A 115,343-nucleotide genomic window follows, 5' to 3' on the forward strand; every position below is an offset into this window, starting at 1 on the left:
GTAACGTCCAGTGTCACATTAAACCCCAAGGACAAGATAAAGCTGTAGGATTGTTGCAAGTATTACGCGAATATTTGCCTGATTATTCACCAGAACAAATTGTCACCGTAGGCGATAGTCCCAATGATGAAAGTTTATTCGATCGCCATTATTTTCCTATTTCTGTAGGCGTGGCAAATGTGCTGGAATATGCAGATAAATTGCAACATCAGCCTGTTTATGTTACCACTGCTGCCGAAGGTGATGGATTTTGTGAGTTAACTAATTACATTTTGCAAAGCTTCCAAATCCCTAATTAAGGAAAATCAGAACTTGCTCTAAAATAATCTTGTAGCAGCAATCTTACAACCATCACCGAAACACAAAGTCATACAAAGCAAGTGCGCCCTGTAGAGACCTTGCAATTGCTAGTGTCTACAACGATAAATCAAGGGTTTTAGCTAATCCACATCATGCGTAATTTTGAATTTTGAATGTGTGAATTTTAAATTCGGAGCAAAGCGACGTGACGGCTACTCTACCTGTTAATGTCAAATCAGAAATCTTTTACCCTAGTGCTGATGGTCAACCAGTGGCAGAAACCTACGACCACCTTTATGCTTTATTAACTACCTTAGAAGTACTCAAGCAGTATTTAGCAAACCGTCAAGCAACAGTATTAGCAAATCAATTTCTTTACTATGCACAAGGCTTTCCCAAATTACGGGTAGCACCAGATGTGATGGTAATTTTTGATGTTGCACCAGGCGGTCGCGATAACTATAAAATTTGGGAAGAAGGCCAAGTACCAACAGTAATTTTTGAAATGACATCCTTTGGTACTAAAGGACACGACGAAATCTTCAAAAAGACTTTGTATGAGCAGTTAGGTGTTAAAGAATACTGGTTGTTTGACCCAAAAAGCGAGTGGGTAGAACAACAGTTACGTGGCTATCGGCTGCGGGGAGAAGTCTACGAACCAATAGAAGATGGACGCAGCCAACCCCTACAGCTGCGTTTAGCCATCGAAGGAAAGATAATTGCCTTTTATCGAGAAGACACAGGGGAAAAATTACTCATCGCCGATGAATTGGTAGAAGCTTTACGGCAGGAAGTTGTAGCAAGACAACAGGCAGAAGAACGCGCAGAACAAGAACGTCAACGCGCAGAACAAGAAAGCCAACGCGCAGAACAAGAAAGCCAACGCGCAGAACAAGAACGTCAACGTGCAGAACAAGCACAATTAGAAATAGAACAGTTAAAGGCAAAATTGCGATCGCTCAACATAGACCCTGATAGCATAGAGTAACTTTCTATACTTTTAATTGAATTTGTGTTACTTACTTATCCCCGCAGGCAAGTATTACGAATTACAAATTACGAATTACGAATTATTATCAAGTCAAATTTATTACTTTAGGCATATTACAATAAATGGATATCTAACGCTTTTGTTAATTCGTCTGTCACAATTCTTTTTCAAATTGCTATTAGCGTTGGATTTATAACTTTTATCAAAAAGTGCAAACCAAAATCAAATAAGTTTTATCATCTGTTAATTTCCTAACTAGATTGGCTGTTGCTATGTATAGAGCCAACAATTTACCTTTAATTATTGAGGGATAAAATCATGCAAGAAATTGAGAGATTCTTTAGTAACTTATTCAGTAGCATATTCAACCGCTTTAAATATTCTGCAATGGACGCTACTGAGCGAAAAGTCAAAGACACTATTAACCAACAGGTTGAACAGTATCAACAAAGATCCAAACCAAAGGATCGAGAAGACCGACAATAGAAATATCTTTTGCTGGGGGTGAACGAAATTTTGTGTGGGATTTCTAGCTAAGTATCCAAAAAATTACCCTCCACACTTCCCACACTTCCCACACTCCCCACACTCCCCACACTCCCCACACTCCCCACACCTTTTTTCGCTCACCCTTTTGCTGGTGAATTAAGGTATCACAACGGCGTGGCGATCGCACTTAAAAAAGCTCAAAATAGCAATATTTTCATGAATAACAGCATAGCGCTTGCCAACTTATTGAGTGGGAAGCGCTATTTTCTCATTTTTACAAAAAATATCCGATACAAACTAAAGTAGATAAAACAATACCACAAAACACCCTTATAGTTAGTAGTGTTAATTTATGCAAATACTGTTAAACGATCGCTATCGAGTGATTCGCACTTTAGGAAGCGGTGGGTTTGGTGAAACTTTCCTAGCGGAAGATACTCAAATGCCTTCTAACCGCCGTTGTGTAATTAAACAGCTAAGACCAATTCACAACAACCCGCAAATTTATCAATTAGTGCAAGAAAGATTCCAACGGGAAGCAGCAATTTTAGAAGATTTGGGTGGTACAAGTAACCAAATTCCTACTTTATATGCTTACTTTCAATCAGATGGACAATTTTACTTGGTTCAAGAGTGGATAGAAGGCGATACCTTAACAGCGAAAGTACAACAACAAGGCTTATTAAGTGAAAGCGCCGTTAGAGAAATATTAATAAATTTATTACCAGTACTAGAACAAGTACACAATCAGCGAATTGTCCATCGAGATATCAAACCAGATAATATTATTTTGCGTCATCGAGACCATAAAGCAGTGCTGATTGATTTCGGTGCTGTCCGCGAATCAATGGGAACAGTGGTGAATTCCCAAGGCTTACCGACCAGTTCCATTGTGATTGGTACGCCGGGATATATGCCAAGCGAACAAGCCGCAGGTAGACCACTTTATTCGAGTGATTTATACAGTTTGGGAATCACAGCAATTTATCTTCTTACGGGAAAACAACCACAAGAATTAGAAACAGATTCACGCACTGGAGAAATTATTTGGCACAGACATGCCTTGAGTATTAGTCCTACATTAGCAGGAGTGATAGATCGAGCGATCGCCTACCATCCACGCGATCGTTTTGCTACAGCCAGAGAAATGTTAGACGCTTTGCTATTTGGTTCAGCAGCACCAACAGTACCTTACAATCAACCGCCAGTAGCGCCAACTGTACCTTATAATCAACCACCAGTAACGCCAACTGTACCTTATAATCAACCGCCAGTAGCGCCAACAGTACCTTACAACCAACCACCAGTAGCCAACGTACAACCTCCTGCAACACAACAAAATACAGTTGCTGTTAGTCCAGGTTATAGTAGCCAACCTCCCAATCAAAATAGTAGCCAAAACAATGGACACAAAGGAATCCTTCTCGGTAGTTTAATTGCTGGTGGTTTAATTGGTGGTTCTATAGTTATTGGTTTTGCTCTCAATAAATCAAATCAACCAATAGCTGAATCTACACCTTCATCGGCTGAACTTTCAACAAATAGCAATAACAAACCAAGCGTCTCACCATCAGTAAATTCTCAAGATCCTGTCGATTCTCCAGTTGTACAACAAACTACACCATCAGTTCAAGAACCAGTTGATTCTCCAGTCGTGCAACAAACTACATCACCCGTTCAACAATTTAACTCCACACAACAACAAATTAATAGACCCTCAGCAGAAGAAGCAGTGGAAAATTATTACGAAACTATTAACAATGGTGAATATCAACAAGCCTGGAATCAGTTATCTCCCAGCTATCAAAATAATCAACGCCTCCATCCCAAAGGTTATCTTTCTTATATTGATTGGTGGGGAGGACAAGTAGAAAGCGTAGATGTTGAACAAGTGAGCTTAATAGAAAATAATTCAGAAACAGCTACGGTTAATGCTCAATTGAGATACTTTTTGAAAAACGGCAAACAATCACCTAGTTCTGTAAGTTTTTCGCTGTTATGGGATCAAGGAAATAGTAGATGGGTTATAACTGGTGCTAAATAAAATCACATTTGATAAAGAATTCAAAATTAATTACAAACAACTGGAAATCCCCAATATTAGCCAGTAAATTTTTTATTCTGAATTCTGACTCCTGAATTCTAACTCCAAACTCCTAACTCCTAACTCCTGAATTCTCAATTCTGACTCCTAACTCCTAACTCCTGACTCCTGAATTCTGACTCCTGAATTCTGACTCCTGACTCCTGAATTCTCCTTCAAAAAATATCTTTTCGCTTTTGCAAATAAAACGTTATTGCTAAATAAATAAATGCGTGCAAACATAGAATACTCCAATTTAAACTTAAATTAGACCATGTTGCTTCATAAACAGGCGTTGGTTCAAATGGTTGGGGAACTGTACTACCATCAGGTAATTTAATCGGTTCGGGAACCAATTGATTAAGATTAACTAAAGCACCGTAAGCTCCCACTGACCACCGACTGAGCATTAACCAAGATAGTTTACTAGCAATACCTTCCATTTTGAATAAAACACCAGAAAAGATAAATTGAGGAAGTAACAACAAAGGTAAAGCACTATTGGCTTGACTAGTATTTTTGACAAATGCTGACACCAATAAACCCAGACTGAAACTAGTTACAAGTGTCAAAAATGTAGTGATAATTAACCCCAATGACCAAGAAATTAATTCTGGTTCTGGTGATTTAAAAAAGAGAAAAATCACCGTTGCCATTAACAGAGTTTGTAATCCTGCTAAAATTGAGAGAATTGCCACTTTAGAAGTAAGATAAGCAAATAAACCCAAATTTACCAGCCGTTCCCGTAAATAAATTGCTGATTCTTTGACAATTTCTTGTAATGAACTAGAAAGTCCTACCCATAATGCAGCACAAGTAAAGACAAATAACACCCGCAAAGCTAAAGGTGCAAGAGTCGGATCTGGCTCTTCTCCTAATACTAAAGGGTCTTGATTGCGGATGGCAAATGTCATTAAACTAATACTGATTGGTGCTGTTAAAAGTGCTAAAGTCAAGTTGATGCGATCGCGCTTTTGAATTTGAAAGTAACGTTGGGTCAAAATCTTCAATTGTTCCCCAAAAGAAATGCCATGACTGTGATTATTAACAATATCTGATTCTCGTAATTGAGTACCAGAATTAAGACGATTTTCGATATAGCGGCGATAATCATCTGATTGTCGGAATTTGTTAGCTTGGTCGATGATGTTTTCTGGTTTTTCTAGCTGATTATAAATATCGGCAAAGTCATCTTTAACAGCAAAAAACCGTAAACATTCATCAGGAGGGCCAAAATAACATAGCTTTCCTCCTCTACCGAGAAAGACAACGCGATCGCACAATTTAATATTCGTCGTTGCATGAGTTACTAAAATAACCGTGCGTCCCTCATCGGCTAATTTGCGTAACAGCTGCATCATTTTTTTATCCAATCCAGGATCGAGTCCAGAAGTTGGTTCATCCAAGAAAAACAACTTCGGATCGGCTAGTAATTCCACCCCAATGCTTACCCGCTTGCGCTGTCCTCCACTTAGTTGAGACACCTTAGCATCCCGACGATGGGACATTTCTACATCTTGTAAAGTCTTTTCCACCACCTGAGTGACATTAATATCTGGTGGTAGTCGCAGCTTGGCGGCGTAGGTAAGAACTTCAGACACGGTGAGTTCTTGGTGAATAATATCGTCTTGGGGTACATAACCAATGTGGGTGCGGTACATGTTGAAATTGTTCCGCAAATTTTCACCATTTAAATAAACTACACCTTGGGTTGTTTGCTCTACTCCCAATAGCGTCCTCATCAAAGTTGACTTTCCAGCACCACTTCCCCCCACCAAGGCGACAAACTGTCCCGGTTCAATGGGTATAGAAATATCATCCAATCGCCGCTTGTCTCGATCTTGGATTACTAGATTGCAAGCATCCAAGCGAATTTTATTTCCGCGATCGAGTATTTGTAACTCATCGCCACGCAACACCAGTGTAAATGGGCCGATGCGAATTGTTGTTCCTGCTGACAATACAGCAGTACCATTGACTTTTTGCCCATTGACAAAAACACCATTGGTACTATAGTCCCGCAGAATATAACGCCCTTGAGCGTCCGTATCAATTGTGGCGTGACGGCGAGAAACAGTAGGGGCTTCTAGAGGTAAAGTAGCATTGACATCGCGACCGAGTAAAATCGACCGATTTTTCAGAGAAATTCTTTGTAATTGCTGCTTATTGTTCGTTGAAGTCTGGGTTTGATTATAGTATGTGAGTACTATTTGGTCTTGAGAGTTTTGACCGATGCGGATTTCCGTGCCGTTTTTCAGGCTATAGCCGGATTCTGGAGTGATGCGAGTCTCATTGATATAAAGCCCATTGGTACTAGGTTTTTCACCATTTCCGTCATAAATGCGATAGTCTTCGCCATCTTTACGTAAAAGGGCTTGATATCTGCCTACAAGTTGCCAATCTACAAGGACAACCAAATCGGCAAAAGCGCGATCGCGCCCTAATATGTGTTGTTGCTCCCTGAGTTCAAAGTATAAAATTATTCCTTTATTTTCTAGTTTTAAATAAGAATTTACACTTGTAATATTTTTGCCTACACTCATAAACTTAAGTTGATTTCAAAATGTTTAATTAATGATTTTCCAGAGCAGATGTACTAAAGCCACATCACCCGTTACCAACAAACACAAGGCAAGTCCCTATTTCCTTTTACACACTTCTTTGTCTCCTACACCCCCACATCCAATACGGATCGGATAAACAGTATGAACTTCCCTTGTGGTCTGGGAAAAAGTTAAGGGGTAAAAAATGTATTTGAAACCTTTCCCCTTTCCCCTTCCCCCTTTACCCTTTACCCTTTCCCCTTTCCCCTTTCCCCTTTACCCTTTCCCCTTTCCCCTTTCCCCTTTCCCCTTTCCCCTTTCCCCTTTCCCCTTCCCCCTTTACCCTTTCCCCTTCCCCCTTTCCCCTTTACCCTTTCCCCTTTACCCTTTACCCTTTACCCTTTAACCGAACTGTATTGCCCCCACACCCATGTTTCTTAAAAGAATATTGTCATGAGAAATAGCAGGTTAAGCCAAAAATAAGGAAAATATCTAAGGTACATTGATAAGAGGCGCACGCTGGTAAGTTTTCATGACAACAACGCTGCTAAACAATCGCTATCAAGTTATCCAGGTAATTGGTGCTGGTGGGTTTGGCGAAACTTTACTCGCAGAAGATACTCACATGCCTTCTCGGCGTCGCTGCGTAATTAAGCAACTCAAACCGATAACCAATAATGACCCCCAAACCTACCAAATAATCCAAGAACGGTTTAAAAGAGAAGCAGCAACCTTAGAGTATTTGGGTGAAAGTTGTAACCAAATTCCCAAACTTTATGCTTATTTTTCTGAGAATGGGCAATTTTACCTCGTCCAAGAATGGATTCACGGCCAAACTCTGACAAAAATTATTGAAGCCAAAGGATTTGAGAGTGAAACTGTTGTTCGAGAAATCCTGTTGAGTCTGCTGCCAGTTTTAGATTATGTCCACAGCAAAGGCATTATTCACCGGGATATCAAACCAGAAAACATCATTATCCGTTCTGTTGATGGCAAACCAGTATTGATTGATTTTGGTGCAGTCAAAGAAACCATTCGTTCCGTGGTGGCTACTCCAGGATACCCCACGCGATCGCTCGTTATTGGTACGCCTGGTTATATGCCTAGCGAACAAGCAGTTGGGCGTCCAGTTTATGCCACTGATATCTACAGCTTGGGTTTGACGGCTGTTTATCTGCTAACTGGCAAACACCCGCAAGAACTACAAACCGATTTGCAAACAGGCGAAATCCTTTGGCAGCAGCAAGCGCCTCACGTCTCTGCCCAATTGGCTGCGGTACTCAATCAGACAATTAAGCCTCATGCAGGCGATCGCTACAGTACTGCTAGTAAAATGTTATACGCCTTGCGGTCTTCTAGTGACATTTCTCCACAGCCACCAACAACTGCTAACACACTCAGCTTATCTCCCCCTCATACGTCAACTCGACAAACCCAGCCCTTATTTTCTCCCCCAAAAACTCCAATTACTCACGGATCTTCTCAGGCTGGAAACTGGCAAAAACCTGCTGTGATTTTTGGTAGTTTGCTCATAGGCGGCTTAATTGGTGCAGTTGCAATTTTTGGCATGACTCGCCAGCAACAGTTACAGACAAACATAGCCACCAGTCCTACTTCCTCTCCAGAATCTCAGCCAACTCCTACATTTACCAATCCACCCATTTCTTCCCGACCTTCTCCAGTGCCAGTAGTACCCACTCCACCACCACAACCACAAATAACTCCTGAAATACCAGCTTTTAATCCGCCAGTTGTATCCACGCCACAACCAGACAACGAACCTGTATTTACACAGACTCCAACACCACAGCCAGAACCAGAGAATCAAGTTCCGCTGTCCACACCAGAAGTACCTTCCACACCACAGAAAAAGCCCCTCAGCAAATTAGCTGCAACTGCCAGGAAACAACAAGTTCCCGCATTTCCCACAGGCACATCCAGAAATGTTGTCGAATCTGCCCTCGGCAAACCAACAAGAGATTTAAGGGGTGCTTGGGGTAATACCCGTGCTGTTGTTTACAAACTCGTACCAAACAAAATAGACCTTGGCTACTTATTCGATCGCAATTCTCAAGTCCTGCGTCAAACTGAGGTATCTTTTGCTGATACCGTAGAACCACAGCTAATGCAGTCTACTCTCAATCAACTCTTGAATGGGCAAGCCACTGAAGATATCAAACAGGGACTAAGACAGGTACAGCAAGGCCAGTCCGACAATTTTAGTTTCAAAAATGGTTCCGTTAAGGGCCAGATTATTCGCCAAGAATGTAATTTTATTTACATTAGTATTTGGGATGAAGATTTACATGATTTTGTAAATCCGTCTACAGGTAAAAAATGTTGATTTCCAATAAAATTTTTGTATCTCACAACACAGATACAGTATTCAACATCACAGTTAAAAACACCAGTTTTTTGAGCTAAAATCCGCACAATTTCAGTCTCCCCAAGCACAAAAACTAGATTTTTAAGATTAGTAAATTTGGCTTCGATATTTTGGAAATAAACTCATAAAATTCTATTTTTCCCATAGCTCATACCCCATGCCCAATAACCGATACCCGATGCTCCATACCCCTTTTCAATTCTGAATCATCATAAAGTTATAAATACCATTATTAAGTTTTTAATAATACTTGTCTCAGGTTCCACATTCATGTCGTAAATTGCGATCGAAATTGTGTAATCTGAAAACAGCTAAGCTAATGATTCTTTTGAGGTCTGATGACTCCTACAATTATGCGTCAGCTTTGGTCTGTGGTTGAAACCGCCCAAGCGAAGATCCTCTTACAACTTGATGATGCTAGCTTGGTGCAGTGGTTGGTGAAACAAACAGCAACGCAAATTTTGTTAAATTCCCACGAAACTGATTTTCTCAGCCACTACATTCAATCCCGGCTAGCACTCATACGTGATATTGCTCACGAACGTCAGTGTGGATAAAAGCAAAATCATTAAATTTAGAATTCAGAATTCAGAACTTAGAATTCAGAATTCAGACTTTTTTCAAGCTCGACTTGTTTGGGGAAAATAACCTTCCACTAAACAGTCTGAGCCTATTACCCGCCAACGAACGCGTTCCAAAGACAGTGCCTGAGTCATAGTAGTAAAACCTAAATCGCCGACGGGCGTGGGAGCAATGCTACCTCCAATGATTTTTGGGGCAATAAACGCTAAAACTTTTTGCACTGCTCCTTGAGCGATCGCACTCGCAGCTAAAGTACTACCACACTCCCACAACACACTACAAAAACCCCGTTCATATAAGTACGCCATTGCTCGATCTGGTGTAAGCGATGCCAGTTCCACTACCTCCACCCCTTGTTTAAACAACAGTTGTTGAAAATCAGGGTTAGCACCTTCCTCTGTCAACACTAAAGTAGGTGCATCCGCAGTTTGCCACAGATGGGCATTTTCCGGTAAGTTAAGACGGCGACTCATGACCACCCGCAAGGGATTATGTACCCCCACTTGATGGCTAGTTAAATAAGGATTATCCAGTCGTACTGTATTACCGCCAACAATTACAGCATCACAAGCCGCCCGCAACTGATGTACCTCAGTGCGCGAATCTTGACTTGTTACCCAAGCACTGTGACCAGAGGTAGTAGCAATTTTGCCATCTAAAGTCATGGCATATTTTAAAATTCCCAACGGTCGTTTGTAGAGAATGCGATGAACAAAACCTTCATTTAGCTGACGACAAGCCTCTTGTTCTACTCCCACCAGCACCTCAATCCCAGCAGCACGTAAGCGAGCAATACCTCCTCCAGCCACCAGTGGATTAGGATCGACCATACCCACCACCACCTTTGCCACCCCTGCTTTAACCAAGGCTTCCGAACAAGGGGGAGTGCGTCCGTAGTGATTGCAAGGTTCAAGACTGACATAGATTGTTGCGCCTTGGGCCCGAACTCCTGCTGCTTTCAAGGCAAACACTTCTGCATGAGGCTCACCTGCACGAGGATGAAATCCTTCCCCGACAATTTCGCCATCTTTAACAATCACTGCTCCCACTAGCGGATTTGGTGAAGTACGCCCCAAAGCACGGCGAGCAAGTTCCAAACACCGCTGCATCATGCGAGAGTCAAAGTCAGTTCCTACTTTTTCCTTCGGCGGTGAATCCCCATCGGTATTAGGCCGCATGAGAAATGTATTTTCCTGAGAGTAATTGGGTAGGGATGCATCCGCTTGAACGACCACTGGGAAATTATCCATAATTTTAGGCAACACTGTTAGTATTCTGCACACATGGGCGCAGACTCTTGGCAAGAGAATCGCGCTTTGCTCCTGATAATTAAACAGAGTTATATCCAGGCGCTATTTGGCTGTCTTAACTTGCATCAGCCTGTAATATTTACATTTCACTTTAGCTTGAATCTATAACAATTCTCATTTGAATGAGACACGCTCCTACAAAGATTTGTACTATTTTCTCGACACTAGGCAATAATTTGAGAATTTTAGGGTTATCTAAATCACAACTTCGGTGACTCAGGACTCAGTTTGGGATAGAGTATTGTGTGTGCCAACTTAGATCGCCACCTGATGGAGACTGCAATGAGTAAGGCTGTAATCACCGTAACTGATGCTGATTTTGAAACCCAAGTGTTAAAAGCCGAGCAGCCTGTATTAGTTTACTTTTGGGCTTCTTGGTGTGGGCCTTGTCAATTAATGTCGCCCATGATTAACTCAGCTGCCAGTGCTTATAGCGATCGCCTCAAAGTCGTTAAAATGGAAATTGACCCCAACCCACTCACAGTTAAACAGTACCAAGTGGAAGGAGTCCCCGCCCTCAGGCTAATTCAAGGAGAAAAACTACTAGAATCCACAGAGGGAGTTATCGGGAAAGAAAAATTACTCAGCCTTTTAGCCAAGCATTTAGATACTAATTAGTCATTAGTCAATAGTCATTGGTCATTAGTCCTTTGACTAATGACAAAGTATAAAGTCTCTTATCAAGTTTCCTCTGATAGGGTAAAAATTCGCCGTGTTACGCGAGCGTCTATTTTCCTATCTCCTATTATTACGAGGAAGCAAGCCAGTAAGGAAACTCCAAAAAATAAATTATTTCCGTTAAAGTGTTGACCGTTGACTGTTGACTGTTAACTGTGAACCGTCAACAGCGAACAGTCTTCTATGGAATAGTTTTTTAATTGGAAGTCCCTAACAACTCTCCATCAATAGATAGATACAGAACTTTGTAACAACAGACAAATAAATAATGACCAATGACCAATGACTAATGACTAATGACCAATGACCAATGACCAATGACCAATGACTAATGACCAATGACTAATATACAGTTTGCAAAACGTTTACAACCCCTACAATCCAATGTATTTGCGGATATGGATAGAGCCAAAGCACTTGCTTTGGCTGCTGGAGTCCAGCTAATTGATTTGTCTTTGGGGTCTTCTGATTTACCAGCCGAGGCACATGTTATTGAGGCCATCGCCCAATCTCTTCACGATCGCACTACCCACGGCTATCTATTATTTAATGGTACTCAAGGCTTTCGGGAAGCCGCAGCCAACTGGTACGAACAAAAATTTGGCATCAAAGTCGATCCGCAAACTGAGGTGCTACCCTTAATTGGTTCTCAAGAAGGTACCGCCCATTTACCCTTAGCATTGCTCAATCCTGGAGATTTTGCCCTGTTGCTCGATCCTGGTTACCCTTCCCATGCTGGAGGAGTCTATCTCGCAAGTGGGCAAATCTACTCAATGCCACTTAGGGAAGAAAACGGTTTTTTACCAGTGTTTGCTGATATTCCCGCCCCAGTCCTGGCTCAGTCCCGGATGATGGTGTTAAGTTATCCCCACAATCCCACAGCTGCCATCGCTCCTTTATCTTTCTTCCAAGAAGCTGTGGCCTTCTGTCAGCAACACAATCTCGCCTTGGTTCACGATTTCCCCTACGTGGATTTGGTATTTGAACAGACTGGCGACTGGGAGAAAAACCTTCCCAATCCAAAATCCAAAATCCAAAATCCAAAATCCCTAGTCCCTTCTATCTTGCAAGCCGATCCACAAAAAAGCATTTCAATTGAATTTTTTACCCTTTCTAAGTCCTACAATATGGGCGGCTTCCGTATTGGCTACGCCATTGGCAATGCCCAATTAATCAATGCGTTACGCCAAGTAAAAGCTGCTGTTGATTTTAACCAGTATCGGGGAATTTTAAATGGGGCGATCGCTGCCTTGACTGGCCCTCAAGCTGGGGTTAAAACTGCTGTTGCTACGTTCCAGCAGCGCCGTGATGCTTTCATTACTGCTTTACACCGCATTGGCTGGAATGTTCCCACTCCCCAGGCCACAATGTACATCTGGGCAAAGTTGCCTTCACCTTGGAGTCAAAACTCCATAGAATTTTGCACTCAGCTAGTCAAACAAACTGGTGTAGCTGCTTCTCCAGGTGCGGGTTTTGGTAAATCCGGCGAGGGATATGTCCGCTTTGCTTTGGTGCATGAGCCATCTTTGCTAGAAACTGCTGTGGAAAGAATGGCTAAGTTCTTAAATTCAAACTGAATGCTAAGCATTTTTTAGATGGGGTAGTACAGTTGTGCTGTGCTACCCAGTTTTTACGTATATATACTAAAATTAAAAGACAATTTTTTACGTATTTTATAACACGACAACTTTCTAGTCAATTAAGTAACTATACATAAGTTTTTAGAAAAATATTCGTCATCATTTTACCGATAATCAACACGAACTTCACCCAATCAAGTCTCTCTGTTTCTTAAACTGGGTTTGTATGTTCAGCTACCAGAAACGGCTAACAATACAATTGTGTTCCTAAGCAGCAGTATTGCCACAAAGCCTGTAGCCAAGACAGTCCAAGCCTAGAAATAGCAGTAGTTTAAACCTTAACTTCTAAACTGACGGAGACTTAAAAAAATGAAGATGACTTTTCAGAAACTTGTGATTGGTGCATCGATGGCTATTGGTGTGAGCGCTGTTGCCACTGTACCAGCACAAGCTGGGACGTTGACTGGCGCTACCATAGGCGGAACGGCAGCAAGTGACTATTTAATCTATGATGTATCGGGTAACAGTACTGTACTTGTACCAAATACTCAAACAAACGTCCAGAAAGTTCTGGATGGCTCTGCTGCAAACCCCACTGGAAATGTAGAACTACGAGCCACCACTGAGCAGTCTGGTTTTGATTTCAGCAAAAATACCACCTTGAGCGGACAAATTGGTGGTCAAAGTATTATCCTAAGCAGTCTGACAGCAACAGATTGGTTTAGTACTGGTTCAGGATTGAGTACAAGCTATGGCGCACAGAACTTTGCAAATACTTGGTTTAACCAATTTTATAATGCAGCTGGTCTAGCTGCTAATGAATCTGCAATTAAATCGGCACTGGGTCTACCAAGTTTTACCCCTAGCTCACTTCTACGCCAGCAAGCCTTTAACACATTTTTCAATATCAATGGTTTCCAACGCTCTAGCGACCCCAATATCTCTTACGTTAGCCAAAACGATACCACGGGCGAAATCAAAATTGGCTTAGCAGGTCACTACAATTTAAAAGAATACTATGCTCCTTTATTGGGAAACTTGGGTAATTTTCTCAAAAATGGATTCCAAGCCAGTGAAGTCGTGAAAGTTACGTACAATGGCAAGACCGATTTTCTGTATAGTTTCTCTGCTACCGCAAGTGGACTAACTAACAGTACAGGAATAGGCGCTGATGGCAAATCTCACAGTGGTAATTACGAAGTTAGCATTCAAGGTGTACCTCCCACAGCTGTTCCAGAACCATCAGTAATACTTGGTTTGCTGGGTGTTGCTGGTATTTTTACTACCCGACGCCAACAAAAAAAAGCATCTATTTAAGATAGTAAATGTAAGTTTACAAAATAATTAGGGAGCTATTAGCTCCCTTTTTTATGAATATTTCTTTATCAACAACATCTAGATTGTAGAAATGCGGTTTGATTCGCAGAACTACTCGTAGAGACTTTTAACAGGTAAAAAGGAATAAAAATGTACCTAGCTTCCCAGAAAGCAAATATGAATCCTATAAAACTACCTTATTTAGGTATTTAGCCCCTAAGCAAATTGTTGAATACAGTTAGTTGCATCAATTGTGTAAAAAAGCTTAATTTTTTATTAATTTTTGATTTTCACATAATATGATTGAATTATACCAGTATACCTAAAAATGGTATATTATAATTTTTGATTACCTCATATAACTGAACATTTCTGTCGATCTCACAATTCATCTGGCAATAATTGACTTGTAACTTAAAATGATGATAGATGGCAATGACAGCACAATTACTGAACATAAATCACCAACTCGGTTTAAATCAAGCTAGAAGAATTTTGTTAGTCGAAGACCACTATCTTAATAGAATGTTACTCAGTGACTACTTAACTTATTGTGGTTACGATGTCCAGAGTCTATCAGAAGGTTCTGCTTTTTTCTCAACTATTGAAAAATTTCAGCCACATTTAATGTTACTCGACTTGAAATTGCCAGATGTTGACGGTTACTCTCTCTTAAAGCAAGTCCAGCAAAAACCTGATTTGGCAAAAATACCTATTATTGTAGTTTCAGCCTTTGCTTTTAAAGCAGATCAAGAACTAGCTTTGAGTTTGGGTGCGCGTCATTATTTTGTGAAACCTCTAAAACTCAAGGATTTGATCCGGACAATTGAAGAAGAGTTTAGTTTTCGTCATAGATAAGATTTTTTACCGTATCTATATTTACTCCCCTTTTTGCTCGGCGATGAACTCTTCAAGACGCTGACTGAGATTTTGTACAGAATTGCCAATATTGGAAATTTTATTTTGTACTTCTGCTAGCAATAAAACTGCTGCTTGCAGCTCATTAAGCGTTTCAGCTATAGCCTCACGGTATTGGGCTTCAAAGTCTTGCAGATTCATAATTTATTTGTCTGTAATTACCATAATACTTATATTTTCAATAATAAGCATAAATTTAACTTACTAAATCCGTTAATTCGCTTAATATTAAAACTTCAACAAATTAGTGAATTTGATAAAAAATATATAAACCTAACATATTTAATTTTGCCGTCTGTGGGTTGCGTCACCCCCAAAGAGCGAACAGCCTCATTGAACTGAACAAGGAAAGCCCAATCTCTAGTCAATGTGCAAGTTAAATGTAAAATAGCTGACTGGTTTTTGCCAAAACTAAATATGAGTTCTATACAAACAGCGTCTTGTGCATTGAAATAGATAGCGCTAACTATGAATTTAGTGATTTAAATTGAGAATGAAAACATTTGTTGAGTTGACTAACAAGGGGGGATACAGCTTGCTAATTTGCTAAATTACCTAAATAATTTTCGATATCAGATATCAAATTAGTATCATTAAAAAAATAAAATACTTTCCTAAAAATATTTTTATTTTCCATCCAATTAGAAGGAGTACAAGATAAATTCAAGCAGCAAAATTTTGATTTAAATAAATCTTGAAAATTTAACTTATAGCGACAAAATTTAAGTCAAAGCAGAGGCTTTGGTTGAGAAAACTTCTACTTATACTCTTTCAAAGACTTACGCAAAAATAACGTAACTCCGTCATTACGAGCCATAGTGAAGTAATCCCAGCGTCAGTGGGGATTGCTTCCCTACTGGCGTGTCAAGCCTTACATGTTGCAATAAAATTTCTTGTGGGGCGGGCAAGATGCCCACGCCACAAGATTGGATAATTTATTTATTGGAGTTCGATCGCCATTTTAATTATCTTATTATTAATCCAATCCCCATTCTAATTTCAAAGTTTCCAATTTAGGATTCTTCACACTCATTCTTTTACACTCTTCCAAAAATTCCTTCACTTGTTCTTCATTGAGACTTAACCCACCATCTTGCAGATTATTGATGTAAGTAATCACATCTGAAGTTGTCAAAGCTGAATTGATTTCTTCCAAAAGAATAGCATTTTTAATTTCCCGACAAACCAATTCAATGTCAGATGAAGTAAATCTTACGCTTTTGTCAGCTAAAATTTCAAAATTTACTAGCTGATTCAAATCGATTTTTGATAAATAGTGTTTAAATAAATCTATTCTTTCTCCTCTATCTGGTGGGAAAATAGGAATTTTCCAATCCAATCGTCCAGAACGTTTTAAAGCACTATCAATACCGCTTAAATAATTTGTTGCTGCAATGACGATTACATCGCTATTTTGCAGGTTATTTAATTCTATAAGTAATTGATTAATGGTTGCTTTTTGGTCTGTGTGGGCGTTATCTTCGTTACGATTAAAGCCAATGCTGTCTAATTCATCAATGAATAACAACGAAGGAGATTTTTTCTTAGCCTGAGCAAAGATGTCACGAATATTTTTTTGACTTTGACCAATCCAAACGCTGACAATATCAGCAGGAGAGAATTTAAAGAAATATCTACCAGATTCATTAGCAAAGGCATTTGCTAATAGAGTTTTACCGCATCCTGGTAAACCATAAAAAAGAATTCCACCAATTGAACCTTTGTATCCTTTAGATTGCAGTTTGAGAAGTTTAGTTAATTTTTCTTTTTCTTCATTTAGTCCTTTAACTTGGCTAAAATCAAGCTTCAATTCTTTGATACGATTGGTCATGGGATATGCTGGTATTAAGCTAAGTTTTTTAGCTGCATATTCAAAAGATGGATAATCGATAGAATCAAAAGATACTGGTACTAATTGGTGATTTTCATAATCAGGAGACATGATGATTACCTGGAAGCGATCGCCATAATATCCAGAAAATTTATACTCTAGTATTTCCTTAACTTTTTTCAATTGATAATAATTGCGTGCTATCTCAAAACCTGGAATGACCAACCAAACACTTTCTAATTGATTCGGCCAGACTTTTGATTTCCTTAAAACTCTTTTCATGGTATCTAAAAAGAGATTATTATCCTGAAATTCATGGTATTTGAAAGTTTCAATTTCAACCATAATGTGATTTTTAACGTAGACTTCTATAATTTCACTTTGGTATTCTTCCTCATCAGATACATCTTCATCGGCTGTGTCTTCATCTCTAGAAGTCAACTCTACTTCACAGTTAATATCAGATAATTCATATCCTAGATTTTGCAAAGTTTTAATAGCAAAATACTTGAGATAAATAAATTCTTTACTTTCTTGTTGCCACTTGAGGCTATAAAAATGTTCAGCTTTCATCTTCAGCAACAGCTGTGATTCAGCTTGAATTTGCGCTTTTTGTAATTCTAGGAAGTAATCTGCTAAAGAAGCATCATCTTCCTCGATTTGATAATATGGCAGTTCCATTAGTAGACGAAAATGGGCATATACTTCTTCTTGATATTCAATAGACGCTTCATTTGGGTATTTACACCGGAGAGTAAAAGTAAAAGGAATTTTCTGGGCAACTCTATGTACTAAATATCCCAAAGCATCTTCTTGCTGATGTGCTTGAATTTCTAAAAGTGATGGACAATGAAATACAATAAATAATTGTTCAGAATTATATTTATTTGCATATAGCGATATCTGTTCAAATTGTTCGTCAAATTTTTCCGAATCAAGTAATTCTAAACCAGTGTTGCCCAAAATAATGCTACTCATAGTTGAGCGATAAAATTGAAAAATATGAGCATCAGCAATAGAATTTTCTTGTTCGTCTTCACAGTCATCTTCCAAGGCTAGACTGGTAGAAATTTTCCTATGGACAGCTTTTGGTATATTATTATATCCTCCATATTGAGATTTTCTAATTAATTCATAATTCAAAATTTTGACAACAATATCACAAAAGAAATCTTCTACTTGTGGAATCAAAAAAATACCCACAGGTTGATGAGAATCTAAACATGCTTGGAATCGCTCGTATTCTTGTTCGGAACCAAAATCAAACAAGTAGTAAAAAAAATCATGTCTGACTGAAATATTTTGTCTCAATTTGGCTGAAATTGCTTGAGAGTCGGTTACTTGCTTGATTATTTTTATATCTTTAATAGAAATAGCTATCTTTGTGTCTAAGGGAATGTGTAAATCTAATACAGGGTCTGCACAAAGCCCCAGTTCATTCAAAGCACTATTAAAATCATTTACGAATGAATGGCTTCGACGCTGGTAGCCAAACTGTTCTATGATAGTTTTAACTCGCAAGCTTTTTTTGCTTTTCCCAGTTCTTTGGAGTTCGTTTTTAATCGAACGTAAGTAAGCTGTATACGTCATTTTGTATCCTATTGCTTGAGTAGGTTTAATTAGCATTCCCAAGGAAACTAAATATATAGTTCCCTAAGTGAACTCCAAAAAATAAATTCTTCTAGTGAATGCGTTGACTGTTGACTATTGACTGTTGACTGTGAACCATCAACAGTCTTCTAGCGATATGTGCTAGTAAGCCTACGTTTACGCATTCCAAATTTCAAGATTTATTCAATCGAGCTAAATATTTTTTACAGCACCGCACCTTGGTTAGTGATACTAAGTTGCTCCTTTTCCCTTTACCCCTTTTTCTTTCCCCAGCCCGAAAGAAGCGCATTTTTGGGTTGGCAGACCCTAGTATGAGAGATTAAACGGAGGTTTAATAGTGTTTGAAATCAACAGACAACGAAACTACAGGTGGAATATCACAGAAGATTTGGCTGGGTATATGTTCATGATGCCCGCCATTTTGGTTATAGGAACTTTTGTGGTGTTACCTATTTTGTTTGCTGTTTTTCTTTCTCTGCAAAAAGTCCAACTTTTAGGCGGTATTGATTACGAATTCATCGGTTTGGGTAACTTCAGGCGATTAGTTGAAGATCAACGGATTTGGATTGCTTTGAGAAACACAGCTGAATATGTAGCCATTGTTGTACCAGCTCAAACAATCCTAGCTTTAATTTTGGCGGTGACTCTCAATTCTGGAATTCGGGGTAAAAATTGGTGGCGTATTCTCTACTTTTTGCCCACAGTTACTTCTTCAGCAGTGTTAACACTGATATTCATGTGGATTTATAACACTGAGGGGCTACTAAACGATTTTCTAGCTTTTGTGGGGCTACCTACTTATAACTGGTTGGGTGACCCAGCAGTTGCCCTCAAAGGAATTATGATGATGAACATTTGGTCAACTGCACCGTTTTTTATGGTGATTTACCTAGCGGCTTTGCAGGATATCCCCCAAACAGTGTATGAAGCCGCAGAACTCGATGGGGCAAATGAATGGCGGCAATTTATTTACATTACTATTCCTTTGCTCAAGCCTGTAACCTTCTTTGTAATAGCGATGGGCATAATTGGTACTTTTCAATTATTTGACCAATCTTACATTTTTTCTGGCGGTACTGGCGGGCCGAATAACGCTACCTTATCTGTGGTGCTATTAGTTTACCAAGCTGTGTTTCGCAATTTACAGATGGGATATGGTGCAGCGATCGCCTTTTTGTTAGCAGCAGTCATCATTACCTTGACTGTAATTGCGCGGCGACTTTTTGGAGGCGAACAAATTTGACTAGAATTTCTCGCTTGTCCTGGGTTAAAGTCCTGCCCAAAATCTTGTTATATATCTTGCTGACACTCTATGCCCTGATTACCCTCATTCCCTTTCTCTGGGCACTTTCAGCATCATTTAAACCCCTAACAGAAATTGTCAGCAACGAACCCAACTTTTTCCCCAAACATTTCACCCTCGACAACTACAGACAAATCTTTTTACAAGAACCACTATTTTGGCGCTGGCTGTTTAACAGTGTGGTAATTGCCATCAGCGTCACCATTTTAAACTTGTTGTTAAATTCAATGGCGGGTTACGCCTTAGCCAGACTGCGTTTTATAGGCAAACGCTTTTGGTTCTTCTTAATCTTGACAGTATTGGCAGTACCAGCGCAAATTACCTTAATTCCCACATTTTTGATTTTAAAAGCGATCGGTTGGCTGAATTCCTACCAAGGGATGATTGTCCCTAGCATGGTTAACGCCACCTTCATCTTTATGATGCGACAGTTTTTCGTAAATTTTCCTAAAGAATTAGAAGAAGCCGGTCAACTTGATGGCTTAAACACCTTTGGAATTTTCCGCTATATCGTCTTACCCTTGGCAAAACCCGCACTAGCAGCCCAGGCAGTTTTTGTATTTATGGCAAGCTGGAATAATTTTTTACTGCCCATAGTTATTTTATTTGACCCAGAAATGTTTACCTTGCCCTTGGGGCTAAATACCTTCAAAGGTCAATATATTAGCTATTGGAACTACATCATGGCAGCCTCAATGGTATTTACCCTACCAGCTTTAGGTATTTACGCCTTTTTTAATCGCTACTTTATCCAAAGCGTCACATTTACTGGGGGGAAAGGTTAATAATTAATGCCCCATGCCCAATGCCCCAACCCCCAAAACCGTATTTTGGGCAACAAATTGCACTCCTAACGTGATATTGGTATTACAGCGACTCAATCTCTATCTACCAGTTAACAAGCATTATGGGTTTTGCAAACCTAGCGATCGCAGAGATAGCAGCCGACTACAGCATTCCTGTAGAAAAATTGTTTTCTCTCGATAACCAACTCTTAATTGCCGACAAACACCAAAAGAGCCGTTTGGCGTTAGAGGATGCAAAGGCAATTATTTTCCGAATATCTTCTGAAGTCAGCCCGAAAGGTCGGCCATTCGGTGGGTGGTACCGAAGTCACCTAAAAGGCTATCTCAGGCTTTGGATATGCAGATTGAGCATCGCTTTATTAGCTGTGTTGAGCGTCAAAATCTTTAAGGGGAAACATGTTTAGAAGACTAATTGGCGTTGTTGTGGCTACTTTTTTACTCGCCTTTGGGTTGACTGTCGGTAGCGCGTCAGCATTGGAGCTGGACAAAGCTACCCGGACAGTGCCATTAAATGAACAAGGCGACACCGTTGTACTTAGCCTCAAACAAGTCAAAGAAGGCAAAGCCTTATTTGCTTACGCTTGTGCCCAATGTCATGTTGGCGGCGTTACCAAAACTAACCAAAACGTGGGACTAGAACCAGAAGCTCTAGCATTGGCAACACCAAACCGGAATAACATTGAAGGTTTGGTAGATTACATGAAAAATCCCACTACTTATGATGGAGAAGAGGAAATTTCCGAACTACATCCCAGTACTAAGAGTGCAGATATTTTCACAGAAATGCGAAATCTCACGGATGACGATCTAGTAGCGATCGCTGGTCATATTCTCCTACAACCCAAAGTTGTTGGTACTAAATGGGGCGGCGGCAAAATCTACTACTAAATCCTTGAGTTAGCGCATTAGTGCTGAGCCTTTGGGATTGGGTATTGGGTATCGGAAAACAGGCTCTACAAGCAGAGGGGCACAGGGGGAAAGACTTGCAACAACTTCTCCTCTGCTCCCCTGCTCCCCAGCCCCCAGTCCTCAATGCCCAATCCCCTGCTTTCATAAACCTACCTTGTTCGGGTGTTTTACATTTAACTTGCACATTCACCAAAGCTAACAAAAACGTCTTTGGCCCCGCTAAATGAACCTGTCAACTGTCAACTGTCAACAACCACCACAGTTATGCTTTTTTAGCGCGCATTAGCTTATAGGGACTTTGTGTGGTATTGCAGTCTAGTATCTTTTACTGATTGCACAGCTTTTGGTTATAATTTACTCCCCATTCTAAAAAAAAAATTGTATCTACGACATATTGTCATATTTGGCGTTGATTTTATTTAAAATGAGAAAGGAAAAAAAATGTTTGTTTAGGAGAGAGTCATGAAATTTATTTCGGCAAGCTGGCGACGCCTGAGTCTGGCTGTGTTGACAATCCTTTTAGTTGTTAGCAGCTTCGCTGTTTTTACTCCCAGCGCTGCGGCTGAAACATACAAGATCAAACTTGGTAGTGACAAAGGAATGCTGGCATTTGAACCGAAAAATTTGACAATCAAACCAGGTGACACAATTGAATGGGTGAACAATAAAGTTCCTCCCCATAATGTTGTGTTCGATTCTGCGAAAAACCCAGCTGGTAGCAAAGAATTAGCAGCTTCTCTGTCTCATAAGAAACAGTTGATGAACCCTGGTCAAAAAGTAACAACCACCTTCCCCGCAGATGCACCTACTGGTGATTATACCTTCTACTGCGAACCTCACCGTGGTGCTGGCATGGTTGGTAAGATTACTGTTCAATAGCTAGAAACATCGTCGTTGGTACTAGATGATTTTTTCAGCTTCCCTGAGTGAAATCAGCTTATAAGCAACACGCTACACTCCCAGAGTGACCAAACAATGGATAATGGCGGTAATAAGTCATCTGCCTACCGAAGACGCTAAGAACTGCGTAGCAACGGAAGGGTGAACTCATTACCGCCAATTTTGATCGAATTGGACTGAATCTGAAGATCGATCGCGTTTATACTCTTCGTGGAGGCTTGTTGCGAGGAAATTCTCTTGAGAATACTTTCATTAATTTTGCTGTTAGCGATCGCCTTAATCAAACTAACATTCATTAGTCCAGCATTAGCAGCCGAAACATCCAATGGTGCTAAAATCTTCGAGGCAAACTGCGCTTCTTGCCACATCGGTGGTGGTAATGTCCTAATTGCAGAGAAAACCTTGAAAAAAGAAGCATTGTCAAAGTACTTAAAAAATTATGATAACGACTCAATTCAAGCGATTATCCACCAAGTGCACAATGGCAAAAATGCCATGCCTGCCTTTAAAGACAAGTTAAGTTATGAGGAAATTTTACAGGTAGCAGCTTACGTTTTTCAAAATGCCGAACAAGGCTGGTAAGCATACCAAGGGACTTTTTACTGAATGAAAAGTCTTTGTTTTAAATAGCGTCTTTGTTTCAATCCCACCCTTCAAAGGGTGGGATTAAGAGTTCCCTCTAAATGGATTTGATATACACAGTACACCGCTAGGGGCGCATAACTTACGCCCCTGAGATTAACTGTACGTCACCCCTGCTGAAATCCGATCTCAATTGGGCTATTTTTCTGGAGTAGACTTTTGTCTGTTTTGCTTCAGTTGGCGCAACTGTTGTAGTAATTCTTGTTCGGATTCAGGAGTTGGTGTTGCCTGATTTTGATTCACTCTCGGCGTTAATAGCGATTCAGAAGAACTACTAGCTGCTGGTGAAGGGGTAACCTGGTTATTTTTGATCGGCAGTTGCGATGATGGTTTAGAAGTAACTGCTGGTAAAGGCTGGGTTTGATTGGTATTGACTCTTGGTAGAACTAATGGTTTGAGGGTATTTGTCCGTAAGGAAGCAGGCTGATTATTTTTGATTTCCACTTGTGATGATGGCTTTGCAGCATCTGTTGATGCTGGCACAACTAAGGGTTTGAGGGTACGTGCGGGTAAAGGCGCAGACTGATTAGTTTTAATTGGGGCTTCGGAAGACGGTTTAGAAGTAGCCCCTGGTAATGGCGTTAGCTGATTGTTATTGCCTGCTGGTGCTAATGGAAATGGCTTTTGGTCTTGAGTCGTCCCAATTGTGTTGCTACCGTTGTTTTGGAAAACTAGGTTAAATGGGTAAGAACTAATCTTTTTATCTCCCTTGGGGGATTGTTTGTTAAAGTATTCCCTGGCTTTTGTTCGCAATTCTGGGGTAAGTAACTTGTCTTGAAACTTGATATCTAAGACCTTGCCATCAGGATCTACCACTAATACTCCTAAAACAGTTCCTTCTACATTTGGCTTATCTGTAGCTACTGTTTGTCGAATTACTGGTTTTTGTTCTGCATTGGGGTATTCTTTTTCCACTTCTTTTTTCAGAGCAGCATAAGAATCCAGTTGTGCGATTGTCTGTTGAGTTCCTTTAGGGGATAAATCGCTTGCTTGGGATGTTATTCCCCTAGTTCCCATTAAAGTGTTGCTATTTGCTCGACTTTGTTTTATTGAATTTACCAGTAAGTTTTGAGAGATTTTAGACGCATCGTTAGTTGGTTGCGTCATTTGTGGGGTTGGATTTCCTTGTGGTGTTGTGACGGGGGGAATATCTGAAAGATTCTGAGATTGGCCACTTTGGAGAATGTCATCAGGTATGTTCTGTGACTGTAATTGTGGCAAGCGATTGACAGCCAACGGTTGGGGTGTCTCGTATTTGCGATCGCTTTCACTCAAAGAAGAAGCTGGAGGAACTGAAGGAACTGATGGCGAAAATTTCGGGGTGCTATTGTATCTAGAACTGTCAAATTTAGAAGCGTCAAACCCAAAATTATAATTGGGAATCCTCCTGAGAGACTGTCTTGTAGGCACAGAGGAAACCCGATAGCTATTAGCTGATGGAGGTAGGGGAGGCAGCACTAACTGACTTGTGGTTGGTGGTGCCAATGGAGGTAATACACTCTGGGCGTTAAAATTCGGTGTCGAAAGTGGGGCTATTGGGGATAATTGTTGTAAACCTACCTGCGGTTGGGGTGTGCTTTGGGGCAAACGGCTTTGGTCGGCTTGACTCAATTCCAAAAGTCCGACTGTTTTTGATGATGCCGTTTCCTTGGGCTTGTTAGAGTCTATGGGCATCAATGGTACGATCATGGCGATCGCACCGTGGATGCCAACAGAAGCTAAAGCTGCTATCCCAATTGGCTGGGTAATAATTTCTGGTATATTTTTCAGCAGGGAGACATAAGACATGGCTGTTACCGTTCACTCGACTCAGTTGCAGTTGGCTAAAAATTTGCTCTTTGGTGACTATCTTGCAATATATTCCAACAGATGCGTCCCTCTAAGGAAATAATAACTTCCCATCGTGGCAATCCAGACGCTAAGATTACCATTTTCTCAACTTTTGAATTTCTTAATGATGCTCTATCATATTTGTTAAATTCAGCTTGCTAAAAAAATGTGTTATGCAATCACTACTTTTTACTTTTTATTGTTATAAAGCGCACCATTAAAACTAAATATTTCGGATATTTATCAATGTCATATTTCAGATAATTTCAACTAGATCGGAACATTCGATCTATTTTTTTGTCTTTTCTACTGCCTCTTTTTTTACAAAGATTACGTAAAAAATGGCACGTTAAAATGATATATAATACGTCACTTGTGACAATCTTACCACATCAGCCGAGTCTAAAACTGTTGTGAAGTGTACTATTTTCTTGACAATTTAGTCTTAAAACCCATAGACACGTATTTTCAGCTTCCAAGAGTGAGTTAAATATTATAAGGGAACTCAAATAAACACCAGCAGATGGTGGTTGAGTGTTAACTGTGAACCGTCAACGGTCAACAGTCTTCTAATTATTGATTTGTTAAAAAATTCAAAACTTTAAATCTTTGCAGCCAAAATTTTAAATGCCGTTACCAACAGTTATTGTTCCAGGCTATCTAGAAAATGCCATCGCTTATCGGCAACTAGAACAATCTTTACAGCAGTTAAATTTTCCCACAGTCACAGTACCACTACGACGCCGTGACTGGCTACCCACCATTGGCGGCAGACCTGTAACGCCGATTTTGCAACAACTTGATGACACTGTTAAACAGATATTGCAGCAACATAACGCTACTCAAATCAATTTAATTGGTCATTCAGCCGGGGGTTGGATATCGCGCATTTATATGGGAGAAAAACCCTATTTCCCACGCAGTGGTGTCAAAACATCTCTTTGGCAAGCTCATCCCTTGGTTGCAACTCTCATTACCTTGGGTACACCCCACATTAGCCAAGAACGCTGGACGCGTTCCAATCTCGATTTTGTTACTAATAACTATCCCGGAGCTTTTTACAAAAATGTTCGTTACGTTTGCGTGGCGGGCAAAACTATTTTTGGAGCAAGGCGGCGTGGTAGCTGGTTTGCTTACAGTAGCTACAAATTAACCTGTGGCCAAGGTAACACTTGGGGTGACGGAATCACCCCCATTGAAGCAGCTCACTTGAAAGGCGCAGAAAATCTAGTGATTGAAGGAGTCAACCATTCCCCCCGAAGTCCTGGGATTTGGTATGGCTCGCCAGAACCCTTAAAAGCTTGGGTGCAATATTTGATTTAAAAAACTTTATTTTTATATAAGAAAAGCAAAATTCATTAAAATTTATTAGCTAAAATAGTTTTATAAGAATAAATACCTACTTAAGAACAGGAGGGGTGAGCCATGCAAAGCACCCAGTTCGATAGAATTCTGCGACGAGTAGCGACGATATTATCAGTTGTAATTCTGACTTTGTGCTTAATTTACGTTTCTAGCGGAGTTTTACTTTCTTTTTACTACCAGCCGACAGCCGGCGGCGCTTATAACTCATTAAAGACAATTAATACACAAGTGCCATACGGTTGGTTATTTTGGAGATCCCACGAGCTTGCTGGTAACGGCCTGATTGCCGTCGCCTTAATTCAAATCGTAGTTATGTTTTTAAGTCGGCAATTTAATAAAAGTTGGCTGACTGCTTGGATTAGTGGAATTTTATTTACCCTTAGTGCCATCGGACTAAATTGGACGGCGATGATTCTGGACTGGACTCAAGAAGGCTACTGGCGTTTTAATATTGAGTTAAGAACCATCGAAGCCATTCCTTTAATTGGTGGGCAACTGCGCGACATCCTCGCAGGTGGTGGAGCCATCAGTACAGTTACTGTTGAGCATCTTTACACAATACACACTTATTTGATTGCTACAACGACACTAATTCTAGCCATACTGCATTTATCTGCTTTAGTTTGGCAAGAATGGCAACAGAGTGGTGAGGCGCAAAGAAGTTAGGAGTTAAGAGTGAGGAGTTTTATTCTTCCCCTGCTCCCTCATCTCCCAGCACTCTCAGTAGTAGAAAGCTGAGATAAAGGCGCTAAGGGTAGGTCTTCAACTTCTGGTAACTTTTCTAGAGGTAGGGGAGTAGATTGGGTGGCACCGGATAAGCGTTTTAAAAGGCTGGGTCTTGGGTCATGCAATAGGTAGATAATGCGATCGCCAACTTCCCACTCTTGATTAGCTGGCATTACTTGTAAGCGCTCTTTTCGTTCTAACAATAGCGGAATTAATACCCCAGTCCGAATTTTCTCTTGGATGCGATCGTATTGAGTGGAAAACTCTGACTCATTGAGGGTTGTTGTCCCCAGCTTGACTCGCCCATCATTGAGATATTCATTCCAAGTCTTAATGGCTAAATCTGGCATAAAAGCTTGATTAACTTTGTTATTGGCTGAGCTACTAGCTTGGGGGTCACGGGGAAAAACTGCTAACACTCGTGGCGGATTAAACTCTTCAGCTGCTCGTTGAGCCAAAACAAAATTTACCTCACCATTACTTGTCATCGCCAAAAAAGTACCCATAGAAGCAAGTCCGGCTTCTTCCAAAACCGCTCCATCCAAGGCACTACTAGCAATTACCCGCAGATTTTGGGCTTCGGCTTGCAGGAGACATTGGGGGTCAGTATCAATCATGACTACGTTTTCTCCCCGTTCTTGAAAGAACCGAGCAATCAAAAGACTCAAGGGATTACAACCCACAATTACAGCCCCAGTTGCATCTTTGGAGGTTATTTGTAGAAATCTAGCAACCCAGCCAGCCGTTAGTCCTTGGCAGACAACAGTCATGATAATTGTTAAGAATACCAAAGCTTTGATGGAGTCACCGCCATTGATTCCCCGTTGTGTTAACAAAATTGCAAATAGAGAAGCAACAGAGGCGGAAACAATTCCTCTAGGAGCAACCCAACTCAAAAACAATTTCTGCCGCCAGTTGAGGTCACTGTTCCAGGTACAGAACAGGATATTAATTGGGCGAACAACGAACATTAGTACCAAAACAGTGAGTAAACTACCCCAGCCTAAAGCAAACACACTGGCGATGGATAGGTCAGCAGCTAATAGGATGAATAGTACGGAAACGCTGAGAATTGTCAGCTGACCCTTAAAGCTTTTTAACAGACGTTCTTCTGGAACTGAGGAGTTAGCAAACACCGCTCCGGCGACTACTGTCGTCATTACTCCCGATTCACTGCGGATCATTTGCGATAAGGTAAACAAACTCCAAAGTATTGCCAGCACCACTAGGTTTTTCAGCTCGAATGACAAAAAACTGGCACGTTTGAAAATCAAACTCATCAAATAACCACCAGCGCCACCAATTGCGGCACCAACACCCAACCGCATCAGCAAACCAACGATGGCATTAATTGGCTGAGCATCGCCGTTCAAAATCGTATCCAAGACGACGAAAGCCAGGATCGCTCCTACAGGGTCAATTAAAACTCCTTCGCCTTCTAAAAGTGTGGCTACCTGTCGGTCTACATTGATTTGTTTGAGTAAGGGGCCAACGACAGTAGGGCCTGTAACCACGACTATGGAAGCATAGAGAAAAGCTATGTTCCAAGGAAATTCACCCAGCCAGTGGGCAGCCATACTGCCACCAAGCAGTGTGATTAAGGTTCCAAGAGTGACGAGTAATTGTAGGCTAACTGAAACTCTGCCTAATTCTCGCAGATCTAAATTCAGCCCACCTTCAAACAAAATAATTGCCGTTGCTAGGGCAACAATAACTTCCAGTCCAGTGCCTAACAGATTGGGGTGTAACAGTCCTAGACCATCAGAGCCAAATAAGATGCCCAACAGCAATAACAAGACGATGCTGGGTACTCGGAGGTATGCAGCCAAGACTTGGGCGCTAATACCTGCTAGCACAGCGATCGCCATCTGGAGAGTGATTTCAAAAGATGCTTCCATGTTGTAGATTTTGAGCCATTTATTTCAAAATCTTTTGTAAAAAAACTGTAGGTATTAACTCTACAGGGTACAACATCATACCCTTTCTCCTTTGGCGAATTTTGCGTTTTTTCTATTTAGGCATCTACTAAAATTGGCAGCCCTGGAGGTTGAGTAACTCTGCCCCAACCCGGACAAGCATCTACGGACTTTTTTGTGTGTATCCATATCTGTGTATCCTTTTCAAACTTTCGCCTCCACCCAGTTTAGCCGCCACCAACTTTTTTTGGCAAAAGCTATTGACATCCTTGAGAAAATTCGTTAATTTATAAAAGGTCTGAGTCCGATGCCCCCATCGTCTAGAGGCCTAGGACACCTCCCTTTCACGGAGGTAACGGGGATTCGAATTCCCCTGGGGGTACTAAAAAACGAAAAGCTGATATTTTGATGAAGAGGTAACGTTAGTAATAACTATCACTCAGCACTAACTCTGAATGATAGTTTACCAAACATCAGCTTTTTTCACTGGCTAGTTCTTCTACACGTTGGTAAATAGCTAGCAGATTGAACCGCAAATCCTTACTCAAGCGGTTTTCAATAATTGACACTGGCATAGTGAGCTTAGGCCAAACTTGAATTGTATAGCAAAGATTGGTTCCTATCTGCTCTCCAAGGGAATAAGGCTCTAAGCACCAAGTACCAGAGAAGCCTTTAAAATCCCCTTCTACCATACGGAAATTAATTTCTTTCGGGAAGTATTCTTCTAGATCCAGAACTACCCGCGCACAAAAGTTGAAATTTAGTAAGCGCTGGGAGCCTATCTGTTCGAGTCGAATACCGCCGTCAGGATGCTCGATGAGACGACTTTTGGCAAGGTTGGGAATGAAGTCAGCCAAGGCTTCATAATCGGTCAGAACCTTCCAAATTTGTTCCACTGGCTGAGGGATTTGGATTTTAGCACTGATTTGCCGTTGCCGCTGTGCTAGTTTTTCTATTTGAACTTCGACTTTAGCCAATAGGGCAAGTGCATCAGCAGGCAAATCAGCTTCTAAGTTGGTGTCATCAGTGGAACGCTGAAAATCAAGGTTCTCTGTTGTGTTGTATTCTTGAGTCACTTTGCGAATTATGGTTTGCTTTCGTCAGAAAATTGAGGCAGAGTCAGGGTGAAGCAAATTTCGCTCTGTTGAGAATCTGGTATTGGTAAACTTTCAACTGCGATCGCTCCATTGAGATGCTGCACTAAAGACTTGACTAAAGCAAGTCCCAAGCCGGTTCCTGGAGTCCAGCGCCCTTTACCGCGACGGAACTTGTCAAAGATGTAGGTCGCTTCTTCTTCAGAAATGGCACGTCCGATGTTCGTCACTTTTATGATAACTCGATCTATTTGTTCATCGACTTGATGAAAGGCGTGTAGGCGAACGATGGTATCGTGTTCTGAGTATTTACAGGCATTGGTGAGCAATTCTTGGAGAATACGGTCAAAACTTTCCAGTTCAGTTTGCAGTCTGAGGGACTCTTGCGGTAACTCTATGGAAATGTTTAATCCCTTCTCGGCAAGTTTTTTCTCAAAAGATGCTGCTATATGCTCAATTCTAGTATTTAAATCTATAGATTCTAATTGCGGAGCTTCGTGAGGTGACTCTAGCTTCTGGAGTGTCAACAAGTCATTAATTAAGTTAATTTCTTTTGTACATTCCTGCTCTAGAATATCCAAATATCTCAGCTGGCGGTCTGGTGCTATTCCTGGCAAACGTAGGTTGCGAATTGACATCAACATGTTTGTCAAGGGGTAGCGTAAGCGATCGCTCATATTACTCAAAAATTCATCTTTGAGTTCGTTCAACTGCCGCAACTGCTCAACATATTGCCTGGTTCTTTCATGCAATTTTGCTTGAAGTTCCAGACTACTCTGTAGTTTTGCTGTTCGCTCATCGACCAAAGTTTGCACTTGACGCAATGTCTGTGACTGAATGATGGCATTACTCACTTGAGCGCAAACCATTTCCACAAGATTTAATTCTGCTGGTTGCCAACTACGAGGGAAAGATTGCTGTAAGACTAAAAAGCCTAAAATCTTACCTTGACTTTCTAATGGCATCAACAGTACCGCAGGCAATTCCTCTAGTGCAAATAATGGAACAGCACAGGAGATATCATTTTGGGCTGTAAGATCGTCGAAAATTACTGGTTTTCCAGAATCTATAAAGGCACGCTGGCATAAACCACACTCGGAAAGCGAAAAAGACTGATTTAAAATCTCTAGTTTGCTGGTGCGAGAATTTTGTGTCTTCTTTGTCCATTCACCAACTACCGTAGCTTTGGCTTTGGGAATTTGTTTCTTCGCTTGAGTCCTAAATAGTGGATCTGTATATTTCAACAGAATCAGTAAACCCCGATCTGCCTGTAGAGATTCAGCAGTAGAGGCAATAACTACTTGGAACATTTGATTAAGCTCCAAGTTACTGCGGCTTAATATGGTTAATTGCTTGATCAAGTTTTGATGTTGATAAGTTTTTTGCAAATCCTGTTGTTGACTAGCAATTAGCTGGGCTTGTGCGAGTCGAGAAAAAGCGATCGCGCAAGATGATTCTACTTCTTTGAGCAGTTGTTTTTCTGATTCACTCCAATCATAAGGTTGGAATTTAATCAGACAAATCACTCCATTGTTATTGCCAGCAAGCCGAGTAGGAATTGCTAAAACTGCTTTTATCGGCAATGGCAGATATTGACATCCAATTACCAGACTATTCTGAATGATAGAAATGTCTTCAATAGTCAATGGTTCAGCAGCACATTGCAGCACTGGGGAGTGCATTAGCAACTGTTCCATCGAAAATATCTCTTCTGGGTGTGGTAACCCTAAATAATCGTCAGCACACCAATTAGTAGCAGTTGGTTCGTCGGAGATCTCACCTGTTACTGAAACCAAGCAGCAGCAATCTACTTGAAAAGTAACTCCTAGCAATCGGGCAATCTCTTGCAGCATCAATGTCGTTGCTGAACTATTAGCAATGATTTGGTTAATCTTGTGTACCAACTGGCGGGCTGGTTCTTCCTGATGCTGCATCAGCTTGACTTGGTAAGGTTGTAGTCGATCTACGTCATTCAAGTAATGTGGCGGCGACGATAAAGGCTTTTTCATTCTTGGCACGCCTTTGGATAAAAAATCCATTGTTTTTGCACCCAACCTTTTGGCATATTCTTCACCGTTAGTTGTGTTGCTACACCCTGATAATTGACAAATTTTGTATGAATACTTTCTCTCACCTGTTATAGCCCTTTTCTATGTCAGATGGCCAAGTTTCCAAATATATTAAGCAAATTGCTACATGAATACTTAGATAGTTAAGATATGCTAAAATCCCTTAGCCAGATTATTTTTCGTTTCTTTATATTGATATGATTAACTAACTTTGACTTAGAATATCCTGTCTGTAAGTATACATAAACCGTAATTACTCTAGAATCAAACCCCAAGTACCAGTAGTTTTATCCGTAATATTACTTAATAAGATTTATTTTTTTAGTAAAAATTATCCAAATTTTAGTACATTTACAAGCTGTTCTTGAATCTAGTTTTAGTCTCAAAAAGATACAAAAAAGCTGAAGGTATCAAAAATAGAAAGATAAAAGATTAGGACTTCGCTTTGGTGACTTAGGAGGGGAAAGGGGAAAGGGGRAAGGGGAACCTTACCGTTTAGCCCTTCCCCTTTACCCAGCCCTCACGCAGCATTTTTGGGTTGGTAGACCACTAGATGCAAAGAGCTTTTCATAAGATGGGATATTCAACGATCGCATTTGACAGCATTTAAGAGCGATCGCTAGACTTCTTTGGGAACTCCAAAAAATAAACAATAACTTCAAGTTGTAAACCATAGGCTGTTGACTGCGAACCCTCAAGAGGAAGGGTCTGGGGAAAATCAATTCTCCGTACACCCACTCAACCACTTCCTACACAGTGTTTTTGGGTGGAGTGTACCAAAAACAGGATTATTTTTTGACTGTACACCCTGTTCTTGCTCAAGAGTCTACAGTAGCAATGGAATATTTTTTGTACTTGCAAGTCCCTTTTTTTGAGAACGATCGCGCCGGCTTTCCAAGAAATTCTCTGTGTATATCAGGCGGGTGTAGCCTTTGAGTTTGGTTATTGGCAAGAAGTTGTTAACATTGGCGGTTATCCGTTACCAACTTCACAATTATAACTATAAATAAACGTAAATAAATAAACTATAAGTTTTAAAAATATATTTAACCAGCAGAGAAAATCAAGCTAAATTTTGAATGCAGCTCGGTTATTTTGATTAAAATAATCGGGCTGCATTCCTTTGGATATGAAACTATCCAGCCAGACTTTCGACACTCAGAGGAACCATATCGCCATTCCTTGTCAGTCCTAGCAACATTGGCTGTTGGGGTTGTATGAGTTGACCTGTGAGTACACAGCGTTCTTCTTGCTGCGCTGTGGCAGCTATGCTAGCTCGAATATCGGCTTTGGAAAATCGCGGCTTCCATTCACCTGATTTTTGCTGGACATAATTCCAAAGAATATCTCGGATCAAAGCTTGATATCCCTGATTTCCTGCGATTTCTTTGAGTTTATCTTTGAGTTCGCGTTCTAGGCGGATGCTGGTAACTTCCATATCGGTGGTTGGGGTGCGAGCGATTGTATGCATGACTTTTTCTCCTTAAAGGTATAGACAGGATAGTAATACAAGTGTAGTATGTTTAAAGGAATGTTCAATAGGTGAAATTTTCTGTGAAATCCATTTACCCCATCTCTACTTCCTTATGCGCTACCAATTGCCGAGCCGATTGGGAATCAGCTGCTGTGGGAGTGGAGTATTTATTTATGGGCGGTATTAGCCGAAATCATGGGCAAATCACAGAGGGTAAAGATGAGTTTAGATATTTAGGCATTAGTTGGCAGATAGCAAAACCACAACTAGATAAAGAAAGCGGGGGGTACAGGCGAAGGAATACTGTACCGATATAAGACCAGAAAAATTTTCGGTCAATTTCCAACCCCCGCTTCAGGTAAAGAAGAAGCGGGGGTTTTTTATAAGGAGTGAAGCTGTGACGACTGCAAGGCAACTGTTAGAGCAATCCGTGGTGATGTTTTATCAGAATTATTTACCACTATGTGGGAGCAATATCAAGCGGGCGATTGTTTTATGAGTAACAAAAAAGACTCTATTGCTGAGTTTTACCACGGAAAGTGAATGGCAAATTCACTGACTCAAATTGGGAGCAGATGTGGAAACTTTCAGTAATTAATTGGCGAAAAGTCTTACCACCAGGGGATTGTATTTACCAAGATTGCGGTAGCAGCAAACATTTAACGCCAGATTATCTGATACCGCAATGTACAGACTGAAGAGTTTTGGATAAATGTGCAAGCAAACCTGGAATAACAGGAGAGCATAAGGAATGCTGAAATTAACTTACACTGAAAGCAGCTTTTATTTAGAATTTCTCACTCAGTCGCTAGAGGAATGGGTGGCGCAACGAGTGATTTTGGCTCTGCGAGTCGGGCAAACTCTGGCCGTTGAACCCAGTACAGCTTCCTTTTTGCTTCCTGTTGATTTACGGGGAGTAGAAGCACTGAAGGCTGAGGTAAAAAGAGATGACAGAGAAATTATTGCTTTGTCTGTGTGCGATTCCGAATATGTGGAAGTCACCTTGCGGGGTTCTTGGCTATCAGATGGTTCTGAGGATGCTGTGGGTGTATTTGTCACCACAATGAGCGATCGCGCCGAGTTCTTTTTACACAAACTGTGGCAGGAAGCTCAAGCTTGTACTTCTGTGATAAGTGAATAAACGAGATCAAAGGGTGAGTTTAATTTCTCGCCCTTTGTTGTTTTATAGAAGGTAAAGAAACTCCAAAAAATAAACAACAGTACATGGTAGTTGACTGTTGACTGTTCATTGTGAACAGTAGTAAATTTTTAAAAATTTATATTTCCTACTCCCAATTTTCTCAAAAGCCAAATAAAAATTAAAAAAAAAGTATTGATACGTGGTTTTAGTGCAATTTCTTGTATGTTGATTGTGTTTAATAATTCACAAACAAAAAAATTATGGATTTCAGACAGATTAGTCAGGTTGCTAGTCAACTTTTAACTCAGTTTGGGCTGAAAATTTTAGGTGCGATCGCTTTGTGGCTGATTGCTCAACGCTTGATTGATTTTGGATTAAAGCTACTGCGGCGTGCCTTCCGCAGCCAACAAGTCGAACCGACACTAATTAACTATCTTCTGAATATTATTGGTGTCACGCTGAGAATTGTTCTAATTGTGGCAATTCTTGGTTTTTTTGGCATTGAAACAACTTCTTTTGCTGCATTGCTAGCCGCCGCCGGTGTGGCCATTGGTGCAGCATGGGGGGGATTACTGGCGAACTTTGCAGCAGGGGCATTTTTAATTATTTTTCGACCATTTAAAGTTGGTGATTTCATCACAGCTGCCGGTGTCACGGGTACTGTTACAGAAATTGGACTGTTCACAAGCAATATCAATACACCTGATAACGTGTTGACGATTGTGGCAAATAACAAAATATTTGCTGATAATATTCAGAATTTTTCTGCAAATCCTTACCGTCGGGTCGATTTGCTGGCTCAACTGCATCATGATGTGGAACATAATCAAGCCATAACTCTTTTGAAAGCGAAAATTAGTCAAATTCCTAATGTTCTACAAAATCCAGCACCGGATGTGGAAATTCTCGATTTCAACTTGGCAGGGCCAGTTCTAGCAGTACGTCCTTATTGCCATAATGACCACTACTGGCAAGTTTACTTCGATACAAACAAAACTATACGAGAAACCTTTGGCGAAGCTGGGTATCCAGTTCCTGAATATCGTTATACAATTAGCACTTCAACTGGTAATGGGATTACTACTGTTATTCCACCATTATCGGAAATAACTTGAGAATTCAAAGAGTCAGAATTCAGGAGTCAGGAGTCAGGAGTCAGAATTCAGAATTCAGGAGTCAGAATTCAGAATTCAGAATTCAGGAGTCAGAATCCAGGAGTTAGAAGTCAGGAGTCAGAATTTAAAGAATTTTTATAGCTGGCTAGTAGACTTGGCTTGTGTAGTTTATTTTCTGGAAATCTGTTGTCAGAATTAAAAAGTAGTTAGGGTAGATGCCTTAGCTACTTTCTTTATGTTGTAAATTTTTTGAAAATTAGTTTCAATTTCCGAAACCAGCCTGACAAATGGTGGAGAAAAAGGTTAGCTTAACTGTTAATCACAAGCCGCACCCCAGCAGCGATGGTAAAAGAATTAGCAATTTACACCCGTGGACTCACTAAGCAATTTGACCGACATGTTGCTGTCAATGATGTTGATTTAGAAATCCAGGTGGGTGAAGTATATGGACTAATTGGGCCGAATGGCGCAGGTAAAACGACTCTCATCCGGATGTTGGCCACTGCTGAGGAACCTACTACGGGTGAGATTTATATTAATGGCGATCGCCTTTTACGCGATCGAGGTAATCCCAAACTCAAGCGTCGTCTTGGCTACTTACCAGATGACTATCCACTGTATGAAGATTTAACAGTCTGGGACTACTTAGATTATTTTGCGCGTTTGTATCGCCTGCGGGAACCACGGCGCACTCAACGACTACATGAAGTTTTAGAATTAATCCAACTTGGTAACAAACGCCACAGCATGATTTCTACCCTCTCGCGGGGGATGAAACAGCGTTTGAGTTTAGCGCGAACCATTATCCACGAACCGATTTTACTATTACTAGATGAACCTGTTTCAGGACTTGACCCCATTGCGAGAATGCATTTCCGGGAAATCATCAAGGCTTTACGAGAAGCTGGAATGACTATATTAATTTCTTCCCACGTTCTCAGCGATTTAGCGGAATTGTGTACTTCCGTGGGAATCATGGAACTTGGCTTTTTGGTAGAAAGTACTTCCCTACAGCAACTTTATCAACGTCTTTCACATCAGCAAATTGTGTTATCTACTTTGGGAAAAATAGAGGCACTTTTGAGTGAATTGAAGCATTATCCTTTAGTAGAACAGTGGGAGGTAATACCAGGAAAAAACAGCGTGCGGGTAAACTTTTCAGGGACTCAGGAAGATTGCGCCGAATTGTTGCGATCGCTCATTCAAGCAGGCATTCCTTTGAGTGATTTCCACTGCACTCAAGAAGACTTAGAAACTATTTTCTTAAAACTAGGTCACAAACAAGCATCTTGATTCGTCAAGGAATTTTAGATTTTAAATTTTGGATTTTGGATTCACTAAACGAATAAATCCAAAGGTTCGTACCATAGCTATAACTCGCCATTTTTGGAGAATTTTTTCCTTATGATGCTCAAGTTAATGGACAAAATCGGCGATGCGAATCCCCAATTATTGCGGGAATTAAAAGGACGCCTGAAATTTTTTCATGTGGGGCTTGCGGTGGTAATTTCCCTACTACTGCAACTGGTAGTTTATTTATATCAGCTTCGGGAATTTCCTAATAAATATCCGCTTACTGGTACATACTGCCGTTTAAGTCCAATATATGAGGAACGACAAAGAAGGCTTTATCAGCAAGCAGATCAATATAAAATTAGCGAATTTCATAATTTCCTATCCAAGAATTTATGCCCGCACAACGAAATTAATTTCCAGTTATGGTGGCGAGACCATTGGGAATATATATTCCTGTCTTTGAGTGTAATTTTTATATTTACACTATTAGTTGCAGGAACTTATTTACTGATTAATGATTTAGTCAAAGAAGAACGTCGCGGTACGTTGAATTTTATTCGCCTGAGTCCCCAATCAGAAACAAGTATCTTGACTGGCAAATTGCTAGGAGTTCCGAGTTTTATTTATCTGATAGTCTTAGTAGCAATTCCTTTACATTTGTGGGCTGGACATTCCGCCAACATAGCCTTGAGTTACATTTTTAGTTACTACGCTATTGTTATTGCTAGCTGTATTTTCTTCTACAGTGGTGCATTACTTTTTGGGTTAGTTAGTCGCTGGCTTAGTGGTTTTCAGCCGTGGTTGGGTAGTGGTGCTGTCTTCTTTTTGTTGTTTATGACGATGATAATAGCATCGTCCTATGGCAACAGTTTAAATAATTCCGGTGCTTGGTTGAGACTTTTTAATCCTTGGGATGTAACTAATTATTTGTTCCCGAATTTGTTCCGTATCAGCAATGGTTCTCCGCTACAAAACCTGGAGTTTTTCTATATACCTCTGGGAACAAATGTTGTGAGTGTTGTCGGCTTGCACTTATTCAATTATGGAGTTTGTAGTTACGGAATTTTCAAAGCACTAAAACGCTGTTTCCGTAATCCTCAAGCTTCAGTAATCAACAAGGGACAAAGTTATATAATAGTTGCTTTTTGCCAGTTGATGATGTGGGGATTTACCTTGCAATATTGGAACCAAGTTTTCGATTTAGATCGACAAGTTAGGGAAAATTTCAGTTTGATAGCGTTATATAACGTGGGGTTGCTTTTCAGTTTGATTGCAATTCTTACGCCTCACCGTCAAACTGTACAAGATTGGGCGAGATATAGACATCAAGCAAGCAACAAGAGTATTTGGTGGGATTTAACAACAAGTGAAAAAAGTCCTGCATTAGTGGCGATCGCCATTAATCTTATAATCGTTAGTATCCCTTGGCTAGTTTGGATTTCACTGACATCTGCTTTCGATATAGACCAGAGTCCAAATTGGGCAGGTGACAATATTAATAGGTTGAAATTACTTTTAGCCCTGGCTTTATTTATCAGCATGATGTTGATTTATGCCACCATCGCTCAATTGATACTTTTGCTCAAAACTCCCAAACGTTCTTTCTGGGCTATTGGAACTGTTAGTGCAGTTATGTTCCTCCCCCCAGCGATTTTGGAATTTATCGGTATGTCTTCATGGAAAAATCCCAGTATATGGCTGTTTTCAACTTTTCCTTGGTCAGGGATATCATATTCTGAGGCGACAACAATTTTTATGGCATTTTTAGCCCAGGTGAGTGTTTTAGCATTGTTAAACTTCCAGTTAACAAAACAGGTGAGATTAGCAGGTGAGTCTGCGACAAAAGCATTGTTGGCAGGACGTTAGTTTGATGAAGCAGAATTCAGAATTCAGAATTTAGAATTCTGAATTCTGAAGTAAAACAGGGTTTATAGCTGGGTTCTACTTAATTTACACGCGTTATATCCCCGATTTATTTGATAAGTCGGGGTTCTTCTTTTTGTTATATTATCTATTAATTAGCTACATAGTAAAGTTATAGAATTTTGAAAAAAATTAGCAAGAAACAAATTGCTTATAAAAATTTATTCATCTATCTGTAGGATGAATTTAATTAAATAATTTTAATTTTTTAATCAGTATAACTAATACAAAAATCTAAACATCATGCTAGATCCTTCTACTGAAGACCTTCGCTGTATAGCCATTGAATTTTTAGAACAAAGCCCTACACAACGTCTGGAAATTCTCAGACAATTGGGGATAGCTCGTTATGAGTTTTTAACCAAGATGCGCCTCAATGAAGCAAATATAATTTGTCTGATGCGGTTTTTAAAATATCCAAGTCGCCTAAAATTTCCAAATCTTCAAGAAGCAGATTTATCTGGTTTAACTTTAGATGGTATCAACTTTATTAGGGCAAATTTATCAGCAGCAAATTTACAAGGTAGCAGTTTAGTTAATGCCGACCTTTTATTTGCAAATTTCACAAAAGCTGATTTGAGGAATGCAGATTTGCGGGGTGCAACTTTGAATGAAACTATTTGGTTAGATACTTTAGTAGATAAATGTCAGTTTGGTGTAGGTACTGGTTTAACTTATCTGCAACGCCAAGATTTACAATTGCGTGGAGCTAAGTTTAATTAACTTAAAAAAGGCAGTGGGGAATATAAAAAAATTTGTTCATAGATGTATCTTGAAAAAAAGTTATAAAATTATGAAATTGAGATTAGTTTGGATGATTTAATGAGTATTAAACTGCCCCAAAAATTGATGTTGCTTGGTTCTGGAGAACTAGGGAAAGAATTTACCATCGCGGCTCAGCGTCTTGGTAATTATGTAATTGCTGTTGACCGTTACCCCAATGCTCCAGCAATGCAGGTGGCTGACTGTTTTGAAGTAATTTCTATGCTCAGTGGGGATGATTTAGAAGCTATAGTTGCTAAGCATCAGCCAGATTTGATCATACCAGAAATTGAAGCAATCAGAACAGAAAAACTCATGGAATTTGAGCAGCGGGGAATTACAGTTATTCCGACTGCGGCGGCTACTAATTATACAATGAACCGTGACAGAATTAGGGAACTGGCACACGAGGAATTAGGCATTAGAACAGCTAAATATGGTTATGCAGTCAGTTTAGAAGAATTGATTGCTGTTTCCGATGAAATTGGATTTCCAAATGTTGTCAAACCAGTGATGTCATCATCTGGAAAAGGTCAATCTGTGGTACAGAATAAGAGTGAAGTAGAAAAAGCTTGGAATTATGCGATCGCTAATTCTAGAGGTGATAGTCAAAAGGTAATTGTAGAAGAATTTATTAATTTTGAAATCGAGATAACTTTACTTACAATTAAACAGTGGAATGCCCCGACAATTTTCTGTTCTCCTATTGGTCATCGCCAAGAAAGAGGCGATTATCAAGAATCGTGGCAACCGGCAGAAATTTCTCAAGCTCAGATATTAAAAGCCCAAGAAATAGCCATCAAAGTCACTGACGCTTTAGGAGGGGCGGGAATTTTTGGTGTTGAGTTTTTCATTACCAAAGATGAAGTGATTTTTTCCGAACTTTCTCCCAGACCTCATGATACAGGTATGGTGACATTAATTTCCCAAAATCTCAACGAATTTGAATTACATCTCAGAGCTATTTTAAACTTGCCGATTCCTCATATAGAACAATTAGGAGCATCAGCGAGTGCGGTAATTTTAGCTTCTGAAAAATCTGATTCCATTACTTTTGTTGGTGTCGCTGATGCTTTGTCAGAAAAAGACGTAGATATTCGATTATTTGGCAAACCTAGCGCCCATCCATATCGGCGAATGGGAGTAGCTTTAGCAAAAGGTGTGAATGTCAAAGAAGCTAGGGAAAAAGCTACTAAAGCTGCAAATAAAATTCAAATTATTTAATGCAATATTAACAACTAACATCATCAAGAATCTTCACCACTGCCTGAGAATTTTCTCCTAACATATATCGATGGTTATGGAGGAAATTTTCTAATTTTAACAAGATTGTTCTTGTACCCTGAAAGTCGCTTTTTTGCGGTTGGATTATAATTATTGCCTGATTTACTCCAGCCGGAAAAATGGCAAAATTAGCAATTGGTTGGTAATCTACTCCATATTTAGCTGTTCCTTCGATGCTGTACTTCACGATTAAATCTTGAATCGGATCGCCATTACGAGTAATTACAAATTCACCAATGTCTCCAAATTGAGACGCGTAGTTTTTTGTGGCTGTAATGTTCACAATGGTGGGGTAGTTGATATTTTTGGTTTCATTGCTGGATATGAAGTTAAATTGAGCTAATAGTTGCTTATGGCTAGAAAAATTGCTGAAATGGATAATATTAGTAAATTGTGAATTATGAGCCAGGTAATTGAAGTCTGACAGGTGATTTTTCACTTGCGTATTCTTCATGATTTTCTTCATTGGAGTAGTAATAACTGTAGCGTTCGTGTTGGGGGAAAACTCCGTTGATAACCTGTCCCAAGACATTCTGACCAGATTTTTCTAAAAGCTCTTTTGCAATGGTGGCACTAACACAATCAACTACTCCTGGACGGACAATAAATAATACGCCATCAGCCATTTGTCCTAGAGTAGCAGCATCAGCAGCAACATTTAATGATGGAGCATCAATAATTACGAAATCGTAGTAAACAGAAAAAGTTTGAATTAATGCAGCCATTTTTTTAGAGTCAAGGAGAGAACCAGGATTCGGAGGTATAACTCCACAAGTGAGGACATACAAATTATCCATTACTTGTTTGATAGCTGTATTAATTTCAGCTTGTCCAACGATTAAATTGCTAAGACCTTCATTATTAATTAGTTCCCAAATTTTATGCTGAACAGGACGGCGCATATCCGCATCCACTAATAAGATTTTGCGTTCCATTTGAGCCATTGTAATGGCTAAATTGGCTGCTACTGTGGATTTGCCTTCCTTGGGTACGGAACTAGTGATAACTATAACTTTTAGTTCCTTATCAGCACTCATAAATTTGAGATTTGCCCGCAGCATCCGGTATGCTTCATTAATAGACGATCGCGGTGCATCTCGAACCATGAGTCTTTTACTATATAGCTCCATTTCTTCATTGCCGCGGAGATAATTTTTCGGCTTATTAAAAGCAGGAATTACCCCTAATAAAGTAAAGTTTAATAATTCCTTTGCTTGCTCAGTTGTCTTAATTGATTTATCGATTTTTTCCAAAACATATACAACCGCCAATGCAGCTAAACTAGACAATAAACCTGTACTTAAATACAAAAACATCGGAGAAGAAATGGACTCTTCTGGAACTTCTGCCTGCGATATAACGCTAGCATTACCTAAACTTTGATTTTCTGCTATGCGGCTTTCTTGCAATTTTTGTAATAAAAGCGAATAGGTAGATTGCGCTGCTTGTACCTTACGTTCTAATTGTCGCTGTTGCTGTTCTAATCTTGGGAGATTGTTTAAGCGTTCTTTGTAACTAGTTTCTAAATTAGATAAAGTGGTGATTTGACTTGCTAAACCCAAACGAGTTGATTCTAAATCAACCAGTCTTGCAGAAAGTTGTTGCTCTAACTGTCCTAGTTGCAAATTATTATCTGGCTGTGGTGAATTGCTACCAACAACGTTTTTGACTCGTTGTTGTAGTAATTGATTTAAAGACTGTAATTTATATACCAAATTAATAATTTCTGGATGATTATCTTGTAAAACACTCCGCCTAGCCGCCAGCTGTGATTCTAACTGCTGGATTTCCCTCAGAATATCTTGTACCCCTGAAGTTTGACTCAAAGAAGTCATAATTATGGCTTGCTGAGAGTTCATTCGTAACTGTTTTTTGATTTGTTGACTTTGTGCTTCAACATCAGCAAATCTAGATTGAGCTTCACTAATTTGCTGTTGTAATCCAGTGATGAGTTCTAGTGATTTATTTGCTTCTTCTTGTAGGGATACAATTTTATTTCTTTCTTTAAAAACTGCTAGTTCTGCTTCTGCTTGTCGAACCACTAATTCTGCATTTGGCAGTTGTTTTTCGATAAACTTGCGAGCAGTTGCAGCTTGAGTTTTATGACCAGCTATATTGTATTCTAAATACACTGCTATGAGAGTATTAACAACTTGTGCAGCTGTTTCTGGGTTTGTATCTTTGTAGGCAATACTAAGAATATCCGCTCCCTTTGTTTCCTTCACCGTCAACCGTTGGAGAAATTCTTTGGTTGTTAAAATTAGATTTTCATTGTTTCTGAGATTGAGTTGATTAATAGTAGCTTTAACAATTGGAATAGAACGAATCACTTCTGTTTCTGTATTCAAAGGATTGCTTTTATCACTTACCAATGGCTCTAATTTACCTATTTCTGTTCCTACTCCTGTTAAAGAAGAAGTAGTGTTAGTTCTTTGGAATTTTAGTTTTCCTTCTGCCAAGTAGTAAGGTTTTTTAAAAAATGTAGCTATTTGTAAAATTATGAATACACAAACAAAAACACTGAAGGCAGCAGGCCAACGACGCTTGATGGCTTGCCAATAGCGATCGAAATTTCCAGGAGACTCTTGTGTTTTCATAAAATACGATTTGGGATTTGAGATTTTGAATTGTAGATAAAATGTCAGAATTTCAAAGCCAATATTGATAAATCACAAATTAAATTATCCTAGAACGCTTTTAAATTCTGTATTCTCACTCTTGAGTGCTGAATTGTGAACTGACGATAAATTGATAAAATTACTATTTGTTTTTAATTATTGCTATAACTGATTGCCAGGTAAGAATTGGGAATTTTGGAATGATTTTTTAGGCTTTCATCGTGGAATATGTGAATTAGGCTAATCACTGTTTTTAAATCTTCATTTGTGAGATTAGACCCAGAAGGTAAGCAAAGACCGCGTGCAAATAAATCTTCTGCAACTGCACCACCAAAACATGGACATTCAGCAAAAATAGGTTGGATATGTAAAGGTTTCCAAACCGGACGAGATTCAATTTGCTGTTCAAGAAGTGCTAGACGGAGTTGTTCTCGGTTACCACCAAAAGCTTGAGGATCTATTGTGATACAGGTCAGCCAACGAGTAGCATATCCATAATTAGCTTCTGGCATAAATTCTATTCCTGGTAAGTTTTTCAATTCCTGGAAATAAATTTCAAAATTACGCCTTCTAGCTGCTACTCGTTGATTTAAAACACGCAATTGACCGCGACCAATACCAGCTAAAACATTACTGAGACGATAGTTATAACCTATTTGTGAATGTTGGTAATGAGGAGCGCGATCGCGTGCTTGGGTGGCAAGAAAACGTGCTTTTTCTACTAATTCTAAATCCTCGGATACTAACATTCCCCCGCCAGAAGTAGTAATAATTTTATTACCATTAAATGAGTAAATTCCAATGCGTCCAAAAGTTCCTAAAGAACGTTTTTTATAGGTAGCTCCTAAAGCTTCAGCAGCATCTTCAATTAAGGGAACATCATATTGATTACAAGCCTGCAAAATTGGGTCGATATCTGCACTTTGACCATATAAATGTACAAGGACAACAGCTTTAGGTAATTTACCTGTTTTGGCACGGCTATCTAATGCTTCTGCTAACAATTCGGGATTCATGTTCCACGAAGTGCGATCGCTATCAATAAAGACTGGTTTTGCGCCTAAATAAATGATTGGATTAGCACTAGCAATAAACGTTAAGGTAGAACAAAAAACTTCATCTCCAGCCTCAACACCAACTAATTTTAAAGCTAAATGTAAAGCTGCTGTACCGGAACTTAAAGCCACAGCATAAGTAGCGTTAGTGACTTGACAAAATTCTGCCTCGAAAGCATCAACGTGAGGGCCAACAGGAGCAATCCAGTTTGTTTCAAAAGCTTCTTTTACAAATTCGAGTTCCTCATCGCCCATGTGGGGTGTTGAAAGCAGAATTGGTTTATTCATGCACATTACCTGAATCGGTTTGCTATTGATTAACTGACTGATTTGCTAGTTTGCACTCAATTCAAAGAACGATAAGCAGGGAAAAAATTTGAATCAACTAAATTTTTGGCTGCGGTTTTTAAAGTTTTTGCTCGTAATTCCACTAAAGAATCATATTTTTCTGGGTCTGTAATTAAGCGTAGTGTTAAAAATAGATGTCTTTGTTTAGAAAACCCTGCTTTGAAATTGTAGAGACTATCTTTAGCTGAACCAACACCACCACCTAAATGCAAAAATTTATTGCCCCGTTCTTTAGCCCAAAATCGAACGTAATCAAACATTAATTTACTAGGAGCTTGTTTCAAAAATTCGTTTTTTGTTCCTCCTAGATGATATTGCACTATTTCACAACATTCGGTAAATATTCCTGCACAAGCAATTTGATCGTTAAATTCGATGAGACATAAATGAATATTTTTATCTAATCTAGCTAAAGTTTGAAAATAATTTTCATCAAAATAAAAATAATTTTTGGCTTCTACACGATTCATTGTTTCATGATATATAGCCATAAATTTATCTATATATTCTTCTAACCTAACCATTTTGGCACTAAAACCATGACGTTTACATCGATTGATATGATTGCGATGTTCTGGTCTAGTTTGATGCCAAATTTCTGCTGTGGATAAGCTTAAATCTACCGACACAGTTTCTCCACTGATTTTACATAAACCAAAAGATAAAACTTCATTTAATCCTTGATTGAGTATTGGATGTAGCCTTAAAAATGCCGAACAAATTTGGCGATCGCCTAATGCTAAAATTAACTGATTTACTGCCAATTGCAAAAACTCCGGCGTATCAGCTGCGGCTTGATTGTATAAAATTCCAGGATAACCATAAGGAGATACAATATCCCAAATCAATGGAATATCAGTCTTCATCTCAAATAAATTATCGACACAACGTAATAAATAAGGTAAAAATAATATCTTTTCATTTTCAAATATCAATATAGCTTCCGGAATAGCATTAATTCTTTTAGCTTCTAAATCTACATATTCCGGCAGATGATAAATATCATACTTTAATTGATTTAAAATTTGCCGCCATAATGGATCTGACAAATTAATTATTTTATAATCCATTGATTTCTCCTATATTCAATATTTAGTTCAATGGATATCTTTTAAATGAGCAGTATTCTTTTAATCTCAATCGTGCCCAGTTAAACGATAGTATTGATGTGGATACTTCCAACGGATAAATTGCTCAATGAGCGGATTTATCTCCACTTTGGCAGGTATATGTGTGATGGGAAAGCCCATTCTTTCTTTGAATTCCACAACTCCCGGTTTTTCTCGCCAGTGTTGACCGATGGCAAACTCATAAATTCCACCAGAACGACGGCAAACTTGCACAAATTCAAAAAGCAATATTCTGTTGAGATTGTATTCTGATGCCTCAGTGCTGATGTAGAGATCTTCTCCGTATGCAGTGCCGTTGATGGCGTAACCAGTGATATAACCGCAAAGTTTCGTATCATTAAGTCCTGCAAGAATCAGCCGACGTTTGGGCACAACATAATCTACAAGTTTCACTATATATTTCTCTCTAGAAAGCGATGATTTCCATCGCGTTCGTGTAGTTGCTGAGAGAAAAACATCATATCCCTGTTCTTGTAGTAACCGCGTATCAGTTAACTCCACAATGTCAAACAAATGGCGATTTTTGCGGATGTTTTGTCTGCTGTTTTTGTTGATGCTATATAAATCGTAGTCTTGGACATTAGACAATAAATGAATAGGAATTGATGCGTTAGCACTGACAGCATCATCCTCACACAACGATGCTAAAAATCCCCAGCAAAATTGTATCGGACGAGTTACCTGTTGAATTTGCAAGCGGGTTAACAAATGGATTGGCTGATAGAAACCAAAACGCCGTTGTTCCCAATAACACCCACCATGAAAGACAACATTTGCACCTTCCTTGCAGCGCCACCTGGCAAATTCTTCTTCAGTCATTGAGGTTAGCTGTGCTTCGGATAAATCTCGAATTTGTTGAAAATTCATACTCCTTTAATTTTCGTATTTTGAGTATTACTGAAAAACGTCTTCTCGTGCGAACGCACCTGACAACCACCCACCAAGCGATAATACTTGTGTGGATATCGCCACTGAATAAATTGCTCAACAATGGGGTTAATTTGTACCTTTGCAGGAATATGCTTGACTTGAAAACCCATTCCTTCCTTGAAGACACAAAGGTTTTCATCTTCTCGTGAATGCAAACCGTTAACCAGTTCGCGAATTAACCCAGACCGACGACAGACTTGTGCAAATTCAAATAGCAATCCCGTACCAATGTAAGTAGATAATGCTTCAGTTGCAATTATTACTTCATCAATATAAGCAATGCTGTTAACCGCATATCCTGTGATATAGCCAAGAAGTTCCTCACCCTTAATACCCGCAAGAATCAATCGTTTTTCAGGGGTGGGATAATCAGCAAGTTCTTTTAAATAGTCTTTTTTAGAAGGTATCTGACGATAAGCTGTTCGCTTCAATGCTGACATCAAAACTTCGTATCCTTGCTGTTGCAAAAGCGTCGATTTATCTAGAGGCACAATGTTGATTCGCTTGTAACACTTTCGCAGATGATTTCGCCGATTTGATGTCAGACTGTGGAAATCATAGTTTTCTAGATTGGGTAACCAATGAATTGGCATGGAAGCGTTAGCTGTACTTGCGTCAACATCAGATAATGTTGTTTGGAATCCCCAAGATAAGGGCGTCGGGGAATTTGCTTCTTTGGCACTCAAACGCGCTAACCAATGCAACGGCTGATAAAAACCCCGTACTGTTTCCTTCCAATAGCGATGGCGATGGCGAATCACATGTGTTCCGCGTTGGCGATACCAATCAGCGCATTCTTCTTCAGTCATTGAAGTTAACATCGCTGCGTCAACATTTGGTATTTGTTGCAGATTCATACTTTTTCACTTCCTGTAATTCTATAGCCGACGAAAACCCTATTTATTGTTCTTTAAGTTGGCCTGTGAATTCCTCTGAAGTAACATGTCCTTCCTGGCTAATACTTTTTCGCTGGATTACTTGCCATACAGTCATCAATAAAATTTTTAAATCAAGCCACAAACTCCAGCGGTCTATATACCAAACATCCAATTCAAATTTTTTATCCCAAAACCGATCTAATGTGCGCCGACCATTAACTTGTGCCCAGCCAGTGATACCTGGTTTCACTTCATGACGACGTGCTTGTTGGGGTGTGTAAAGGTCAAGATACTTTACTAACAATGGACGAGGCCCAACAAAACTCATATCTCCCTTCAACACATTCCAAAGTTGAGGTAATTCATCAAGACTCGTTTGACGTAAAAATTTACCCAAGGCTGTGAGGCGTTTTTCATCAGCAAGAAGATTGCCTTGGGCATCACATTCATTCGTCATCGTCCGGAATTTATAAAAGTTAAAAATCCGAGCATTTTTTCCAGGACGAGGTTGAATAAAAACAACTGGACTACCCATCCGCAAATAAATAGCAATAGCTACACCCAACAATAAAGGAGCAACAAAAATTAAAGCGATCGCCCCTACAACTCTATCCAATATAGATTTAATTACTCTGCTATATCTCTTAAACTTAGCATCCTTAAAATTACGATCGTTCATCAATACCCCCTCCCATCTCAAAACCTTCTCATTCTTTCTCTGTGCGTACCTTTGCGCTTCGCTTAACTTTGCGTCCCTACCCTGCGGTATGCGTTTAAAAAATTTCTCCCTATCTCACTTAACCACCAATCCCTACTAATCAATAAATGCCTAATTCTTGATAGTACTTATTCAGTCGTTTAAAAACTAATTCTTCATCATAATCAGCTTCAACACGTTGGCGACCAGCTTGACCATAACTTTGTCGCAATTGAGAGTTAGACAATAGAATTCCCAAAGCTTCAGCTAACTTTTCAGTATTTTTAGGTGCGACAATTAAACCTGTTCGTCCATGAATTACCGCTTCTCGACAACCGCGAATATCTGTAGCCACCACTGGTAAATTCATTGACATTGCCTCAAGGATAGAACGCGGTAATCCTTCATGGGTGAATGTGGGCAAAGTGAAGATATCTAATAATCCTAAAAGTTCTGGAATATCTCGTCTTTCTCCTGTTAAAATAACATGTTTTTCCAGTCCCAAATCATGAATCTTTTGAATTAATTGTTTTTGAAAAGGTTCTGGGTCACTACTAAGTTGAGAGCCAATGACTAAAATTTGCAAATTGGGAAAATAGGGCAGTAATTTCGCTGCGGCTTCAATTAAATATCCACTACCTTTTTTCTGAGTGAGGCGTCCAATTGTGCCAATAATTAAGTCAGTATAATCGGGGATACCTAAAGATTTTCGTAATTCAATTTGATGAGCATAATTGAGGCGATCGCGTTGGAAGCGATGAATATCTACACCGTTACCCAAATAACGTAATTTTGTTGGCGGACAAAGATTTAATTTCTTAGCTGTGCCAATATCTTCATAATTTTGAGTGAGAATCAAATCAGTTATCAAAGCAGTCAATTTCTCAACAGCAAAATAAAAACGATATTCACGAGGTGAGGAGCGATCGTGAAACGGAAAGCCGTGAGCAGTATAGACAATTCTTTTGACACCAGCTAATTTAGCAGCAATCCGACCCAAAACAGCAGCAATGGGAGTGTGTACGTGAACGAGGTCATACTGCTTTTGTCTGATTAATTGTGTTAATTGATAAATACTGCTCAAATTCCTCAAAGGAGAAATCCGACGGTCAATTTCAATTGGGTGAATGATATAACCCTGTTGTTGGAGTTTTTCAACTTCTACACTTGGAGAACAAGCTATTTCAACTGATAAATTTTGAGACAAAAAATAATCAATTTGAGGTCGTAAAAGTGTCTCAACAGTACCTCCAATTGCACAAACATGCAGTATTTTCATTGTTCCCTACTCCCTACCCTCACCCCAAAATTTTGGGTTGTTCTATGGCTAGATTTTTGATAATAAGCACAATACCAAGCTACAAAACGTTGAATTCCTATTTCAATAGGTGTGCTGGGTTTAAAGCCTACATCTTTAACTAAATCATCAACATCTGCATAAGTGATGGGTACATCACCTGGTTGCAGAGGTAGTAAATTTTTTTGTGCTTTGACTCCCAAACAATCTTCCAATACTTCTATAAAGCGCATTAATTCAACTGGTTGATTGTTACCTATGTTGTAAATTTTATAAGGAGCTTTACTGCTTCCTGGGTCTGGAGATGCTCCTGACCAAGCGAGATTTGGCTGAGGAATTTTATCCATCACTCGCACAACACCTTCTACAATGTCGTCAATATAAGTAAAATCTCGGCGCATTTTTCCGTAATTAAACACATCTATTGGTTGTTTTGCCAAAATTGCTTTGGTAAACAAAAATAGCGCCATATCTGGACGACCCCACGGCCCATAAACAGTAAAGAAGCGGAGTCCAGTTGTTGGTAAATTATACAAATGGCTATAACTGTGAGCCATTAATTCATTAGCTTTTTTAGTAGCAGCGTATAAACTAACTGGATGGTCTACATTGTCGTGAACAGAAAAAGGCATTTTAGTATTAGCGCCATAAACAGAACTAGAAGAAGCAAATACTAAATGTTGAACATCTGAATGACGACAACCTTCCAGGATGTTAATAAACCCCACTAAGTTACTGTTTACATATGCATGGGGGTTCTTGATGGAGTATCGAACGCCAGCCTGTGCTGCTAAGTTAACCACCACATCAAAGTGTTGTTCGGCAAAGAGTTGGGCTATGGCTACCGAGTCTGCTAAGTCGAGTTGATAAAAACTAAAACCTAGTTTTTCCTGTAATTGAGCTAGACGGTCTTTTTTCAAGAAGACATCGTAGTAATCATTGAGGTTATCAAGACCAACAACTTCGTCACCTCTGGTCAATAGACGTTGGCTGAGATGAAATCCAATAAAACCAGCAGCACCAGTCACTAAAACCTTGACCATGATGTTTCTCCTATAGACTCCAGTAATGAATATGGGATGGTATTGAAGTTTGACTGAAAATAGATTTGATATCCATCAATACTCCACCTGGACGCAAACACTTGAGAAGTTGTTCGCAAGGTATATCTAAATAAGCTTGATGACCGACTGCAAGTATTAACCCATCTAAATCAGATATGTTATGCCAATCAACTAAATCAATTCCATATTCTTGCTGTGCTTCATCAGGATCTACCAGAGGATCGTGTAAGAGTGGTTCAATACCAAATTGCTGCAACTCTTTCACCACATCTGGTATGCGACTATTGCGAATATCGGGTACGTTTTCTTTAAAGGTGAGACCGAGAATTCCTACCCGTGCTTGTTTAATCGATAGGTTAGCTTCAACTAGGAGTTTGACAAAACGCTGACCAAGATAAGTACCCATACTGTCGTTAATTCGACGACCAGCTAGGATGACTTCGGGATGATATCCCAATTCTTCTGCTTTGGTAGTTAGATAGTAAGGGTCAACCCCAATGCAGTGACCGCCAACAAGTCCTGGAGTAAATCGCAAAAAGTTCCATTTAGTGCCAGCAGCTGCCAATACATCATGGGTGCGGATACCAAGGCGATCGCATATTAAGGCTAGTTCGTTCATCAAAGCAATATTTAAGTCTCGCTGAGTATTTTCAATGACTTTAGCTGCCTCAGCTACTTTAATCGAGGAGGTACGATAAACACCAGCATCAATAATTGCTGTGTATACACTTGCAACTCGTTCGAGAGTTTCTGCATCTTCCCCAGCTACGACTTTGACAATCTTTTCTAGTGTATGAGCTTTGTCACCCGGATTTATCCGTTCTGGAGAATAGCCCAATTTAAAATCAATACCAGGTTGCAAGCCTGATACTTTAGCCAAAGTTGCTTTGCAAATATCCTCCGTTACTCCTGGATAAACCGTAGATTCATACACCACGATCGCTCCTGGTTGTAAGACCTTACCCACCAGTTCAGAAGCTTTAACTAGTAAACTCAAATCAGGATTATGGTTGCGGTCAACTGGTGTTGGTACAGCAACGATAAAAAAGTTGGCATCTACTAAATCGTAGAGTTCTGAAGTAACGATCAGACTAGAATTTCTTAACTCTTCGCTGGAAACTTGATTGGTGCGATCGATACCTTGCTTTAAACTTTTAATCTTTTCTAAATTGATATCAAAACCGATTGTATAAGGAAATTTTTTCGCAAATGCCAAGGCAACAGGTAGACCAACGTAGCCAAGACCAATAACTGCAATGCGGTTGCTCATATCTCAAAAAAATAAATTTACAATATGTCATGAGTCATTTTTTATGACTTTTCTGAAATTTTTGAGAACAATTCAGCAATGATTCAGAACAATGAAAAAATCAAGTATAAATATATAGCAATCGCACTACACTGCTATATTTATGAATCCTAATTGCTGAATTGTTATAATTTTTGGTTAATGGTAAACAATCGAAGACAGCCAAATTGAGTAATTGTAAGTTAAACCACATTTGAAAAAGCATTTTATATTGACTGTTGACGGTTGACGGTTGAATGTTAATGGTTAGCTTTCAATCAAGTCACAGGCAATTATGCTATTTAGAGGTGTTGTAACTGACAGTTAATATGTGTATTAGCTATTGTTGTTTTTTGATTTCTATTTCATTTTTGTAGCACTGTTTTGTTGTCTGAGTTATGCCAAATTGGCGGAGCTTATACAAATAAAAAGACATAACCACACTTACGGAAGCGTCTACAAGTAGTTATTCTGATATGGAACTTCTATTTGATTTTTGAAAAAATTCTGTATAAATAAATAAATACAAAAGATTGATTTCCTACTTCCTACTCGCCATTACCTACCGAGAGGAAATAATTTCATCAACGTGTGGGAGATGAGGCAGGTGGGGCAGGGGGCAGGGGAGATGAGGGGAGGGGACAAGGAGAATAACTCTTAATCCCTCAGTCAACAGTCACCAGTCAACAGTCAACAGTCAACACTCCCCACACCCTACTCAAGATTTTCTAAAAACTGTTTGAGATGAACTTGTTCTGGATTGATGTCAAGTTCTTTTGCTTTTGCTAAAACTTGTTGGCGGTTGAGTTGATGTTGGGTTGCAAAGGCTATGAGGGCAAGGGCGCTGGCTCGTCCACCTGCACCACAATGAAAATATACCGGAGTAGGCAATTGCTGTAGTTCTGAGAGAACTTTGGCTGTGGAGTTATCGTTTGTTTGGCTTGGTTTGAGTGGAACGTTGACATATTCAAGCCCTACGGCTTGAGCCTGTTGCTGTTCGTCTGCTAATGTTCCAACTTCATCAAGCGAACGCAAATTAACCACGGACTTATACCCCTCGTCCGCAAGCTGTTTTAGTGTCTCTGGGGTTGGCTGTCCACCTGCGGAATACTCATCACTGACTTTTTTAATATCACTCATGTATACTCCATAATATCGATTGGTTTACCGTATTTACTAGTCAAGGGCATGGTAGCATGAATTCACTTTCGATATATAGATTTACGATATCGAATTCCGATATATTAATGCTATCAACATCATTAAATCAGGAAAATCACAGTGACTCAGGAAGCTGAGGATATCCAGAAATCCGATAATACCCTGACTCCCAGACAGCAGAAGCAGCGATTAACGGAACTGGCAATGGTATTTTTGCGATTGGGGACGATCGCCTTTGGTGGCCCTGCTGCCCATATTGCCATGATGGACAATGAGGTGGTGAATCGCCGTCAGTGGATGAGCCGGGAGAAATTGCTAGATTTACTGGGGATTACGAATTTGATTCCAGGCCCCAACTCAACGGAATTAGCAATTCACATTGGCTACGAACGAGCCGGATGGCGTGGTTTACTGGTTGCGGGCACTTGTTTTATTTTCCCTGCAATGCTCATCGTATGGATATTAGCTGTCATCTATGCTCGCTATCAAACTATTCCCCAAGTGGAATGGTTGCTCTATGGAATCAAACCTGTAATTATTGCCGTGGTGCTTCAGGCTGTATGGAATCTGGGTAAAAAGGCAGCCAAAGATTTACCGACAATTATTGCAGGGTTAGCGGCGATTACCGCCTATTTTGCTCAATTAAATGAAATTTTGGTGCTGATTTTGCTAGGTGCGGCAGTGATGCTACTGAAGAATTGGCAAAATAGAGGAAATATAAAAGCAGCATTCCTATTGCCATTTTCAGGTATTTTTGCTCAGGTTGGTAGTACAACAGCAGTCACATCAGTTAGTTGGATGAATGTGTTTGTCTTCTTTCTGAAAATTGGCTGCGTTCTTTACGGCAGTGGTTACGTATTGCTGGCATTTCTGCAACGGGAATTAGTTGAGCGTAACCAGTGGCTTACGTCCCAACAGCTTTTAGATGCCGTGGCCATCGGGCAATTTACACCGGGCCCCGTTTTTACTACCGCCACATTTATTGGCTATTTATTAGCGGGAAATGCGGGGGCGATCGCTGGTACCATTGGTATTTTTTTACCAGCTTTTATCCTTGTGTGGATAATTAATCCTTGGGTTTCTAAGTTACGTCAATCTCCTTGGGCAAGTGGATTTTTAGATGGCGTGAATGCGGCTTCTTTGGGTTTAATGGCAGGAGTTACCTACACATTAGGACGAGCCGCACTCATTGATTGGTTAACAATTACTCTGGCAATTGTGAGTGCGATCGCTGTGTTTCGATTCAAAATCAACTCTGCTTGGTTAGTGTTAGCAGGGGGAGCGATCGGGTTTGTTTCGCGCTTATAGTGTTGGGCATTGGGCATGGGGCATTGGGCATTGGGCATTGGGCATTGGGCATTGGGCATGGGGCATGGGGCATTGGGGATGGGAAGAGGACAAGGTAGACAAGGTAGACAAGGTAGCAATCTTTCTCTCCGAAGTTCTGATGGTCGGAAACCTCCGCTCAGACTTCTCTCCTTGTCTCCCCCCTCTCCCCATCTCCCCCCTCTCCCCATCTCCTTCATCTCCCCATCGCCCTCCTTCGCAAGCGGAACCAAAATCTAGAACCACCTCCGGGGCGGGGTAAATAACCAATACTGCCTCCCCAGCGTTCTAGTGTGATTCTACAAAAATAAAGACCTAAGCCGGCTCTGCCTGATTTATCTTTGCCTTGGGAGAATTTTTGAAATAAATGTTTTACCATTTCTGGTGGTACGCCAGAGCCGCGATCGTCTATGTTAACTAAAACATATTCTCCATCTAACTGGAGACTAATAGTTACTATAGAATCTTGAATGCTATAACGATAAGCATTCTCTAATAAATTAGAAATTACTCTATCTAAACGAGATTTTTCTCCTAGCACTCTCCAGTCTATTGTTGTGTCAATTTCGTTATCAAGCTCTAATTGGATATTTTTCTGAGAAAAAGTTGGCTTGAGAAACTCAATTACTTCTTCTAGAGAATTTAAAAGATTAGGTAATTCTTCAATATAAAAATTAGAGTTTTCTAATGAAATTATTTCAGTAGAAAAAATATCTAAAATATCTTGAATTAGACTTTGTTGTTTCAAACATTGCTGTCTACCTACTTCTAAATATTCTTTTCCTTTAAGTGTTAAATTTTCATATTCTAGTAATGATAAACAACCATTTATCGCACTTAATTGTCCTGCAATATCATGCATGATACAATGAAGTAATATATCTTTTTTTTGATTATCTTTGAGTAATTGATAATAAATTAATTCATATTCTCTACCTTTTTGGATAAGATATTGCTTATCTTGATAAGTCTCTTCTAAAAGCTCTATTAATAAAATTCTTTTATGATTGACAAAAAGTGCATAGGCTTCAAATTGATATTCTTGTCCATTTGTATCTACTTCAGTCCATAAACCCGAACTGATTTTTTTACTGCTATCGTTCAGCCAAAATTCTTCAGCATCAATTAAAAAGTTTTTTAAAAAACAAAATTTTTCTTCTGGTACTGATATATTCATCCCTGAGGTTAATTTCTGATGATAAAATTGATTTAACCAATCAGGTATATTACCAATAATTTTAAATAAACCTGGATTAATATACTCTAGAGTTAGAATCTTTAAAGCAGCCAGGACACCATTTGTAATAGATGTATTCATGGTTTAAATTTTGAATGATTAATATAATTATTTATTTAATTTTTCTTGCAAAAGATTATACTCATTGCCTTTTTGTTGAGTAGCGAAAAGTTGATTTTCATCACAGCTACTATCTAACAATAATATCCAATCGCCTTCTTGTGTAGAAAACATATGAACATCTGCACAACTCCCATACTCTGTTTTGAGAAACGGTAAAAATAAAGAAGTTTCATTCAGTGGTAGTAAACCCTCTAGAAAATAAACTTGCTCTGTGATATTTTCTCCTTTAGTGAGGTTAATAATGCCATATTTTGCTAACTTGCCTCCCCAATCCAATAGGCTACCATCTTTGTTCACCAACAGATACGCCAGGGAACGCTCTGCTGTGAAAAAATTGAGAAGATAGGTAATTACAGGATTAGGGACATCTAGCATTTAGCAATCCAAGATTTTTCTAGCAAGAGTTTGAAAAACTTCTTCTACACCTAGTCCATTTTTAGCACTGGTTTTAATCACAGTCCAACCCTTTTCTATCACTCGATCTAGTTCAATAGGTTCAATTTCCCATTCATCTGTAATATCGTACTTGTTCATCACCAAAATAAATGGAACTTTACCAATGGCATCTTCCACTCTTGTTTGGAGATGGAAAGCTATTTCTAGAGTATTACGCCTCGTCCCATCAACCACTAATAAATAACCAGCACAACCGCGTAAGTAGGACATTCGTACTTTTTGAAATTCATCTTCTCCGTAGAGATCCCAAAGAATCAGATTGATCTTATTTTCTTCAATATTTATGGTTTTTTTGTCAATTTTTACACCTACAGTAGTATGGTATTTATCAGAAAAAATACTGTGAACGAACTGAGATACTAAACTAGTTTTACCTGTAGCAAATGCACCTATCATACAAATTTTTTTCTGAATAACCATAAATAAATTTATATACTTTTAATTCGATTGTTTAGCTAGAAATACTTTAAAAGATACTCGACGGCTATTAACATTTTGAGATTCTGGTTTGATTTTTAGCTCCAAAGGTTGCTGAGAAGCAACACCTATGGCTTGAAGTTGTTTTGTATTGATTCCTTGGGATTTCAAATAAGATAAAATTTTCTCAGCACGAGCTTGACTGAGGAGCATATTGGTTTGTTCTGTTCCTGTATTATTTGTATGTCCAATAATCTGAATTTGCACGTTTTTATCTAAATATTGAGCAATATTCAAAAAATTACGTATTGAGAGAGTTAAATTTAGTAACTTAGTAGTTTCACCAGAGCTAAGTTCAGCTGAACCTTCTACAAAAAAGAATATTTTTTCTTCTATTTGTTTTTTAAATTCCTCCAATTGGCTAAGTTCTATTGCTACTAAATTTTTCTCTTGAAATTGAGTGATGCCAGGAATAAAATGCCATAATTGACGCGCTTGTAAAATCCATTGCCGGGATGCATAACCTGTGGCGTTGATAATACCGCTTTTATCCACTTGTAGTGATACAGTTGGGGGTGGATTTAACAATTTTTGAACTCTTTTGGTAGTAAATTCTGCTTCCAAAGACAAGTAAGGTTGCCACTGACTAATTACTTTTTTGGGGTTGAGATTTGTTTGTTGTATGAGTGTATTGGGATCTACTGCTAGAGGGTCGTGCATTCCCCTGATAAAGTATTTGCCAAAACTTTGGTGGGAGCTAATTACAACAATTCCTGGCTGAGAGTTGAGTTTTTGCAGATAGGCTCGCCAACGGAGTTGTTCTCTAATAGTAAAAAAGCCCCAAGTTCCAAAAGCGATCGCCATTACACCTAAAAGAATCCAAGCATAGGTATAATTTTTTTTAGTAGCAGATTTATACTTAACTACTAAGCAATCTTCTAAATCGAGCTTACTAACATCGAATATTTCTGTATCTCCCGCAAAATCTTTAATTTCTTGACTAAACTTTAGGTGAATTTTTTCAATTGCTTCTTGTAAAACTAACCTAAATTCTTGGGGAGGATTTCCCCGAATTATAGCTGCTATTAATGCTTGCGGCCCCTCTTCAATCCAAATTATGACTTCTCCAAAACGTAAACTTTTTATTCCATCTCCTTTTTGGACATTGAAGGAATCTTTGATAAAATCCTGGATAGCTGTCAACATGGCAGCTACTAAATCTGGATCTTGAATCGGAACGTGCTTTGTTACTAAATGTTGCAGTAATAATCCAGATTCTTTATGAATCAGAAATATTTGTTCTACTCGGTAAACTAACGTCCGTAGCAGCACAATTTCTGCAAATGATTTCCCTGTGCGTTGTGCTTCCCATCTCCACTGAAAACTTTGTGGAGATAAGCTATGTTCTAAGGTTTGATTCAAAGATTGAATCATTTCTTCCAAAGCTGTAGAAATCGCCTTTCGAGTGGCTGGGCCAATGATTGGAAATAATGCATCTGCAAGCACATTATGGTCTTGTTTTACAGAAACTTCAATGGCTTCTTCAACAGTAGATACCATTACTTCCCCTAGTTGTTTATCTTGCTTTGCGCGTAGAATCACAGCTTCTGGAAGCATTTTGCTAATATCTTCTGGTTGAATTTCAGGGTTTTCTAGTCGCTGATAAAGTCTTTCAAGTTTCGTCGGCTCGATATCTAGCAGCAAACTACGAAGTGTAGTTAATTCATCCTTAATTTCAGAGGCTTGGCTTTTACTTGTCAAACCACCAGGAGATACTTTTGGTATTTGATTTATCGAAGAGTCACTCATTACCAAAATCCCCCAATCCCCAATTATTATGACGTAACATTTTGTTGTTAATAGGAGAACTGTGCTGATAGTCAAACAATCAACTTTGCGCTTTCTATTTTTGGAATTTAAGATTTGTTGTCTGCTTTCAAATGGACAACTAATTCTGTAAACATAGCGGCTAGATGCGAACGGTCTGTTTTGTCTCTACGAAGATGTTGTACTTCCCGTTCTAATAAAGCTAAAATTTCCTGAGATTTTTTTTGAATATCATCTTGTAAACTTTTAGATTGGTTGAAAATATGCTCGTGTAACTCTCGTTGATTCTTAGTACTTTGTTCGTCAAATTGAGTCAACTTATGTTCTAAAGCTATATTTATATTTTTATTTTCTTCAGCAACGCTTTTCAATTGAATATCGCGTTCTTTTTGTTCGTTGTGGAGACGCTGTGTTAAAGAATCAACTTCTTGTTTGACATAATTTTCTAAAGCATCTAAACGTTTTTTATTTTCATCCCGCACATTATTGAATTCTTGTAGTAGGCGTTCTTCTAGACGGGTAAATCTTTTTTCAATATCTCGAATTTGATTGCCAATCAGAATTTCTCTAACTTTATCCAAACTCCTAGTTTCGCTAATACCATTGCTAAATTGCAACTCGTTATTTGCTGGATTAACTTCTTCTTGTTCTACTTTAAATGAATTATGATTGATGTATTCTTCTGGTGGATTCATATTTTTAATTCCTGTTGAAAAAAATACGGCTGTGGTTGTTAATTGTCATACTATATTTATAGTGTAGACAATAACTAAGTATAAAGGATATTTATACATGAAAAAAATATATCCACTTGGATATATTAAAAAATATCTAAATTTTAGTCAAAGTAATTATGAATTTCTCAAGATCTTATTGAGAAGAAAGTCTATGTATTTCCTCGCCCAACTGTCGCCGGACTGATTCCAGCTTAGTTGTATCCCGTGTCCAGTGCTTCCAGTCAAGTCCTACAGTCCGAACTAATGAAAGCGCCCACTGTTGGCGATCGCGATTTTTAAGTATTTCCAGATACTCGTAATCTTCTACGCCTTCTCTAAGCCACTTCAGCCTCATGGAAGGAACAACTCCTTTGATACCTACTTGTTTCCCTGGATAAAACAACATTCCTTCACCAGGAAAATAGTGTTTGTATTTCTTCTGGAAGTATGTTTGAACGTCTTTCCAAGGATCTTTTGTCCATAGGTCAACTCGCCAGTATAAAATCCCTGTTAATCCAAGGCTTTGGCTAATAAAACCCGGATGAATTCGGTAGTTTATTGGTTCAAAATCTATCTGCCATTTGGGAGAGTATCCGTCTTGTACTAAAGCATTGTAAGACCAAACTTTATCTCCTTTTTGTAAAACTTCAGTAATTCGCTCAGCAGCTTCATCATAGACTTCTGGCAATACTATCCATATATCTACAGCTGTACGTCCAGTTCCAGAACCATCATCATAAAGTGCAGGTGTGGGAGTCATTGCTAAAGCAGTTGCAACTCCAGCTTGATGAAAATTTCGCGCCCATTCCTTTACTGGTTCAATTAAATTTGAGCAGTTATCAATTTCATCAGCATATCTAGCATAGAGAAATAAACCTGATTGATGTTTAGCAGCAGTGGTTTTAATCTTTTGAAGAGGAGGTGCTGGAGCCATTTTGCAAGTACTGACATTAGCCCCACTCCAAAAAGGAAGACTCCGGGAACGCAGTCCCCATTGCTTGATTAACTCTGGTTCGTATGCTGGATTAAAATGAGCATCTGGCATTAATTTATGTTTGAGAAGTTCGATCATTTCGCTTTTATCTTCATGTTCATAAAATGTGAACTCAGAATTCAGCGATGGTTTGATGGGTAGCTCAAAATTCCAAACTTTCAAGTGAATTTTACCTGCCATCTTTCCTTGGTCGCTACTAACAGTAAAAGTACCTTCATAGTTTCCAGCTTGAGTGTTGCGCGGGACAAAAATGTCTACCCAAATCGGTTGGTTATATCCAGCTTTTAAGTTGAATGGAACAGCGTCTAATTCTGCACCTGTAATATCTTTTTTGTTTTCGGGATTAATAAATGGAATTAATCCATCAGCATACCATCCAGTACCTAAAGATGGATTGGTACTGCCTTTTTTGTTAGGACTGGCATGAGTAACGCGGACGTAATGTTCGCGGTAGAGTGTAATATTTGAGTTGGAAATTACTCGATTATTAACAGCAGACAAATCCGAAACCACGACATTTACATTTGTCAAACCATTATTGGGTGCGCGAATTCCTATTTGAAAAGGTTCGTATTCTCCCCGCGCCGCATACAAATCAATTTCGGTTTTAGCTCCTGCTGGGTCTTTTTGCTTGATTCTTTGCAGATTCGGAACTACCCAGACAACAAAGCGATCGCCTAAGGATGAGTTATTAGCTAATAACCCAATATTTAAACAAGCAAATAAAGTAAATACTGCCCCCAATATCCCGAAGATAAGTTTGAGTTTGTTGGCAAATCTGAGCTTTTTTTTAAAAAAAGACACTTCAAATTCTCCTGATGCAAATATTCTTGAAGAGAGAGATAAATTTTATACTTGGAGATTAGTAAATGCCTGAAATATTAATTTACCATTTCATAGTGTTTTCTCTAAGACTTGTGCAACCAAATAAAATCAAAAGTTTTAATTTCTTCAAAGCAGATGACAGAAAATTTAAAAATAAAATAAAAAGAATAGGACTTACGCAAAAACTTATGATTAGCTATAATTTTTGTATAAATACGCTTGTATTCGCTGTAAAACATCTAGACGTTTTCCAAGATGAGCGATCGCCAATTTTCCAATTTGACATCACTATAAAGTTTATGTAAAGCTGCGAGGTTTCTTAACGCCAAAAATTTATAGATAATATATCAATTTAAGTTATGTATTTTTTGAATTTTTGCCTTTATTAAAAAAATATTTTATTTACATAAATAAAAATAATTTTTAACAAAATAAACAACAATTGAAATATAAATTAATAATCAAACTCTATTACGCTAAAAAAGCTGTTAAGGTTCACCAAAAAAATCAGTAGAGGCTGAAAAATATTTAATTTAAGTTAATTCACTATATTGCAATGTATTATTAATGATATTTTTCAACATTTTAAAGATTTGATAAAGAAGTTTAGTTAACCTATCGAACGTGATAAGTAAATACTTACAGCTTAACTCAAAAAAATTGACAAAAGAATCAAAATTATCGATCTAATTACCATTTGAATAATAAATGCTAAAGGTAACAGGGAGATTCCCACATTTATAATGTGGGATTTCAAAAATGGTGCTGTTTTTTACCCTTTGCGTTTGTTGAAGAAGAATTCAGAAGTCAGAATGGGCTAAACGCCCCGCTACCGCTAACAGGAGTCAGAATCAATTAGTGGCGGGTCTAAATCCCCCACTAATTGTTCGCGTAGCGTCTCTCCTTGGGAGAAGACCACTAAATCTTTGATTTAGTGGGGGTCTTAAAGCCGTTTATTCATCTACTAGTCGCACTCCAATTCAATTCTGAATTCTGGCGACTGACTCCTGAATTCTGTTTTGATAAAAACATCTTTTTTAAACTGCGGCTCTAGTTTTTTGTTCCCTGATGCCTACCTTGAAGGAATAATTTTTAGAGACATAAATTATCTAATTTTGTAGATTAGGCATGTTATTTGCCACTAATCAAAGGCAGGCTTTTCTGGCTTGCCAACAATAATTAGTTGGATATTTTTTGTTTAGAACTTTCTAAACAAACAATTTAATGTTTTCTAATTTAACACTTATACAAATGGTAAGCGATCGACATTGAACTGATGAATAGTTCTTTGATTGAGGCTGAACTTACATATCATAAATTCAGGAGAAATAACATGGCATCTATTTTCGGTACCACAAATCCTGACAGTCTGACTGGAACTTCGGGAAATGACACTATAGTTGGTTGGGCACTTGGTGGTAATGCCAATAGTACCTCTGGTAACGATACTTTAAATGGTGCAGCTGGTAACGATTCCCTTGCAGGTGGGACAGGGAACGACAGCTTAATTGGTGGAGATGGCAACGACACACTAGATGGCGGTACAGGAAACGATACCTTCAGAGGCGGCCAGGGTAGCGATAGCATTAATGGCGGAGATGGCCTCGATACCGCAGACTACAGTCAACTCAATCAAACCATTACCTTGTCAGGTGTCGGAACCATTCAAAAAGGGGCATTAGGGCAAGACCAACTTTTTAAAGTAGAAAAAGTTATTGCAAATGCTAGCGTTGCTAACAACACCATAGATGCATCTGCATCTTTGTCAGGAGTATTTATTAGCGTTAACCTGCAAGCCCAAACTATCTCTGCTAATAACGTTCCTGGTTTGGGAACAATATCATTTTCTGTAATCAACTTTGATAACATCATCGGCACAAATGCAAATGACATCATTATTGGTGACAACCAAAACAACCAATTATCAGGTAATGGTGGCAACGATAGTCTAAACGGTGGAAATGGCGATGACACACTTAATGGTGGTTTAGGTACTGACACATTGAATGGCGCAGCAGGCAATGACACCTATATCATTGACGGTGCTGTTGACACTATTGTTGAGGCTGCTAATTCCGGTACAGATGTCGTTCGGTCTTCTATTACCTACACACTCGCTGCTAATGTGGAAAATCTCAGGCAAACGGGAACTAGCGCCATCAACGGCACAGGTAACACTCTTAACAACTTCCTGTTTGGTAATAGTGCAAACAACACTCTTAATGGTAGAGCAGGTAATGACACCCTAGACGGTAATTTGGGCAATGACATCCTCAATGGTGAGGATGGCAATGATAGCCTACAAGGCGGGCCTGGTAATGACAGTATCAATGGAGGATCTGGAGACGACATCCTCATCGGTACTTTTCCTGGTAGCTTGCTTCCACCGGGATTAGGAGAACTTGATACCCTGACTGGTGGACTTGGGGTAGATAGATTTATCCTGGGAGACTCTTTAAATGTTTTCTACGACGATAACAACACTATCAATCCTGGTTTTAGTGACTTGGCTGTTATCACTGACTTCGACTCGAACCTAGATAGAATTGAACTCAAAGGAGCTGTACAGGACTACCTGCTGCAAGGTGTTGCAGGCAATACACGGATATTCTTAAACAAACCGGGAACAGAACCAGATGAGATTATAGGTATTGTGCAAGGAAGAACCAATCTCAGACTTGATAGTGACGACTTTCTTTTCTATGAGCAGGAAGATGCTGGGCAAGGTACAAACAATACACTAGCCACTGCTGAAGGATTAGGTTCCCTATCATCAGGATCGAATGTGAATATTTCAGCTCGCTTAGCAACAATTCAAGGGAGTAATCTTGATTTTGACTTTTTTAGATTTTCTTTAGCAAATGCAGGAACTGTCACTATTGAGACCCTGACATCAGGAGATACAGTTCTCGGACTGTTTAACAACGCTGGTAATGTACTGCAAGTCAATGATGATTCTGGCGCAAACTTACAATCGTTTATCAGTAGTTCTCTAAGTGCAGGTACGTACTCTATTGCAGTGAGTAAATTTAATTTCTTTCCTCAAGATGGTGGAACTTTCTTAGGAGGTGGCATATCTAATCCTGATTTTTCTTATACGCTCAAAGTTACTTTTGCTTAAAAACTTTTTTAACTTGGGAAACTACTAAGAATAAAAAATCAGTTTAGGGGACTTCTAAGTAAAAAAATATTCCATTACTATTGTTGACTGTTGACTGTTAACTGTGAATCTTCGATAGTGTACCCTATAACCGGAATAATTGATTTTTTGGAGTTCCCTAGAGTTACATCCGCCAGAAACTAAACTTCACTAAATCAATCAATGATTTGGTGAAGTTTTATTAGACTTCTAAGAGAAGTCGGGAAAAGGGGAAAGGGGAAAGGGAAAGGGGAAAGAAAAAACCTTTACCCTTTAACCTTTTCCCAAAACCAAATTCCGAGTTGAAAATGCACAAAGCGAGCAGTATTGAGATGTATCCCTTTTTCCACAAGAGTGCAAAAGTGCTTTTTGCACTCTTGTCTATTCTTTATTCACCAGCCAGTAATACTGCAATAGGTAACTGAATTGTCGATTAATAAAATTTCTGTAAAGTTTAGCTGCTATTATGTACAAAACTTTTATGAATCGATGTATCAATTTAACTTATCAATTTCTCAAAAAATTGCTTTAATGTAAAAGTATTTTTTGTGGTGGAAAATAATATTTTTTTTACAAAAAATCTGATATTGATACGTAACTTAACCAATACGATACTTTTATTGAAAAGCTATTAAAACTTTTACTAAAAAAATTAGTTTATTGAAAATAAATCTTAATGAAGATTTACATTTTTTGTGAATCTATTATAAATAATATCAATTGACATTTTGAAGATTTGTTAAAGCATTGTATGTATACTTTAACTCATGATAATTAATAATTACGGCATAAAAAAATTAGCAAACTAATCAATATAAATGATTTTTGGGACTAATTACTTACCATTTACGTAATCGGTTTAGGGAGTTATAAGAAATAAAATTATCTAGTCTGTTTGTATGGCGATCGCCCCGTTCACCTCTAAGGTTTTTAACCTAGTTACAATCAGCACTTGGATATTTTTGATTTGCTTTTTCCAAAACAGAAGATTACGCAAATAGCAAGTAATTTATATCTAACTGATAAAAAGTTCTTTGACTAATGCTGAACTTAAACAGTATTCAAAACCATTTTGCAAACAACCTCTTGGGCATTAGTTAAAACTTCAGGAGAAATAACATGGCAGTTATTTTTGGTACGACGGGTTCCGATCTTAGAAACGGAACTTCAGGAAATGACACGATATATGGTTGGGCTAATGGCGGTAATGCCAATAGTACATCCGCTAACGATACCTTAAATGGTGCGGCTGGTAACGATAATTTGTTTGGTGGGACGGGAAACGACAGTCTTATCGGTGGAGATGGTAATGATACCCTTGATGGCGGTAGCAGTACTGACACTTTAAACGGTGGATTAGGTAACGATACTTACATAATTACCGATGTTACTGATATTATTACTGAAGCTGCTAATTCCGGCACAGATAGCGTTAGGTCTTCTATTAGCTACACATTAATAGCGAATTTGGAGAATCTGACCCTGACGGGAACTAGTGGTATTAATGGTACAGGTAACACCCTGAGCAACTTCCTGTTTGGTAATAGTGCAAACAACACTCTTAATAGTAGGGCAGGCAATGATACCCTGGATGGTAATTTGGGCAATGACATCCTCAATGGTGAGGACGGTAATGATAGTCTACAGGGCGGGCCTGGTAATGACAGTATCAACGGAGGTTCTGGAAACGATGTGTTGATTGGTGTTTTTCCTGGAAGTCAGCTTCCACCAGGATCGGGGGAGATTGATATTCTCACTGGTGGAATTGGGGTAGATAGATTTGTTCTTGGGAATGCGACAAATGTTTTCTACGACGATAACAACACTAGCAACGCAGGTTTTGGAGATTTAGCCACCATTACTGATTTCAACTCTAGCGAAGATCGAATTGAACTCAAAGGATCTGTACAGAACTATCGCCTGCAAGTTGTTGGAACTAACACACAAATATTTTTAGACAAACCAGGAACAGAACCAGATGAGATTATAGGTATTGTCCAAGGAAGAACCAATCTTAGACTTGATAGTGATGACTTCCTTTTCTATGAACGAGAAAATCCTGGACAAGCTACAAACAATACACTAACCACTGCTGAAGGATTAGGTTCCCTATCATCAGGCTCAGATGTGAATATTTCAGGTGAATTAGTATCAGTTCAACCAGGAGATAATCCTGATTTTGACTTTTTTAGATTTTCCATCGCTAATTCATCAACTGTAACTATCAGAACAGTGACACTTGATGATACGATTCTCGGTCTATTTAATAATGCTGGAACTTTGCTGCAATTTAATGATGATAGTGGCAATGAATCAGACTTTGGATCGTTAATCACCGCTTCACTAGGTGCAGGGACATATTCTATTTCAGTAAGTAAATATGCTTTCTTTCCTCAAAATGGTGGAACTTTCTCTGGCGAAAGTGATACTTTTTCTGTTCCTTATACCTTAGAAGTTACTTTGGCATAGGTACGTAGAATTTTATTAATGATATAAGTCCCGACATTTAATTATGGGGATTATTAATTTTGAATTCGGAATTCGGAGCAAAGCGACGTGATTTGGTTTATGGAGAAAATCATGAATATAGCAAAGTGCAAATCTACTAATAAATTCACTATCAAAGGCTGGTTTTTTTGGTTTCAAACACTTTTATTGACAATATTGTTATTAAACTATGGAACTACTGTAGTTAATGCTGCACCTGAAGCTCTACGTTCTGATATTAAAATTCGCAATATTGTCAATACAAAATCGATTTCTCCCTCTGTTCGGATTGTCAAAGATCCACGGAACAATACCCTCTATTATCTCAAACGTAATGGGGAAATTTATCGAGTTAATTTAGCGTCATCTACTACTACACTTGTTTATAGCTTTAACGATCATAAAGTCAGTGAAACTCAAGGAATAGCCATTGGCCCTAACGGTACTATTTATTTAATTGGCAATGGAAACGTAGCCAATGACCAGACCAAAGCAATTATTGTTAAAGGTGTAATTAATTCAAATACAGGACAGCGTATTTGGTCTGTTTTGGCTAAAAGTGCAGCCTATCCTAAAAGTAAAACAGCCTATGACCATCGTTTCAATGGTGTAGTTGTTAGCTTAGATGGTAATTATATTTATATCAATAGCGGTTCTCGCACCGATCATGGTGAAGTTCAAACTGCTGGTGGTTTATATCCCAACACTCGTGAAGTCGGATTAACAGCCTGTATTATTCGTCTTCCTACTAATGGACAAAATTTATTTCTGGCAAATAATCGAGCAACTTTAAAAAGTGCTGGCTATATTTTTGCAGAAGGAATACGCAATACTTATGATATGGCTTTCGCACCTAATGGAGATTTATTTGGTGCAGAAAATGGGCCCGATCGCGATATGTCAGAAGAATTAAATTGGCTGCGTCAAGGTTTTCATTACGGCTTTCCCTGGCGCATTGGTGGAACAGACAATCCACAACAATACCCAAATTATAATCCTGCCAACGACCGTTTATTAAATCCCAAATTTGGCGCAGTGACAAAAGGCTATTATTATAACGATCCTACCTTTCCCCCTAAGCCTAATATCACCTTGACAGAACCAATTCCTAATTTTGGCCCGGATGCAGATAATTATCGCGATCCTCAAAATGGCCAAATCAAAGATGCTAGCTTTTTGGGACAAAGTTTGAGTACTTTTACAACACACCGTTCTCCTTTGGGTTTAGTTTTTGATACCCAAGGAGCAATGAGTCCAGAATTCAACAGAGATGGATTTGTATTAAGTTGGACTATAGGCGATCCCACTGGCGAAACAGTCGCAGGCCCTTTTAAAGATGCCAGTCAAGATCTGTTGCATTTAAATTTGACGAAAGTAGGAACTACCAATTACAAACTTGAAGCCAGACGTATTGTTCAAGGTTTCAGTAATCCCATTGATGCTGAAATTATTGGCAATAAAATCTATGTTTTGGAATACGGTGGAAATCAAGGGATTTGGGAAGTTACTATACCTGCTAAGTGAGGCAATTTTGGATTTTAGATTTTAAATTTTGGCTTAGAAATGTAATTCTAGTGGTCTATCGCATTAGTTATGAGAGATAAATAAGTTTGTAGTTAGGACTTTAGTCCTTGATTTTTAAGCACTGAAGTGCTTACTACAAACTCATCAAAATTAATGAAACAGACTACTAGTTACTGATAGTATTTAACTAAAATTTTGGTGATAATCTGAGGTACAGATAATTGTAGGATTGCATAGCTATGCGCCCCTACAGGTGTACTTTATTTAGTTGAAATACACTGTTTGGATTGTAGTGTTTTTTTCAGCAAATACATTGTCATATAATTTCTCATATTCAGCCACAATGGAGTCTAAAGAAAAACATTTTATGACTCTGGCGCGGGCTGCTTTTCCTAAGCTTTCTCTGCCTTCTTTTCCCATATTGATTAATTTTTCCCAAGCGTTTGCTAATGCTTGTGGATTTCTTGGAGAAACGACTTTTCCGGTATCATCGACAATCCAACCTGAGTCTCCCACATCTGTGACTACACAGGGAACACCACAAGACATAGCTTCGCCAATGACGTTGGAAAAACCTTCTCCAGATGAAGAGGAACAGGCGATATCTAAAGCAGCAGTTAAGCGGGGTACGTCATGACGTTCACCTAATAGATGTATGTGCTTGACAAGCCCTAATTCATCAATTAATTCGGATAAAATTTGATTTTCCCAATCCACTTTATTGCCAATCAAAACAAATTGGACGTTGGTATACTTTTTCAGTAGTAATGCAGCAGCCTGAAGAAAATTAAAGTGGTCTTTTATGGGGTGATAACGACCAATTAAGCCAATCAATAAAGCATCTTCTGGAGTATTGAGTTCTGAACGAACGCTGAGACGATCTGCTGTTGATGGTGTGAATTTTTCTGTTTCAAAGCCGTTGGGAATTACACATGTTTTCTCAAGACAATAGCCAATTTTTTCATGTTGTTTAGCACTATTGTGAGAGTTATAAATAATTTTGGTCGGTAATTGAGAAAATTGGGCGCAGAGTTTAATAATAATATTTGTGCTTGGCTTTTCTAGTTCTAAAGAATGCAGTGAATGGCGTACATTCCAGAAAACAGGCACTTGTCTAAAGATGAAAAGTCTGACAAATTGTGCAGCCAAGTTTCCATGATACATCCAACCTTGAATTAAATCTGGTTGGAGTTGGCGTATTATCCTAATCATTCGCCAAATATTAATTAGTTTAACTGTTCCTGGTTGCATACCAATGGTGTAAACAGGAATGCCTAAATTGACAATGCGATCGCCCCATGTACCCCCATCCATTAAAGAAACAACAACCGGACTAAAACGTTGTTTATCCATCTTAGAAAGAAGTTTATAAAGCATGACTTCTGCACCGCCAGTGGAAAGTCCGGTAATGATATAAATGATTTTCATAATTGATATTCTAATTTTAATTTTTGGTCTAACTTACTTCCTTCAGTCATTCCAGCCATCAATGAAAACAAAATCAGAATATAACGTTCTTCTAAAACGTTATGGCTAAATAATCCCCAGAGAAGAATAAAAACAGCAAAAGCCAAACCTATATATTTAGTTTCTCCACGGGCGTGGCGTATCGCTCCATATACTAATACAGGTAGAATCAAAACACCGATGATTCCATGATCTGCCATATAATATAGGTAAATATTGTGCGTAGATATTTCCACATTCCACGTTAAAGTCGAGCCAATGCCATTACCGAAAAAAGGATGTTTCATAAACATCTGCCAAGCTAATTGAGCTACTTCTAAACGCGAATCTGCGGAATCTTCTGAATCAGAAGTTGAAATATTTTGAAACCATGCAATTCTTTCCAATGAGTTGGCATTCAAATCTAAATTTTGCAATAATTCTTGCCACCATTGGGAGCCTAAACTAATAATGAAAGTTCCTATGCCCAAAATCCAATAAAGTATTTTATTGAAATGCAGCACGCCGGCGACGGTAAAAATAATCACTGTAATTAACCAGCCAAGAATAGCACCCCGCGAAAACGTCAAGAAAACTCCAATACCCACAAGATAGACGAAAGGTAAACGATATATTGGCTGTAATATACTGACGCTAAAAATCATCCCCAGTATTAACGCACAGCCGTTACTGTTTGGGTTTAAGTAAAATCCAGTCACCCGGCCACCATTACCTAATGCATTAAAAGCAGCAGGGTTAAAAAACTCGTAAATGCTGTTAAATACAGTAATTAATACCGCTAAAAATATCGCCCATCGAGTCAAGTAATGGATTGTTGGATTTCGAGAAAAGATGAAAGCCATTGCAATGAGAAAAATCACTGCTAACAGTCGTTTTCTTAATTCTTCAAAAGCCAGTTCTCCAGAACCGGGAAATAGTACAAACCACAGTAATGAAACAAAAATAAAACCAAAACACCAAAGAATCACAGATGTGGGAATGCACTTATCTCGTGAAAAAATTAGGGGAATAGAAGCTACAGCAAAACCTAAAATCCAAAACAAAGGAGGTTGAGAAACAATACCTGATGTATATAAATAGGAGTTAATATCTGTAAAAAAGACGAAAACAGCAGCTATAGCTAAGGCACATTGATAATAAAAAAGTAAATCAAATTTGATATTAATTGATTGATTCATGGCACAATTTAAGTAAAGTAGCTTCTGTTTGCAAAACTAATTCAGCTACGGAAAAGTGGTTAATTATTCGCTGTCGGATTTTATGGCGATCGCCACCATCAATATTCAGTTTTTCGATTAATTTTTTAATTGCAATTTTCAAAGCTTCGGGATTTTTTGGAGGTACGACTACATCAGGATTGTCAACAATCAAAGCTGAATCACCCACATCTGTCACTACACAAGGAACACCGCAGGCCATTGCTTCTCCAATGACATTGGGAAATCCTTCTGTATAAGATGAAGAAACCACAATATCTAAGGCGTTGTAGATTGCAGGCATATCTGCACGCGCTTTTTCCCAAATAATTTTTTGTGCAATTCCTAGTTTTTCGGCTAATTGATGCAACTCTTGTGCATAGTTTTCGGAACCACCACCTACACAAACAAAATGCACATTTTTGCTATCTTCACACAATAATGCTGCTGCTTTGATAAATGTCGGATGATCTTTTCTAAAATCGAGTCTTCCCACTAAACCGATTAAAATTGTATCTTGGGAAATTTCCCACTGCCATCGCATTTTTGTCCTGGCTTCTAAATTATGCTGAAAAAGTTCGATATCAATACCATTAGAAATTACCATCATCTTCTGAGGCGGGAATCCATGACTGACATAGTATGTTTTTCCAGCATAAGAATTGACAATTATCAAGTCCGCAAATTTAGCTAAAATACACTCTAACCAAAAGATTAAGCGCCCTAACCAATCATAAAAATTAGAATCACTATAAGAATTACGTAATCCCCAAACCATACGGGTTGATGGTAAAAATAATTTTAAAAAGATAGTTAGTAAATTTGGCGTTCCACCATATCCATGTAATACATCAGGATGTATGTGTTGAAGATGCTGCACAAGACGCCAAAAGAAGCTAAATAAATGCCACCTTCCTTGTTTTTCTAAATAAATAATTGGGATATTGTTATCTTTTAAATCTCTATCTAAAGAGAAAGAACTACTAGTATAAAAGCATAATACTGTGACATCGAAACATTGTTTATCTAAAGCTTTTGCTAGTGTGACTAATTGTCTTTCTGCTCCTCCATAATTCAAATCTCTAATTAAAAACGCAATTTTCTTTTTCATTTAAATAACCTCAGAAATTGTGTAGCGGTATTTGCCAGAGTTACTGACGGGGATATGGTTGACAAATTCAAAATTAACTACACAATCTTTACCCATCATCAATTTGCACTTGCTGGCAATATCATCAAGTTCCTCTGTGAAATAATTAGAATTAGATTTAATGATTTTGATGGTGATTTCTAAGTAGCTTTTTTGAATGATTTGAAATTTTTGTACCCAATTTTTGAAGTAGAGAAGATGGGTAAAATACTCTCCATCAATTAAAGTTCCGTTTTCTGCTTTAAAAGTATCAACATTTCTACCGGAAACTTGTTGTAATATTTGTCCAGATTTATATTCAGGAGATAAAGTACCGCGATCGCCAATTTTATAACGAATCAATGGCATAGCAAAATTTGTCAGAGAAGTAATCAAAATATTACCTTCAACTCCCGGCGGCACAGGGTTATAATCATCATCTACAATCTCAATATAATTACCCCAAGGAGCTACCCATAATCCTTGCATTCCTGGTTTTTCACAAGCAACATCACTGACTTCTCTAGAACCATAACGATTAAATACTTTACACTGAAATACGGTTTCAATTTTTTGCCGCATCCAAGCATAAAGTGTCCCAGCAGAAGTTATAATTGCCTTTTGAGGAACAAGTTTAATGTTTTCATCTTCAGCAAATTTCGCTAATTCATAAATGGCTTGAGCGTAGGCAACAATTAATTTTGGTGGTTTGGTATTTAGCAATTTCAAAAAATCCCTCATTCTTTGAGGAGTCATCTGAAAGGCATTCATATATGTGGTATTTTTCCAGAAATTAAAAAAGGTCGCCTTCCATCCCATCGTGCCATCAAAAACGTCTTTTTCTGAACCCCAGAGACGTACTTCTGGTTCTCCTAATTCCCTACCTACTAAATAAGAAAAAAGTAAGCTAATGGCTGTAGATTTGTCATTATATTCAGCATCTTGAATTAAAATAATTGGTTCTCCTGTTGAACCACCTGATGTATTAAAATACCACTGACGTTGTGCTAAATCTGTAGATTTGAGTTCTTCAAAATTGGCGCGAATAATATCTTTGGAGAGGATTGGTAATTGCTTAAGATATAGTTCTGGCTTTTGGTAAATAATTTCCTCACTGGAAAGATTATTCATTAATTTTGCATAATATGGCACAGATTTTTGGCAGTGAAGTAAGAGTTTAGTGAGTAACTCTCTAGTGGTATCAATGGAAATATTCGATGAACTTTCTTTGACAAATTTATTATAGAATTGGGGAAAATTGTATTGCCGACAATAAGCATAACTGAAGTAAAGATATTTTCGGATATTCATTGTTAAATATTTGCTTATGAAGAAAGTAACCGCCAAGTATGCCACAAGCAAGAAATGTATTTTATTGTTGTATTTAATCAACCTCTTGTATCAATATTTTTTTGTCTCACGCATACCGCTAAAGGCACAACCAGAAGGTTAGACGCAAAGAATAAGGAGTTTTATAAGAGGTTTATTCATCTAAATTTTGTGTTGTTTGATTGTGAATTCTGAATTCTGATTTGTGAATTTTTTTTCAATAACTTGAATTAACGTTTCTTCCCACATTCCCATGATTTTTTTGATGCTAAATCGTTCGGTTACTTCTAGTGCGCGAACAGCTAAAGCATTGCGTTCTTGTTCGTGAAATATCAGCTTTTCTATTGCTGCGGCTAATGCTGAAATATCTTCATTGGGAACTAAAATCCCATCTATTCCATCACGAATAATTTCTCGCGGCCCGCTAGGACAATCTGTAGATATCACCGGTAAACCACATGCCATTGCTTCGCAAATAGCATTGGGAAAACCTTCAAATCGGGAAGACATAATAAAAATGTCTGCTTGCTGTAAAAAAGCATAAATATCATTTACCATCCCTGGAAAATAAACGCGATCGCTTAATCCCAATTGGTTACGCAATGATTCCAATTCTGGGCGTAGCTTTCCGTCTCCTAATATTGTCAATGTCCATTCTGGGTAATTATCTTTTAGTTTAGCAAAAGCTTTTAGTAATAAATCAAAGCCTTTTTCTGGTACAAAACGTCCCATAGCAATGAGCGATCGCTTGGTTGAAAATTTTTCGTCAGACTGCTTTTTTATTGGTGGTAATATCACCATATTAGGAATTATACAACTCTGATTTTGCAGTTTTACTGGAAAATAATCTCTTGCTCGCTGAGTTTGAAAAATAATTTTATCTGCAAATGCATAAGTCCATTGGCGTAATTGTTGCCAATTCCAACTTAAATAGCTTTTTTCTGGGTTGCTACGTTCAGAAATTATGACTGGAATCTTCAACCATCGCGTAGCTAGTAAAGTAATGATATTAATTCTAGACATGAAACTAATTACAACATCTGGATTGCTATTAATAATCGCATTTCGCAGGATGGAGATACGTTTTAAATTATTCACAATGCCAATGATTACATTGGGAGATTTCGCCGCTATATCTAAGGGAATATAAGTTATATCGGAATTTAAAGGAAAGTCCGGTATTTGATTGTTATCAAATGTTAGTAGAGTGATTTTCCATCCTTTAGCTGACCAATAATTTGCCATGATTGAGATAATACGTTCAGCACCGCCATAGGTCAGGGAATGAATAATTAATGTTATTTTCATGGTGTGGCAATATTGAAAATCATACAGGAGGCGCACAGAATAAGAATCCGCAAATTAAGTTGTTAGACTAGGACAGTTTTTCTTGAGATTTTTATCAGCAAAGTATGATAAAAACAAGAATGCTAATGCAGAAACCAAAGCTGTTGATAAAGCGATACCTGCAACACCAAAATAATGAAGGAATAAATAGTTGAAAACAATATTGTTGATGAGATTGTAGGCAGAAGCCCACATTAATATATGATTGGCTTGCATTGCAGAAATTAAGCGCACAACCAAAATTCCTGCTACGTGAAAAGGAATTTGCAATGCAAAGCAATTTTGAATTTGAGCAACTAAACGAGTATCATCAGCAGTAAATGAACCTCTTTGAAAGAGTATTCTGACTATAGTTTCAGAAAATACAAATAAGAATGCTGACAATAGAATAGTTGTGAGAAAAATGATTTGGATATATCGCCGAAGTGTGCGACGGGTTCCTATCCAATTGTTAGCAGCTATCATTTTAGAAAAGTAGGGAATCACAGCAGTACTCAATGCTGTAGTGGCTAGAGACATGGGAAATGCTATGACTTTGTTACCGTAGTTGAGTGCTGCTACACTACCAGGTAACAACATTGCTGCCATAGATTGATCGACTAAATTTGTACTACACATTAAAAGTCCGCCTGCAATCATGGGGAAATACTGGCTAACAACTTGACGCAGATTAGTATCAAATCCATACCATTTAGGAATCCATGAAATGCCTTGTCGGTGCAATGCTATTCCTAACAGAATTATTTCTAATATTGCACCGCAGACTAAGCCAGCAGCTAAAGCGAAAATCCCCCAGGATTTCAACGTTAAAAGTAATACGACGGTAACAGTTGGAGTAATAATTGGTGAGAATGCTGCTAAAGCAAAACGCTCTCCTGCATTTAACACAGCACCCCAGATAACAATTATGCCACTTAAGAAAATAAAAGGTGCGATCGCACAAAGCAAATGAAAAGTTAGCTCTAACTTTTGAGAACTAAATCCGGCTGCAATTCGTGGTAAATAAAAAGGTGCTAGGACTATCATCAATATCGTTGTTATTCCTAACAATCCCAAGCCACTGGTTGTAGCTCCACATAAAAGTTTTTGAGCAGCTTTTTTACCTTCCTGTTCTTGTACCTGCATATAAGTAGGTATGAGAGCAGTATTAAAAGAACCGGCGATGACATTAATAATAAAAGCAGGAATTAGCAAAGCAATAAAAAAAGCATCTATGTCATCGCCAGTACCAAACCTTTGAGCAACCACTAATTCTTTAGCAACAGCCGCCACTTTCACTAATGCTGTCAATAAACCAACTATCATCGCTGCACCAAAAATTTGGCGATTGATAGAGCCACTTGTGAGCTTTTTCCAGCGATTAACTAAGCTTTGCATTTCTTACTCTCTCTGTGCTTCTGGTATGGAAAACTCCAATTCGCTGCAAGCTTCGACTTGCGACTGCTTCGGTGTATGAGATAAAAAATAAGGTCTACGCAGTAAAGATAATTGAGGTAACCTCGTATATATATTCAGCAAATGTAAATATAATTTGCCCTTCAAAGTAATTCCATAAACACAGTTAAAATTCTTGACAACTTCTCCACCAAACTTTTCTTTAAATTGATTAATTCCTAATTTTTCTCGATCTGTATTTCCGGTATACCAACCACCAAAATCATAAGTTACAATCCCTAAATTCTTGAATCTCACAATGTCTTGCCAGTGATGGTAACGATTTGCTCGTCCTAAAATCGATTGATAAGTAGTATTATTGTTATTTTTTAAAGATGCGGAATGTAAAAGACGGACTCGATTTTGAGTCCGATAATAAACATGCCAGACTAAAGATTCGCCATCTTTTAATTTCACACGTGAAATATCAATTACACCAGCATCAGCACGATTTTGTAGTTGAATTCTATTAATTTTAGTCAGACCTTTTTGGTCAGCAAATGAATCATAGAAATCCGAAAATTCATTGAGAATATCAGAATCAATTTTCTCCCAATATTCGTAAATAACTTGGTCTTTTTGTTCTGCGCGTCTAATTTTATATCTATCATTACTACTGATAGTTTCCCAAAGTTCATCTTGATTTTTAGTTAAATCAATCAATCTTGTGTAAAATTCATCACACTGACCGCCTTTAATGGGGTGTAATAATTGCCTGTAATGCACCACATCGACATTGTTTAATACCTGTGGATTTTCATCAAACCAGACTTCTCCCACTGAAAAGATATACTTCTTTGTGACAATTAACATTTCTTTCATTCCTTGCTATTTTTTGCTAAATAAATTCATTGGTTTGGAAAAGTTCACAGCGCCAGAAGTCAGCGCTTTGACTTTTCGCTGTCTCTGTGGAGTTTGCAAACAATTTTTCAAATCCTTCAGCTATGAAATCTTGGATCAAAAACTAATCGATAACGCTTTCCATCCACACATGCAACCCATTTCTTTTTATCGATTTGGTGAGCATCAATATGATGCATACCTATTTGATTCCAACCCATTCCACTGGCTTGAATAATTGGATTATGTTTAACTTCCTGTTCTAGATAATTTGTTGTTGTCAATTCAGTTATTTCAAATGCTCGAACTTGATAACCATAGATTTGCTCGCAATCCTGGGTATATCTGATAATTTTATTGTCGAATTCTATAACTCTACCTGCTGGTCTTGCTATACGTTTATTTTCCTGAATTACAGGACTTTTCGGATGTTCAATCCAAGTATCCATTAAATGTTGAGAATAATAAAGACGCAATGTATTTCTTGCTTCTGATGTTGCAGTTAGCAACCACCAAAGATCGTTGTATTTAAAAACACTAGAATCGACAAAATCACCTTGAGCGAGTAAATCTTTGACGTAAGACCATTGTGTGGGAAAATTAATCGCTTTATATAAACGAATAGAACTTGCTTCTGCGGTTTCTGGAATCAGATAATAGTCATTTTCAACTTTGAAGACATACGGATAAGATAAATGAAACGGCTCATCAAGAATAATTTGTTGGTAATTCCATTTGTATGCATCAGTGCTAGTTGCTAGTCCTATGACTCCTTTATTTTGTATACCGTTCAACACCTCAAAGAACATATACCAAATGTCGTTTTCACGAACCATAAAAGGGTCGGCAACAAAGTATGCTGGAATATCTGTTACATCCTGAGCAGTCAATACCGGATTAATAATTGTGTCTGGCGAAACTAAATCAAAAGGAGATTCGCCTATATAAATTCCAATTGACCACTCACTTCTTCTTGTCACAAAAATCTTGGCGATGTTTTTAATTCCAGCCAAATATCTGTGATTAACCCTAGAGACTCTATCAAATACTTGGGAAATACTGTTGATAGTAGAGGTTTTGTACATATTGATTTTTGAAATTAAGGTAGATGCTCAATTACTCAAATTTGATTAGCTGTTCGGATTAGACTGTTGACTGTTAACATCTGTACGAGTAATGATGGAATTTAGACGTAGATTGGCTGCTTTTTTAAGATTTTGCTTGTGCCAAAATATTCATATTTGGCTTAACTCTGAGTGAAGTATTAGAAGTATGACTGCAAATATTCGCTGCCAGATAATTATCTAAATGTTTTGGTTTATATCCTGGCACTAATTGTTCGAGTAAAAACAGAATCAAATTGATATCATTTTTCACTGCTGCTTGACACAAAGTTGCTACAGTAATATCCAAATTGTCTGGAATAATTTTACTAGCATTTTTAACTACTAACAGTTTTTTATGTTCGGTTGGTTCATATTCTTCCCCAGGAATAAACAATTCTTCAAATAATTTTTCTCCTGGACGCAAACCAGTAAATACAATCTCAATATCTCGGTTAACTTCGTATCCGGAAAGGCGAATCAATTCCTTTGCTAAGTCTACGATTTTTACAGGTTTACCCATATTCAACATCAAAACTTCGCCACCGCGACCAAGTACCGCAGCTTGCAAAACTAGTTGCACTGCTTCCGGAATAGTCATGAAATAACGACAAATATCTGGATGAGTAACGGTTACCGGCCCCCCTGCTGCAATTTGTTTTTTAAAAGTGGGAACTACACTACCTCGACTACCTAAAACGTTGCCAAAACGTACTGTGACATAAGGATTGCCACTTTCTTTTGCAGCTTGCAACACTAACATTTCTGCGACTCTTTTACTAGCACCCATAACATTAGTGGGGTTAACTGCTTTATCTGTAGAAATCATCACGAAATGTTTGACATCATATTGCAAAGCTAGTTCTAATAAATTTTTGGTTCCCATTACATTGTTCGTGATTGCTTCTACTGGATTTAATTCCATTAATGGGACGTGTTTATGAGCCGCAGCGTGAAAAATTACATCTGGCTGAAAAGTTTCAAATGCATATTCTAGTCGAGATTTGAAGCGAATATCAGCAATAAAGCTAGAAATTTCAGTGGTATTAATTGCTGATTGATGCTCGTTTTTTAGGACTTGAACGAGTTGTTCTAATTCTTGTTGGATGTTGAACACAGAGTTTTCTCCATGTCCGATAAGTATCATTTTGGCAGGATTGCATTTAAAAATTTGACGGCAAAGTTCGCTACCAATGGAACCACCAGAACCTGTAATCAATACTGTTTTATCTTGAAGAAATTGGGAAACTTTTTCAAAATCTATTTGTACGGGTTCCCGTCTGAGTAAATCTTCAATTCTTACATCTCTAATACTATCAACTCGCACCCGACCATTGAGGATTTCATGTATACCCGGTAAAGTGCTAGTTTGAGTACCAGTTGCTTTGCAAATATCTACAATTTCTCGAATAACTGCACCTGCAACCGTCGGCATGGCGATGATAACTTTATGGATTTGTAGAGATTTTAAAACATCAGGAATTTGATAGCGATCGCCAATTACAGGAATCCCACGTATATATGCTCCAAATTTGCGGCGATCGTCATCTATAAAAGCAACTGGATGAAATCCCAATTGCGGGTTTCTTTGCATTTGTTGTACCAAAGAAATTCCAGCACTTCCAGCACCAACTATTAACACTCTTTCTTGGGTATTAAATACTGGACGTTGCTGACTAATTCTTTCTACAATCCGGATACTAAAACGCAATCCGCCAATGAAAATACACGAAAGTAAACCATCGATTAAAGGTAGCGATCGCGGCAGTATATCCAATCCAGAATATCCTAAAAGCTCCATAGCATCGAAGAATACTGCTTGGATTAATACTGCAATTCCCATTAGTATAGTTATATATAAAAGTTCTTCAATACTGGCATAGCGCCAGTAAAGTCGATAAAAACCAAAATTCCACAATACAGTTAGTTTAGCTACTAAAAAAACTATTGTGACAATTGCCAGTTGTGATTTATATTCTTCAATGAAAAATTCACCATCTAAACATAAATTTAATGCTAAAAAAGTTGTTATGCAAAAAACAATAATATCAAAAACAAACAAATGTCTGTTTCTGATATTCAGCAAAGTATTTAATAATTTGCTAATTAATTTTTGAGGCAGCCAATTAGAAACGAATAGCAATAATAAATTCATGCCTGTCAAAACCTCTAGAATAATCTAAATAATCATCGGTTCGATTAGACAATTAAATTTAGCCTATAGCCGTTTATCCTCAAAAAAGGATTTTTATCGTGTAGAATTACCCTGTAATATCAGCTTCACCTAAGTTCAGGTTGTTAACTGTTGAGAGTCAACAATCAAGAGTCAACAGTTAACAATTACCTGCAAGGACAGCCCAAAATTTATCTCGAACAAATATTTTTGTTCAAAATCAACACAGCTATTTTTTAACCCAAGACTAAAACTCAAGTAATAGTCATATTTGAAGACTATTAAAACTTGCTTTTAAACTTTTATCTTTCTAACAAATTTGTAGCAGTTGCTTAACTGTTGCGTCATGCCAACTTGGCGATACTTGTCCATATAAAAAGACATAACAGTCTATGCTTATTCGTATTTTAGTAATAACAGTCACTAAATAAAGTTGTACCAAATTGGCATCGGCAGTATTATTGCAAATGCTTTTAATCCAAAATCTCAAATCCAAAAAAACAATGTTTGCAACACATCAATAAACTATAGGGTAGTACAGCTAGCTGTACTACCCTAGTAAGGTATGAGGCTTTTAAATGACACTTGTTCGTTGACGGTTAACACACAACAGTCAACACAAAAACATACAACAGCAGCTTGGTTCTAACTTGTTGTGAACTCCTAAACCTTTGCTTCCAAAGATTTGAGTAATTCAGTGTTCACACCCGATTCACGAGTGAGGGCGATTTTACCGGTGCGGGCGATTTCTCTCAGACCAAATTTTTGTAACACCTGCACGATCGCCACCATTTTACCAGGATCTCCCACCACCTCTAAAGTCAGAGAATCTTCCGCCACATCCACAACTCGCGCCCGGAAAATCTGAGACAGTTCGATAACTTCAGAACGATTGCTGCTGGTAGCATTCACCTTTAACAGCATCAATTCTCGTTCCACACAAGGAGTTTCAGTAATATCCTGCACCTTGAGGACATTAACTAACTTGTATAATTGCTTGGTGAGTTGTTCGATGACGCGATCGTCACCAGGTACAACCATCGTAATTCGTGAAACACCTCCCTGTTCAGCCGGGCCAACAGCAAGGCTTTCAATATTAAAACCACGACGGGCAAATAAACCAGAAATGCGGGACAGAACACCCGCCTCATCTTCTACCAGAACAGAAAGAGTATGTTTCATCTTCGCCAACAGGGGCTAGAGCAGGATTGTGCTAGACGTACTGCTCCACTAAAAAATAATAAGTGAGAACTTTTATTTTAAACTTAATAGCTACACTCATTTCAATTGATAGAGACAATTTATCTAGAAATTATTTCGCTGGCAAGATTCTCTTTGATTGCATATCTTTTCATCGGCAGATGTTACCTGTTGGTAAAAGTTGTATATTCAAACTTGATTGAACCTTTAATCGGAGATAATTTTTATGGGTTGGTTACAAAGACTATTTGGAATGGAAAAACCTCAAAATGCTGAAGTAAATCCTACTCCACAGGCAATACCCCAAACTGCTGCGCCTACCGCCACACAAACAATACCGCCAGAACGTCTGGGATTAAATGGAGAATATGACCAAAGTGGTTTAGCCAAACGAGTAGCTTTAGCATTTGACCAAGACCCCCAACTTGATGATGTTAATACCCTTTGGGTTGCTCAAACAGGCAGCACTGTAGTCTTAAAAGGTAAAGTCCCCAACCAACAAATCCTCGACAGAATGATTTCTGTCGCCCGCACTGTGAACGGCGCTACAAACGTTGACAGCAGCCAAACCACCGTTGGTTAGGTGATGAGGAGATGGGGGAAAGGGCAAGGGGAAAAGGTTAAAGGGAAAAGGGAAAAGGAATAAATTTAATCTTTCCCCTTTCCCCTTTACCCCTTGCCCTTTGCCCATCCCCAATGCCCAATGCCCCATCCAAATAATCTAAAATCCCATCACTTTGTCAATCCAATTTAAAATCGCTTGGTTGACTTGTTCCGGACATTCATCGTGGGGACAATGACCCACGTCTTGTAAATTCAGGACTTCCAATTTCTCGTTATATTGGGCAAATTGACTAGCTAAGGCTGGGGGAACAAACCGATCTTTTTGTCCCCAAATTAATAACATGGGAATTGTTAAGGTTGGTAATAATACCTTGACATTGGGACTAAAATTAATTCCAATTGTGGCTTTAAACAAAGCACTAAACGCCCTCGCTGAACCCCGGTCTTGGGGAGGGCCTGCTAAAATTTCTATTAGTTCGTCGGTTATGGCTTCTGGGTTAGCGTAGGCGAGACTAGCCCAGCGACGCAGTACGCCGGGACGACGGACAAAGTTAAATACAGGTTTGAGAATAAACGGTGAAGCCACAATATTTTTAATTCCCCTTACCACTGGCCGCAGTACGGGAGGAATTGCTTCTTGTTCCAGGGAGGGGTCGGGTAAACTCATCATCACCACACCCCGCACCATGTCAGGATGAGCAGCGGCGGCGGCTAAAGAAATCAGCGAACCGTTGGAATTGCCAATTAATATTGCTGGTTCGCCAATAAATGTTTGCCAAAAATCGTAAACTTGTTCTACCCAAAGTTCGATGCTGTAATTAGCTGCGGCTTTTTCGGAAGCGCCAAAACCCAGCATATCTAGTGCGTAAACTGTGTGATGTTCCGCTAGCACCTCTAAATTATGTCGCCAATGACCGATGGAAGCGCCAAAGCCGTGTAATAAAATTAAAGGCTGTGTTTTTTCATCATTTTTGGCAGAGCGAATATAAGTATAGCGAGTTTGCCAGCCCCGCCAAACCCAATCTCTTTGATTACCAACTCGCTCTTGCCAGTGTAGTGTAGTAGTCACGTCCCTTCGCTCCGAATTCAAAATTCAAATTTCGTTGAACTCCTCACGTTATACCTAACTTATGATGGTGGTCATTTGCCACAGATACTCATGACAACTTGCAGAAATTTCCTTAGTACAGGCGTTATATCTTCTTCCCGCCAAACTATAGCCGTTTCTACTAATGGTGTTTTCTCCTCAAAACTACGATAAACTACACCATTTCTTTGAAGATTTTGCAACGAAGACGGTACGATGGCAATTCCCATTCCGGCTGAAACTAACCCGATAATTGTCTGCATTTGAATCGCTTCTTGAGTTACTTTCGGACTAAAATTTACTTGCTGACAAAGACTTACAATTTGGTCGTAAAGTCCAGAGCCTAAATGTCGAGGAAACATGATAAAGTTTTCATTCACTAGGGATGATACTGAAATGTTTTCTCGTTCAGCTAAGGGATGAGTTTCTGCTAAAGCCACAATTAAAGCTTCTTGCTGAATGCACTTTTGATTGAGTGTATTATCTTCCAATGGTGGATGAGCAAAGCCTATATGGATGCGGCTCTCTTGTAGCGATCGCTCTTGTTCAGTTGTAGTTAATTCCTGTAAAATCAACTCGACTTCGGAAAACTGTTCTCGAAATTGTCGCAAAATTAGGGGAAGCAAATTATAAGTTACCAAACTGGTAAAGCCAATTCGTAATTGTCCCTTTTCACCTCTGCCAATTTTTTGAGTTAGCTCAATTGCTTTTTGGAGTTGAGCTAAAAGTTGATAAGCTTCTTGCAAAAATACTTGTCCGGCTTCTGTTAGCTGCACCTGTCGCTTGGTTTTACGGTGAAAAAGTTCTACTCCCAATTGCGCCTCTAGTTGCTGAATTTGCTGGCTTAGGGGCGGTTGAGCAATGTGCAGTCGTTCGGCGGCTTTACTGAAGTGCAGTTCCTCGGCCACAGCGATAAAGTAGCGCAGATGTCGCAATTCCATTTTTTTAGAGAATTTGCGATAAAAATTTACGGGTTCTTTCTTCTTTGGGATTAGTGAAAAATATTTCTGGGGTAGCTGACTCGATGAGTGTACCGCTATCCATGAGAATAACTCGGTCGGCGACTTCGCGGGCAAATCCAACTTCGTGAGTTACGACTACCATTGTCATTCCATCGCGGGCCAGACTCCGCATCACATCCAATACTTCCCTTACCATTTCTGGATCTAAGGCTGAAGTGGGTTCATCAAACAACATAATTTTAGGTTGCATAGCTAAAGCACGAGCGATGGCCACTCGCTGCTGTTGTCCACCAGATAATTGTCCTGGATATTTGTGCGCTTGTTCTAAAATGCCTACTCTTTCTAGTAGTTGCATGGCTAATTCTTCAGCTTTGACTTTTGGCGATCGCTTCACCCAAATCGGTGCCAAAGTTATATTTTGCAGCACTGTTAAATGGGGAAATAAATTAAACTGTTGAAAAACCATTCCCACATCTTTGCGGATGGCTTCAATATTTCGCAAGTCATGGCTTAAAGTAATTCCATCAATTTCAATTCTCCCTTCTTGGTATGCTTCTAAAGCATTGAAAGTACGAATAAAAGTAGACTTTCCAGAACCAGAAGGCCCCATTAAAACTACAACTTCTTTCCGATTTACTGTCAAACTTACACCTTGAAGAACGTGGAATTTGCCATACCACTTGTGAACATTTTCAGCAATAATTATCGGTTTTTGTTCTGTTGTCACAGATATCCACCTCCGAGTTTTTTTACTAAGCTGATTACCTAGTTTTACACAAATCAAATATGATTTTTATAGTTATTATTCAGTAATTTACTTTTCATCTCCTAACTACTGATTTAACTGTTTTTCTAAACGCCGAGAAGCTAGCGACATGGAGTAACAAAATACCCAGTAAATCAATCCAATAAATAAATACACTTCTGCATAGCGATCGAGAAATTCTGGCTGTGCCAAAATCGAACGAGCCATACCCGTGAGTTCTAGTAATCCCACTAAAGATAAAAGTGAAGTATCTTTAAATAAACTGATAAATTGACCGACGATGGCAGGAATTACCGCACGTAAAGCTTGGGGCAAAATAATTAATAAAACCACTAAAATTGTATTTAATCCTAATGCTTTTGCAGCTTCAATTTGTCCCCGTGGAATTGATTGCAATCCACCGCGTACATTTTCTGCCATGTAAGCAGCACTAAATAATACCAGTCCGGCAATTCCTCTTAATACCCTATCTAAACGCACATCAGTTGGCAAAAATAAAGGCAACATTACTTGAGCTAGAAACAAAATCCCAACTAATGGAACTCCCCTGACGATTTCGATGTAGAGGATAGAAAACCAACGCACAACGGGTAAATCACTTGTGCGTCCTAAAGCCAGTAAAACTCCAATGGGAAAGGAAAGCACAATACTCACTGCTGCCATTAACAGAGTAAGTAGTAAACCATTCCATAAATTGGTTGGTACAGATTGCAATCCAAATCCACCACCAATTAGCCAGAAAATAACAGGGAAAGATAATAACCATAATAAAGAAAGCCAAGGAGTTAAAACTTCTGCAAAGTTTCTGCCAACCCCAAAACCTGCAAATATTAAAACTCCAATTAATAATAACTGTAAGCGGGATATTAAATCCACTGGTAAAATAAATAACAAGACACCAACTATAAATATATAAATAATAATTCCACGTTTTGTTAACTGTTGCTTGTGAAAGAATACACCCCCAGTAATGGCGCTGACAATTGCAGCGATCGCCAGCACAGTCCAAACCCGCCAATACAGTGTTTGGGGAAACCTCCCCACTAAAAATAAACGTAAATTAACTTCTATTACCGACCATTGTGCTTGAGTCGTTACCCAAGTGATTATTCCTCGTGCAACCCAAAACAACAACAGCAAACAAGCAACAGTTAACAAACTGTTGTACCAAGTACTGAATAAATTTTTTCGCAACCAAATCAATTTTTCATTTATCATTGGCTATTTTTCCCCATCTCCTCACTGGCCATCATCTTTCTTGAATTTGCACGCTGCGATTAAATAAATTCATCACTAGAGAAATACTCAAACTCAAGATGAGATAGGTGAGCATAATTAGTAATATTACTTCTACGGCTCTGCCTGTTTGGTTAAAAGTGCTAGAAGCCACAAAATAAATATCAGGGTAGCCAATGGCAATGGCCAAACTAGAATTTTTCGTTAAATTCAGATATTGACTGGTCAACGGAGGAATAATTACCCGCAAAGCCTGGGGAAAAATCACCAGCCGCATCACCAACCCTGGTTTTAATCCTAGCGATCGCGCTGCTTCCCATTGTCCCTGAGGTACTGATTTAATCCCACCTCTAACAATTTCCGCAATAAACGCAGCCGTGTAAAAAGTTAATCCCAACAACAAAGCTGAAAATTCCGGTGATAAAGTAAACCAAGGTAGTTCTAAACCACTTTGACTGAGGCTAATAAAACCCCAAACAGATATTTTATTTTCTATTTGGGGAAAGCTCAGGAAAACAGCAAAGTACCAAAATAACAATTGCAACAGTAAAGGCGTATTACGGAAAATTTCCACATAAACCATACTGATATTCCGCACCAGCCAGTTGTCAGAAAGTCTGGCAATTCCAGCAGTGATACCCACAATTGTGGTGAGAAAAATTCCAGCGATCGCCACCCGCAAGGAATTAATTAACCCCACCCACAATGCGCGGCTGTAGGTATCAGTTGGTTTGTAGCTAATCGGTCTTTCACCAATCTCAAAAGAAGCTTGTTGGTTGAGAAAATCAAATCCAAATTGAATCCCCAATTGCTGCAAATTCCGGTTGAGATTTTCCCACAAGATTACAACTACAATCGCCGTTAAAAATACTGCCAAAAATTGCCCAAGAATTCTCCAAAAACGGTAGTCATTTATCATTAGTCATTGGTCATTAGTTATTGGGCATGGGGCATGGGGCATTGGGCATTGGGCATGGGAAGAAGACAAGGTAGACAAGGTAGACAAGGTAGCAATCTTTCTCTCCGAAGTTCTGATGGTCGGAAACCTCCGCTCAGACTTCTCTTCTTGTCTCCCTTGTCTCCCTTGTCTCCCCCCTCTCCCCATCTCCCCATCTCCCCATCTCCCCATCTCCCCATCTCCCCATCTCCAGTCTTAACGAAACGGCGGAGAATAAAGTAGTCCGCCTTTACTCCAGAGTTGATTTTGACCGCGAGCTAAATTAAATTTTGTTTTGGGGCCGAGGTTGCGATCGTAAATCTCGCTATAGTTGCCCACGTGCTTAATTACTCGTGCTGCAAAATCGTTTGTTAAGCCTAGTCCTTCACCAAGGTTGCCTTCTGTTCCTAAAAAGCGTTTAATATCAGGGTCGTTACTGCTGGCTAACTGACCTACATTGCGGGAATTAATTCCTAATTCTTCAGCTTTTACCAAAGAATAAACTACCCACTTGAGGATATCACTTAGTCTAGTGTCTCCTTTTGCTACTGCTGGTGCTAGGGGTTCAGAAGATATTACTTCTTCTAGAATCACATTGTCTTCTGGTTTGGGTAGGGTTGTACGCCGAGAAATCAATGCGGAGCGATCGGCAGTGACGCCATCGCAACGTCCTTGAGCATAAGTGGCAAAGGTAACATTAACGTCTTCAAACACAATAGGTTTATAAGTAATGCCTCTTTTTCGCATTTGGTCTGCTAAGTTCTGTTCGGTAGTAGTGCCAGTTTGAACGCAAATAGCTTTATCTTTCAAATCTGCCAGGGATTTAATATTGCTATTTTTGCGAACCATGATGCTTTGCCCATCGTAAAAGACTACGGGTGCAAATTCCAGACCAACTGAAGTATCGCGACTCAAAGTCCAGGTGGTGTTACGGCTGAGAACGTCTACTTCCCCAGTTTGCAAGGCTGTAAACCGTTCTTTGGTGTTGAGATTACGAAATTCTACTGCATCTGGATTGTCGAACAAAGCAGCGGCCACTGCCCTGCAAATATCAACATCGATGCCGCTATATTTGCCGTCAGTCCCCACAAAGCTGAAGCCTGGAATTTCACCACTAACACCGCAAATTACCTGACTGCGGCTTTTAATGGCATCCAAACGATTTCGACCTGCTGCTGGTACTGGTGGATTACCACCTGGGCTGCTGGGTGTATTTGTTGTTTGTCCTGACCCTCCAGTACAAGCACTAATACCAAAGATTAGGGGGGCGATCGCTACAATCAAACTTAATTTATACATCAACTTCATAGTTACTAGACAATAAAAATGTATTATTCACTACAATTATTTTAGTAAAAACAATTCATTGCTTGTTATATAAAACTCTACCAGCCTCTGCACTATATTTATTCACTGTTAAAAGTCGTAGTGAAGTTTTCATTTATTTATAAAAGCTTCATATATTTTGTGAAAACTGCTCAGCTTAGCTTTAAATTTCCACTTTTATTTAAAATTCTCTCAGAATACTTAATAGCAATTTGCTTATCTAATATGGAAGATAATATTAAAATTTTACTGTTCCCAATTATATATTTTTTATTGCCTAAAAGTTAGCAATAAACAATTATCCCATCTTCAAATAATCAATAAAAGCTCTTCAGAAAATAATGTTCATACACCAGCATTAAAATCTATTTTTCTCATCTCCAACACCCCATGCCCAATGACGCCACTTGCTCCACTTGGGGAGACCCCAAGACCGCAGTGGCTCCCCCATGCTCCATACCTTATTTACCATAAGTAGCTACCCTAACTCAAACCACTACCACTCGCAGGTTAAACTAGGTCTGGTAACAGCTGCTCCAGCATTCCTGATGAGGCTTTTATGGGAGCTAACCTCAAACAAATTGCCAAGTACTTAGATAACCTTGGTTGGGACTACCGTTTTGATGACGAAGAAGACCGGATTATAACAGGTGTAGAAGCTGATAACTTAGAAGATTTTCTAATAGTTGTTCAGTTGGATGAAGAGGGAAAATTTTTCCGAGTGTTTGCCCCTCAAGTTCTGGCAGGAATTCAAGACCATCCTCACAAAGGAGCTATTCTACAGACAATGCTTGCCATTTCCTGGGAAACCAAAATGCTGCAATGGGAATATGACCCATCCGATGGTGAAATCCGTGCCATTATTGAGTTTCCTTTGGAAGATTCAATTCTCACAGAAAAACAATTTCACCGTTGTTTGAGTGGATTAATTCAGATTGTAGATGGTATCGCAATTCCTCGCCTCAAAGAAGTCATGGCAACAGGCCTCGATCCGGGAAATATAGAACTTGGAGAAAGACTATTACTCAGTATCCAAGAAGAAGCTCCAGGATTGCTAGATTTATTGGAGAAGGCAATGGAAGCACGAAAAAAACGAGGAAGTTTTCCTAACGAGTGAGACGGATCGTAACTGAAATAGCTATACTCCAAAGTGATACCCTCACTATATACTTACTGAAATTTTCTGGGGCTGGATATTATGACATCCTATGCAACCTCCTCTGCTAAAGCGGAAATGAGTGAACTCCGGCGGTTGAAAGGCTTACTACCGCCAGAATTGCAGAGCTGGGTCACGGTAGAAGGCACCACTGAGGTCAATCCACCCCTGATCCGCTGCGAAGAAATTGGTAAAGACCAAGTAGAAATTCAAATTGACTTGGTGAAATGGGATGCCCTCGCAATGGATCAGCGTAATCTGCTGTTCTGGCATGAAGTTGCTCGCGTTCAAAACGACACAATTCCCAAAGATGGTTGGGAAATGGCAGCACTAGCCATCGGTTTAGGCGGCGCTGTCGGCGAATTGTGGGTACAAGATGGATTGCTTTTGGTGTTAGCTTTAGCGCTGTGTGGCGTGTCAGGCTGGCGATTGTATCAAAAGAACAATGGGGAAAAGCAACTAAAAGAACTGCTCAATGCTGATGAAAAAGCGATCGCCTTGGCAACTCGTTTTGGTTATACCCTCCCCAACGCCTACAAAAGTCTTGGTAGCGCCTTGAAAACCCTGATTGATAACACTCCTAGCAAGCGTCAACGCTCTAAATACGAAGCAAGGCTCTCTGCCCTCAAACGCAGTGCTAATAAAGCAAAAGCTAAGTCCAGAACGATGGACGAAAGCGCACTGTAGCAACCAGAAAGTAGGTTGGGTGGGCGATACCCACCCCAAAAAATCAATAGTTAATTTAAAATCTAAATCCAAAATCTTTTAGCTTCAATAAAGCTGCTTTTTGATAGCTAGCAGCTTTATTGCTCGATAATAGCTTAATAAAAATTAATATATTTTTTTAGCTAATAAAATTTCATATAAATTTATTTTAACTTTCACGAAATCTTTAGTAATACGTAGATTTAGCAGCAACTTTTACAGTTGATTGAGCATTTTATGTGTCTGGGGTATTACCCGCACTTGTTTGAGAGACTGTTTCATCAGAGCTTGCCACATCAAAACTCGATCTGGTGTAGGGGCAAGTACAGGTATTGGAGAAAATTGTTCAGACTCTGGTAAAGGCGTAACAGGTTGTAAAAATACTGGTATATCTGGACTGATATCTGCCACCAATAAAGCTGAACGCTCCAATTCATCTGGATCTGTGTTTTGAGACACAATTATCTTGACAAAAACATTTAAATATGAATCGTGACATAATTGGAGAGATTTTGCGTGTTCTTGCCAATGACTTTCGCCGCTAACACTGGGCAATTTGAAATCCATTCCTACAGAGTCTAAGTAGGGGAGAATCATTGCCAATTGTTCTGGGCGGTGTCCGCCTGTTTCTAAATATATAGGTAGGCCAGTTATGTCTCGCACTTTGGGTAGAAACTGAGTTAAAAATGGAGCATGAAGAAGTGGTTCGCCCCCAGTTAAGCTAATGCTATCGTGTAAGGAAGGTAGATTTTGCCTTTCCACCCATTCGATTAATATGGGTAATGGGACAGGATTAGAGTAAATTTCAAAGTCGCGCAATCCAGGCGATCGCTCTATCCGGCAACTAACAGGTGCATTCCAAGTGTGGGCACTATCACAAAAGTGACAGCGCAAATCACACAAAGCAAAGCGAACAAAAATCTGACGAGTCCCTACATTCAGTCCTTCCCCTTGAATGGCAGAGAAGACCTCAACCAGGCGTGCGGTAGGTGTAACCGTAGTTTTAGCAATCATTTGATCCAAGCAACGCGATCGCATTGCGTCAGCACAACAGCAAGAATATTTTTTAGCTTCTTGTTCTATTGTGAATCGTCACTGGCGATTGACAATCTGAGAAAGAGCAAATAGTAATTAGTCCTGATTACGGTTAAGTAATTTTCAAAGGACAAAATAATGTTTGGCAGATTACATTATACATGGCAACGAAAGTGCAGAGCTTCATGACTAGCCAACCGACAGAGGTCGATTTTCCAGTTCATTCCCTAAACGACACGGTTATAGTGCAGGTTCCCACACGGTTGAGCGTGTTGGAGGCTTTAAGCTTTAAGCAAACCTGCCAAGGCTTAATCCAACCTAATTCATATCTCAAGCAAATTATCATTGACTTTCACCAAACTACTTTTATGGATAGTAGTGGTTTAGGTGCTTTGGTCAGTAATTTTAAATATGCCCAGGCTAAAGGTATTGCATTAAGATTGCGGAATGTAACACCTCAAGTGATGGCAGTTTTAAAACTCACAGGGTTGGATCAAGTTTTTCCCTTAGAACCTGTAGACAATGGGTCGCTAATAGAACGACAAGAGCCAATAGATAATCGCAAGACAACTTCTCGTCAAGTCGAGCAGTTACCTAAGACTCATCCTTCTGTTGCATCTTGGATGAAACGGTTCTTAGATATTATAGGGTCAATCGTTGGCTTATTAATTACAGGAGTTTTGTCTATTCCCATTGCGATCGCTATTCAAATTAACGATCCCGGCCCCATTTTCTTTAGTCAAACCCGCTGCGGTTGGATGGGAAAACAATTTAAAATTTGGAAATTCCGCTCTATGTGTGTGGATGCGGAAGCAAAAAAATCCGAAGTCAAAAACCAAGTGCAAGGTGCATTTTTCAAGAACGAAAATGACCCCAGAATTACCAAAGTGGGACGTTTTTTACGGCGAACTAGTCTTGACGAACTACCTCAGTTTTGGAACGTCTTGAAAGGAGAAATGAGTTTAGTCGGTACCAGACCACCCACGCCTGACGAAGTGGAACGCTACGAAGTACCAGAGTGGCAACGTTTAGATGTCAAACCCGGCATGACTGGCGAATGGCAAGTAAATGGACGGTCTACAGTCCGTAGTTTTGAAGATGTAATTCGCCTAGATTTGCAGTATCAAAAAAATTGGAGTTTGGTGTACGATTTAAAGCTAATTTTCAAAACTATAGCGATTCTGTTTAATAGAAACAGTGGTGCTGTTTAGCTAACTACCCTTATTTACAATTTTTTGCTAACTCGCAACTCTCACGATAATTTTTAAAATACACCCAAGCTCATTTTGTTGAGCTTGGGTAAATTTTTAAGTTTACTGATGTGAGATTTTAGATTCAACACAGTTCAGTTAAGCATCTTTTCCTTCTCTTTCTCTCTTCTCTCTGTGCCCTCAGCGCCTCTGTGGTTCGTAAAAAAATTAGTGTCAGGACTCACAGATCAACCAAACCGCAAAGGACGCAGAGAAATAAGAGTTTCAGAAATCCAAAATCTCAAATTAACTCATCCTCTGCCTGAGATTATCCCACCACGTTCTGAACACCAACTGTTTCAACTTGCTGCACTTCTGGCAACAAACGCTTCACCCCTTGCTTCACAAACCCCTGCAAAAAACTAATTTGTTGATTTTGCCCAAACACTTTTTGCAAAGTTTCTCGCAATTTCTCCAAGTTCAAATTAGTACCAGAATCCACTGCTATTTCTTGCTGTTGCAAATATTCAACTAAACTCAATCCTGCAACTCTAGTAAGATAAGCTGCACTTACCCCCTGCACCAAGCCGCCAGCAACAAAGGTAACAGCATTACTTTTGAGAACAGTACCAATAGCCTTAGTAGAAAGTTCAACTAAACCGAGTTTTAGCATCAAGCTTCCCATTGTTCCAGCTACAGTTTGTGCCTGTTCTAGGGAAAATTTCTGCTGATAAATCTTACCCAAATCCATTACCATCTGAGCATTAATGGCCGCAGTGGCCAGAATATCAAGTGCTGGTACTGGGTTAGCAAAGGCAGCAGCAGCAGCTATCCACTGATATTGTTCAATAATTGGGGTGGCGCGATCGCATCTAATTCCATTGAGGGAGTTTTTCGCCTCAGCTTTCAACAACCCGGCTTTCCTGATGGTAGTTAGCCAAACCAGTCGTTGTTTTTGCTGTGCCAAAATTTCACCGAACTGCTGGGTTAATTGCTGGATATCTGGTGCTGGTTGTTCCATCCACTCCTGCACAGAACCATCAGCCTCATGCTTTCGGACTTTCACGGGGATGGGAGAGGCCGCAGTTGCAACTACATTTCCCTGCATCCGCTGTTTTAATGACAGTAAGATGCTAGCGCGTTCATCGGCTAAATACTGGTCTTGTTTGTTGAAAACCAGCATTGCAGGCTGATTTGCTGCTTTTAGCTGCTGTAAAGTTTGAAATTCTGTATCAGTCAAATCACCATTTGTCAAAAACAGCACAAAATCAGATTTTGTCACTTCTGCTAAAACGGCTGCATCTGAATTTTCACCAGCTTCTCTAAACAAAGGCGCTGTCTCTTGTAGAGAAACCAGATTTTCTGTTTGGAGATTTTTTTCTAAGACTTGAATTAAAGTGCTTTTACCGACGGATTTACCACCAGTCACAGTCAGTTTAATTTCTTGCCTGTCTAATTCCCACCACAATTGAGCAACTTGTTCTCTGAGGGTCTCTAATGCCCTATGGTTTTCTGCTTCTTGTGCCAGTTGGTTAATCACAGCTTCCGCTTTGACGATGGCACTTTCCACAGTCGTCCGGTCTACAAGCATACTATCTAGCTGTTCTAAACCATGTTTTGGGCGATTTTGTTGGAATAACCACAAACCACCACCAACAGCTAAGGCACTCAATAAACCAAACTCACCCACCTGCATTATTGAATGATGCCAACTTTGTAACATCCACAGAGAAAAGGACAGTCCCAATCCTCCCACTAAAATTGGTCGCTGCAACTTCACAACCATGACTCTCCGCGCTTTTTGGATGGCTATTTCTTCCAGAATAAATTAAAATCCTGCTTCTTTGAGTTCAACAGGCGATGGAACACAACTTTCTTTACTTACAGATGCTTGCGAGATTAATTCCCAAGCCTCGCGATATTGTATGGAACGAGGCTTACGCTGTCGTTTTTCAGCCTCAACAAGGTGTACTTCACTTCCATAACTTATGAACACATCTACAGGAAAAATATAGAATAGGTCAAGTTTTTCTATATACACCAGGGCAAAATCAAAGTCTGATAGTTGATATTGTTCTCGAACCATCAGCCGCCGATTTGTTTTGGTGCGGCGATTATCTACAACGTAATTGCCAGAAGGCCCATCTAACCAAGCGTATTTGACTTGGATTTTTATTGAGAATTCCCTCTACATCAAATGCCAGATCGTAAGGCAATCTATCACCAAAAGGTTTTAAAACTCCCCAACCACGCTTTAGAGCATGAAGAACAGCAGCTGATTCTGCTATGTCTCCTCTAAGCTTTGTGTCCATTAGTCAGATGAAAACGAAGTAGCTGACAATCACCATAAAACAAAACCCTGTAATCTTTCTGGAAAACAGGGTTTTGTTTTATCTTCAATTTGGTGGCGGGAAGTGGATTTGAACCACTGACCTTCGGGTTATGCTTACCAACTACAACTTTCGTTGCCCAGATAAACTGGTTTGTGGTCTGGACTGTCCCTTCACCCTCGGCGTTATCGTTAGGGTGTCTGCCTTCCAGTCTCTACACCTTCTCCGTTTCCGGAGCTTGGTTCGGGATTACCGCGCTATTGGCTTCCCCGACTTTGACAGATAAACACACATAAGTTTCTTTATGTGCCGCCCAAAGCAAACATAACTAATAAGCGTCTAGTTAAGTTTGCCAGTTGAGCCCGACGAGCTACCAGGCTGCTCTATCCCGCGTCGCTCTTGACTTTTCTAGTCTAACTCAAAGTCAAGAGTTTGGCAACTACAAAAACGATAATTCTCCAATTACTTCTAAACGCTTGTATTTTCCTAAGGTGACAAACTTTTCATTCAGGCTTTCGGCGGCGCTGGGACTAATCCAACCCATTTGTTGGAGTAAGTGAATGGCAACGGCGTGTTTTGCGCGTTTTGCCCCATCCATAACTTTAATTGCTAATCCCATGCCTTCACCGAGTCTACCAATGCACTGCACTCCTTCAGCACCAGATTTGCTCACCAGTTCCCCTGGAGTTAAACGCATCAGTTCCGTATCGAATTCTCCATCCCCTGCTACCATAGCTGGGTGATGAGTCATAGCCCGGACAATGCGCTCCATATCCAAGTTGCTACTAGAGGCTAATAGGGCGTATAAAGAGGCCATTTGACCGAGTTGCATCAAATAAGTAGGCGCACCACAGTCATCATGGGCGCTGATAAATTCCTCTGCGGGCATTCGTAGCAATTCTGCTACTTTACCCAAAATCAACTGCTGTATTGGGTGTTTGCGTTCCAAGTAGTTATTTAGAGGCCAATGGCGTTGCTGACAAACAGCTAGCATCCCCGCATGTTTCCCAGAGCAATTGTATTCCAGAGGACTGCGTTTACCTTCTGGAATAGGACACTGGAGTACAGTGGGGTCAAGATCGGCTCGCCAAAGGATGTTAAATACCTGTCTGACTTGTTCTATTGTTCCTTTATGGGAACTGGTGATAATCGCTAAATCGCGATCGCTAAGGTCATAGCGTTCCAGCGTACCTGTAGTGGTGACTGCGAGTGCCTGAAATGGTTTGAGTGCTGAACGAATAAATGCAGCAGTTTCAGAATTTCCGGCCACGGTTAAAACCCGTCCGCGTTCGTCGCATACAACGGCCTGGACTATATGCTTGGATTCAATGATACCTTCACGCAGCAACCGGACTTCCAGTGCCGTGGCTTGAGTTCGTTTTCCCATTGTCATGGGTTTATTTTTATCACTTTTTTATTATTAGTCATTGGTCATTAGTCATTCTTACAAAGTTCTGATGGTCGGAAACCTCCGCTCAGACTTTGCGCTTAGTCATTGGTCAATACCCTATGCCCCATGCCCAATGCCCAATGCCCAATCACGGTTTACAACAAATGCCAAACTATAGTACCAATAACGAACATTCCCGCCAAGCCAGCAAAGGTAAATTGCAACCGCCGTAGGATAGGTTTAATTTCGTATGCCACGATTAAGCGATCGCGATCGAGGATTTCTTGTGGTTTTGTCCAGGTTTGACCGTCGTACCAGCCTGACTCTTCATAGAATACTGTGGCAGAGCAGAGGCGATCGCACACGTAAAACCAGCCCAAATACAACCTTACCACCGCCAGCAGTACCCCAATGCTTGCCCCTCCTGCACCACAGAGAATAAAATGGGCTATGTATTTTTGTGGAGGAAAACTTGCTGCTGCTACAGGGCCAGCAACTAACCAAGATAAACCCCAAATCCAGATTATTTTCGTGATATAGTCCCGCCAATCTAAAGTGCTATCACGAAACAGCCAGGAAGTTTTTAACTGTTCGTATTCATTAAGCGGTTGTTGGTCTGCGGGAACTGGGCAGTTTGAAACTGAAGACCTAATCATTTTGCCTTACCCCACCCTCATCAGATTTTGGAAGGGAAATACGTTCTGCATGACTCCAGAACGCTTCTAAATTATAAAATTCCCGTTCCTTGGGCATCATGATGTGAACGATCGCTTCACCGTAGTCTTGTAGTACCCAACTCCCCTCGGCTTTTCCTTCTGTCCTTAAGGGGCGTCGCTGCAACTGTGTTTCGACTTTTTCTTCAATTGCTTGAGCTATGGCCCTTACCTGTACCCTAGAATAACCAGTCATCATCACAAAGTAATCTGCTAGATAAGATACGTCTGCTACTCTGAGCAATAAAATATCACCAGCTTTGCGATCTGATGCGGCCTCAGCAATTATCGCAGCCAATTTTGCGCTTGCTTCTTCTATTTGGGTGGGGTTTTTCAGCACACTCTTTGTTAGTGGGACAGATTGTAATGGGAAATTTCCTTGGAAGTAATCAGTCATTAAACCTCAGGTGCTTTTTCCTTTTGAAACAATTGTTTACATTTACTTAACAAGTAACAAACAATCGATCTGAAAATGTGTCAATGGGTTTTTTTGAATACTAACAAAAAAACAGGTGTCTATGGAGGCTGGCTGGAAAAAGCGATTAGGGACTGGTAAGAAATATTTTTATAATTTTTTGTATAATTTATTGCCTGTTAAGTTCGTTGACTGTTGACGGTTAACTGTCAACAGTCAACATCAAAAGATGTGCAAAGGCTGTTTTACTTCTGAATTCTGTTGTATACAACGTAACTCCACTGTCGTAGATTACACTTCTTGTTTGGTGACTATTGTCGAGTGAATTGTTCTACGATTTGCAATTAATGAGTAACACAAAGACTCATACTGATTTAAAGCTTGCTCAAAAGCATACTGCTCCACGGCATATTGGCGACTTTTATAACCTAGAGTTTTCACTTTTTCGGGGTTTTGATACAAGTCAAAAATTGCCATAGCTAAAGCTTGGGGATCTTCTGGAGGAACGACGACTCCACCACCACTTTGCCGAATAGCCCTAGCTGCGGTGCCATTATCAGGGACAGAGGCAACTAAAGCCCGTCCGCTAGCTAGTAGCACCTGAATTTTTGACGGCATATTGAAGGATATAACATTTTTCTTTTGCACCACTAAACCAACATCCGCAGCTGCCAACATTTCTGGCAAATTTTTGCGCGGTTGAAATGGCAGTAGTAAAACATTGTCTGCACCACAGTCTAAACATTCCTGTTGCAGTCGCTGTAAACCTTTTGCTTCCCCAACAATGACAAAGGTAATATCTGGAATGTGGCGCAATATGGAAGCAGCTTTGACAACGCTTTCTAGTCCTTGGGTGAGGGCAATATTACCTGAATAAAGTACTATGAATTTATCATTGAGGTTATGTGCTGTACGGAAAGCGTTATTTTCTTGAGGCAAGGGACGGATAAAATTCACATCAACCCAGTTAGGAATTTGCACAATTTTCTCAGCTTGTACGCCTTTAGATCGCAAATTTTCCACAAATCCATCGGCGATGACGCTAATTTTAGTGGCACTGTGGTAGGCAAATTTTTCTAATAAAGTAAACAACTGGATGAGCAATTTATTTTTAAGCAAACCCACGTGAACAGCTGCCTCTGGTAATATATCTTGTAGATTTAAAACTACAGGGCAAGCACGTAACCATCCTAAAAGAGCAACTGGTACACAACTTGGTAGAGATGGTGAAGTTGAGACAATAATATCTGGACGCCAACCTATGAGGGCGGGTATAAAACTACTGACAGCAAAACTAGCATCTAGCAAGACTCGATCTAGCAAATTCGGTTGTGGACGAATCCAAACATAACTACGTTGAATTTCAACACCATTTTTGAATTCTGTGAGATACCACTTGCCTCGATATTCCTCATAAATTTGCCGTTCAGGATAGTTAGGCATGGCGGTAACTACGCGTACTTGGTGTCCCCGCTTTACTAGTCCCTCTGCTAATTCAGTCATTAGTGGGGCAATACCAATTGGTTCTGGATGATAGTTGTATGAGTAAATTAAAATTCGCATAGAAATTTAGTCTGAAGTACCCCGGCTTTTTATTTAGTGACAAAACTTGTCTTAAATATTTTTGGAAGCTTGCAAACTTCCATATTTAATTGTGGCTTCAGAGTGTTTTGATGTGAGGGATTTTCCTTAAAGATTGGGTAAACTTTTATATTTCGTTCTGAGATGGTATTTGAATAATTTTTACTATTTAGTAGAAAATTTTAGTGTTTAATTTTAACTGGTACGTAAGTAAAAACCCTAAAATTTAAAATATTAATATCAATATTTCATAATAATAGTGACTTAATGAGCGATCGCCCTTGTATTTTTTCTTTTTTTGCTGGTTCAGGCTTCCTGGATTTAGGTTTTGAAATCAGTGGTTTTAACATTGTTTATGTGAATGAAATTTTTTCACCATTCATGGCAGCGTATCGCTATTCACGGCAGGTTCTCAATCTAGGGTTGCCAGAATACGGTTATCATCATGGCGAAGCAGGAGACGTAAGTAAATTTACGCAAGATTCACAAGGGGAAGGCATTTGCAAGTTAGTCAAAGACTGCCGCAAGTTTAACGATATTGTTGGCTTTATTGGCGGCCCTCCCTGTCCTGATTTTTCCATTGGGGGAAAAAACAAAGGATACTTGGGAGATTGTGGCAAACTCTCAGCTTGTTATATCGAATTAATTTGTCAAAATCTTCCAGATTTCTTTTTATTTGAAAATGTTAAAGGTTTATGGAAAACAAAAAAACATCGTTTATTTTTTGAATCTTTGAAGCAACGATTACAGCAAGCAGGATATATATTAACAGAGCGCTTAATTAATTCTCTTGAATATGGTGTACCCCAAAATAGGGAAAGAATTATTTTGATGGGATTCAAAAATAATTTTCTCCTGGATATGGGAAGGCAATTGAAGACACAAGAATTAGTAAATCAAGATTTTTTTCCTTGGAAAAGTTACATGTTAGACGACCAAAAAAATATCTTTGCTTACCCTTGGCCTAAGTGCAACTTATTCCAAGAAAATTCTCTGATGCCTTGTCCTGATAATATTCCTCAGGAATTAACAGTGGAATACTGGTTTCAGAAAAATAATGTTGTCAAGCATCCTAATGCTGAACATTACTTTAAACCAAGAGCAGGTATCGCCAAATTTGCTGTTGTTGATGAAGGAGATGATTCTAAGAAATCTTTCAAGCGTCTTCACAGATGGCGCTATTCTCCAACAGCTTGCTACGGTAATAATGAAGTACACTTACATCCTTACAAAGTTAGAAGAATTTCTGTAGCAGAAGCTTTAGCCATCCAATCTTTGCCCGCAAATTTTGTGTTTCCAGAGAATATGTCACTGACAAATATGTTTAAAACTATTGGTAACGGTGTACCATATTTGGCATCGAAAGCATTAGCTCAAACTATAATTAATTTCTTAGTAAGTAATGTGACAAATACAGTTGATATTTCTCACCTTACTGGCACTTAATGTCAACTTAAATACTTACAGTAATTAGGAGACATCTGCACAACTGACATCACAGATTCAGTCAGCAGCTTATTTTCAGGATAAACTCGTAATAAATGTGGTTTAATATATATATAAAAAATGTTTTAATTTTTTATAAACTTTAATAATCAATCACTGGCAAGAAGACACGATGGCAGCAGACTATCCGGACATTGATATTGCGCCATTTATTGAACACGCCCTGTTAACGCCAACGGCTACTCCAGAGCAAGTTGAGCAATGGTGTGAAGAAGCATACAGATTCAATTTTGCCACCGTTTGCCTGTACCCTGCATATGTCAAGCAAGCAGTTGAACTCCTCCACGGTAAGAACCCGAAAGTCTGTACAGTGATTGGTTTTCCCACTGGCGCGACGACTTCAGCAGTCAAATTGTATGAGGCTCAAGAAGCGGTGGAAAGTGGGGCTACTGAGTTGGATGTAGTAATCAACTTGGGCTGGTTGAAAGCTGGCAAAACAGAACAAGTGCATCGAGAAATTGCCGAAATTTGCGAGGAGACTGGAAAAACTGTGAAGGTAATTTTGGAAACTAACCTTTTGACAGATGCGGAGAAAAAAATAGCTGCTGAAATTTCTATGGATGCGGGAGCAAGTTTCTTAAAAACCAATACTGGTTGGAATGGTGGTGCAACAGTCCAAGACGTGGGATTTTTGAAGGAATTGGCAAAAGAAAGGGTAGGAATTAAAGCTTCAGGTGGTATCCGTACTATCAATCAAGCTCTAGACTTAATCGTAGCGGGTGCTACTCGATTGGGGACATCTCGCGGTATCGATTTGATCCGCCAGCGCGATAATCTGGAAAAGGGTAAATAGTCATTTGTCCTTTATCTTTTTCCTCTGTCATTTGTTTTTCGTCCTGATATTTATTTACTAATAACCAATGACTGATGACCAATGACTAATGATTAATGAGTAGAACCTACAAAGCAACCGGAATTAATCTTAAAACCCAGGCCCTTGGAGAATCGGATAAAATAGTGACAATTTTGACACCAGAATTCGGTCTAGTTCGAGCAGTAGCTCCAGGGGCACGCAAGCACAACTCTAGCTTGGGCGGTAGGAGCGGTATGTTCGTTGTTAATGAACTATTAATTGCCAAAGGGCGATCGCTTGATAAAATCACTCAAGCACAGACCTTAAAAACCTATCCAGGTCTAGCGAAAGATTTGGGAAAATTAGCTGCTAGTCAGTATTTAGCAGAAATAGTATTGTGTCAAGCTTTGAGCGAACAACCCCAAGAAGAGCTTTATGAATTATTCAACGAACATCTCCATCGATTGGAGGTGTTGCCTAGTGGAAATACATCTGGTGTTTTGGCTCATTTAGCTCATGGGGTGTTTCACCTTTTAGCTTTAGCAGGACTAACGCCACAAGTCCAAATTTGTTGTTTGTCTGGGAGACCCTTAACTCCAGACTTTACAGACCCCAACTGGCAGGTGGGATTTAGCACTCCTGCGGGTGGAACGGTTTGTTTAGAAACTTGGGAAAGTTTGCGAACAGAACGGGAAAGGGAAATGAGGGAAAATAATAAGCAATATCCAATGCCCCATGCCCCATCCGCCATATCCAACGCCCAAACAGTTGTTGTCCATCGGCAAGAAATACCTATGATTTCTAGTCGTCCTGGTGCAATGGAACTAGCTCTGCTTCAACATCTATCACAACCGGAGATCTTGCACATTGATGGTGCTAGCCATAGAAACTGGTTATCTGTTGAGCAGATTTTACGCCAGTATACTCAGTATCAATTAGGTCGCCCTATTCGCTCTGCTAACTTGATCGACTCTTATTTTGCTGCCAACCATGATGCAATCGTCTGATTTGGATACAAAAATCCTACCTTTATCACCGAACCTGATTAAAACACATAATAGGGCATCAGACCATACCGTAACCGATCGCCTGAGTGCTGTTTCTAAGTCTAAACTTAATCAAATCAACGGGCAAGAAATGTCCCCAAAAGACTTTTCTCATAGCCATCAAAGTTGGACAGAGGAAACATCAAAAACTAATGTTCAAAGTCAATCATCAGCATCAAACCAAGACCAATTAACTAATGGTCAGGCTGATAAAAATAATGATAGCGGTAATGGGTTAGATCTACACAATAGTAAAAATTTGCCGTTAACCACTATTCCAGAAACAGAACCCCCAAAAGTAGATGGGTCTGCTTCAGAAAATGTAAAACAGCACGGATTTGTCCCAGTATTAAAAAACTTTAATTTTCTGGCACTTTGGGGCGGTCAAGTTTTCTGCCAACTAGCAGACAAAGTTTATTTGGTGCTGATGATTGCCTTGATTAATACTGAGTTTCAAGCTGGTAATCAGAGTATTAGTGGATGGGTGTCAGCCTTAATGATGGCTTTTACTATTCCAGCGGTATTGTTTGGTTCTGTGGCTGGTGTGTTTGTAGACCGCTGGTCGAAAAAGGCTGTGCTGGTGGCAACAAATGTTTGGCGCGGTATTCTGGTTTTGTCGATTCCCTTTCTGTTGTGGTTGACTCATGATTGGAAACCCATAGGAGTGTTACCAGTGGGTTTTTTAATTATTCTGGGTGTGACTTTTTTGGTTTCTACACTGACCCAGTTTTTTGCACCAGCAGAACAAGCAGCAATTCCTTTAGTGGTAGAAGAACAGCATTTACTGTCTGCGAATTCGCTTTATACAACAACGATGATGGCATCAGTAATTGTTGGGTTTGCAGTGGGGGAACCTTTGTTAGCGATCGCCGATGGACTTTGGTTGCAGTTTAGTGGTAGTAATGGTTTGGGAAAAGAAATTCTGGTAGGTGGCAGTTATGCGATCGCTGGAATCATTTTGTTCCTGCTGAAAACTAACGAAAAACCTCACGCACCAGAAACTGAATTCCCTCATGTATTCTCTGACTTGCGAGATGGCCTATCCTACCTGCAAGCAAATCATCGCATCCGTAATGCTTTACTCCAGCTAATTATCCTATTTTCTGTCTTCGCAGCTTTAACTGTTTTAGCTGTTCGGTTGGCAGAAATAATCCCCAACATGAAAGCCTCCCAATTCGGCTTTTTACTTGCAGCAGGTGGTGTTGGTATTGCCGCTGGAGCAACAATTCTCGGTCAGTTTGGTCAACGCTTTTCCTATACACAACTTAGCCTGTGCGGTTGTTTTGGTATGGCAGCATCGTTGATTGGTATTTCTGTGTTTACAACACATCTATGGATAGTTTTGTTACTGATTACCTTGTTAGGTATCTTTGGTGCCCTAGTGGGTATTCCCATGCAAACTGCAATTCAGACAGAAACACCTCCAGAAATGCGTGGTAAAGTTTTTGGTTTACAAAACAATGTAATTAACATTGCTCTATCTTTACCTTTGGCATTAGCTGGTGTAGCAGAAACTTTTGTAGGTTTACAGGCAGTTTTTTTGGGATTAGCTGCCATTGTTTTTTCAGGAGTAATATTAACCTGGTATAACTCACATCAGTAGTTATCAACAGCAGCTATTATTCATTACCTTGAAATAACTAGTTATTTACTTAAAAATTGTGTGTTCGTGTTAAACTAAGACCAGTAAAAATTTATCGCATACTTGCCAGATATCAATTTGATATTAAGCAAAATAAGTTGTTTAAATATATAAAATTGGCAACTTATTAGTAAAATCGATAAAGCCATAAACTTACGAGTTTAATTAGCTAAAACTTAGCTTTTTGAACTAATTTTTGGCATTAAAAATGAGGCTAGCAAGTATACAACGATAAAGACCACCAAGGACGCAAAATTAATACATTAAACCCGCTTTTCTTACAGCCAAATAAAGAATGCGTATAGCCTGGATTGGAAAAAAATCGCCCTTTTGCGGTAATGTTACCTACAGTAGAGAAATTACAAATGCCTTGCTAGACAAGGGGCATCAAGTTAGTTTTCTCCACTTTGCTCAAGAAGAATCAGAGCCTGATAATTGGCCAAATCTCCAAGAGGTTCCCCTACCTTTTATTTATAAATCCCAGGTTTACACAATCCCCACTTTTAAAGCGACTAAAGTTTTAACCGACTCGCTGCGGAAAATTAAGCCAGATGTTGTACATGCTTCTTTAACCTTATCTCCTCTAGACTTTGTTCTACCAGAAATCTGTGAAGAACTGAGGTTACCTTTGGTTGCTACTTTTCACACACCATTTGCTGGAAAAGGAGCAAAACTGATATCAGGAACGCAACTTTTGGCTTATCAACTCTACGCACCTTTTTTGGTTAATTACGATCGCGTGATTGTATTTTCCCAAATTCAGCGGGAATTATTGGCACGTATGGGTGTCAGGGAAGAAAATATTGCCATAATTCCTAACGGTGTCGATACCATCAAATATTCTCCAGGTTATTCTCAAATCAAAGCAGAATTTCAAGCAGAACGCTTGTTTGTTTATCAAGGTCGAATAGCACCAGAGAAAAACGTCGAAGCTCTACTGAGAGCTTGGAAGCAGTCATCAATGCAGGCTAACAGCAAGCTGTTAATTGTTGGTGATGGGCCTTTGAAGTCTTCTTTAGAGCCATTTTATGGTTGGGAATACGGAATTATCTGGTTAGGATTTGTTGCAGATGAAAATCGGCGCATCGAAATTTTGCGCGGCGGGGATGTATTTATTTTGCCTTCATTAGTAGAAGGATTATCTTTATCTTTGTTAGAAGCAATGTCATGTGGGATGGCTTGTTTGGCAACAGATGTTGGTGCAGATGGAGAAGTATTGGAAAAGGGAGCGGGTATAGTCGTTAATACGAAAACTGTGCGATCGCAACTGCGAACTCTTTTACCTGTGTTACAAGACCATCCAGAGTTAACAACTTTACTGGGGCAAAAAGCTAGACAGCGCGTATTAGACCGGTATACCCTCAGTAAGAATATTACTATGTTAGAAAAACTTTATGAAGAAGTGTTAACACAGCGACCTTTACCGCTCAGTCGTAGAGCATAGGGGTAAATAAAAGGTAATTAGAAAGAGTAATGAGTTAGATTGTTGCTTACTTGAATTTTAAACAGGACTTACGCAGGCTCTAGGAATTCTCGGCGTTCTTCTCTTCTAGACGCTTTCGCAAAGCGTCTTGGCGGTTCAATAAAGAAAGGTTTTTCACAATTTTTGCGTAAGTTCTATTAAACTATCTCCAATATAATAGAGGTTCGCAAACTATAATTTTGCTGCCTCTTCATATTTAAAAAATTCATACCCTAACTTAGATAACATCCCAAACTTTTTTTGCCAATTGAGCTAGCATTTCTTGGCGAGACTTTATTGACTCAGAATTCCATTCATCAAATATACTCAAATCTCTTACTGCGCGGTCAATTGCTGTATTTATACCAATATTCACCCGCTCTACTATCGACTTAGTAATTAAAAATTTAGATTTTTGGTAAGCGTTTTTCTTCAATTCAAATGGTTTATTTTTTATTGAAGTATTAATAGATTTCTCGATTAAGGCAAGATTTCCAAGATATTTGACATAGTGAGATATTAACTTTGGTTGATCAAAATAAGATTTGACAATTTCATAATTCTGAGGCAATATATGTTCAATTTCGACATTTTTATTTATGTAATTTCTTAAATAAGTATGAGCTTCTATTTCTCCATAGGCTAATTCATCAATATGTTGTGTAAGTTTAGCTAATATATATTGCATTATTTTTTTTCGTACCGAATCTTCATTAAGTTGACGAAAAGCAAGTACAAATTTTTCAGACAATTTTTGCTTCTCGGTCTGAATTTCTTCAGTTATAAATTTATTTAGTGATTCTTTATCATTAATTTGTCTGAGCTTAGATGCCCATTCGACAAATAAAATTTCAAGTTTGCTCGATCTAGCTTGTGTAATGATATAGATAAATAAGAAATTTTCAATCTGCTTACAAAGTTCTGTGAACATTTCTCTAGAAAAATGTTGAGCCGCTAAAAGTAGTACAAAGTGCTGACTGGTAGAAAGATAAGAAATATTTTCTAAAAAACGATTCTCTTTACCAAAAATATCATTCCCTTCTTTAAAATTTGCAAATGCTTTTGCCGATTTTAAAAGTGAATCAATAAATTCAAATGGTCTCTGATCGTATCCACATTTTTCTTTATTTTTATCAAACCATTCATAAATCTTTTCTTCTCTTATACGCTCTGAATCATATTTTGAAATAATGAAGTAACGAAGAAAACGTATAGGATTTTCATTAGATTTATATAAGATTTTCAACATTTCCTTCCATTTAGTTTTAAGTTTTTCAAAGTCTTTATCTTTGATTTGTATAAACATCAAGTTTTTGAGTAAGTCTACGGCATCAAGACCAACACCACGGTTATTGATAGTTGCAAAAACTTTAAGTGCGTGCGACATACTCTTTGTCTCCACGCGAACTACTCTTACATTTTTAATAAAACGTGCATAGAATAATTTAACTTGCTGAATAGCTGCTTCATCCTCAGAAAATTCATCTTTTAAAAATTTTAAGGCAACTTGATAAGTATTTTTGATGCGTTGTACAGAACTATTATCAGAAATTTCTTCAAAATTTTGTTGCTTAGCAATTTTCTCTAAAACATTTCGGCTTTCTTCATCATACTGAAGTTCTATTCTTTCTTTAAATCTTTCATTACCGTTTTGTTCTATAAAATATGAAGTGAGAAATTCTTTAAGTTTTTCAACAGGCTCATGAGGATTTAATTCTTGTATAAAATCTCTTACTGCACATAGAATTAAATAAGCAGTTGTCATTCTTTGTTGCCCATCTATAAGTTCATATAATTCTTGAGATTTACAGACAATAATACTTCCTATAAAACACTCCCAGTCTGAACCAGACTTGTTGTGTAAAAATGGCTCATAAACATCTTTAAGAAGTTCTAAAACTTGTTTTTCTTCCCAAACATACTCACGTTGATAGGCTTTAACTACATAAAAATCCTGAAATAGTTCTTCTAATGTATAGTCACGAGATTCAATTGCAGCCATGAAATTATTTTCTCCTGAGTTTAATTTTTAAATTTCCTAATAATTGCAATTTTATAAATATTATTTACACAATAAAGTAATTTTCAGATAAATAAAGTTCATGATTAGGGTACAAGAGTTTTCATACCTACTATAATTTGTACTCCAGTAAGTAGCAAGATGTTATGTGTAGAATCTGAGCTTTTATCTCAATTAATTAAAAATAGATTTATTATGTTTTAAAACTTAGTTATTCAGGCTTAATTATTTACCATCCCAAACTAGTTGCCTGTTGATAAACTAGCTTCAAAGTATTCACATCCCGAAGAGAAATAGACGCAGGATTGCGAACTTGGGAAAAGTATAAAGCATCAGTTTGTAGGGGACTATGACCCCAAATTCCCAAAGCGTGTCCGAGTTCGTGACGAGCTGCTGCTTGGATATAATCACCTGTTTGACTCGGACTGAGTAAGATATTGAAGCGGTGAAATAAAACTTTGTTATTGGTATATAACTCGTAAGTAGTTTGTGCCGATCGCGCACGGGGTATATTACTACCTGGAGAAATTTGTAGAGGCGGCGCTTTTCGGAAAATGCTAATATCAGCAACTTCTGGCTGTTGCACTACTGTCAAAGGCAAATAAGCACTCCATTCTTGCACAGCCTGTAAGACACTGCTGACCCATGCTTGAGCTTGTTTTTCGCTAACGGCCTTTGGTGTTTCTACGTAAACTTTAATAGGAAATTGCGACCAAACTAAATAACCAACTTGAGTTGTTGTCACTTGGGAAAAGTAGTCGCCACTGTTAGTGTTATCTTGCCACTGCGCGAGTGTGGATGGCAATGGATGAGGTTTTGGGGGAAGGGAGGGTGAGGGAGATGTAGCTTTAACTTCTCTTTGGGAGACGCTAGCGGGAACCCACAGGGTGGGAGATGAGGGAGAAACAATAACTAATGCCCCATGACGCCACTTGCTCCACTTGGGGAGACCCCAAGACCGCAGTGGCTCCCCCATGCCCCATGACGCCACTTGCTCCACTTGGGGAGACCCCAAGACCGCAGTGGCTCCCCCATACCCCAAGTTACTAAAAATAATTAGCAGCCCAGTGCTAATACTTAAGCCAAGAGCTGCTAATAGTTGTCTAATTAATTTTTTGGGGGTTTTCGGTATTGGATATTGGCTTTTGTTCCTCATTTCCCCCTCACTTCCTTACTCCCTCATCTTCCACCCTGCGGTAAGCTAAAGCTACATCTCCTGATCTTTATTTAGGCAGCCAACCAGCACTTAAAACTACTGTTAAACCAAGAAAAATGATTGTCAACGCCCAAGTGACTCGGTTCAAGGTGTTTTCTGCACTTTTGGTGCTGCTAAATAGCTGAGCTTGTCCACCAATGGCTCCAATACCATCACCTTTGGGGCTGTGTAGCAAAACTAAAACAATTAGACCAACGGCGGAAAATGCCCAAATGCCTTGCACGATATTAGTAACTGTCATGGTAGCAATCTCGTTTATAACAAGTTTTAAAAAAGAGGAGTTAGGAGTTAGGAGTTAGGAGTTAGGAGTTAGGAGTTAGGGGTGAGAAGTTAGGAGTTATGAGTTAGAAGTTAGGAGTTAGGAAAGTTTTAATCGATCGCTCTTCACTATTAACTCTTAATTATTAACTCCTCACTGTTAACTCTCCACTCCTAACTCTGAATTATCAACTCTTCACTCTCAACTCTCCACTCCTAACTATTTTACAAGCCTACTTGCACGGGGGTGCGAGTGCGTTGCAGCTCGTATTCTGCGGTTTTCAGCAGCGATCGCCCTGTCATTTCTGGTGGTTGAGGCAGCTGTAAAATCTCTAGAATGGTGGGGGCAATGTCGGCTAGCTTGCCATCGCTTCGCAGTTCGACATTTGTACCATAACCAGGGATTTTGACTTTTTCTCCTTCCACGAGGATAAAGGGAACTGGATTAGTTGTGTGAGCTGTCCAGGGATTACCTTCTTCATCTAGCATATACTCAGCGTTGCCATGATCGGCAGTAATAATTGTCGTACCGCCAGCTTTGATAACGCTCTCTAATAATCGTCCCAAACAGCGATCGACTGTTTCAATGGCTGTAATGGTGGCTTCAATCTGACCAGTATGCCCTACCATATCTGGATTGGCATAATTAATCACAACCAAAGAATATAAACCCTTTTCAATGGCAGCGATCGCTACGTCTGTAACTGCTGTTGCTGACATTGCTGGGGCATGGTCGTAAGTTGCTACCATTGGGCTACTGACTAATTCCCGGTCTTCACCAGGAAAAGGTTCTTCCAAACCGCCATTAAAGAAATACGTGACGTGGGCGTATTTTTCGGTTTCGGCGGTGCGTAATTGCTTGAGATTGTGATTGGCTATTACTTGTCCCAGAATATTATTGAGATTCTGCGGCTCAAAAGCCACAGCTACGGGTAAGTCTGGGTCGTATTGGGTAAAGGTCACAAATGAGAGCTGTGTGACTTGCTTTCTTTCAAAACCGTTAAATTCAGGACTGACAAAGGCTTGAGTCAGTTGTCTGGCGCGGTCGGGGCGGAAGTTGAAAAATATCACCCCATCCCCTGCTTCTACTGCACCAGGAGCAATTCTAACGGGATTGACAAATTCATCTTTTACACCTTCACCGTAAGATGCTTGCAAGATTTCCACAGCCTTACGGTTGTCAGTCACTGCATTCTGTGTCATGACATCGTAGGCGCGTTTGACTCGATCCCAGCGGCGATCGCGATCCATCGCGTAGTAGCGACCGCTGAGGGTGACTATGCGCCCAATGCCTATGCGGTCTATGTAATTTTGTAGCTGGCTGATGGCTTTTATACCGTCGGTTGGCGCGGTGTCACGACCATCAGTAATCGCGTGGATACAAACTTCTGAAATTCGCTGCTCTTTAGCTAAGTCAAGTAGTCCAAACAGATGGGTGATATGGGAATGTACCCCTCCCTCAGAACAAAGCCCTACTAGATGCAGCTTGCCATTGCGAGAGCGAACTTCCTGGCAAATTTTGACAAGTGCTGGGTTTGAGGTAATGGAACCATCTTCCACCGCATCAGAGATACGTACCAGTTCTTGTGGCACCACTCGCCCAGCACCAATGTTCAAATGGCCAACTTCTGAGTTGCCCATTTGACCATCTGGCAACCCTACGGCTTTTCCTGATGTGTGGATGAGGGTATGCGGGTAAGCTGCCCATAAACTGTCCACAATCGGAGTTTTAGCAGCAACAATAGCGTTTCCTCGCGTCTGCTCGCAGTAGCCCCATCCGTCTAAAATGACTAGCACCACAGGAGCAACAGGTGCTTTGGTCATAGTAAAATTGCCCTTTACTTTTTGTAATACCCGAATGATACCATTGCTAATCGCTGCCGCAAGTGAATTTCTGCTTATTAACTTCTTTTATGAAGGACTTGCAGCTTTTTGAGACATTTTTTAAATATTAGTAATTTTTCTATGGTGTTTTTGATCTTGAATAATCAATGATTATTTAGTACACTGTCACACATTTTAGTTGCATATCAACACGTGAATTTACCATTTTTTAGTGGTCAATTATGACTGAGTGTTATTGATGACCAATGAAAGTTTTGATCGAGAATGCAATATTTAGCTGTGTTAGTTGAATGGCAATTTTAAGCCAGCAAGTCACCAGTTATTAACTGTATTTTGAAAATTTAAGGGACTTCCAAGTAAAAAAATATTCCATTGCTATTGGTGACTGTTGACCGTTGACTGTTTACTGTTGATTGTCAAGCATCAACAGTCAGCGCGTTAACCAGAATAGTTTATTTTTTTCGTGGAACTCCCATTAACTAAAATAAAAAACTGACAAATGCTTAGCGTTGAGTTTTACTAGTAAGCGATTGTCCGGTTTATTATTTTCTTTTTGTGGCAGCTTTGGCTGCTTTTGCAGCTTTTTTTGCAGCTTTTTCGGCTTCTATTGCAGCTAACCTTGCTTGTTCTTTTTCTTCAGCAATTTTTTGCAGATAGTAATGATAATCTCCTAAATAAACGTGAAATTCCCCATCACGAATCTCGACAATTTTGTTGGCTACCTGAGAAATAAAGTAGCGGTCATGAGATACAACAATTGCCGTACCGTCATAATTTTGCAGGGATTCTTCCAGCATTTCTTTTGCTGGAATATCTAAGTGATTTGTCGGCTCATCCAAGATTAATAAGTTGGCAGGACGTAAAAGCATTTTTGCTAATGCTAAACGAGCTTTTTCTCCTCCACTTAATGCGCCGACTGCCTTAAATACTGTGTCACCAGTAAATAAAAATCGTCCTAAAAGCGTGCGGACTTCTTCATTTTTCCAATCGGGGACTTCATCATGGATTGTTTCCATGACAGTTTTCTTTAAGTCTAAAGCTTCGGCTTGATTTTGCTCAAAGTAACCGGGAATAACATTATGATCGCCCAATTGAACAGTACCTTCTGTGGGTGTTTCCATCCCCATAATGAGGCGCAAGAGCGTAGATTTTCCAGCACCGTTGGGGCCAAGAAAAGCAATGCGATCGCCTCTTTCAATTAAGAGATTCGCTCCCAAAAACAAAATCTTATCATCATAGATATGAGTAAAATCTTTGATGTTTACCACTTCGCGTCCACTGCGTGGTGCGGGAGGAAAACGGAAGTGCAGAGTTCTCACCCCAGCTACTGGTGCTTCGATGCGTTCAATTTTTTCCAGTTGCTTTTCCCGGCTTTTTGCCTGGGTACTGCGGGTAGCACTGGCACGAAATCGATCGACAAAAACTTGTTGTTTTTCTAATTCTTTCTGTTGGCGTTCGTAAGCACTCAGTTGTGCGGATTGATTTTCAGCTTTCTGTTGTAAATATGCAGAGTAATTGCCGAGGTAAGTAGTAGAAACACCGCGTTCAGTTTCCACAATTTGGGTGCAGAGTCGGTCAAGAAATTCCCGGTCATGGGAAACTATCACCATCGGCGTAATTAGTCCCTTGAGATAATTTTCTAACCACTCAATGGTTTCTAAATCCAGATGGTTAGTTGGTTCGTCCAGGAGTAACAAGTCGGGTTTTTGCAGCAGGATTTTACCCAAACTCATCCGCATTTGCCAGCCGCCACTAAAAGCACTCACAAGGCGATCGCTATCTTCTACCCCAAATCCCATTTCTGGTAAGATTTTCCCAATGCGTGCGTCTAAGCCATAGCCATCTAAAGCTTCAAATTGGCGTTGTAAACGATCTAATTTGTTGATTAGCCGTTCCAGTTCCTCTGGACTAGCCGCTTCCATCTCACATTGTACCTGCGCCAGAGATAACTGTACTTGGTTCGCTTCTTTAAAAACCGTCCAAAATTCTTCTCTAACAGTGCGCGTCGGGTCTACTTCAAACTCTTGGTTGAGGTATGCTATGTGTAAACTGGCAGGACGAATGATTTCCCCTGAACTCGGTTCAATTTCCCCAGTAATAATTTTGAGTTGGGTGGATTTTCCCGCACCGTTGACACCGACTAAGCCAATGCGATCGCCTGGTTTAACTTCCCAGTTGATATCTTTGAGAACTTCGCCTGTAGGATAAATTTTACTAATATGTTCGAGTCGCAGCATTAAGTTTCTCTCAGGTAGGGAGTGGGTGATTGAGGACGAAGTACTAATACCGCTTCCAATATTAACAAAAATTAACTATAAATTTGTTCCAAGGAACTTGCAAAACTGCAAATCAAATTTGCTCTCTGTGACGCATTAAAATTACCGCATCCCTCTTAAGACTGATTTTTTGCTATTTTTGTAACTTCTTCAACACTTAAATCCAAGGCTTGTGCTATGTATTCTACGCTCAAACCTGCCGCCAACATGGGTCGTACTGCTTGTAGTTTACCTTGTTCAATGCCTTGTTCAATGCCTTGTTCAATGCCTTGTTCAATGCCTTGTTGAATACCTTCTTGAAAGGCTTCCTGATAAAATCTGGTTTGTTTTAACTCGCTTAAGCCAAACATTTTCTCCATATCCTCCCTACTCATTGTCGGAAACTTGTAAGCCAAAATAGTTTCTATAAATTGTAATAATTGCTGCTGTTTTAATGGTGAATCTATCTCTGATTTGGTTCTGTCTATCAACTGCCTTGCTTCTAGAATTGCTATATGTTCAGTTGCCATTACTAATTTAACAGTTCCAATACCAATTGGAAGCGATGCAGTTTCACCTAATTCATCTAAATAAATTCGTCTAACTCGCTGACTTGTGAAGAACTCACGATAATGTTGAATATCACCTGTATCGATACTTCTGTTAGGGTATAAAATCACAGCACTCCAGTTATTTTGCGGTTTGTTTTGGCGGAGGTACAAACATATTTCGGCAAATAGCCGTGAATAAATTTCTGTATCAGCCTGAAACTGTACTTCGATAAAATAAATCTGGTTTTCAGTGCCTTGTGTGGGTAAAAATACACCATCAATCCTGAAGGCTGTTTGTTTGATTTCAATTGATGAAAATTGATAAAGGCTAGCTTCTTCGGGCGAATTTCCGATAAGCTCGAAGAAAATACTAGGAAATTCTTGAAACAGGCGGTAAAAAATACTGTCTGTCTTCATGATTTTTTACCACTTGCTAATTATCATTTGCTTTTCATACATTACTTTCTTTTTCTAAACCGTCTCGCACTTCTAGCAATCGCTCCTTTGCAATTCCTAATATTCGCGAAAGTGGTGCCAACAGACTATCATCAAATGGTTCTCCAGCATAAATATTATTCAGTTCAGTAGGAGATACTTTAAAAGTATCACAAAATTTAGCAAACTCTGGGTTACTCAAGTCTAGTTCTTTTTGCCGATCGCGAAGTAAAAGAGCGATCGCTCTAGTTCCATATTTGGGACGTTCGCTACTTTTTACATATTTGTGAATTAGATAATTTACTTTATTGGTGTCGCCACCCATTTTTTTTATTAAATCAGTACAAGCTAGTTTAAGTGCTTTTTTAAAAACTTCTTCATCATTCAAAAAACTAATTATTTCGCTTGCATATTCTTGTTTAAAAAATCCAACTAAATTGCCTTGATGGTATATTGGTATATAAGCATTGTTAGTTTCAACTTGCCAGTCTAAAGGTTCATTGCGTAGCGACATAGATACACCCTTAAAATCATTTAAGATTTCACCATTTTAAAACCATTTTTTTTTACCTGCCAGTAGTTAGATTTTGCTCAGATATCTAAAAACATAAATTGTTAAAGTAAGTGTAATTTCCGGCCAAAAGCATAGGTTAGTTGAAAGCATCTCATCTTTGCCGATTGCCCACACTGCTACTAGATCAAAAACTAGAAATCACCAACTGATGAGGAAAGCCTTATGCACGGGAAATATATTTCAGTAAGTCTGTGCTAAGAAGAATAAGCTGACCGAGCATTGAGCGTTCGTGTAGCGTTTCTCCTTGGGAGAAGTCGAAATGCGTCTTCTAAATAATTGTGTTCACCTACTTAAATATATTGAATACTATCGTAACGTTGATCGGGTATGTAACACTAAACACGCTATTCACATAAATTTTGGCTACTACGAACCAAGGAATTATTAGCAAATATAAGATGTTTCCAACTACTAAATT

100 protein-coding genes and 1 tRNA gene (1 of these 101 only partly in view) are annotated in these 115,343 nt (G+C 39.1%); 41 read left to right on the forward strand and 60 right to left on the reverse strand.

Annotated elements, in window-relative coordinates; genetic code table 11:
* The 3 genes from VF06_RS01330 to VF06_RS40150 form a co-directional block, all read left to right on the forward strand.
* Positions 1-299: the 3' portion of an HAD family hydrolase gene (locus VF06_RS01330; RefSeq protein WP_099071706.1), read on the forward strand. It extends 475 nt beyond the left edge of the window; 299 of the gene's 774 nt are visible here — the last part of the coding sequence; the start codon falls outside the window, past its left edge; the stop codon is at positions 297-299.
* A 206-nt stretch (positions 300-505) separates the two neighbouring features.
* Positions 506-1,288, forward strand: coding sequence for a Uma2 family endonuclease (locus tag VF06_RS01335; protein WP_099071705.1), 783 nt, complete (start codon positions 506-508; stop codon positions 1,286-1,288).
* A 321-nt stretch (positions 1,289-1,609) separates the two neighbouring features.
* A complete protein-coding gene (locus tag VF06_RS40150) occupies positions 1,610-1,777 on the forward strand; it encodes a hypothetical protein (RefSeq protein WP_180267635.1) in 168 nt (55 codons plus the stop codon).
* A 43-nt stretch (positions 1,778-1,820) separates the two neighbouring features.
* On the opposite strand, the gene VF06_RS40155 is transcribed toward VF06_RS40150, so the two are convergent.
* The gene (locus VF06_RS40155; protein WP_180267634.1) at positions 1,821-1,967 is read right to left on the reverse strand and encodes a hypothetical protein; all 147 of its coding nucleotides are present in this window, start codon (positions 1,965-1,967) and stop codon (positions 1,821-1,823) included.
* Positions 1,968-2,132: 165 nt separating this feature from the next.
* Between VF06_RS40155 and VF06_RS01340 the strand changes: the two genes are divergently transcribed.
* Positions 2,133-3,824, forward strand: a complete 1,692-nt coding sequence (locus VF06_RS01340) for a serine/threonine-protein kinase (RefSeq protein ID WP_099071704.1) — start codon at positions 2,133-2,135, stop codon at positions 3,822-3,824.
* 215 nt (positions 3,825-4,039) lie between these two features.
* Here VF06_RS01340 and VF06_RS01345 read toward each other — a convergent pair whose 3' ends face one another.
* Entirely contained in the window at positions 4,040-6,406 is a 2,367-nt protein-coding gene (locus VF06_RS01345) for an ATP-binding cassette domain-containing protein (protein ID WP_099071703.1), read from the reverse strand.
* Between the two features lie 532 nt (positions 6,407-6,938).
* Between VF06_RS01345 and VF06_RS01350 the strand changes: the two genes are divergently transcribed.
* Both VF06_RS01350 and VF06_RS01355 read left to right on the forward strand, forming a co-directional pair.
* Positions 6,939-8,750 carry a serine/threonine-protein kinase gene (locus VF06_RS01350; RefSeq protein ID WP_099071702.1) on the forward strand — a complete coding sequence of 604 codons (1,812 nt, stop codon included), beginning with the start codon at positions 6,939-6,941 and terminating at the stop codon, positions 8,748-8,750.
* 380 nt (positions 8,751-9,130) lie between these two features.
* Positions 9,131-9,349 (forward strand): hypothetical protein, encoded by a 219-nt coding sequence (locus VF06_RS01355; protein WP_099071701.1) that lies wholly within the window; start codon positions 9,131-9,133, stop codon positions 9,347-9,349.
* Between the two features lie 63 nt (positions 9,350-9,412).
* On the opposite strand, the gene ribD is transcribed toward VF06_RS01355, so the two are convergent.
* A complete protein-coding gene (ribD, locus tag VF06_RS01360) occupies positions 9,413-10,624 on the reverse strand; it encodes a bifunctional diaminohydroxyphosphoribosylaminopyrimidine deaminase/5-amino-6-(5-phosphoribosylamino)uracil reductase RibD (RefSeq protein WP_099071700.1) in 1,212 nt (403 codons plus the stop codon).
* 342 nt (positions 10,625-10,966) lie between these two features.
* On the opposite strand from ribD, the gene VF06_RS01365 reads away from it, so the two are divergent.
* The 4 genes from VF06_RS01365 (at position 10,967) to VF06_RS01380 (ending at position 15,117) form a co-directional block, all read left to right on the forward strand.
* Positions 10,967-11,302 carry a thioredoxin family protein gene (locus VF06_RS01365; RefSeq protein ID WP_099071699.1) on the forward strand — a complete coding sequence of 112 codons (336 nt, stop codon included), beginning with the start codon at positions 10,967-10,969 and terminating at the stop codon, positions 11,300-11,302.
* Positions 11,303-11,700: 398 nt separating this feature from the next.
* Positions 11,701-12,939, forward strand: coding sequence for an LL-diaminopimelate aminotransferase (locus VF06_RS01370; RefSeq protein ID WP_099071698.1), 1,239 nt, complete (start codon positions 11,701-11,703; stop codon positions 12,937-12,939).
* 378 nt (positions 12,940-13,317) lie between these two features.
* Complete coding sequence (locus VF06_RS01375) at positions 13,318-14,259, forward strand: NF038130 family PEP-CTERM protein (RefSeq protein ID WP_244918233.1); 942 nt, start codon at positions 13,318-13,320, stop codon at positions 14,257-14,259.
* A 435-nt stretch (positions 14,260-14,694) separates the two neighbouring features.
* Positions 14,695-15,117, forward strand: a complete 423-nt coding sequence (locus VF06_RS01380) for a response regulator (RefSeq protein ID WP_099071714.1) — start codon at positions 14,695-14,697, stop codon at positions 15,115-15,117.
* A gap of 21 nt (positions 15,118-15,138) precedes the next feature.
* Here the strand turns inward: VF06_RS01380 and VF06_RS01385 are convergent, their stop codons facing one another.
* Together VF06_RS01385 and VF06_RS01390 are read right to left on the reverse strand one after the other, a co-directional pair.
* Positions 15,139-15,318 carry a hypothetical protein gene (locus VF06_RS01385; protein WP_099071696.1) on the reverse strand — a complete coding sequence of 60 codons (180 nt, stop codon included), beginning with the start codon at positions 15,316-15,318 and terminating at the stop codon, positions 15,139-15,141.
* A gap of 835 nt (positions 15,319-16,153) precedes the next feature.
* Positions 16,154-18,598 carry an AAA family ATPase gene (locus tag VF06_RS01390; protein WP_099071713.1) on the reverse strand — a complete coding sequence of 815 codons (2,445 nt, stop codon included), beginning with the start codon at positions 18,596-18,598 and terminating at the stop codon, positions 16,154-16,156.
* A 358-nt stretch (positions 18,599-18,956) separates the two neighbouring features.
* Here VF06_RS01390 and VF06_RS01395 point away from each other — a divergent pair, with 358 nt between their 5' ends.
* The 6 genes from VF06_RS01395 (at position 18,957) to petJ (ending at position 23,119) form a co-directional block, all read left to right on the forward strand.
* Positions 18,957-19,862, forward strand: coding sequence for a carbohydrate ABC transporter permease (locus VF06_RS01395; RefSeq protein WP_099071695.1), 906 nt, complete (start codon positions 18,957-18,959; stop codon positions 19,860-19,862).
* Positions 19,859-20,707 (forward strand): carbohydrate ABC transporter permease, encoded by an 849-nt coding sequence (locus VF06_RS01400; RefSeq protein ID WP_099071694.1) that lies wholly within the window; start codon positions 19,859-19,861, stop codon positions 20,705-20,707. The genes VF06_RS01395 and VF06_RS01400 overlap by 4 nt, the downstream gene beginning before the upstream one ends.
* 122 nt (positions 20,708-20,829) lie before the next feature.
* Complete coding sequence (locus VF06_RS01405) at positions 20,830-21,132, forward strand: hypothetical protein (RefSeq protein ID WP_244918234.1); 303 nt, start codon at positions 20,830-20,832, stop codon at positions 21,130-21,132.
* A complete protein-coding gene (gene psbV, locus VF06_RS01410) occupies positions 21,125-21,616 on the forward strand; it encodes a photosystem II cytochrome c-550 (protein ID WP_099071693.1) in 492 nt (163 codons plus the stop codon). Before VF06_RS01405 ends, psbV begins: the two co-directional genes overlap by 8 nt.
* A 483-nt stretch (positions 21,617-22,099) precedes the next feature.
* On the forward strand, positions 22,100-22,516 hold the full coding sequence (gene petE / locus VF06_RS01420; protein WP_099071691.1) for a plastocyanin: 417 nt from the start codon (positions 22,100-22,102) through the stop codon (positions 22,514-22,516).
* 258 nt (positions 22,517-22,774) lie between these two features.
* The gene (gene petJ, locus VF06_RS01425) at positions 22,775-23,119 is read left to right on the forward strand and encodes a cytochrome c6 PetJ (protein WP_099071712.1); all 345 of its coding nucleotides are present in this window, start codon (positions 22,775-22,777) and stop codon (positions 23,117-23,119) included.
* A gap of 198 nt (positions 23,120-23,317) precedes the next feature.
* Here the strand turns inward: petJ and VF06_RS01430 are convergent, their stop codons facing one another.
* Positions 23,318-24,967 (reverse strand): hypothetical protein, encoded by a 1,650-nt coding sequence (locus VF06_RS01430; RefSeq protein WP_099071690.1) that lies wholly within the window; start codon positions 24,965-24,967, stop codon positions 23,318-23,320.
* Positions 24,968-25,636: 669 nt separating this feature from the next.
* Here VF06_RS01430 and VF06_RS01435 point away from each other — a divergent pair.
* Positions 25,637-26,332: an esterase/lipase family protein gene (locus tag VF06_RS01435; RefSeq protein WP_099071689.1), complete on the forward strand. Its 696-nt coding sequence runs from the start codon at positions 25,637-25,639 to the stop codon at positions 26,330-26,332.
* A 102-nt stretch (positions 26,333-26,434) separates the two neighbouring features.
* Complete coding sequence (locus tag VF06_RS01440) at positions 26,435-27,040, forward strand: cytochrome b N-terminal domain-containing protein (protein ID WP_099071688.1); 606 nt, start codon at positions 26,435-26,437, stop codon at positions 27,038-27,040.
* Positions 27,041-27,078: 38 nt separating this feature from the next.
* Here VF06_RS01440 and VF06_RS01445 read toward each other — a convergent pair whose 3' ends face one another.
* A complete protein-coding gene (locus VF06_RS01445; RefSeq protein ID WP_099071687.1) occupies positions 27,079-28,998 on the reverse strand; it encodes a cation:proton antiporter in 1,920 nt (639 codons plus the stop codon).
* Between the two features lie 327 nt (positions 28,999-29,325).
* Between VF06_RS01445 and VF06_RS01450 the strand changes: the two genes are divergently transcribed.
* Positions 29,326-29,398 (forward strand) — tRNA-Glu (locus VF06_RS01450).
* A 91-nt stretch (positions 29,399-29,489) separates the two neighbouring features.
* Here the strand turns inward: VF06_RS01450 and VF06_RS01455 are convergent.
* Complete coding sequence (locus tag VF06_RS01455) at positions 29,490-30,092, reverse strand: SRPBCC family protein (RefSeq protein WP_099071686.1); 603 nt, start codon at positions 30,090-30,092, stop codon at positions 29,490-29,492.
* Positions 30,093-30,100: 8 nt separating this feature from the next.
* Entirely contained in the window at positions 30,101-32,119 is a 2,019-nt protein-coding gene (locus tag VF06_RS01460; protein ID WP_099071711.1) for a GAF domain-containing sensor histidine kinase, read from the reverse strand.
* A 931-nt stretch (positions 32,120-33,050) separates the two neighbouring features.
* On the opposite strand from VF06_RS01460, the gene VF06_RS42300 reads away from it, so the two are divergent.
* Entirely contained in the window at positions 33,051-33,179 is a 129-nt protein-coding gene (locus VF06_RS42300) for a hypothetical protein (RefSeq protein WP_257207488.1), read from the forward strand.
* 135 nt (positions 33,180-33,314) lie between these two features.
* On the opposite strand, the gene VF06_RS01465 is transcribed toward VF06_RS42300, so the two are convergent.
* A complete protein-coding gene (locus VF06_RS01465; RefSeq protein WP_099071934.1) occupies positions 33,315-33,650 on the reverse strand; it encodes a ribbon-helix-helix domain-containing protein in 336 nt (111 codons plus the stop codon).
* A 71-nt stretch (positions 33,651-33,721) separates the two neighbouring features.
* On the opposite strand from VF06_RS01465, the gene VF06_RS01470 reads away from it, so the two are divergent.
* From VF06_RS01470 to purT, 7 genes are all read left to right on the forward strand, one after another.
* A complete protein-coding gene (locus VF06_RS01470; RefSeq protein ID WP_099071933.1) occupies positions 33,722-33,970 on the forward strand; it encodes a hypothetical protein in 249 nt (82 codons plus the stop codon).
* Between the two features lie 434 nt (positions 33,971-34,404).
* Positions 34,405-34,794, forward strand: a complete 390-nt coding sequence (locus tag VF06_RS01475) for an alr0857 family protein (RefSeq protein WP_099071932.1) — start codon at positions 34,405-34,407, stop codon at positions 34,792-34,794.
* Positions 34,795-35,054: 260 nt separating this feature from the next.
* Positions 35,055-35,909: a mechanosensitive ion channel family protein gene (locus VF06_RS01480; RefSeq protein ID WP_099071931.1), complete on the forward strand. Its 855-nt coding sequence runs from the start codon at positions 35,055-35,057 to the stop codon at positions 35,907-35,909.
* Between the two features lie 342 nt (positions 35,910-36,251).
* Positions 36,252-37,202, forward strand: coding sequence for an ABC transporter ATP-binding protein (locus tag VF06_RS01485; protein ID WP_099071930.1), 951 nt, complete (start codon positions 36,252-36,254; stop codon positions 37,200-37,202).
* A 111-nt stretch (positions 37,203-37,313) separates the two neighbouring features.
* Entirely contained in the window at positions 37,314-39,071 is a 1,758-nt protein-coding gene (locus VF06_RS01490; RefSeq protein ID WP_099071929.1) for an ABC transporter permease, read from the forward strand.
* Between the two features lie 300 nt (positions 39,072-39,371).
* Positions 39,372-39,851, forward strand: coding sequence for a pentapeptide repeat-containing protein (locus VF06_RS01495; RefSeq protein WP_099071928.1), 480 nt, complete (start codon positions 39,372-39,374; stop codon positions 39,849-39,851).
* Positions 39,852-39,950: 99 nt separating this feature from the next.
* On the forward strand, positions 39,951-41,114 hold the full coding sequence (purT, locus tag VF06_RS01500) for a formate-dependent phosphoribosylglycinamide formyltransferase (protein ID WP_099071927.1): 1,164 nt from the start codon (positions 39,951-39,953) through the stop codon (positions 41,112-41,114).
* A gap of 7 nt (positions 41,115-41,121) precedes the next feature.
* Here the strand turns inward: purT and VF06_RS01505 are convergent, their stop codons facing one another.
* The 11 genes from VF06_RS01505 to VF06_RS01555 form a co-directional block, all read right to left on the reverse strand.
* Positions 41,122-41,628 (reverse strand): hypothetical protein, encoded by a 507-nt coding sequence (locus VF06_RS01505; protein ID WP_099076657.1) that lies wholly within the window; start codon positions 41,626-41,628, stop codon positions 41,122-41,124.
* Complete coding sequence (locus tag VF06_RS01510; RefSeq protein WP_099071925.1) at positions 41,573-43,771, reverse strand: GumC family protein; 2,199 nt, start codon at positions 43,769-43,771, stop codon at positions 41,573-41,575. Before VF06_RS01510 ends, VF06_RS01505 begins: the two co-directional genes overlap by 56 nt.
* Positions 43,772-43,944: 173 nt before the next feature.
* Positions 43,945-45,135: a DegT/DnrJ/EryC1/StrS family aminotransferase gene (locus VF06_RS01515; RefSeq protein ID WP_099071924.1), complete on the reverse strand. Its 1,191-nt coding sequence runs from the start codon at positions 45,133-45,135 to the stop codon at positions 43,945-43,947.
* Between the two features lie 56 nt (positions 45,136-45,191).
* Positions 45,192-46,265, reverse strand: coding sequence for a GNAT family N-acetyltransferase (locus VF06_RS01520; RefSeq protein ID WP_099071923.1), 1,074 nt, complete (start codon positions 46,263-46,265; stop codon positions 45,192-45,194).
* A 66-nt stretch (positions 46,266-46,331) separates the two neighbouring features.
* The gene (locus tag VF06_RS01525; protein WP_244918060.1) at positions 46,332-47,192 is read right to left on the reverse strand and encodes a hypothetical protein; all 861 of its coding nucleotides are present in this window, start codon (positions 47,190-47,192) and stop codon (positions 46,332-46,334) included.
* Positions 47,189-48,112: a hypothetical protein gene (locus tag VF06_RS01530; RefSeq protein WP_180267280.1), complete on the reverse strand. Its 924-nt coding sequence runs from the start codon at positions 48,110-48,112 to the stop codon at positions 47,189-47,191. Before VF06_RS01530 ends, VF06_RS01525 begins: the two co-directional genes overlap by 4 nt.
* Positions 48,113-48,155: 43 nt before the next feature.
* Positions 48,156-48,812: a sugar transferase gene (locus VF06_RS01535; protein ID WP_099071922.1), complete on the reverse strand. Its 657-nt coding sequence runs from the start codon at positions 48,810-48,812 to the stop codon at positions 48,156-48,158.
* A gap of 139 nt (positions 48,813-48,951) precedes the next feature.
* Positions 48,952-50,109, reverse strand: a complete 1,158-nt coding sequence (locus VF06_RS01540) for a glycosyltransferase family 4 protein (RefSeq protein WP_099071921.1) — start codon at positions 50,107-50,109, stop codon at positions 48,952-48,954.
* Positions 50,106-51,170: an NAD-dependent epimerase gene (locus VF06_RS01545; protein ID WP_099071920.1), complete on the reverse strand. Its 1,065-nt coding sequence runs from the start codon at positions 51,168-51,170 to the stop codon at positions 50,106-50,108. Before VF06_RS01545 ends, VF06_RS01540 begins: the two co-directional genes overlap by 4 nt.
* A 10-nt stretch (positions 51,171-51,180) precedes the next feature.
* The gene (locus VF06_RS01550) at positions 51,181-52,461 is read right to left on the reverse strand and encodes a nucleotide sugar dehydrogenase (protein ID WP_099071919.1); all 1,281 of its coding nucleotides are present in this window, start codon (positions 52,459-52,461) and stop codon (positions 51,181-51,183) included.
* A gap of 732 nt (positions 52,462-53,193) precedes the next feature.
* Positions 53,194-53,619: a protein tyrosine phosphatase family protein gene (locus VF06_RS01555; RefSeq protein ID WP_099071918.1), complete on the reverse strand. Its 426-nt coding sequence runs from the start codon at positions 53,617-53,619 to the stop codon at positions 53,194-53,196.
* 141 nt (positions 53,620-53,760) lie between these two features.
* Here VF06_RS01555 and VF06_RS01560 point away from each other — a divergent pair, with 141 nt between their 5' ends.
* A complete protein-coding gene (locus VF06_RS01560) occupies positions 53,761-54,948 on the forward strand; it encodes a chromate transporter (RefSeq protein ID WP_218963843.1) in 1,188 nt (395 codons plus the stop codon).
* On the opposite strand, the gene VF06_RS40160 is transcribed toward VF06_RS01560, so the two are convergent.
* The 7 genes from VF06_RS40160 to VF06_RS01595 all read right to left on the reverse strand — a co-directional run bounded on the left by VF06_RS40160 (position 54,943) and on the right by VF06_RS01595 (position 61,540).
* Positions 54,943-55,140, reverse strand: a complete 198-nt coding sequence (locus tag VF06_RS40160) for a hypothetical protein (RefSeq protein WP_180267281.1) — start codon at positions 55,138-55,140, stop codon at positions 54,943-54,945. The genes VF06_RS01560 and VF06_RS40160 overlap by 6 nt on opposite strands.
* 22 nt (positions 55,141-55,162) lie before the next feature.
* On the reverse strand, positions 55,163-56,284 hold the full coding sequence (locus tag VF06_RS01570) for a sensor histidine kinase (protein WP_099073417.1): 1,122 nt from the start codon (positions 56,282-56,284) through the stop codon (positions 55,163-55,165).
* A gap of 27 nt (positions 56,285-56,311) precedes the next feature.
* On the reverse strand, positions 56,312-56,701 hold the full coding sequence (locus VF06_RS01575; RefSeq protein ID WP_099070232.1) for a hypothetical protein: 390 nt from the start codon (positions 56,699-56,701) through the stop codon (positions 56,312-56,314).
* Positions 56,702-57,178: a Rab family GTPase gene (locus VF06_RS01580; RefSeq protein ID WP_244918061.1), complete on the reverse strand. Its 477-nt coding sequence runs from the start codon at positions 57,176-57,178 to the stop codon at positions 56,702-56,704.
* 42 nt (positions 57,179-57,220) lie between these two features.
* A complete protein-coding gene (locus VF06_RS01585) occupies positions 57,221-59,008 on the reverse strand; it encodes an OmpA family protein (protein WP_099070230.1) in 1,788 nt (595 codons plus the stop codon).
* Positions 59,009-59,115: 107 nt separating this feature from the next.
* Positions 59,116-59,721 carry a DcrB/PsbP domain-containing protein gene (locus VF06_RS01590; RefSeq protein WP_099070229.1) on the reverse strand — a complete coding sequence of 202 codons (606 nt, stop codon included), beginning with the start codon at positions 59,719-59,721 and terminating at the stop codon, positions 59,116-59,118.
* 175 nt (positions 59,722-59,896) lie between these two features.
* Entirely contained in the window at positions 59,897-61,540 is a 1,644-nt protein-coding gene (locus VF06_RS01595; protein WP_099070228.1) for a DUF4091 domain-containing protein, read from the reverse strand.
* A gap of 65 nt (positions 61,541-61,605) precedes the next feature.
* On the opposite strand from VF06_RS01595, the gene VF06_RS41920 reads away from it, so the two are divergent.
* The 4 genes from VF06_RS41920 (at position 61,606) to VF06_RS01615 (ending at position 68,711) form a co-directional block, all read left to right on the forward strand.
* Entirely contained in the window at positions 61,606-61,866 is a 261-nt protein-coding gene (locus VF06_RS41920; RefSeq protein ID WP_099070227.1) for a hypothetical protein, read from the forward strand.
* A gap of 1,028 nt (positions 61,867-62,894) precedes the next feature.
* Complete coding sequence (locus VF06_RS01605; RefSeq protein WP_099070226.1) at positions 62,895-64,682, forward strand: calcium-binding protein; 1,788 nt, start codon at positions 62,895-62,897, stop codon at positions 64,680-64,682.
* 1,137 nt (positions 64,683-65,819) lie between these two features.
* Positions 65,820-67,169, forward strand: a complete 1,350-nt coding sequence (locus tag VF06_RS01610; RefSeq protein ID WP_099070225.1) for a pre-peptidase C-terminal domain-containing protein — start codon at positions 65,820-65,822, stop codon at positions 67,167-67,169.
* Positions 67,170-67,280: 111 nt separating this feature from the next.
* Positions 67,281-68,711: a PQQ-dependent sugar dehydrogenase gene (locus VF06_RS01615; RefSeq protein ID WP_180267282.1), complete on the forward strand. Its 1,431-nt coding sequence runs from the start codon at positions 67,281-67,283 to the stop codon at positions 68,709-68,711.
* Positions 68,712-68,975: 264 nt separating this feature from the next.
* Here the strand turns inward: VF06_RS01615 and VF06_RS01620 are convergent, their stop codons facing one another.
* The 10 genes from VF06_RS01620 to ilvN form a co-directional block, all read right to left on the reverse strand.
* Positions 68,976-70,139, reverse strand: coding sequence for a glycosyltransferase family 4 protein (locus VF06_RS01620; protein WP_099070223.1), 1,164 nt, complete (start codon positions 70,137-70,139; stop codon positions 68,976-68,978).
* Positions 70,136-71,356: an O-antigen ligase family protein gene (locus tag VF06_RS01625; protein ID WP_099070222.1), complete on the reverse strand. Its 1,221-nt coding sequence runs from the start codon at positions 71,354-71,356 to the stop codon at positions 70,136-70,138. The genes VF06_RS01620 and VF06_RS01625 overlap by 4 nt, the downstream gene beginning before the upstream one ends.
* Positions 71,340-72,485: a glycosyltransferase gene (locus VF06_RS01630; protein WP_099070221.1), complete on the reverse strand. Its 1,146-nt coding sequence runs from the start codon at positions 72,483-72,485 to the stop codon at positions 71,340-71,342. Before VF06_RS01630 ends, VF06_RS01625 begins: the two co-directional genes overlap by 17 nt.
* A complete protein-coding gene (locus tag VF06_RS01635; protein WP_099070220.1) occupies positions 72,486-73,814 on the reverse strand; it encodes a phenylacetate--CoA ligase family protein in 1,329 nt (442 codons plus the stop codon). It abuts the gene before it with no gap.
* 180 nt (positions 73,815-73,994) lie between these two features.
* Positions 73,995-75,140: a glycosyltransferase family 4 protein gene (locus VF06_RS01640; protein WP_099070219.1), complete on the reverse strand. Its 1,146-nt coding sequence runs from the start codon at positions 75,138-75,140 to the stop codon at positions 73,995-73,997.
* A 54-nt stretch (positions 75,141-75,194) separates the two neighbouring features.
* Entirely contained in the window at positions 75,195-76,556 is a 1,362-nt protein-coding gene (gene murJ, locus VF06_RS01645; protein WP_099070218.1) for a murein biosynthesis integral membrane protein MurJ, read from the reverse strand.
* Positions 76,557-76,559: 3 nt separating this feature from the next.
* Positions 76,560-77,435: a GNAT family N-acetyltransferase gene (locus tag VF06_RS01650; protein WP_180267698.1), complete on the reverse strand. Its 876-nt coding sequence runs from the start codon at positions 77,433-77,435 to the stop codon at positions 76,560-76,562.
* Between the two features lie 116 nt (positions 77,436-77,551).
* Complete coding sequence (locus VF06_RS01655) at positions 77,552-78,538, reverse strand: glucosamine inositolphosphorylceramide transferase family protein (protein WP_099070217.1); 987 nt, start codon at positions 78,536-78,538, stop codon at positions 77,552-77,554.
* A 124-nt stretch (positions 78,539-78,662) separates the two neighbouring features.
* Positions 78,663-80,711, reverse strand: a complete 2,049-nt coding sequence (locus VF06_RS01660) for a polysaccharide biosynthesis protein (protein WP_099070216.1) — start codon at positions 80,709-80,711, stop codon at positions 78,663-78,665.
* Between the two features lie 681 nt (positions 80,712-81,392).
* Positions 81,393-81,911, reverse strand: a complete 519-nt coding sequence (gene ilvN, locus VF06_RS01665) for an acetolactate synthase small subunit (RefSeq protein ID WP_099070215.1) — start codon at positions 81,909-81,911, stop codon at positions 81,393-81,395.
* A 244-nt stretch (positions 81,912-82,155) separates the two neighbouring features.
* On the opposite strand from ilvN, the gene VF06_RS01670 reads away from it, so the two are divergent.
* Positions 82,156-82,512: a BON domain-containing protein gene (locus VF06_RS01670; RefSeq protein ID WP_099070214.1), complete on the forward strand. Its 357-nt coding sequence runs from the start codon at positions 82,156-82,158 to the stop codon at positions 82,510-82,512.
* A 138-nt stretch (positions 82,513-82,650) separates the two neighbouring features.
* Here the strand turns inward: VF06_RS01670 and VF06_RS01675 are convergent, their stop codons facing one another.
* The 7 genes from VF06_RS01675 to VF06_RS01705 form a co-directional block, all read right to left on the reverse strand.
* Entirely contained in the window at positions 82,651-83,562 is a 912-nt protein-coding gene (locus tag VF06_RS01675) for an alpha/beta fold hydrolase (protein ID WP_099070213.1), read from the reverse strand.
* Positions 83,563-83,633: 71 nt separating this feature from the next.
* Complete coding sequence (locus VF06_RS01680; protein WP_099070212.1) at positions 83,634-84,521, reverse strand: LysR family transcriptional regulator; 888 nt, start codon at positions 84,519-84,521, stop codon at positions 83,634-83,636.
* 4 nt (positions 84,522-84,525) lie between these two features.
* Positions 84,526-85,269: an amino acid ABC transporter ATP-binding protein gene (locus tag VF06_RS01685; RefSeq protein ID WP_099070211.1), complete on the reverse strand. Its 744-nt coding sequence runs from the start codon at positions 85,267-85,269 to the stop codon at positions 84,526-84,528.
* 105 nt (positions 85,270-85,374) lie between these two features.
* The gene (locus VF06_RS01690) at positions 85,375-86,526 is read right to left on the reverse strand and encodes an amino acid ABC transporter permease (RefSeq protein ID WP_099070210.1); all 1,152 of its coding nucleotides are present in this window, start codon (positions 86,524-86,526) and stop codon (positions 85,375-85,377) included.
* Between the two features lie 31 nt (positions 86,527-86,557).
* Positions 86,558-87,463, reverse strand: a complete 906-nt coding sequence (locus VF06_RS01695; protein ID WP_099073129.1) for an amino acid ABC transporter permease — start codon at positions 87,461-87,463, stop codon at positions 86,558-86,560.
* A 3-nt stretch (positions 87,464-87,466) separates the two neighbouring features.
* Positions 87,467-87,673 (reverse strand): hypothetical protein, encoded by a 207-nt coding sequence (locus VF06_RS01700; protein WP_100793641.1) that lies wholly within the window; start codon positions 87,671-87,673, stop codon positions 87,467-87,469.
* A 24-nt stretch (positions 87,674-87,697) separates the two neighbouring features.
* A complete protein-coding gene (locus tag VF06_RS01705; protein ID WP_099070207.1) occupies positions 87,698-88,780 on the reverse strand; it encodes an amino acid ABC transporter substrate-binding protein in 1,083 nt (360 codons plus the stop codon).
* 586 nt (positions 88,781-89,366) lie between these two features.
* On the opposite strand from VF06_RS01705, the gene VF06_RS01710 reads away from it, so the two are divergent.
* Both VF06_RS01710 and VF06_RS01715 read left to right on the forward strand, forming a co-directional pair.
* Entirely contained in the window at positions 89,367-89,924 is a 558-nt protein-coding gene (locus tag VF06_RS01710; protein ID WP_099070206.1) for a hypothetical protein, read from the forward strand.
* Between the two features lie 81 nt (positions 89,925-90,005).
* On the forward strand, positions 90,006-90,650 hold the full coding sequence (locus VF06_RS01715) for a DUF3318 domain-containing protein (RefSeq protein ID WP_099070205.1): 645 nt from the start codon (positions 90,006-90,008) through the stop codon (positions 90,648-90,650).
* 234 nt (positions 90,651-90,884) lie between these two features.
* Here the strand turns inward: VF06_RS01715 and VF06_RS01720 are convergent, their stop codons facing one another.
* The gene (locus VF06_RS01720) at positions 90,885-91,682 is read right to left on the reverse strand and encodes a 7-carboxy-7-deazaguanine synthase QueE (RefSeq protein ID WP_099070234.1); all 798 of its coding nucleotides are present in this window, start codon (positions 91,680-91,682) and stop codon (positions 90,885-90,887) included.
* Positions 91,683-91,864: 182 nt separating this feature from the next.
* Here VF06_RS01720 and VF06_RS01725 point away from each other — a divergent pair, with 182 nt between their 5' ends.
* A complete protein-coding gene (locus VF06_RS01725; RefSeq protein WP_099070204.1) occupies positions 91,865-92,914 on the forward strand; it encodes an anti-sigma factor antagonist in 1,050 nt (349 codons plus the stop codon).
* Positions 92,915-93,221: 307 nt separating this feature from the next.
* On the opposite strand, the gene VF06_RS01730 is transcribed toward VF06_RS01725, so the two are convergent.
* The 7 genes from VF06_RS01730 to VF06_RS01755 form a co-directional block, all read right to left on the reverse strand.
* Positions 93,222-94,679: a YcjF family protein gene (locus VF06_RS01730; RefSeq protein ID WP_099070203.1), complete on the reverse strand. Its 1,458-nt coding sequence runs from the start codon at positions 94,677-94,679 to the stop codon at positions 93,222-93,224.
* A 42-nt stretch (positions 94,680-94,721) separates the two neighbouring features.
* Positions 94,722-95,069 carry a group I intron-associated PD-(D/E)XK endonuclease gene (locus VF06_RS40165; RefSeq protein ID WP_306419451.1) on the reverse strand — a complete coding sequence of 116 codons (348 nt, stop codon included), beginning with the start codon at positions 95,067-95,069 and terminating at the stop codon, positions 94,722-94,724.
* Entirely contained in the window at positions 95,008-95,205 is a 198-nt protein-coding gene (locus VF06_RS40170; protein WP_180267285.1) for a group I intron-associated PD-(D/E)XK endonuclease, read from the reverse strand. Before VF06_RS40170 ends, VF06_RS40165 begins: the two co-directional genes overlap by 62 nt.
* A gap of 457 nt (positions 95,206-95,662) precedes the next feature.
* Positions 95,663-96,616 carry an asparaginase gene (locus tag VF06_RS01740; RefSeq protein ID WP_099070202.1) on the reverse strand — a complete coding sequence of 318 codons (954 nt, stop codon included), beginning with the start codon at positions 96,614-96,616 and terminating at the stop codon, positions 95,663-95,665.
* A gap of 152 nt (positions 96,617-96,768) precedes the next feature.
* A complete protein-coding gene (locus tag VF06_RS01745) occupies positions 96,769-97,269 on the reverse strand; it encodes a CGLD27 family protein (RefSeq protein ID WP_099070201.1) in 501 nt (166 codons plus the stop codon).
* Positions 97,262-97,723, reverse strand: coding sequence for a ribosome silencing factor (gene rsfS / locus VF06_RS01750; RefSeq protein ID WP_099070200.1), 462 nt, complete (start codon positions 97,721-97,723; stop codon positions 97,262-97,264). Before rsfS ends, VF06_RS01745 begins: the two co-directional genes overlap by 8 nt.
* A 309-nt stretch (positions 97,724-98,032) precedes the next feature.
* Positions 98,033-99,304 (reverse strand): glycosyltransferase family 4 protein, encoded by a 1,272-nt coding sequence (locus VF06_RS01755; protein ID WP_099070199.1) that lies wholly within the window; start codon positions 99,302-99,304, stop codon positions 98,033-98,035.
* A 285-nt stretch (positions 99,305-99,589) separates the two neighbouring features.
* Here VF06_RS01755 and VF06_RS01760 point away from each other — a divergent pair, with 285 nt between their 5' ends.
* The 5 genes from VF06_RS01760 to VF06_RS01780 all read left to right on the forward strand — a co-directional run bounded on the left by VF06_RS01760 (position 99,590) and on the right by VF06_RS01780 (position 105,753).
* Positions 99,590-100,768, forward strand: coding sequence for a DNA cytosine methyltransferase (locus tag VF06_RS01760; protein ID WP_099070198.1), 1,179 nt, complete (start codon positions 99,590-99,592; stop codon positions 100,766-100,768).
* Positions 100,769-100,940: 172 nt separating this feature from the next.
* Positions 100,941-101,621, forward strand: a complete 681-nt coding sequence (deoC, locus tag VF06_RS01765; protein ID WP_099070815.1) for a deoxyribose-phosphate aldolase — start codon at positions 100,941-100,943, stop codon at positions 101,619-101,621.
* Between the two features lie 95 nt (positions 101,622-101,716).
* Positions 101,717-102,628, forward strand: coding sequence for a DNA repair protein RecO (gene recO, locus VF06_RS01770; RefSeq protein WP_099070816.1), 912 nt, complete (start codon positions 101,717-101,719; stop codon positions 102,626-102,628).
* Positions 102,612-104,270, forward strand: coding sequence for an MFS transporter (locus tag VF06_RS01775; RefSeq protein ID WP_099070817.1), 1,659 nt, complete (start codon positions 102,612-102,614; stop codon positions 104,268-104,270). Before recO ends, VF06_RS01775 begins: the two co-directional genes overlap by 17 nt.
* Before the next feature lie 334 nt (positions 104,271-104,604).
* Positions 104,605-105,753 (forward strand): glycosyltransferase family 4 protein, encoded by a 1,149-nt coding sequence (locus VF06_RS01780; RefSeq protein ID WP_099070818.1) that lies wholly within the window; start codon positions 104,605-104,607, stop codon positions 105,751-105,753.
* Between the two features lie 256 nt (positions 105,754-106,009).
* On the opposite strand, the gene VF06_RS01785 is transcribed toward VF06_RS01780, so the two are convergent.
* The 7 genes from VF06_RS01785 to VF06_RS01815 form a co-directional block, all read right to left on the reverse strand.
* Positions 106,010-107,773: a DUF262 domain-containing protein gene (locus VF06_RS01785; RefSeq protein ID WP_099070819.1), complete on the reverse strand. Its 1,764-nt coding sequence runs from the start codon at positions 107,771-107,773 to the stop codon at positions 106,010-106,012.
* A gap of 247 nt (positions 107,774-108,020) precedes the next feature.
* Entirely contained in the window at positions 108,021-108,947 is a 927-nt protein-coding gene (locus VF06_RS01790) for a peptidase (protein ID WP_099070820.1), read from the reverse strand.
* A gap of 67 nt (positions 108,948-109,014) precedes the next feature.
* A complete protein-coding gene (gene secG, locus VF06_RS01795) occupies positions 109,015-109,248 on the reverse strand; it encodes a preprotein translocase subunit SecG (RefSeq protein ID WP_099070821.1) in 234 nt (77 codons plus the stop codon).
* 242 nt (positions 109,249-109,490) lie between these two features.
* On the reverse strand, positions 109,491-111,089 hold the full coding sequence (gene gpmI, locus VF06_RS01800) for a 2,3-bisphosphoglycerate-independent phosphoglycerate mutase (RefSeq protein ID WP_099070822.1): 1,599 nt from the start codon (positions 111,087-111,089) through the stop codon (positions 109,491-109,493).
* A 563-nt stretch (positions 111,090-111,652) separates the two neighbouring features.
* Positions 111,653-113,347: an ABC-F family ATP-binding cassette domain-containing protein gene (locus VF06_RS01805; protein WP_099070823.1), complete on the reverse strand. Its 1,695-nt coding sequence runs from the start codon at positions 113,345-113,347 to the stop codon at positions 111,653-111,655.
* 155 nt (positions 113,348-113,502) lie between these two features.
* Positions 113,503-114,333, reverse strand: coding sequence for an Rpn family recombination-promoting nuclease/putative transposase (locus tag VF06_RS01810; protein ID WP_099070824.1), 831 nt, complete (start codon positions 114,331-114,333; stop codon positions 113,503-113,505).
* Positions 114,334-114,367: 34 nt separating this feature from the next.
* Positions 114,368-114,865 (reverse strand): hypothetical protein, encoded by a 498-nt coding sequence (locus VF06_RS01815; protein ID WP_099070825.1) that lies wholly within the window; start codon positions 114,863-114,865, stop codon positions 114,368-114,370.
* Positions 114,866-115,343 lie beyond the last annotated feature (478 nt).

The sequence above is a fragment of the Nostoc linckia z4 genome (genome assembly GCF_002608075.1).
Classification (GTDB): domain Bacteria; phylum Cyanobacteriota; class Cyanobacteriia; order Cyanobacteriales; family Nostocaceae; genus Nostoc; species Nostoc linckia.

Bases quoted from the DNA above. Each gene is read 5' to 3' on its own strand.
- psbV (WP_099071693.1), top strand. From the start codon at position 21,125: ATGTTTAGAAGACTAATTGGCGTTGTTGTGGCTACTTTTTTACTCGCC.
- VF06_RS01610 (WP_099070225.1), top strand. From the start codon at position 65,820: ATGGCAGTTATTTTTGGTACGACGGGTTCCGATCTTAGAAACGGAACT.
- VF06_RS01755 (WP_099070199.1), bottom strand. From the start codon at position 99,304: ATGCGAATTTTAATTTACTCATACAACTATCATCCAGAACCAATTGGT.
- VF06_RS01580 (WP_244918061.1), bottom strand. From the start codon at position 57,178: ATGATAGGTGCATTTGCTACAGGTAAAACTAGTTTAGTATCTCAGTTC.
- VF06_RS01585 (WP_099070230.1), bottom strand. From the start codon at position 59,008: ATGAGTGACTCTTCGATAAATCAAATACCAAAAGTATCTCCTGGTGGT.
- VF06_RS01620 (WP_099070223.1), bottom strand. From the start codon at position 70,139: ATGAAAATCATTTATATCATTACCGGACTTTCCACTGGCGGTGCAGAA.
- VF06_RS01495 (WP_099071928.1), top strand. From the start codon at position 39,372: ATGCTAGATCCTTCTACTGAAGACCTTCGCTGTATAGCCATTGAATTT.
- VF06_RS01490 (WP_099071929.1), top strand. From the start codon at position 37,314: ATGATGCTCAAGTTAATGGACAAAATCGGCGATGCGAATCCCCAATTA.
- VF06_RS01370 (WP_099071698.1), top strand. From the start codon at position 11,701: ATGACTAATATACAGTTTGCAAAACGTTTACAACCCCTACAATCCAAT.
- VF06_RS01715 (WP_099070205.1), top strand. From the start codon at position 90,006: ATGACATCCTATGCAACCTCCTCTGCTAAAGCGGAAATGAGTGAACTC.
- ilvN (WP_099070215.1), bottom strand. From the start codon at position 81,911: ATGAAACATACTCTTTCTGTTCTGGTAGAAGATGAGGCGGGTGTTCTG.
- VF06_RS01525 (WP_244918060.1), bottom strand. From the start codon at position 47,192: ATGAATTTTCAACAAATTCGAGATTTATCCGAAGCACAGCTAACCTCA.
- VF06_RS01435 (WP_099071689.1), top strand. From the start codon at position 25,637: ATGCCGTTACCAACAGTTATTGTTCCAGGCTATCTAGAAAATGCCATC.
- VF06_RS01505 (WP_099076657.1), bottom strand. From the start codon at position 41,628: ATGAAGAATACGCAAGTGAAAAATCACCTGTCAGACTTCAATTACCTG.
- VF06_RS01340 (WP_099071704.1), top strand. From the start codon at position 2,133: ATGCAAATACTGTTAAACGATCGCTATCGAGTGATTCGCACTTTAGGA.
- VF06_RS01575 (WP_099070232.1), bottom strand. From the start codon at position 56,701: ATGCTAGATGTCCCTAATCCTGTAATTACCTATCTTCTCAATTTTTTC.
- VF06_RS01430 (WP_099071690.1), bottom strand. From the start codon at position 24,967: ATGTCTTATGTCTCCCTGCTGAAAAATATACCAGAAATTATTACCCAG.
- VF06_RS01555 (WP_099071918.1), bottom strand. From the start codon at position 53,619: ATGAGTGATATTAAAAAAGTCAGTGATGAGTATTCCGCAGGTGGACAG.
- VF06_RS01380 (WP_099071714.1), top strand. From the start codon at position 14,695: ATGACAGCACAATTACTGAACATAAATCACCAACTCGGTTTAAATCAA.
- VF06_RS01365 (WP_099071699.1), top strand. From the start codon at position 10,967: ATGAGTAAGGCTGTAATCACCGTAACTGATGCTGATTTTGAAACCCAA.
- VF06_RS01440 (WP_099071688.1), top strand. From the start codon at position 26,435: ATGCAAAGCACCCAGTTCGATAGAATTCTGCGACGAGTAGCGACGATA.
- VF06_RS01375 (WP_244918233.1), top strand. From the start codon at position 13,318: ATGACTTTTCAGAAACTTGTGATTGGTGCATCGATGGCTATTGGTGTG.
- VF06_RS01700 (WP_100793641.1), bottom strand. From the start codon at position 87,673: ATGGGGAGATGGGGAGATGGGGAGATGGGGAGAGGGGGGAGACAAGGG.
- purT (WP_099071927.1), top strand. From the start codon at position 39,951: ATGAGTATTAAACTGCCCCAAAAATTGATGTTGCTTGGTTCTGGAGAA.
- VF06_RS01570 (WP_099073417.1), bottom strand. From the start codon at position 56,284: ATGAATACATCTATTACAAATGGTGTCCTGGCTGCTTTAAAGATTCTA.
- VF06_RS01745 (WP_099070201.1), bottom strand. From the start codon at position 97,269: ATGATTAGGTCTTCAGTTTCAAACTGCCCAGTTCCCGCAGACCAACAA.
- VF06_RS01710 (WP_099070206.1), top strand. From the start codon at position 89,367: ATGGGAGCTAACCTCAAACAAATTGCCAAGTACTTAGATAACCTTGGT.
- VF06_RS01740 (WP_099070202.1), bottom strand. From the start codon at position 96,616: ATGACAATGGGAAAACGAACTCAAGCCACGGCACTGGAAGTCCGGTTG.
- VF06_RS01815 (WP_099070825.1), bottom strand. From the start codon at position 114,865: ATGTCGCTACGCAATGAACCTTTAGACTGGCAAGTTGAAACTAACAAT.
- VF06_RS01720 (WP_099070234.1), bottom strand. From the start codon at position 91,682: ATGATTGCTAAAACTACGGTTACACCTACCGCACGCCTGGTTGAGGTC.
- VF06_RS40160 (WP_180267281.1), bottom strand. From the start codon at position 55,140: ATGGGGAGAGGGGGGAGACAAGGAGAGAAGTCTGAGCGGAGGTTTCCG.
- VF06_RS01405 (WP_244918234.1), top strand. From the start codon at position 20,830: ATGGGTTTTGCAAACCTAGCGATCGCAGAGATAGCAGCCGACTACAGC.
- VF06_RS01805 (WP_099070823.1), bottom strand. From the start codon at position 113,347: ATGCTGCGACTCGAACATATTAGTAAAATTTATCCTACAGGCGAAGTT.
- recO (WP_099070816.1), top strand. From the start codon at position 101,717: ATGAGTAGAACCTACAAAGCAACCGGAATTAATCTTAAAACCCAGGCC.
- VF06_RS01535 (WP_099071922.1), bottom strand. From the start codon at position 48,812: ATGAACGATCGTAATTTTAAGGATGCTAAGTTTAAGAGATATAGCAGA.
- VF06_RS01460 (WP_099071711.1), bottom strand. From the start codon at position 32,119: ATGAAAAAGCCTTTATCGTCGCCGCCACATTACTTGAATGACGTAGAT.
- VF06_RS01615 (WP_180267282.1), top strand. From the start codon at position 67,281: ATGAATATAGCAAAGTGCAAATCTACTAATAAATTCACTATCAAAGGC.
- VF06_RS01515 (WP_099071924.1), bottom strand. From the start codon at position 45,135: ATGAATAAACCAATTCTGCTTTCAACACCCCACATGGGCGATGAGGAA.
- VF06_RS01350 (WP_099071702.1), top strand. From the start codon at position 6,939: ATGACAACAACGCTGCTAAACAATCGCTATCAAGTTATCCAGGTAATT.
- VF06_RS01760 (WP_099070198.1), top strand. From the start codon at position 99,590: ATGAGCGATCGCCCTTGTATTTTTTCTTTTTTTGCTGGTTCAGGCTTC.
- VF06_RS40150 (WP_180267635.1), top strand. From the start codon at position 1,610: ATGCAAGAAATTGAGAGATTCTTTAGTAACTTATTCAGTAGCATATTC.
- gpmI (WP_099070822.1), bottom strand. From the start codon at position 111,089: ATGACCAAAGCACCTGTTGCTCCTGTGGTGCTAGTCATTTTAGACGGA.
- VF06_RS01345 (WP_099071703.1), bottom strand. From the start codon at position 6,406: ATGAGTGTAGGCAAAAATATTACAAGTGTAAATTCTTATTTAAAACTA.
- VF06_RS01520 (WP_099071923.1), bottom strand. From the start codon at position 46,265: ATGGATTATAAAATAATTAATTTGTCAGATCCATTATGGCGGCAAATT.
- VF06_RS01390 (WP_099071713.1), bottom strand. From the start codon at position 18,598: ATGACGTATACAGCTTACTTACGTTCGATTAAAAACGAACTCCAAAGA.
- VF06_RS01530 (WP_180267280.1), bottom strand. From the start codon at position 48,112: ATGAATCTGCAACAAATACCAAATGTTGACGCAGCGATGTTAACTTCA.
- VF06_RS01725 (WP_099070204.1), top strand. From the start codon at position 91,865: ATGGCAACGAAAGTGCAGAGCTTCATGACTAGCCAACCGACAGAGGTC.
- VF06_RS01550 (WP_099071919.1), bottom strand. From the start codon at position 52,461: ATGAGCAACCGCATTGCAGTTATTGGTCTTGGCTACGTTGGTCTACCT.
- rsfS (WP_099070200.1), bottom strand. From the start codon at position 97,723: ATGACTGATTACTTCCAAGGAAATTTCCCATTACAATCTGTCCCACTA.
- VF06_RS01590 (WP_099070229.1), bottom strand. From the start codon at position 59,721: ATGAATCCACCAGAAGAATACATCAATCATAATTCATTTAAAGTAGAA.
- VF06_RS01680 (WP_099070212.1), bottom strand. From the start codon at position 84,521: ATGGAATTGCGACATCTGCGCTACTTTATCGCTGTGGCCGAGGAACTG.
- VF06_RS01475 (WP_099071932.1), top strand. From the start codon at position 34,405: ATGCTGAAATTAACTTACACTGAAAGCAGCTTTTATTTAGAATTTCTC.
- VF06_RS01655 (WP_099070217.1), bottom strand. From the start codon at position 78,538: ATGTACAAAACCTCTACTATCAACAGTATTTCCCAAGTATTTGATAGA.
- VF06_RS01635 (WP_099070220.1), bottom strand. From the start codon at position 73,814: ATGAATATCCGAAAATATCTTTACTTCAGTTATGCTTATTGTCGGCAA.
- murJ (WP_099070218.1), bottom strand. From the start codon at position 76,556: ATGCAAAGCTTAGTTAATCGCTGGAAAAAGCTCACAAGTGGCTCTATC.
- VF06_RS01355 (WP_099071701.1), top strand. From the start codon at position 9,131: ATGACTCCTACAATTATGCGTCAGCTTTGGTCTGTGGTTGAAACCGCC.
- VF06_RS01790 (WP_099070820.1), bottom strand. From the start codon at position 108,947: ATGAGGAACAAAAGCCAATATCCAATACCGAAAACCCCCAAAAAATTA.
- VF06_RS01510 (WP_099071925.1), bottom strand. From the start codon at position 43,771: ATGAAAACACAAGAGTCTCCTGGAAATTTCGATCGCTATTGGCAAGCC.
- VF06_RS01695 (WP_099073129.1), bottom strand. From the start codon at position 87,463: ATGATAAATGACTACCGTTTTTGGAGAATTCTTGGGCAATTTTTGGCA.
- VF06_RS01465 (WP_099071934.1), bottom strand. From the start codon at position 33,650: ATGCATACAATCGCTCGCACCCCAACCACCGATATGGAAGTTACCAGC.
- VF06_RS01545 (WP_099071920.1), bottom strand. From the start codon at position 51,170: ATGGTCAAGGTTTTAGTGACTGGTGCTGCTGGTTTTATTGGATTTCAT.
- secG (WP_099070821.1), bottom strand. From the start codon at position 109,248: ATGACAGTTACTAATATCGTGCAAGGCATTTGGGCATTTTCCGCCGTT.
- ribD (WP_099071700.1), bottom strand. From the start codon at position 10,624: ATGGATAATTTCCCAGTGGTCGTTCAAGCGGATGCATCCCTACCCAAT.
- VF06_RS01650 (WP_180267698.1), bottom strand. From the start codon at position 77,435: ATGAAAGAAATGTTAATTGTCACAAAGAAGTATATCTTTTCAGTGGGA.
- VF06_RS01730 (WP_099070203.1), bottom strand. From the start codon at position 94,679: ATGGTTGTGAAGTTGCAGCGACCAATTTTAGTGGGAGGATTGGGACTG.
- VF06_RS01605 (WP_099070226.1), top strand. From the start codon at position 62,895: ATGGCATCTATTTTCGGTACCACAAATCCTGACAGTCTGACTGGAACT.
- VF06_RS01690 (WP_099070210.1), bottom strand. From the start codon at position 86,526: ATGATAAATGAAAAATTGATTTGGTTGCGAAAAAATTTATTCAGTACT.
- VF06_RS01445 (WP_099071687.1), bottom strand. From the start codon at position 28,998: ATGGAAGCATCTTTTGAAATCACTCTCCAGATGGCGATCGCTGTGCTA.
- VF06_RS01670 (WP_099070214.1), top strand. From the start codon at position 82,156: ATGGGTTGGTTACAAAGACTATTTGGAATGGAAAAACCTCAAAATGCT.
- VF06_RS01485 (WP_099071930.1), top strand. From the start codon at position 36,252: ATGGTAAAAGAATTAGCAATTTACACCCGTGGACTCACTAAGCAATTT.
- VF06_RS40170 (WP_180267285.1), bottom strand. From the start codon at position 95,205: ATGGACACAAAGCTTAGAGGAGACATAGCAGAATCAGCTGCTGTTCTT.
- VF06_RS01640 (WP_099070219.1), bottom strand. From the start codon at position 75,140: ATGAAAATAACATTAATTATTCATTCCCTGACCTATGGCGGTGCTGAA.
- VF06_RS01540 (WP_099071921.1), bottom strand. From the start codon at position 50,109: ATGAAAATACTGCATGTTTGTGCAATTGGAGGTACTGTTGAGACACTT.
- VF06_RS01385 (WP_099071696.1), bottom strand. From the start codon at position 15,318: ATGAATCTGCAAGACTTTGAAGCCCAATACCGTGAGGCTATAGCTGAA.
- deoC (WP_099070815.1), top strand. From the start codon at position 100,941: ATGGCAGCAGACTATCCGGACATTGATATTGCGCCATTTATTGAACAC.
- VF06_RS01810 (WP_099070824.1), bottom strand. From the start codon at position 114,333: ATGAAGACAGACAGTATTTTTTACCGCCTGTTTCAAGAATTTCCTAGT.
- petE (WP_099071691.1), top strand. From the start codon at position 22,100: ATGAAATTTATTTCGGCAAGCTGGCGACGCCTGAGTCTGGCTGTGTTG.
- VF06_RS01660 (WP_099070216.1), bottom strand. From the start codon at position 80,711: ATGAATTTATTATTGCTATTCGTTTCTAATTGGCTGCCTCAAAAATTA.
- VF06_RS01785 (WP_099070819.1), bottom strand. From the start codon at position 107,773: ATGGCTGCAATTGAATCTCGTGACTATACATTAGAAGAACTATTTCAG.
- VF06_RS01780 (WP_099070818.1), top strand. From the start codon at position 104,605: ATGCGTATAGCCTGGATTGGAAAAAAATCGCCCTTTTGCGGTAATGTT.
- VF06_RS01775 (WP_099070817.1), top strand. From the start codon at position 102,612: ATGATGCAATCGTCTGATTTGGATACAAAAATCCTACCTTTATCACCG.
- VF06_RS01480 (WP_099071931.1), top strand. From the start codon at position 35,055: ATGGATTTCAGACAGATTAGTCAGGTTGCTAGTCAACTTTTAACTCAG.
- VF06_RS41920 (WP_099070227.1), top strand. From the start codon at position 61,606: ATGCCTGAAATATTAATTTACCATTTCATAGTGTTTTCTCTAAGACTT.
- VF06_RS01625 (WP_099070222.1), bottom strand. From the start codon at position 71,356: ATGAATCAATCAATTAATATCAAATTTGATTTACTTTTTTATTATCAA.
- VF06_RS01630 (WP_099070221.1), bottom strand. From the start codon at position 72,485: ATGAAAAAGAAAATTGCGTTTTTAATTAGAGATTTGAATTATGGAGGA.
- VF06_RS01705 (WP_099070207.1), bottom strand. From the start codon at position 88,780: ATGTATAAATTAAGTTTGATTGTAGCGATCGCCCCCCTAATCTTTGGT.